Genomic DNA, 115,343 nt, shown 5'->3' on the forward strand with positions numbered 1-115,343 from the left:
TTTAGCTTAAGAACTGCGCGCAATCCGCCCATTTTACTCTCTCCAAGCTCCAATTGGCCACGATAACTGTGCGCCATTTCAGAGACGATATTGAGACCAAGACCTGTGCCAGGCGTGCTTTCATCTAGCGAACGCCGCGCTTGGTGACTTCTCGGCATTGCTCTGCTGGAATGCCAGGGCCGTCGTCTTCGATAATCAGTTCTACTTCAGAGTCATCAATAACATTGGAGTGAACTCGGATAAAGCGGTTACCCCACTTGTAAGCGTTCTCCAGTAGGTTGCCAAGCATCTCATCCAGGTCTGCTTTTTCAACCGCGACTTCTAAATCGGTATCAAGCTCGCTAATAAGAGCAATCTCTCGTTCGGCAAAGACTTTGTCAAAGGCGAGTGAGATAGCATCAACGCGTTCGCTAGGGGACGATTTAACCGCGAGGATGTTCATTGCGCCAGCCATACGTGCGCGGCCTAAATGGTAATCAATCTGCGCTTGGATTTGAGCGATTTGTGGCTCCAATTTGGCGCGGTCTTCAGTAGGTAGGCTTTCAAGCTCGTTCTTAAGCACAGATAAAGGCGTTTTGAGTGCGTGCGACAAGTTGCCTGCATGATGCCTTGCGCGCTCTAGCAGCTCTTGATAGTGAAACAGTAGGGCATTGAGGTCTTTGACCAAGGGGGCAATTTCTTTAGGATATTGTTCATCCAATGAATGTTGTTCGCCGGCTCTTAGGCTTTGTAACTCACGTTGCATTTTACCTAATGGGCGCAGAGACCAGCTCACCTGACCAATAATAAGTGCCAATATACCCATCACCATGATACCGAGGATGAGCCATAACTCGCCGGTTAGAGACTCTAGAGTCTCGTCGATTGGATCTTCATCTTGACCGATAATGATGGTGATGCCTTCGCTCATTTCAGGCAGAAATAGCGTACGTTTGATGGTGATGAGCTTTTCACCTTCAGCACCGAAATAGTGAGGACGTTTACCTTTGCCTTTGCTATGTAGCGTTTGATCCCAAAGTGAGCGCGAGCGCAATGTCGTCTGCTTGGTCTCTATTTGCCAGTAGAGGCCGCTGTAGGGTTGATTAAAACGAGGATCAGAGAGTCGTGCTGAGAGGATCAATTGGCCTTGTTCGTCGACCTCCAAGTTTGCGGCAATTTCATCCATGGCATGGCCAAGTTGAACTTCGAGATCACTGATTAAGTAATCTCGAACTAACCCTGGAATGGACACACCAGCCGCAATTGTCATGGCGGAGAGCCACAACGTCGCGGCGAGCAATAGGCGAGTTTTGAGGCTGAGCTTTTTGGCTCCTTTGCGCAGTCTCTCTTTAGAAAGGTTAGGCATTCAACTGATACCCTAGTCCTCGAACGGTTCTTATGACATTCGGAGCGATCTTTTTGCGAATTCGGCCGATGAAGACTTCAATCGTGTTGGAGTCGCGGTCAAAGTCTTGTTTGTAAATGTGCTCAACCAGCTCAGTACGGGAGATGACTTTGTCGGCATTATGCATAAAGTAAGCAACCACTTTGTACTCAAGTGCCGTGAGACTCACAGCGTTACCTTGCCACATCACTTTAGACGTTCGCGTATCTAAGCTCAGATCACCAATTTGCATCAGTGGTGAGGCGTTGCCGGAGGCGCGGCGAAGCTGTGCACGGATACGGGCGATGAGCTCAATCATTTCAAAGGGTTTGGTGAGGTAGTCGTCTGCACCTGCGTTGAGGCCTTCAACGCGCTGTGTCAGTGTGTCACGAGCGCTAAGGATCACAACTGGCGTGTTAATACCTTCATCTCGAATACCTTTTAACACTGTTAGGCCATCGATTTTAGGAAGCCCTAGATCGAGAACAATCGCATCCCAATCCTCAGATGTAGCGCGATAAAGTGCATCAATACCATCTTGAGCCAGCTCAGGTACCCAGCCTGCGCTTTCAAGAGTTTCTAAGATCTGTTCACCCAATCTTGGTTCATCTTCAACAACAAGAATCTTCATTATCTTTCTCTTTTTTTATTTATAGTTGTTTGCGAATTGTATCGTTGTTTGTGACTTATTTTTTGATAACTCGTTGGAGATTATGGCCTTTGATCTCCATCATCTCCAGTGTTGTTGCATTGTATTCAACCTTTATAACGTCTTGGTCGTGCAATAGTTTGAGCTCGTAGATCCATTCGTTGTCATCTTCTTCAAGCTCAACTTTAATCACGCGCCCGTTGAGATCGTTTTCAACCGTTGCAAAGAGCTCAGAGAAGGGTTTAATGAGGCCTTGTTGAACGGCATCAAAGACTTCGTCCTGATCTTCATCGAACTCAACGCGAGTATCACCCGTCTCTACATCTTGAACTAACTCATGCCCACTCTGTTTATTCGCTGCCTGGTCGTTAGAGAAAAAGCCCGCGCTCGCTGTTAAGGGGGCGACAAGCAAGGCTGAAAGAGCGAGTGTGGCAAAGACTTTATTTACTGGGTAGGTCATAGCAAGATCTCAGCGTTATCAAATAGGGTATCAATATAAAGGGCGAAATATGAATCAAACCTGAACAGGTTTTCAGTTTAATTCATCATCGAACACCTTATCGCGCATTTTCCAGAAACGACCACTTTTACGAGCGATGACAAAAGCGGGCAATCGAAACCTGTGCTGGTTGTTCACGACCTTAGTTGGCGAGGTCGCATCAAACTCACGGTGTTTATCCGCCAAATGCGGGCGTACGAACTTAGACAAAAAGGTCTGTTTCTGTTTTTTTGTGCTCAAAGACCAAAACTCACTCACTTGAGCATCGTTTTCGCCGATGTAGTTAACTCGCAGGCTGCTTTTGCCTTTGTCATCTTTGTGGACTTGCAGGTTCATGTCGACGCACTCGAAGACTAATGCGTCTTTAAGGTTTAATGCTTCTTTGAGCTTTTTATCTGGGTCGACCAAGGTTGCGTCGCACTCGTGACAAATTCGAGCGGCAATGTCGTTATCTGCGCCACATTCAGAGCAATACTTAGCCCTAAATCGATAGTCACAGTGCTCACGTTCTCCAGTTTCTTCATCGGTAAAATAGCCTTGGCACTTGCGGCCAAAGTGCTCAATCAAAAAACCGTTGGCATCGAGCTTGCCCCAAAAGTCATTATTAAACCCGCAGGCAGGGCAGGGGATGGTAATGATTTCTGAGTCTGAATCGGGTTTTGGGTTGCCAACTTCAGGCTGATAGAGATCGTAAGTGTTGCCTGCATAGTCAAGAACCAAACACTCCGTTTTGCCATCAGAAAGACGAAGGCCACGCCCGACAATTTGCTGGTACAGACTGACGGATTCGGTTGGGCGCAGTATCGCGATTAAATCGACATGTGGCGCATCAAATCCTGTGGTCAGTACGGAGACATTGACCAAGAATTTGATGTCTCGCTGCTTGAATCGGTTAATGATGTCGTCGCGCTCAGGCGTTGGTGTGTCGCCTATGACGATTTGACTGGCTTGTTCTGGCAACAGAGATAGGATTTCCTGAGCGTGACGTACTGTCGCAGCAAAAATCATCACACCCTGCTTATCTTCACTGTAGCGGATGATTTGCTCAACAATCTGGGGGTCGCACGCTTAGACTGCTCAATCACCAAGTCCATCTCCGACTCTTTGTATTTGCCCATGCTGGTGGGTTTTAACTGAGAGAAGTCGTAGCTCAGCACGGGAGCATCGATGAGTTTTGCAGGGGTTAGGAACCCTTCATCCAAAAGGTACTGAATCGGGAGTTCAAAAATACAGTCTTTAAAGAAACGCGGCTCATCGCTACGCACTAAACCCTTGGTGTGATATTGGTAAATCCAGCCCACACCTAGTCGATATGGGGTCGCGGTTAGTCCAAGTATTTTTATGCCGGGGTTAATTTCGCAAAGATGACTAATGACTTTTTGGTAGCTCGATGTTTTGGTCTCTGGTACGCGGTGGCACTCATCGATGACCAGCAATGAGAATTGGTTGGCAAACGCATTTAGGTTTCTCACCACAGATTGTACTGAAGCGAATACGACTTGTTCGGAGGTTTCTTTGCGTCCGAGACCCGCTGAAAATATCGATCCTTTCAGGCCATAGCTTCATATTTTGCGTGGTTTTGTTCTACTAACTCTTTTACGTGGGCAAGCACCAGCACTCGACCACGTGCAAGGCGAGCAAGCTCAGCAATGACCAAGCTTTTACCAGCGCCTGTTGGGAGCACAATGACAGCTGGCGTGTCATTTTTGCGGAAATAATGGATAACGGCTTTAACGGAGTCGGCTTGATAAGGTCGAAGCGTGTACATACGGCTCAGTTTTACTCTACATTTTGAAAAACCCCTCTATAATACCCCACGAAATGAAAACGAGGTATTCATGCGTTTAGATAAGTTTTTGTGTGACGCGTTAGGCGCTACACGTAAAGAAGCCACAAAAATCATCAAATCAGGCGACGTCACTGTTGATGGCGTGATTCAAAAGAGTGGTGCATTCAAGGTAACAGAAGAGAGCAGTGTCGAGTGGCAGGATCGAGAGGTTCGTATGCAAGGCCCTCGCTACATCATGCTATTTAAGCCAGATGGTTTTGTTTGTTCTCATGAAGATGGATTTAACCACACGGCCTTTATGCTGCTTGATGAAGTGAAAATGGAAAATCTCCACTTTGCAGGTCGATTAGATGTGGATACTACCGGCCTGGTGTTGATTACCGATGATGGTCAGTGGTCACACAGAATTACATCGCCAAAACACAAGTGTGCTAAGACTTATCGCGTGTGGTTAGCCGATCCTGTTCAGCCAAACTATCAGCAAGCGTTTGAAGAGGGTATTGAGCTAAGAAACGAGAAAGCCCCGACGCTACCAGCTCAACTTGAAATCATCGATGATAACGAAGTGCTACTGACCATTCACGAAGGCAAATACCATCAAGTTAAGCGCATGTTTGCGGCACTTGGTAACAAGGTTGAAGGTCTGCATCGTGAGAGTGTGGGTGAAATTGTTCTTGATGAGATGCTTGAGCCTGGCGAGTATCGTTATCTCACTCAAGAAGAAATTGACTCAGTCTGGAAAAAGTAATCCAATCTCACTCAACGGGACGTTGAGTAAAACATGAGCATAAAAGCAAGGAATGCGGCTCATCGACGTTTTAGGAGCGATATGAGTTCTCAAACCACATCGCAGCCCAATACACCCCAACTTGGTTTGTTACTGTTTTTAGTGCTTGGCGCTATTGGTGCATTGACGCCGCTGGCGATTGACATGTACCTCCCTGCGATGCCAACGATCGCGCAGGATATGGGTGTCACGGCCGGGGCTGTGCAAATCACGTTAACCGTGTATACCGCTGGGTTTGCTATCGGTCAGCTTTTGCATGGCCCGCTTGCGGACAGTTTTGGACGCAGACCCATCTTGTTATTTGGTGTGTTCTTTTTCGGTGTTGCCTCCGCGGTGTGTGCGACTACGACCAGTATTGAATCGCTTACTTTGGTTCGTACTGCGCAAGGGTTTGCTGGTGCTGCCGCAGCGGTGATTATCCAAGCTGTCGTGCGTGACATGTTTGATAAAGAAGATTTCGCGCGCACCATGTCGTTTGTCACCTTGGTGATTACCTTGGCACCTTTGGTAGCACCAATGATTGGTGGTCACCTTGCCGTTTGGTTTGGGTGGCGCTCAATCTTTTGGGTGTTGATGGGCTTTTCGGTGATCGTGATTGCCGCTGTGCTTTGGAAAATTCCAGAAACACTGGCGCCAGAAAACAGGCAGCCACTGCGCTTTAGAACCACGATTAAAAATTATCTGCGTCTTTGTCAAAATCCAGTTGCGATGGGGCTTATTTTCTCTGGTGCGTTTTCATTTGCGGGTATGTTTGCCTTTCTGACGGCGGGTTCGTTTGTCTACATTGATATCTATGGTGTGTCGCCCGATCAGTTCGGTTACCTGTTTGGTCTGAATATTGTGACTATGATTATCATGACCAGTTTAAACGGCCGCTTTGTTAAGAAAGTAGGCTTGCACGGGATGCTGCGCTTTGGCATCGGTGTCCAGCTATTTGCGGGCATGGGGCTATTAGTGAGTGGCGTGCTAGAGCTTGGTATTTGGGGCATTGTGCCGTTTGTGATGCTATTTGTTGGGACTCTGTCTACGATTGGTAGTAATGCTATGGGGTTACTGCTGAGTGGTTATCCGACAATGGCTGGCACGGCATCGTCGCTAGCGGGTACGTTACGATTTGGCACTGGCTCGGTAGTTGGCGCTATTGTGGCGTTTTTACCGAGCGGTACTCCGTGGCCAATGATTGCATTAATGGCGATTTGTTCGGTATTATCCGCCGCCTTGTATTGGACGTTTGGAAAGAAAGCATAATGTCTGCATATTATTCAGAAATTCAGAAAGTCGTGAACTCAGCGTTAGAAGAGCTCGCGGCGGAACACGCAACAGGAAAGCTGATTAATTCGCCTGTAACCAACAACCATTTTTTGGTGCGATGGGTAACGCGTGCAATTAAAACTCAACGTTTTGGTAAAACGACGAGTGCGAACCTTATTCAATGGCAAAAAACCGGGCGTTCTAAGGGCAATGAGTCGATGCTAGAGCCAACGTTCAAGCGTATTTCAGCGTATTACGAAGGCTTCTTCGGTGGCGAGATAGCTCCGATCACTGATGCTAAAATCGAACAGTTCATTGATGATATGGAACAAGCAGGCTGGGGCGTGTGTACATCGGAAGTGTTGACTGATGGCAGCAAAGTCCAATTCTTTACCGATGGCGCTAACTCATTTGCTGTGTGTGCTAATCAGTGTGATGACTGCTTTGACGGTGAGAATCTAGTAAAACCAATGAGTTGGTTTGTTCGCGGTAACCATGCCGAGTTCATTACTAAGGCCTATGAGGCTGGATTTATGCTTCACAAAGTGACGGATTATAAGTCTAAAGTGAAGTATCACGGTGAGTACCTTGTTTACCCACTTAACCAGGGTACGCAGTTAGCGGAAATTCCGCTTTCATTTAAAGCGTAGCTATTTGGTTTAAAAAAGCTGGTTTAAAAAAAGCGCAGCTCCATCTTAGTGAATGGGTGCTGCGCTTTTTTGTATCTGTTTAGTTGGCTTTGCGAATCACTTAACTTTGCGAACTATTTAGCTTTACGAACTATAGCTCGAACCATGCCTTTAAAAATGAACAGATGAGCTGGCATCATAGCAAACCAATAAAGCAGTCCTAAAAAGCCTTTAGGGTGCCACCAAGCGCTGATGTCTATCTCACGTTTGTCACCATGGTCTCTAATGGTGAATTCTAGCCTTCCAAGTCCTGGTCCTTTCATCCCAAATAAAAGGGATAAAAAGTGAGGCGGTTCGCAGCGAATGACTTTCCACGAATCGATAAAGTCACCTACCTTTAGTTCTGGCCCTTCTGGCGAGCGCCTTACAGGACGACCACCACCAAAGAAGATATCGAGCCACTCTCGGGTTCGCCACAGTATATTGGCGAAGAAGTAACTGTCTTTGGGATCGCCTATCGTTTTCACCACATCCCATAGCTGCTCAGCGCTTTTACTTGTTGTGAAGCTCGCGCCGGTTTTTTTAGGATAATAACCATACCCAGCTTGCCAACGGCTAAGTGCTGCGGGTTCAAAACCCCAAACGTTGCTGCGAATGAATTCACCGTCCTGCTGAATGCTGGATGCCACAGATTGCTGGTAGGAAATGAGCTGTTGCGGGAAGCGCTGCCTAATCGATTGAGAATCGGCAATGAAATCATGTTCTAGCCCAGCCAGAAGAGCACGGCCAATACTTGAAGGTACCGATGTAACAACACCCAGCCAGTAAGAGGCGATTTTGGGCGTGAGCAGTGGTGTTGCCCATAAGCGAAGTGGTTTGCCTATTTGCTGACAAATGATCTCAAACTGTTGGCGATAGGAGAGCACATCGGGACCGCCGACTTCATAGATCTCGCTATTTGGTTCGGCTTCTTTCGATAGTTCAATAAGATAGTGATTAAGGTTCTCCAGCGCGATAGGATTGGCTTTAGAATCCACCCATTTGGGTGTGATAAGCACGGGCAGGTTATAAACAAAATCACGCATGATTTCATACGCGGCGGAGCCTGGGCCTATAATCACGCCCGCCCGCAGCTCGGTAATGGGCACTTTACTAGTACGCAGTAACTTACCAGTGGCTTTACGAGCCGCTAAGTGCTCGGAGTTGCCGGTTTGCGGCTGGATGGCGCTAAGATAGATAACATGTTTGACTTCGCTGATCTCCAACGCATCGCGAAAGTTCTGTGCGAGCGAAAGTTCATACTCGAGGAAGTCATGACCGTGCGCCATGCCATGCACTAGGAAATAGACCAAATCAAATTGCGGTACGAGCGCAAGAGTGGCTTCACGATCGGCCAAATCGAGATATTCGAAGGTCAAATGTGAGTGTGGGATAACTCGAGCTTTAAGGTAGTCAATCTGCCGTGCTGCTGCGGTTACCTGATAACCTTGAGCGAGTAAAATAGGGATCAACTGTGAGCCGACATAACCCGATGCGCCGAGAACTAACACTCGTTTCATTTCTATCCCTCGATTTTCTTCTAAGAAAAACTATCTCTCTAAAACTTAACACATTTTAGACAATTTTCAGAAAAGCTGCTCTTCATAATCGCTGATTTTTCATTGGCGGAGAAGCAAATTATTAACACCTTTTTTTATCACTAAGCGGCAGCATATTTTATAAGAATAGCGAACTCGCAGAATAGTCGCGTGATCTAGGGGTTTTTCCTTCCTTGTGGGTCGATTTTAGTGTAGATTCAGTGTCCAAATTTTCGTTTGCATAAAGAGTTTCAATGCTTAAGTTGTCTGACCTTAGCAAGGGCTACATTGACGGTGGTGAGTTCCATCCTGTACTGCAAAGTGCAGAGTTAACACTGGCACAAGGTGAACAACTGGCATTAATGGGTGAAAGTGGCTCTGGAAAGAGTACGTTACTAAATTTAATTGCTGGGATCGATAAAGTGGATTCTGGTGAAATTTGGTACCCTGACTTTGCTATGCACGAAGCGAAAGAGAGTAAGCGCACTGCTTATCGCCGCAACAATATTGGCCACATCTTTCAGCAATTTAATTTGCTGCCCACGCTAAATATCGCCGACAACATTCGTTTCTGCCGCCAGATCAAAGGCCTGCCTGAAGATCGTGGGCTGTGGCGCCAGATTCTCTCTGCACTCGATTTAATGGCGTTACTAGGTCGATACCCAGAGGAAATTTCTGGTGGTCAGCAGCAACGAGCAGCCATTGCTAGAGCGCTGTATATGGAGCCGAAAATCTTGCTAGCGGATGAGCCAACCGGGAGTTTGGATGAGCGAAATGCTGAGGCGGTCATGCGCTTGTTGACCTCTCTTAGCCGACATCTGGAATGTACCTTGTTGGTCGTTACTCACAGTGAGAAAGTGGCGTCGCATTTAGATGGCTCGATTCGCCTTCAAGGAGGGCAATTGCATGTTATGGCCCGTAGTTAAGGCGCTACTGGGACATTATCGTCGCCACCCTCTACAAATTCTTCTCGTTTGGCTTGGCCTAACACTAGGCGTATCACTGCTTGTTGGTGTGACCGCAATCAATCATCATGCTCAGCAAGCCTATGCCAGTGGTGAGCGACTGTTCGCGAACCCGGTGCCTTATCGCATTCGCCCTAAACATGCTGAAACCAAAATCCCGCAGGCTTTTATATTCAATTGCGCCGTGATGGCTTCAAGCAATGCGTTCCATTTGATATTCAAAAAGTAACCACGAAAGACGGCCTAGAACTGAACTTAGTAGGTGCTGACCCGATCTCTTTGTTGCAACTGAAGAACAAGGTCACTATCAGTGATATTGCATCACAAGATTTGATTAAGGTACCCACCACGATCCTTGTCAGCCATGACTTGTCTGAACTAAAGGGCTGGAAAAATGGCGACTCTATTACCCTAGATAATGGTTTAGAGCTCGGGCCTGTAAAGGTAGACAGTAAAGTCGGCATCAAAGGCATGCAGATTGTCGCGGATATGTCTTTAGTTCGTGCACTAAAGCGCTCCGCCGGTTTATCGGTTATAGCTTGTGGTGAAATGAGCTCTGCTCAACTTGAACGACTTCGCAAAATGATTCCAAATGGAATGACACTGTCACGCAGTTCGCAATCTGAATTGGAATCTCTGACCGCCGCTTTTCACACCAACTTGTCAGCGATGAGCATGCTGTCGTTTGTGGTGGGTCTATTTATATTTTATCAGGCAATGTCACTGTCATTGGCTCAGCGCCAGCCCCTAGTCGGTAGCCTGCGACAAGTCGGCGTTTCTGGTTGGCAATTGGCGCAAGCGCTTTGTATGGAGCTTGCGGTACTCGTCTTCCTAAGCTGGCTGTGTGGTAACGTGTTTGGTCTTGTATTAGCAAACCAACTTATCCCTGCGGTTTCGCAAAGCTTGAGCGATCTTTATGACGCCAATATTGGCTCAGTATCGAGTGGAGCTGGCAGTGGAGCTTGTACAGCTTTGTGCTTGCGATGTCGGGCGCGGTGATTTCTTGTGGCTGGCCTTTGATCCGTTTGTTGAAGACGCAGCCAATTCGTTTGTCAGCGCGACTTTCTTTAATGCGCTTCACGGGCGCAGAGTTTACCTGGCAGGCATTTTTAGCTTGTGGCCTGTGTGTGGCGGCGGTCGCTATTTACCAGGCACCGAAATCGCAAAACTCCGGTTATGCCATTATCGTGCTCATGCTGCTTAGCGTAGCACTGATTACACCATTCATTACTTGGAAGATTTTCACCCTGTTTTCCTACTCACTACGTTGGGTCAAACTGCGCTGGTTCTTTGCTGATGCAGCGGCGAGTATGAGTTATCGCGGCGTCGCGAACATGGCGTTTATGTTGGCAATGGCGGCGAACATGGGGGTTGAGACCATGGTTGGCAGTTTCCGTGATACCACAGATCGCTGGCTCACTCAGCGATTGGCGGCCGATATTTATGTGTATCCGACCAATAACAATGCGAATCGTATGAGTCGCTGGTTGGAAGAGCAACCTGAAGTCGAACGCGTATGGTGGCGCTGGGAAGAAGAAATCCCAACCGAATCTGGTTTGATGCAAGTGGTGAGTACCGGTAATTCGGTCGGCGAAATGGATGCCTTAACGGTGAAAATCGCGGTGCCAAACTATTGGTATCACCTTCACCATTCTCGCAGCATCATGATCAGTGAGTCTATGGCGCTGAAACGCGATTTACGCCCGGGAGACTATGTCGACTTGGGTGCGCCGTTAGGGGGCAATTGGCATATTGTTGGCGTCTACTACGACTATGGTAATCCATATCATCAAGTATTGTTGTCGGAAAACCGCTGGCTTGCGAATTTAGCTGGCTCTGGTGATGTCGCCTTGGGTGCAGTGTTAAAAGATAAGACACAGTCGCTGTTTGTTGAGCAGAGGCTTCAGTCACGCTTTAGGCTGAGCAGCGAGCGTATTTACGACAATACCTCTATTCACAATAAAGCGATGACCACGTTTGATCGCACCTTTGCTATTGCCGATACGCTTGGCAACATCACGTTGGTGATTGCCGTGTTTGGTATCTTCTTTGCGACCATTGCCGGGGAAATTACTCGTCAGCGACATACTTCATTGCTGCGTTGTCTCGGCGTTTCAGGTAGAGAGTTGGTGATGATTGGTGGGCTACAGCTATTGGTGTTTGGCTTGATCTCCGCTGCGATTGCGATGCCTTTGGGTGTGGCGCTAGCGCAGCTCATTGTCGATATTGTGATTAAGCAGTCTTTTGGCTGGTCACTTGAGCTTCAAATCGTTCCATGGCAATACCTAGGAACGTGTTTGTGGTCGTTGGCAGCATTGGTTATCGCGGGTGCGCTTCCTGTATTGAAGCTTATTCGCAATTCGCCGATTCATTCACTCAGGGATGCGCTATAAATGAATCGAATGCAGAAACTCATTTTCTCTTGTTTGCTGGTTGTTGTGGTCGCAGTGACGATTATCTGGGCGACCAAACCGGTACACGATGCGATTACCGTCACTAAAACAAGCCAAATTAATGCGGTGTTTGGTTCCCCAGGCAAAAAGGTATTTGAGCCGGTTTTACCCGATAGAGAGATCAAGTTACCGCAAGATTTTCGTTTTCATCCAGAGTTTCAGCACGAGTGGTGGCAGTTTGTCGCTCAATTAGAAGATGAAGCAGGGCAAACCTATTGGTTGCGAGTTCGATTCTTCCGTTATGCCAGTGACGATCGCGTTGCAACTGGATGGCAAGATCCTCAAATCTATATTGCTAACGTGGTGCTTAATAGCCATCTTGGTATGTTCACTGATCAACGTATAGCTCGCGGTGGTATCGGCCAAGCGGGTGGCTAAGTCGTCCGTTTCGTGTGTGGATTGATGATTGGTCTTGGCGCTCTTTATCAAGTGAGCCACTGCCAGGTAATTTAAAACTGGCCACCGAGCAATTCGCGGTGAATCTGCAGCTTATGGCGGCCGGTCATTACGCATTGATTGGTGAAAATGGTTACCATAAGAAGCACGACTTATTGCCGCGTGCTTCCTACGCCATCGAATCCCCATTTGTAAAAACCGTTGGTACGCTGGCGCTCGCGAATGGAAATGTACTGACGATTAAAGGCCGTGCTTGGCTCAGCAAAGAGTGGGGCAGTGAGTTAGTCGGGGCGAGCTATGTTGGCGAAGACAACTTTGTTCTTTGGCTTAATGATGATGAGGCACTACTAGTCAGTCGTTATCGGTACAAAGACAATATGCCTTACACCAGCGCTGCGATATTGGATCGCCAAGGCAACGTCAAGAATATTCCTACAGACGATATCTCTATTCGAGCCGTAGGTTATACCGAATTTGACTCAGGACGGCGCGTCCCGCTTAGTTGGCGATTGCGAGTACCTAGTCATGACATAGACCTTATCATTAAAGCGCGTAAGCGAGACAACTGGGTCAACTTCGTTGTGCCCCAATGGCAAGGGGCTATCATGGCAAATGGTTCCCACCAAGCTCAAGGATTCATGCAATTAAGCGGCTACTAAGCCGCTTTTTTTTGTTCGTTACTCCGTTACATCTGACACTTCTTGTTACGCTATCGCGTCATATTGTTGTTCTAGAATGATATTGACATTGAGTAGACTGAGCTAAGCCATTCATTCATCACACCTATCTTTGCTCTATACTGTTACTAGTGGTGCTGAATTGGTATACATATCTCGAATCTTGTAAGAGTATTATTCGGTTATTCCTACATTTAACATCCGTAGAATCGATTTTTTATGGAATTTAACTAGATATACAATTTTTAACATTCAAACAATGTGAATAAATATTAAGGGCTTTACATTATGAATGACGTCATTCGTAACTTTTTTAAGATGGAATCTGCAGGGGGCATCATCCTAGTTATTGCTGCGGCAATTGCGATGGTTATCGCCAACTCTCCTCTCAATGAAATGTATCAAGGCGTGCTTCATACCTACGTTTTCGGTCTGTCAATTTCACACTGGATCAACGATGGTTTGATGGCGATCTTCTTTTTCCTAATTGGCTTGGAAGTTAAGCGCGAGTTACTTGAAGGCGCTCTAAAGTCAAAAGAGACAGCCATCTTCCCTGCAATTGCTGCTGTTGGTGGTATGGTTGCTCCGGCACTTATTTATGCTTTGTTTAACATGGGTGATGCGGAAGCAATGAGTGGCTGGGCTATCCCAGCGGCAACAGATATAGCCTTTGCATTGGGTATCATGGCATTGCTTGGTAAGCGTGTACCTGTCGCTTTGAAGGTTTTCCTACTGGCGCTTGCTATCATCGATGACTTGGGTGTTATCGTTATTATTGCGCTTTTCTACAGCAGCGACCTATCCACTATCGCATTGACGCTTGGCTTTATAATGACGGGAATCTTGTTCGTACTTAATGCCAAGAAGGTGACCAGCATACCGGTTTATCTTGCAGTTGGTGCGGTGCTTTGGATAAGTGTGCTTGCCTCTGGAGTTCACGCGACGCTAGCTGGTGTAGTACTTGGCTTTGCTATTCCGCTTAATGGTAAGCCGGGTGAACATTCACCACTTAAGCATCTAGAACACGCGCTTCACCCATACGTTGCATTTGGTATTCTGCCTATCTTCGCATTCGCTAACGCAGGTATCTCGCTAGAAGGCGTTTCAATGGAAGGACTGACTTCAATGCTTCCACTAGGTATCGCAATGGGTCTGCTAGTCGGTAAGCCACTGGGTATCTTTACCTTCAGTTGGGCGGCAGTGAAACTTGGTGTTGCGAAACTGCCTGAGGGCGTCGACTTCAAACAGATTTTTGCAGTATCCGTGCTGTGCGGTATCGGCTTTACAATGTCTATCTTTATCGCGTCATTGGCCTTTGTAGGGGTGAGCCCAGAGTTCGATACTTATGCAAGATTGGGTATTTTGATGGGCTCAACAACCGCTGCGGTTCTCGGTTACATCCTACTGAACCTATCGCTTCCAAAGGAAGCTGCACCTGAGCCAAAAATTCAATATTAATCACTCAGGTATTGAGTACTCAAGCATTGCAGTGAGAACAAGACAAACCCAGCTTCGGCTGGGTTTTTTTATTGGTGTAGAAAACGACAAGCAAAAAAAAGCCCAAACCAACAAGGGGTTTGGGCGGATACAAATAGGAGTTAATAAGAAAAAAGCAGCATGTAGTCAACAAAAAGCAAAAACAGTGGCATCAGAAACTCATTCTTTGCTGACTACACTTAAATAGACCCGCCTTATCAAAATTAGTTCACACAAAAAGCAAAAAAATAACGAAAACTTCAAAGCCCCTTTTAAAACAGCTTCTTGTGAAAGATGTCCGACCAGTATGTAAAAAGTTTGATGTTAATCACTTGTTATCTTGGTGTTGCGAGAGTATATTCAAACATATGTTTGATACGGGCGATTGAAATGACGACGAGACTCACCACAAAAGACAAAATTCTGGACGTAGCGGAAGCGTTATTTGCAGACGGCGGCTTCAACGATACATCACTGCGCACCATCACCAGCAAGGCGAACGTGAATCTGGCGTCGGTTAACTACCACTTTGGCGATAAAAAGACATTGGTCCGTGCGGTACTAAATCGCTACTTGGAAGCGTTTATGCCGGCCGTTGAAAAGGCGCTGTACCAACTAAACGAGCGTGATGACTATGACATGGTCGACGTATTTCAGTCGCTCAAAGATCCACTACTAACGCTCAACGATCTTAAGCCGGGCGGAGCGAGTCGCTTCATGTCGCTAGTCGGTCGTGGCTATACCGATGTGCAAGGACACCTACGTTGGTTCATCACGACTCGGTACACAGAAACCTTGGCCATGTTCACTCACTCAGTCATGCGTGCCAATCCCAAGCTCGATGCAGAAACCCTGTTTTGGCGCCTGCACCTTACGCTTGGCACCTGCGTATTTACTATGGCATCGAGCCAAGCGCTTTCCGAAATTGCGCTGAGCTCGTTTGAAAAAGAAGTCAGTGCAGAAGCGATCATCGACCAGATTATTCCTTACCTCGCAGCAGGTGTTGCTGCGGAGTAAAGCTTTAAAACCAAAAACGTACATAGAAACGAAATAATAAAAATACACCTGAACAAAAGGATAGGTATCATGAGCTCTCTACGAAGAAAATGGATCAGTGACCCAGCGTTTAAATTGTTTAAAAAAGTGCTACCGCCATTGTCCGCGACAGAGCGTGAAGCAATGGAAGCGGGTAGTGTTTGGTGGGATGGAGAGCTATTCTCTGGAAAGCCAAACTTCAAAACGCTGCATCAATATCCTAAGCCGGTTCTTACTGCTGAAGAGCAGTCCTTTATGGACAACGAGCTAGAAACGTTGCTTGCAATGCTCGACGACAATAAGATTGTTAAGGAAGATCGTGACCTACCTAAAAAGGTTTGGGATTACCTGCGCAAAGAGCGTTTCTTCTCTCTTATCATTTCCAAAGAGTTCGGTGGTCGTGAATTCTCATCACTGGCGAACTCAACGATTGTGACCAAGATTGCGACGCGCAGTATTAGTGCGGCTGTTTCGGTCATGGTACCTAACTCGCTCGGCCCGGGTGAGCTGCTGTCTCACTACGGTACTAAAGAGCAAAAAGATTATTGGCTACCAAGCTTGCCGACGGTACAGACATTCCATGTTTCGCTCTAACAGGTCCAGAAGCGGGTTCGGATGCGGGCGGTATCCCAGATAAAGGTGTGGTTTGTTACGGTGAGCACGAAGGCAAAGAAGTGCTTGGTATCCGCCTAAACTGGAACAAACGTTATATTACCCTGGCACCAGTTGCGACAGTACTGGGCTTGGCATTTAAACTTCACGATCCAGACCAGTTATTGGGTGAAAAAGAAGACATTGGTATTACCTGTGCGCTTATTCCAGCAGACCACAAAGGTGTAGAAATTGGTGAGCGTCATGACCCACTTCACCTTGCATTCATGAACGGCCCTACACGCGGTAAAGACGTGTTCATTCCTATGGAGTGGCTGATCGGTGGCCAAGAATACGCAGGACGCGGCTGGCGTATGCTCGTTGAATGTTTGTCTGCAGGCCGTGGTATCTCGCTTCCTGCGCTAGGCACGGCAATTGGTCACCTAACGACAAGAACAACTGGCGCGTACGCATATGTTCGTAAGCAGTTTGGTATGTCGATTGGTAAATTTGAGGGTGTGGCAGAAGCGATGGGTCGCATTGGCGGTCTTACATACCTACTTGAGGCGACACGAACGTTAACGACAACGTCACTGGATATGGGTGAGAAACCTGGGATTGTGACTGCAATTGCCAAGTACCACATGACAGAGATGGCGCGTACGATCCTAAATGATTCAATGGATATCCACGCAGGTCGAGCTATTCAAGATGGTCCAATGAACTATCTTGCCTCGAGCTACCTGGGCATTCCTGTTGCGATTACTGTAGAAGGTGCGAATATCCTAACTCGAAACCTGATGATTTTTGGTCAAGGTGCGACACGTTGTCACCCTTTCGTTCTACAAGAAATGGAAGCAGCAGCGAATCCAGATGCTAAGCAAGGTGCGGCTGACTTTGACAAGTTACTGTTCAAGCACATCGGTCATGCGACTAAAAACACCTTCGGCGCCTTTGCCGCTGCGCTAACAGGATCTAAATTTGTCGGCGCTCATATGAGTGGTCCAACCAAGGTTTACTACAAAGACTTAACGCGTTTGAGCAAAGCGCTTGCAGTCAGTGCGGACTTCGCAATGCTGACATTGGGCGGCGATCTAAAACGTAAAGAGATGATTTCTGCTCGCTTGGGCGATGGTCTAGCGTATCTATTTATGGCCTCTGCGGCGTTGAAGAAATACGAAGATGATGGCCGTCAAGCATCGGATCTAGACTACGTGCATTATGCAGTTCAGCACTGTTTCCACCATGCGGCTAAGTCGCTAAACGAAGCGTACAAAAACTTCCCAGCTCGCTGGGCAGGTGTCACGCTTAAAGGGCTATTGTTCCCACTAGGCAATCACTTTGAGAAACCATCAGACAACCTAACGCTTGAGTTAGCGAAGAGTATGATGGTGCCTGGTGCACATCGTGATCGCCTGACTCATCTTTGCTACATCGGTGAGCAGCCAAACGACAAGATCGGCTTGATGGAAAATGCTTTCCTAGCGATGTACGACATTCGTGACCTAGAGAAGAAACTGTTTGTCGGCGTGAAAGAAGGCAAAATTGCGAGAAAAGGTCTATTGAAAGATCGCTTACAGCAAGCGATTGAAGCGAATGTGTTAACGGAGCAAGAGGTTGAGAAAATCCTTGCTGCTGATGCGCTTCGTTATAAAGCGATTCAGGTTGACCACTTTAGCCACGACTTCTCTGAAGTAAGAACCGATAAAGTGGATAAGCCTAAGCTGAACAGCGTGGCATAAAACTGAGCAGCGTTGCTTAACGCAAACTAAATGGTCTAAGCGCTCTAGTTTCTAGAGCGCTTTTTTTGTGCGCTATAAGTGTGAAAGTGCTCCAACCACTTGGAAAAATCAGAGAAATTGACAGAAATAGGGTGCGAACTGGAAGTGAAACTCTTATCCTACTAGGGATTTTTTGAGGAACTGAATATGATCATCAAACCAAGAATTCGTGGATTTATTTGTACTACTACACACCCAGTTGGTTGTGAAGCTAACGTAAAAGAACAAATCGCTTACACCAAAGCTCAAGGCCCAATTGCAAACGCACCAAAACGCGTTCTAGTAGTGGGCTCTTCTAGTGGTTACGGCCTTTCTTCTCGTATCGCTGCGGCGTTCGGTGGTGGTGCAGCAACAATCGGCGTATTTTTCGAAAACCAGGGACAGAAAGAAAGCCTGGCACAGCGGGTTTCTACAACTCTGCTGCTTTCGACAAGCTAGCGAAAGAAGAAGGCTTGTACTCGAAAAGCGTAAACGGTGATGCTTTCTCTCACGAAGCGAAGCAGAAAGTTATTGACCTAATCAAAGAAGATCTAGGCCAAATCGATATGGTTGTTTACTCACTGGCTTCTCCAGTACGTAAGCTACCAGAAACAGGCGAACTCGTGCGTTCTTCTCTAAAGCCAATCGGCGAGACATACACATCGACAGCGGTAGACACTAACTCTGACAAGATCATTGAAGCAAGTGTTGAGCCAGCAACAGAGCAAGAAATTGCTGATACTGTGACTGTGATGGGTGGTGAAGATTGGGAACTTTGGATTAATGCACTCTCTGAAGCGGGTGTTCTTGCAGACGGTTGTAAGACAGTAGCATACTCGTACATCGGTACCGAGCTAACGTGGCCAATTTACTGGGAAGGTGCGCTAGGTAAAGCGAAGATGGACCTAGACCGTGCAGCAGCAGAACTAAATGCGAAACTGTCTCAAACTGGCGGTAGCGCTAACGTTGCAGTACTTAAGTCTGTTGTGACTCAAGCAAGCTCGGCAATTCCTGTTATGCCACTGTACATTGCAATGGTATTTAAGAAGATGCGTGAAGAAGGCATTCATGAAGGCTGTATGGAACAGATCTTCCGTATGTTCTCACAGCGTCTATACAAAGCAGATGGCAGCGCAGCAGAAGTTGACGATAAAAACCGTCTACGTCTAGATGACTGGGAACTTCGTGACGATATCCAGAAGCACTGTGCTGATCTATGGCCGCAAATCACGACTGAAAACCTGAAAGAGCTGACGGACTACGTTGAGTACAAAGAAGAGTTCTTGAAGCTATTTGGCTTTGGTGTTGAAGGCGTTGACTACGAAGCTGACGTTTCACCACTCGTAGAATTTGATGTTATCGACCTATAATCGATAGCGGTTAAATTGACATGAATAAGGGGCGCATGATGCGCCCCTTTGTTGTACCTAGTAAATAGTTGTATCTAGTAAATAGTTGTATCTAGTAAATAGTTGTATCTACTTAAGCGTTTTCTCTGTTAAACCTGATACGGTGAAGATCAGGAGAGAATGATGAGGATAGTACCCGCCAGAGTCATTAAGATGTTGGCGATGGCATAGGTACCTGCATAACCCAGAGCAGGAATTGTCGAGCGAGCATGCTCGTTGACTACATCCATCGCTGGTGCACAGGTTCTCGCGCCCACAATGGCACCAATAAGCAGTGCGCGGTTCATCTTAAGCACATAGTTACCGACCAAGTAGGCGAGTACGACCGGCAGTACACTGACTAAGAATGCGATCAAAATTACTTGAGGACCGACTTGCGTTAGGTGCTCAAACATTTTGCCACCGGCACTTAACCCGATACCGACCATAAAGAACATAAGACCGAGATCTTTCACCATGTTCAAAGCCCCTTGCGGTACATAGCCGAAAGTAGGGTGGTTGGCACGTAAAAAGCCTAGGGTAATACCAGACAAAAGAAGACCAACAGCATTACCTAATCCAAACGACACCTGACCAAAGCTCATGGTGATCAGGCCAAACATGATGCCAAGAATAAAGAAGCTACAGAACGCCAACAAATCGGCCATTTGGCTGTGGATCGAGATAAAACCAATTTTCTCTGCCAAGCCATGCACACGGCTCTTTTCACCACTTACCTGGAGAATATCCCCTTTGGCTAGCACGATGTTGGCGTCCATCGGCATTTCAATTTGAGCGCGAACGACGCGGTTCAAGAAACAGCCATACTCTGACAAATTCAGGCTGGAGAGACTCTTGCCGGCAATGTTGTCACTTTTTACTACGATCTCTTCTTCAACAATGCGTAGGTCGAGCAAGTTACGGTCGAATACTTCTTTGCCGTTACGAAAGCTTGGATCCAAGCGTGCGTGACTGTCTGGGAAGCCGACCAATGCAATTTCATCACCTTCTTGCAAGATAGCATCGCCATCTGGATGGGCGAGGATACCATTGCGTCGAATACGCTCAATGTAGCAACCAGTTTGACGATAAATGCCCAGCTCGCGAAGGTTCTTACCATCGGTCCAATCAATCAACTCCTGACCAACACGGTAGGCACGAATGATTGGTAGATACACCTTACGTTGTCCACTGCCGCCAAGACCACGCTCTTGCGCGATCTGTTGTGCTGAGTCATGAAGGTTTTGCTTTTGAAGCTTAGGAAGCAGTTTCGCGAGCATGATCATGCTGATAAGACCAATCAAATAGGCCATCGCGTAACCGACTGAAAGGTTTTCAATCACTAGGTTGAAGTCCATACCACGTGGAATAGTGGCTAACCCGGAGTTCAGTGCATCTTGAGCACCGACGAGAACCGGTGTGGCAGTCAGTGCCCCAGCCATTACACCCGCCGATAAGCCGTAATCTAAGCCTAGATAGTGGCTTGCGAAATAGGTGACAGTGAGCGCGGTCACCAACACCGTTAAGCTCAAGATCAAATAGTGTTTGCCATCTCTGAAGAAGATACCAAAAAAGTTTGGACCTGCCTCAATACCAACACAGTAAATGAATAGCATAAACCCGATTGTCAGCGCTTCAGCATTAAAACTGAATCCGAGGTGTCCCATAATAAGGGAGGTAATCAGCACCCCAATGGAGTTACCGAGTTGAAGGTTACCGAAGCGAATTTTGCCAAAGGCTAAGCCAATCGCCAGAACGACGAAGATTAGGAGAATTGGGTTTTGGTCAAGCAAGTTGACGACGTCTATGTTCACTAGTACGACTCAAACAGACAGTGTGAAAGAATGATTAAAGTGTGGCGATTGTAGCGGAAATTTTCAAAAAGATAAGTGAAATTTTTTCGGATTTGACATTAGTTCAATTGTGGGGATTAACAAGATAGAAATCATAATGTTACCCAATCGGTTGTGTTTGATTTATACCAAAGGTGTTCCGAGTCGCAAAAAAGAAAGCCAGCGCAAGGCGCTGGCTTTGAAGATGATTTCGTCAACTATACTTAGTTGACTGCATGGGCATATTAGTCGAATAGACCCAGGTTTGCTTTAGCGTAAGCTTCGAATTCAGTACAGCCACCGATGTGGTCTTGGTCGATGAAGATCTGTGGCACAGTTTCTACTGGCTTACCAACAGTCTTTTCTAGGTCTGCTTTTGTAATGCCTTCAGCATGGATGTCAACGTAACGATAGTTAAAATCGTCGCGTTTAGCTTTTAGCGTTTCAGCATGCTCTTTTGCACGAACACAGTAAGGACAACCAGGGCGACCAAAAATAACAACGAACATTCAATTTCTCCTTGAAGACTAAACTTTTTGCGTGAACCAGCAGTAACAAAAACAGGGGTTCATCATTTTGTTGAAAACCACTATGCCTCAAGATGAGAAGGAAATAAAGCGTCATTTGTCTCTTGATGCGATAGGTAAAACCTATCAGTACAGAAGTTGCGCAAATCTCCATGACGCTGGATGAAAATAGGGTGTGACGCTGTGCAAAAGTTGAGTATTTAATCGGGTGACATGCGCTAATTGCTTGGCATAAATCAAGAACTGTCGCCAATGAACATAGCATGCTGACGTTAGCTTTGTATGTTTGCTCTACCGAAAAGACTCGCTAAGGTTTGTTTTTCGTATTGCTGGCGGTATAGGCAATGATTCGAATAGTGAGTTGACGGTGTACCTAAAGGAATCCGGTATGTTTCAGTTTATGACTTCGAGTCGCATTATTTTCGGTGAGGGGGCGCTGCAGTCCTCTTTGTCTATCATCAATCAATTCGGTTACAGCGTACTTCTCGTAACGGGGCAAGACCGTCAGCGTGCTGAGCCGGTCATTCACTATCTTCATAATCAGAACATGCGCTATCAGCATGTCGCGATTCGCGGTGAACCAAATATTACCATGGTTGAAGAGACAGCGATTATGGGGCGTCGCTTCAAACCTGATATGGTGGTTGCCATTGGTGGAGGAAGCGTTCTCGATATGGGCAAAGCGCTTGCGGCGATCATTCCAAATCAAGGGGACGTTTACGACTACGTTGAAGTGGTTGGACGCAATGTCCCTCTCAAAACCAAACCGATTCCTATGATTGCCATTCCGACGACAGCGAGCACTGGGGCGGAAGTGACCAAAAATGCGGTGCTTAAGTCGGGACAAGATAAGGTGAAAGTCAGTTTACGCAGCCCAGATATGTTGCCTGATGTGGCCATTGTGGATCCTGTGTTGACTTACGGTACCGATGTGTATACTTCTGGACGCGGCGCGATGGACGCCTTTACCCATTTGATGGAAGCCTATGTGTGCGGAGAGCCCAATCCGCTCACAGATATGGTGTGTGAAGAGGGGCTTAGAAGACTTAGCTATTCGATTATTCCAGGCTGTAAGCAAGACAATCCAAAGTCACGCGCGGATCTCTCTTTTGCAGCGATGTTAGGAGGAATGGCGATTACCAACGCAAAACTCGGTGCTGCACACGGATTGGCATCGGCACTGGGTGGAAAGATTTCGGCGCCGCACAGTGTGATTACTGCTCGTCTTGCCCCTCACGTCATGATGGAAAACATTAAAGCTGCCAAGCGGGCAGGGCGCAGTGATGTGCTTAATCGTTACCGAACCATGGCTCAACTGCTCACTGGCAGAAACGATGCGAGCATTGAAGATAGCATTCAATGGGTCAACATGATCTTAGAGCGTCTGTCCTTGCCGCATCTCTCAGATTTTGGCGTGTGCGGGACGTCGTTTGAACAAGTGGCCGCCGATGCGATGAAGTCTGTAGCGATTAAAGGAAACCCCATACCACTGACGGAAGACAGGCTTATCTATATCCTCAATCAGGTGTGCCAGTGTCAGTGTGACGGTCATGCTGAGCCCTCAGAAGAGACAACCAACATCGAGTACCGGAATAACCCAGTAGAGACAGACTAGTTCGATTAGTCGAGTTTGAAAACGCTATAAAGAAAAGGGAGGTCAATTGACCTCCCTTTTGAGTCTTTCGATAGAAGAGCGAGGGCTCAGCTACAGGTAGTGACAAATAATAGATAGGGACTAGTAATTTGGCACTTTGTTGTAGCGAGAATCTTTGAGCGCTTCTTTAACTCGTTTCAGGTTATCTCTAAATCCGCTACCACGACGCAGAGTAAAGCCGGTCGCAAGAACATCAATGATCGTCATCTGGACTACGCGACTAGCCATTGGCATGTAAACGTCAGTGTCTTCTGGTACGTCAACGGTAATAGACAGCGAGCTTGCTTTATCTAGCGGCGAATCTTTAGCCGTAATCGCAATGACAGTCGCGCCGTTTTCACGGGCTAGGTGAGCAACTTCCACTTGGCTCTTAGTGCGGCCAGTATGCGAGATAAGCACGATAACGTCATTATCTGAGCAATTGATGCAGCTCATGCGTTGCATGACCACATCTTCGTAGCACGAGATTGGGATATTGAAGCGAATGAACTTATTCTGAGCATCACGAGCAACAGACGAAGAGGCTCCTAAGCCGAAGAATGAGATGCGCTTCGCTTGAGTCAACAAGTCAACCGCTCGGTTGATTTGCATTGAGTCCAAACTGTTCTTAGCAACATCAAGGCACGCCATGTTGATTCGAAAATCTTGTGGGTGTATGCGTCCGGGCCGTCGTCTTCTTCAACGTTGCGGTTTACATAAGGTGTGCCGTTGGCAAGACTCTGTGCTAAATGCAGTTTAAAGTCTGGGAAACCTTTTGTATCGAGTCGGCGGCAAAAGCGGTTTACCGTCGGCTCACTCACATCTGCCATTTTGGCAAGCGTAGCAATGCTGGAATGAATGGCGGTTTGGGGGACGCCATAATAACTTCAGCGACCTTACGTTCAGATTTGCTGAAGTTTTCTAAATTCTTTTGGACTTTCTCTAATGTATTCATAGTGTTCACAGGGTAAAGAGAACAACTTGTTGACGCTGATTATCCGGGAGCTTCTCTCTCATTTGTCTAAATGAAAGACTAAGTTACCGTGATGTCGAGTTTTTATAATAGGTCGATCAGCACCAACTCCATAGCCTCAGTATAAACGAAGCACTCGGTTAGCTGTAACAAAAGCTCACATGAAATCTTTAGAATATGACAGGCATCAAACAAAAAACTGGAAGAAAAAAACAATTGAGTGAAAAATGGTCACTTATTGCCAGTTTCTAGCGCAATTTTACCGTATCACTCCCACAAAACAGAAAGAAAGTTTCATAAGTGGGAGAGTGATAGTGATTTCATATTGCCGAGAGCGAGTACCGTTAGTCGCAAATTTTGTTAGCTAACGCGTTGAGAGCAGACATTAATGCTGACGCAGACTGAGCGATTTCTCGCTGCTCGTCGAGCACATTGCTTAGCACTTCTGTCGAAGTCAGTGGGTTAGCCAATACAACTCGGAATACAATGGTATCGCGACCCGACCAGCGTATTGGGTTCAGTTGAGTACGAGATACAAAAGATAAACCGGTTTCACGTTGTTTTTTCTGGACAAACTTGGTGAGTTGGTTGAGAAGATCATGCAGCTCATCTCGGTCAGCTTCTGAAGCAACTGCCAGTGCCTGCTTAACATTTTCCGGGACATAGCGGTAAGTAAGCAAACAAAGCTCTGGCTTGCTGACGAGTTCAAAGTCACTTTGTTTATCGATTAGCTCGGCAAAGTAACGGGCTTTTTCGATACTTTGGTTGATCAACAGCTCATATCCGGGTCTGCTAATGATGTGCATTGCAGCATATACCAACATCGCCATCCCTGAGCGTGATCCTTCAAGCGTGTGACGACCTAGGTCTTTCGAGCCTTTACGCAAAATATACTGAGCATGGTGTTGAATGCTCTTCATTGCTTGTGGATCTTTGAACAATACCATGCCTGCACCCATAGGGATGTAGAGCTGCTTGTGCGCGTCGATAGTTACAGAGTCTGCGAGTTCAATACCGTCTAAAATAGTGCGGTATTTATCAGACATGAGTGTCGCACCACCCCAAGCCGCATCAACATGGAAGTGACAAGACTCTTCAGCACAAATGGCAGCAATTTCACGCAGTGGGTCAACATTGCCCGTTTCCGTTGTTCCGGCTACACCGATAACGGCAAAGGGATTAATGTTTTGCTGTTTGAGCTCGGCAAACTTATGCTTGAGATCGTCTGGGCAGATGCGGTTGTATTCGTCCGTTTTAACCGCAACGAGACCTTGCTGTCCGATACCAAGCAAATCAGCGGCTTTTTTTAGCGAATAGTGACCACGTTCTGAGACCAAAATGGCAAGTCCTTCATAGCCATAGTGTTTCATGGCTTTGAACAGACCTTGTTTCTCTACCCCTTGGAACTCTCCGTCAGCTTTCAACGCACGGTTACGGGCAACCCAAAGAGCGGTGATGTTAGCAATTGTGCCACCAGAGCAAAATGCTCCTAGGGAATGTTCAGAGCTGTGCATCCACTTATTGTAGAAAGGCTCTGATTCGGAATAGATCAGCTTATGAAGCATACCGAGAACTTGGCGTTCAAGCGGAGTGAATGCTTTCGATGTCTCGATTTTCACCAAGTTCTGGTTTAGCGCGATCATGATTTTTGATAGTGGCATCAAAAAGTAAGGCAGCGCTGAGGTCATATGACCAATAAAGCTTGGAGAAGAGGTGTGTACTGAATGTGAAACCAGGGTATCTAATAGATGTTCAGTATGCGCCGACACGAACTCGGGTTGTTCGGGAATCGCGGCACTAGAGAAATCTTTTTCAATTTCATGGAGGGGTTTTTCTTCAGCAACAATATGCTCTCGCAAAAACTGGTTCAAGTTTTTGGACAAACTTTCTTCAATTTGGGTCAGCGTAGAGTCAGGTCCTTCTGGGATAGTGAATATTCGAAGGAGGCTCTCAAAGCTGACATCAGCAATTTTTTGCTCAGATACCATATCGTTATCTACTATTGTTCCGTTACTGCAAGCGGCACAATCTAAACCAATTGGGCTAGAATGTCTCGAAAAAAAGTCCCATGGAGCCGATTTTTTGCCGTGCCACAGTGCATTGTTACACCATTTGGTTACTTACAATGCAAAAAGCTGGCGTAACAGCCAGCTCGTTGCGAAAGGTTATACGTTGCCTTGGCTATCGGTGAATCAATAGCATTGACCTATGGATAGCTTATTACTTGCAATTCATCGTTTCCACTTTTTGAATGGATTGATTATAGCGATTAAGCGCTGTTTCGATTTTCTTTGGGTGGCTAAGCAAATCGGCAAACGCGCTACGCAGCTCATAATTTTGTGGGTGAGGTGCAGCTTGACGATCGGCGAAGCTTTTCGCTGCCATCTGTCCTAGCTTGTCATTGCGTTGTGATAGCGTTTTAACGTCTTGCTGTTCAAGTTGAAGCCAAGTCTCTACAGATTGTTCGGTGGCTACTTTTGTAGGTTCATTGCTCAAGTAATAGTGAACAGCTTCACGATTGAGCTCAAAGTGATGCTTGCGGCCTTCTAAAAACCATTGGCTTACTTCCTCAAGCTTAGGGTATTCGCTAGTGGTCATTTGTGCCAAGTCCTGGTACCACTGAATGGAAGCGTCGATATAAGCATCATACTTATCGGTGTAGCATTGTGTCGCATCTGCAGACATTGCGCCAAATGAAGTGCTGATCAATGCGGCAGCAGTGAGCCATTTTTTCATTATTCTAATCCTTTGGTGGGCTAACGAGCGTGGGTTGTTATAATTATACCCAAGCAACGAGAAAGTAGCGGCTGCCTGGGAGGTGTTTGCAAGCAAGAATACAGGAATAGGTGGGGCTTTCCTGAGATCTACCCTGCAAGAGAAACAAAAAACAGCATTAAAACGGGCACCAATAAGCTCAAAATAAAGCCACTTACGATAGCAACAGGTACACATCTTACGCCGCCGCTGCTTTGAATGATTGGCAAGGTAAAGTCCATCGCGGTTGCGCCTGCATAGCCAATGGCAGTGCAAGGGCGTTTGCCTATCAACATGGGTATCATTACCAATGCGACAAGTTCGCGCAGTAGCTCAATCATAAATGAAGCACCGCCGTAAACTGGGCCGAATGCGTCACCAATCAATATGCCTGCGAGCGAGTACCACCCAAAACCAGATGCGATAGCGAGGCCTTTATATGGGGAGATATCAAGAATAAGCGCGCCTATAACGCCGCCTATCATTGAGCTTGCCACGATGACCGCTGCAATGGTCATTCCTTGCTTGTTGACCAAAATTTGTTTGAGCGTCAATCCGCTGTTGCGAAGTTGAATGCCAATAAAGAATAGAAGGATGATCAATATCCATTCGCTGGCAGTTTCAACCCAAGTAAGCCCAATAGGAAGCATTAGCCCGAGAACTAAACCGGAACCAACGACCGCTATTAGCTTGAGTGATTCCATTGCCATCGAAGAGAGAGGCAGTTGGTTTTTTAGCTGCTCCGTTTGCAAGGGCATCAGCCTATCAATCAAGGGAAGGCAAAGGAGGTTACAACCGCCAATCACGATAAAGAACGTGGCGGTAACTGTGATAATGGTTTTAAAGTGACTACCAAAGTTGTCGAGGGCAGCGAGACTAAGCCCCATTAAAAATAAGATGACAAAAATCAGCCAAGAGGTAGCTCGGTTGATGATATCGAGCTTTTTGGTGTCAGATATAGGAAATAGGTAGCCAATGCATAGCGGCGTAAAAATAAACAACATCCCTGAAAACATCGCGTTGAGCCTCTTCTGTTATCCCTAATGGTCGCCGCTACTGGCTAATTGTTGACATGCCTAATGATAGAAGTACCGAGTCGCTGAACTACATCCCTGCGGAGTGGATGACTTCAGCAATCTTGTCCTGAAAATCTTGCTCACTTAGTGACGTTAATTGATACATCACGTCAGCACCATCCACATTAATCTCCACTTCGTGCTCTTCTAGCGCATCGTGATCTTGTCTGCGGAACAGCAAAATATGATTGGCAATGCGCGCAACGTCGAGGTAGGACACCTCTGGGCGCTCTATATGTTTAACTCGGTTGGAAGCCACTTCGATAAAGTCACCGTCAAATCCCCAAGTATCAAGAACCTGTTCGCTTGTTAATGGGCAGCGTGAATGAAAAATCTGCATAGCAAGATCTGGGTTTAAGTAGTTGCCCTTTTCTAAGTAGAGGTGGTACTCGTTGACCAGACAGAATAGGCCAATATCAGCAAGGAAACCTACTAATAAGGATTTATCTTGTTCTAGGTGTGCATACTGTTCGCTCGAAATCTCTTGAAATTTTCTTGTTACCAGTACCATCACAGCCGCCAATTCGCGCGATACTTTCGCACTATTGACCAGTACTTCGTGGCATTCATCTGTTAAGTGGACAGAATGTTTGAGTAGTTCGATGGATTGAGCGGTCACAATATCGCGAACTCGGTAGATGCCCAGTCTTGAGACAGCCGTATTGAGGTCATTACACGTAATATTGCGGCGATTAAATATAACTGAGTTAGCCACTTTAAGGACGGTTGCCGCGAGCCCTGGATCTTCTAGTAAGCATTCCGCTATGTCAGCAACGCTTGTGGATTCATCGTTACAAAGAGCTTGTATCTTTAGTACGACTTCAGAGATAGGTGGAAGAGTGATCTTCCCGGTTTTGATAGATTGCTCGACTAAGTCTGCAAATTCCGTTTCGAGGCTTTCGATGAACAGCTGTTGGTTCTCTGGTAGCCAATAAAAAGATAAGTGGTTCATAAATATTCGAGAGGTTAAGCGATGGGGTCAGTGTACCTGCGCCAGTCTGCAATTGACAATAAGATTAGTGATTTAAATTGTTAGCGGTCATCCGTTTGCTGTTTAGAACATCATTCAATTGCTCATTAGAGTGCAACTGGTTGTCTATAGGTGAAGATTGTGAAGTGCCTCGCAAATGTTTTTTGGATAACTCGCACAACTGTGACATTGAGCCAGACTTAATTTGCAATGTGAACTATTATAAAAACATATAAGAAAGCGCGGCATTTTATACCACTATAAATTGACCGGGCTGATAACAAATTTGATTTTTTTAGCTGCTATTTCTGGTGATCGATTAATCGGGGTAAAGATTAAGGATCAAAGGAAATGATAGAGCAATCTTTTTACAACTACACGACTCAATTTGGCGAATCGCAAAAACGTTCGATGTTTGGTGGCACTGGGCTCTTCAAGGACGGCGCCATGTACGCATTGATCAGTAACGATAAAGTGTTTATCCGTGGAGGAAAGGCTTAGATGCCAAACTTCATGAACTACAATGCGAGAAATTTCGCCATGTGAAAAAACAATCAACAGCGACGGTGAACTATTACGACATAACCCATTTATTTGAACAGCAAGCGCCTGAGCTCAAGGATTTGGTTCGAAGCTCAATAGACAATTCAGTTGACCAACATTGCAGTAAGAATGCCGTAGAAAACCGCCGTTTGAGAGACTTGCCAAATATGCAACTCACTCTAGAACGCATGGTTAAGAAGTCGGGTATTCAAGACGTGAAAACGTTTTTGGAGCTCGGAGCCCCAAGAGTGTTTAATCGAGTGAAACGAACCTACGGTAACGATGTCGATGTCAAGTTGCTGTGGAAATTTGCAGGCGCAGTCGATGGAGTACATTGGAAGTTAATTCAAGACCCAATGAAGCAACGGTTGTTAGAGCATTGTTCAAAAATAGACCAGTGATTGTTGTAGCCTAATGTTTTACACAGTAAGGGATTGATGTAAAAAGAGGCCGTGTTATTAAACACGGCCTCTTTTTGATCGGTAAGCGAGTAACGAATATTAGAACGCGAAGCGCGCTGTAAACATTAGCTGATCACCGTAGATGTGGTTAATGCGACCTTCAAGACCCAAAGAGAATAGCTCCGTAGAGTGGAAGCGGCCGTACACAGAACCCATCCAACGATCTTTGTCGCCAACATTTAAGTAACCCGCTTTACCGCCGATTTCCAGTTGTGGGCCAAGCCATTGACGTACACCCAAGTTAACTTCCATACCGGTGTCAGTTTTGTGATGATCGCCACTGTCGTGGATGTGCGCTAGCATTTCACCAGTGAAGTCTGCCCAGTTGTTAACTGGAGCGTGAAAACCAACACCACCAGAGAAGTCGTAGTCGCCTTCAAACTTCGAATCGATGCTACCAACGATATGAGCATTTGGGTGAATCGACTTGCTGATAGCCGCACCAAACGTCATTGGGCTTGCACCTATTCGAGCTTCTGCATAATCGTAGTTGAAGTTACTCATCGTAGCTCGTTGCTCTTCTTGGTTTGCAAATGCTTGCTGCGAAGCGATAACCATCAGAGCAGCTAAAAGAGTTTTGCGCATAGTGTCTCTAAACCTTTTTGTTTGAACTTAATTCCATGACCATAAGAGTGCACGTCGCAAGATGCTTATGGCAACTTAAAGTATCCCGCTATGATAAATCAAATTCACCTTGCGGCTCCAACAAAAAGTGCCTCTAACGGGGGCAAAACCTCAAAAATTGACAATGTCATACATATTTCAACCAATAATGGGTCTTTCTGTAAGGAAATGGTAATAAAAAAGGGAGTTATCCAGTGTATAACTCCCTAAGTAGTGGAGACTTATTTGAATAATTTAACAATAACAACCTTTACTCGCCGAAGTGGATGCGATTGTCCGAGATAGCATTGAATATTCGTTCTGTATCTAGCACTCGCGCCCACGGCATTAAGTCTTGCGTGTTAGCTATCATATAATCAGTGAGCTGCTGCTTGACTACTGCTCGTAGTTCATCGCCTTTCCAGGGTTTACTGATATAAAAGTCCAGACAGGCATGATTGACCGCTTCAATCGTATCTTCATGTCCCGCTTGTCCGGTAAGTAGCACTTTTTTGCATGACTTGGCGTGCTCATCTTCGCTCAGTTCGATAAGGAAACTGACGCCAGTTTGCTCTGGCATAATGTGGTCACAGAGAATTAACGCTAATCTAGCCCCATCACGCGTATGCTCGGCGATCACCTCTCTTGCTTCGTCGACCGATTCTGCGCCTTCAACGATAAAGTGTTCTTCAAAATCATCCAAATCCTGCAACACACTATCGAGTACTTCGCGCTCATCGTCGACACATAAAATTAGATATTCAGTCATAGTGGTGCTCCTTGGTGAGTTTCTGTTGCGTGACCGGTAGGTACACGGCCATATTGGTGTATTTGCCAACTTCTGATGTTGCTTCAATCCATCCTTGATGTTGAGCCAATATTTGCTGACAGATAGATAGCCCGATCCCTAAACCGAAGTTACCTTCGCGCTTAGTGGTGTAGTTAAGTTCAAAAATACGTTCGAGTTGTGCCTGAGGGATGCCGCATCCGTTGTCAATAAACTCAAAGCAGTTGTAAATAACATCATCTCGAGACACTTGACTGCTGCGTATTGTGAGCTCACCTTTTTCGGGCAGCGCATCGAGCGCATTGGAGATGAGGTTGGTCCATACTTGTTGCAAAGTGATGGGTTTACAAAATATCTCTGGTAGCGAACCATACTCTTTAATCAGGCTGTGGCGTTTGAGGCGGTTTTCAAAGATAACTAACGTGTCTTCAATGCCTTCATGCAAATCGACTCGCTCGTAAGATTCATTGTCTTGTCTCGAATACCCTTTGAGGCTTTTGACCATATCAGCGATGCGCTGAGCACATACTTGAATCGATCGCAGCGTAGTGCCAGTAGCTTGAAAACGTTCTAGCTTTTCTAGAGTCTCAGCAAGTTTATCGGGATCCGTCGTGGCTTGTTTTAGCAGTTCAGTGTTGTCGTGAAGGTCGAGGTTTACTAGACGCTTCGCTATGCGTCTATCGCCAATTCGCTCGTTTAACACTTTTGAGCGCTGTCTGAGCTCTGAGGTCGAAAGCGGTGAGGAGTGTCTGGACTGCTTGAGTACATCGAGGCCAATAGCAAATGTGTTGTCTTCATGTTTGGTGTTGAGTATTTCATCGACTTTTATCGATAAGGTTTCCGCGCCACGCAAAATCGCAGACACCGGATTGTTAAGCTCGTGCGCAACGCCCGCCACGAGTTGACCTAACATCGCCATTTTCTCTTGCTCGATGAGTTGCTGGTGTGCTGACTCTAGTGACTCCAACGTCTTTTGCAGCTCAAGTTTGGTATTGATACTTCTTTGCAAACGGCGGTTGAAGTGTCGCAGCAACAAGTTGGTGAAAAGAGGTAGCAGGTCGGTGTTAGAGTGCATGACCTGAGTGAATACGGTGCGGTCGAGCTTCACTACTTTAGTTGGGGTTAACGTCATTGCAGTGGAGAAAGAGTGCTCGCCAGTAACAAAGGACATACCGCCAACGATACCACCTCTGCTGTGTCTCACCACCTCTCGTTGTTGGCCAATATCGTCTTTCTTATAAAGTGCAACGTGTCCTTCAACAATGAACCACAAGAACTGGTTTGATTGTCCCTCTGCGGTAAGAAGGTGCTCTGCAGAGTATTCTCTAACCGCACGCGTTTCGTCCTTTTCGGCAAAAAACGACAGTAGCGCTTCGATGACTTGTACCGCGAGCTCATTGTCAGAAAGCTCATGGAAGTCATGAATAAAGCTAGCTCGGTAGGAATGCATCTTGTTTTCGATATGTGCGCGCAAGACTTTCTGCTGATCCAGGACTTTGCCAAAATCAAGAAGATGGTCTTTCTCATGATGCACCACATATTGCGTGAGCTCTTTAACCACCGTCTTGTGCAAACTCGTTTGCTCAATGGGGTAGGTTAGACAGTGATCTAGCCGGCCTTCGTTCACTGCGTTTAAGATAGCCTGGATATCGATAGAGTCGGTTTTGCTGATGAGTACTTTTCGTGCTGACTGAGCGTGAGCGGATTGTTCAAGTTGAACCAAGAATTCCCCACCATCAAAAAGTCGACTGTGACGGGCGATAACCATAGCAAGGTGTTGTCCTTGACGGCCGATTTGTTGAACGAGCTCGTGCCCCTCTGAAATAGAGGTCGCCAAGTGGATGTCGAAATGCGATTGGTACAAAGAGAGCTCGGTATCGAGCTTGTCGAGATTGGCGAAATCGCTATCTAAACACAGTACCGCGTATCGATTGTTGTTCGTCATTGCTCAGTTCATCTCATTAGTCATGATTGATTTTAATATATCAATAAAAAGCAGAGGGTTATGAGAAGTAGGTATGAGATTGGAGATCCAAGCAAGTTGAGTTAGACTGAATGAAATACACTTCACAAACTGTTTAAGTTATCTCTATGAATCAACTAAAGAAGTATGGCGCTATTGGTGGTGCAGTGGCGTTGGTCTTGTGCTGGCCTCTAGCCGTCGGTCATATAGGGCAAAAAGTTGTCGAAGACAGCATCGCTCAACTTAACAACGAAGGCGTGAGCGCAGAGATTGTCTCATACGATCGCAGCTATTTGTCATCAATAGTAGAAACGCGCTATCAGGTACAAGATCCTGTGTTAAAAGAGCAACTAGAAGTGGATGGGCTGCCAACAGAAGTTGTTGTAAAAAGCGACATTAGCCATGGTTTGTTTAGCCTTTCTGCAAACTCAGTATTGGCAAATTTCCCTGATTTTCCGCTACAAATGAAGACAGTGACTCAGCTCAATGGCAATACTGAATTTGAGATGACATTGGACAGCTGGAGTTATCAAGGTAACGATCAGCAAACGGTAAGCATGTCGATTTCTCCGTCTGTGATTACGGGCACCGCTACCGTCCTTGGCAAAATGACCTTCCAAGCGAATATCCCTTCGATTCAACTTGATTTTGAGAATGGCGAACAACTGCGTATTACTGACGTTGTCGGTAATGGCGTGGGTATTAAAGAGAATGGTTTTTGGCTTGGTGAGCAAAGTGCATCGATGAAGCACTTTACTATTTTGGATCAGAATCACCAGAGTTTATTCGACATTGACTCTATGGGCTACACCTTCAAATCGTCTCTAAACACAGAAACCGATCGTATCGATACGCAGCATATTTTTGATATGACTCAGCTAACGTACCCTGAAGGTGGTGAGCTAAGTGATCTGAACGTCGACTTTTCGCTAAATTCATTAGATAGAGCGTCGTTTGAAGGCTTGGTGGATGTGTATCAATCTAACCCGTCAATGGCACAAGCTGATATCAATGTTTTAGCGCCCTTGATCGAGACACTGTTTGCTCGCGGCTTTCAAGTGTCGATGAACGACATGCACTTTAAAATTGCACAAGAAGAGTTCAAATCCAAATGCTGCTCGAGGTGCCAGAAGGAACAAACAACGTTTCGCGTGACCCAAGTGTGGTTCTGCCCGCTATCCAAGGCAATATGAATGCCTACATGTCACAAGGTATGATCAATGCGCACCCGATGTTGGCGCAAGGCATTGATGAGTTGATCGTTATGGACATGGTTCAGGACAAAGACGAGGGCTACGAGCTGACGGCCGATATAGAAGCCGGACAGCTGGTGTTCGCTAATGGTCAGCGCATTCCGTTGATTGCCATGTTCCTCCCGTTGCTCATGGGGCAGCCGATGGCTCAATAAGCACGACTTGAGTGATTTTTCACCCGTCAATGTAAAAGAGGCCTTGTGCCTCTTTTCTTGCTTTTTATCTCTCTGAAAACGTGATATTACTTGTGGCTCGATTAAGTATTTTGTTAGGAGTAATGGGGTCATGGAGCCGATGTCAGAGAACGTATTCAACTTCAGTGCAGGACCAGCTGGGTTGCCGCGAGATGTATTAAAAAAAGCGCAATCTGAGCTGCTTGATTGGAACGATTTGGGTACGTCGGTTATGGAGATCAGTCACCGAAGCAAGCCGTTTATTCAGGTTGCAGAAGAGGCGGAACAAGATTTAAGAGATCTACTCAATATTCCTTCAAATTACAAAGTGCTGTTCTGTCAGGGTGGCGCTCGAGCTCAATTTTCGGCGGTACCACTTAATCTGCTCGGCAGTAAGCAAAAGGCGACCTACATCGACGCAGGTTACTGGGCACAAAGTGCGGTAGAAGAAGCGCAAAAATACTGCACACCTATCGTTCATCAGGCGAAAACTGAGATTGACGGTAAAATCGCAGTGCAGCCAGTGAGTGAATGGGTGATTGACCCAGATTCCGCTTACGTTCATTTTTGTCCAAATGAGACCATCGACGGCATCGAAATTAATGAATTGCCGCAAACCGATTTACCTATCGTTGCGGATATGTCGTCGACCATTCTGTCGCGCGAAATCGATGTTAGTCAGTATGGTGTCATTTATGCGGGTGCTCAAAAGAACATTGGTCCTGCGGGTATTTGTATTGCCATTGTGCGCGATGATTTGCTTGAGCTGGCAAGCGACGTACTACCGACGTTCCTAAACTACAAAGTGCTCGCTGAAAAAGAGTCGATGTACAACACGCCTCCAACGTTTGCATGGTACTTATCTGGCTTGGTCTTTAAGTGGTTGAAAGAGCTGGGTGGTGTTCAAGCTATCGAGCGCATCAACCGTGAGAAAGCGGCCATTCTTTACGATTACATCGATGCGTCGCCGTTTTACAAGAACCAAGTACACAGCGACAACCGTTCACTAATGAACGTACCATTCCAATTGGCGAAACCCGAGTTAGACGAAAAGTTCCTAGAGTTGGCGGATGAACGTGGTCTGCGTGCCTTAAAAGGGCACCGTGCAGTCGGTGGTATGCGCGCATCTATTTACAACGCGATGCCGTTAGAGGGTGTGCAAGCACTCGTCGACTTTATGAAAGAGTTCGAACAGCAATACGCATAATTGCTCGACATTACCTCACTTGTGAATCAAAAGCCGCGTTCCTTGCGCGGCTTTTTCGATCTCTTTCAACAATCTTCTTCTATCTTTACCATAAAATATCCGATAACCCCTTGGTCATAGAACATGCGACTATTCATACTCTTAGTACACATTCACAGTGATAACACATTATGGATATATTGATTCTTTTCGGCTTAATAGCACTCAACGGTTTGTTTGCGATGTCGGAAATCGCACTGGTGGCGGCAAAAGGCAGTCGACTGCGAATGCTAGCTGATCATCATGGTGCGGCGCAGGTAGCGCTCAAGCTAAAAGATGATCCGACCATTTTTCTCTCTACGATACAAATTGGTATTACTGCTATTGGCATTCTCAGCGGTATTTGGGGTGAAGCGGTGCTCTCTGCTCCTATCATGCATTGGCTGGTCAGTATCGGAATGGAGCAGGAGCTTGCGAGTTTGTTGGCGACCACGGGCGTCGTATTGGTCATCACCTATTTTGCGATTGTCGTTGGTGAGCTGGTGCCAAAACGAATAGCGCAAAATAACGCAGAGCGTATTGCGCTGGTTGTTGCGTACCCAATCCATTGGCTGTCCATCGCGACCAAACCATTTGTGTTGCTGTTAACGCTGTCGACTAATTTGATGTTGAAGCTGTTGGGTCAGAAGGATAATAATAGTGACAATGTCACAGAAGAGGACATTGTGGCCTTGGTCAAAGAAGGTTCAGAGAGCGGAGTGATTGAACATCAAGAACAGGAGATGATCGCTAACTTGCTACAATTGAATGACCGCTTTGTAACCTCATTGATGACGCCGCGATGCGACATTCATTATCTAGACATCGACCAACCACTCGCTGAAATTCTCAAAGACTTGCGCCAAACGAAACATTCTGTTTGGCCAGTGTGTCGGGGTGGTTTAGACAACCTGATCGGTACCATCTCTTCCAAAGTACTACTCGATGAGTACAGTGATCTGTCGATTGGGCGTTTGGTCAAATTGCTGCGTAAGCCAAGGTTTGTGCCTGAATCGATGAAAGGACTGTCGCTGCTCAGTTATATGCAGCAGACGAGCAGTGAGATGACCTTCCTAGTGGACGAATATGGAGACATTCAGGGGCTTGTCACGCACCACGATTTGCTCACTTCGATTGCTGGTGAATTGGCGATGACGACTCAGCATATTTGGGCGCGAAAATGCAAAGATGGCAGTTGGCAACTCGACGGCCTCATCCCAATTGCTGTGTTCAAAAGTAAGCTGAACATTAGTGAGCTCGAAGGTGAGGGCAGCGAAGGTTTCCAGACGCTCAATGGTTTTCTCACTTGGCTTTCAGGTCGTCTTCCAGAGGAAGGTGAAGCAATTTATTATCAACGATTCGTGTTTGAAGTGATGTCGGTTAAAAACAACCGAATCACTCAAGTTAAGGTGCATGAAGTCGTGCTTGAACAAGAAGAGGAGCATTAGGCTCTGACGGATAGATAAAATAAAGCCCTGGACAGTGAGTTGTGCAGGGCTTTTTTAATCATTTAGTGAGCGGACTTAAAGCTCTATAACGTCTGATGCAGCTCGAAATATCGACCTTTACGACTGAGCAGCTCATCATGATGACCAAGCTCAAGGACTTCACCATCTTCAAGTAAACAAACTTGGTCGAATGACTCTAGGCTCACTAATCGGTGAGTGATAAATACCACGGTTTTGCCGATAAACTGAGTCTCAAACAGTGCCATGATCTGTTGCTCGGTCTTTTTATCAAGACCTTCCGTGGGCTCATCCAGCAATAGGATAGGGGCATCATGCAGTAGGGCTCGTGCAATACCAATGCGTCGCTTTTCACCACCCGATAGCTGACGACCACCTTCACCCAGCCAAGCGTCTAAGCCTGTTTCTTCGGTTAGGTGTCCGAGATCGACATTGACGAGCGCCGCTGTTAACTCTTCGTCAGTGGCATTTGGTTTTGCCATTGATAGATTGTCACGTAGCGTGCCATTAAGGATGTCTACTTTTTGACTGACAACGCTGGTGGATTGACGAAGCTGTGCTTCACTCCAAGATTGAATATTCTCACCCGCGAGTTCAATCGACCCTTTTTGTACATCCCAGTATCGCGTGATGAGCTGAAGTAGGGTTGATTTACCTGATCCTGTTTGTCCAACCACAGCGAGTCTATGACCCGCAGGAACGTTCAGGTCAATATCGCGCAGTGCCATCTGGCTTGCGTCAGGATAGCTAAAGCTTGCTTGGTTCAGTTTAATTGAGTAGGCATCGCTGTGTGTGGTGTCTTCCTGTGGGAAGCTCACATCCGGCTTAGCTAGGATGACTTCGTTCAAACGCTTCGCCGAGGTTAAGGTTTGACCTAGGTATTGGAATGCACCCGCAATTGGCATCAGCAGTTCAAAACTTGCCATAGTTGCGAACGCCATCAAAGCAATCAGAGGATCCGGTTGATTACCACCGACACCGTCCGCCGCAAGCCACAACATGAGAATGAGCAGCCAGCCGTTCGCTAAGATGAGTAGACCTTGTGCAAGTCCAGAGATTTTAGCGTGAACAAACTGGTTCTTAATAAGCTCATCTTGCGCGCTAAGGATAGCGTTGCGGTAACGGGATTCAGCGCCAAATAGGGTGAGTTCACTGTATCCTTGCAGCCAATCAAGCGTTTTAATACGCAGTTCGGCTTTGTTGAGTGTTAGGGCTTCACCGTTTTTCTTACCGAGTCGGTAGAATACCGTTGGCCAGATAAGCAGCAGTAGCATCAAAACAGCGCCCAGCGTCAAGCCAAGAGCAGCGTCAAACCAGCAAAGGACTGCGGTTAAACACAAGATGCCAAATGCGCCAACCACCATTGGGCTAACCAGTCGTAAATAAACATGATCCATGGCATCCACGTCGGCAACCAAACGGTTGAGCATGTCCGCATCGCGAATATTGACCGCTTTGCCAGGGATCAGCGGTGCCAGTTTCTTAAAGAAAAAGATGCGTAGATCGGTAAGCAGCTTAAAGGTGGCGTTGTGACTCACCACTCGCTCGCCCCAGCGACCAGCCGTTCTTGCCATTGCTGCGCCACGAACGCCTGCACCAGGCAACATATAGTTGAAGGTTTCTCTTGCTATGGTTAGGCCAGCAACGGCAGATGCTGAAATAAACCAACCGGAGAGTGTTAACAAACCAATGGAGGCAAACAAGGTACAAAACGCCAACACCATGCCAAGCGATAGGCCAAACCAGTGCTTTTTATATAACTTCAAATAAGGGAGTAGGTCACGCATCTAAATTCCCCTTGTTTTGGGCATTGGCGGAGTGGTGTGCAGACAACATGGTTTGGAACAGCCGGGCTGTTTGGCTAGCGCATCATAGTTGCCTTGCTGCTCAATGTGTCCTTGATTCATCACTAAAATGGTATCGACATCTTTAAGTTGAGAAAGCTGATGGGTGACCATTAGCGTTGTTTTACCGGCCGTGGAAGCATGAAGCCCCTGAGTGACTAAACGTTCACTTTTTGCATCCAGGCTAGCGGTGGGTTCATCAAGCAACCAGAATCGGCCATTTTGAACCATAGCGCGTGCCAGCGCGAGTCGCTGCGCCTGACCTACTGATAAGCCACCTGAGCGATCTGTGACCTGATAGTTCAGACCATGCTTTTCGACAAATTCTGCAGAGAACGAGGCCAGAAGCGCATCATTCACTTGAGTATCGCTAACGTTTGGATTGCCCAAAGTCACGTTATCAAGGATAGAGCCATGCACAAGCATAGGGTTTTGACCGACCCAGCTTACGGCATCGCGCCATGTTGATTGGTCTACCTCTTTAAGCTCCTTATCATTAACCTTTAGCGACCCTTGGTAAGGCAAAAAGCCTAGGATCGCATTGATAAGGCTCGTTTTACCTGCGCCGCTTGGGCCAACCAATGCGGTAGCCTGATTCGCATCGAGGGTAAATGAAATAGGTCCCACCAATTTAGTGCCATCTGGACTAAAGACTTCTAGGTTTTCAGCTTGAATGGTCACCGCTTGATTCGCATCGAGCTTAGAGTTGCCATTTGGCAGTGCAGGAACGTCAAGCTCTAGAAACTCGACGATGCTCTCTGCCGCACCCACTGCTTGCGCTTTAGCGTGGTAGAAAGTACCTAGATCGCGCAGCGGTTGATAAAACTCAGGCGCGAGGATCAAGATAAAGAGACCCGCGAACAGTGTTACGCCTAAACCATAATGGCCAAAGTTCAGTTCACCAATATAGCTAAAGCCAAAATACACGGCGGTAATAGCGATAGAGATTGAGGTGAAAAACTCAAGAACAGCGGAAGAGAGGAAGGCGAGGCGTAGCACATCCATGGTGCGTTTACGGAAAACTTCTGACGCGCCATGCAGTACTTCGGTTTCAGCGCTAGTGCGGTTGAATAGACGGATTGTCGTCATCGACTGCAAGCGGTCATAAAAGTGACCTGATAAGCGTTGCAGGGCTTTGAAGTTCTTGCGGTTGGCATCCGCCGCTTTCATTCCCACTAGCGCCATAAACATCGGGACTAAAGGCGCTGTTACCAAGAAAATAAGTCCCGCTGCCCAGTTGATTGGGAAGACAACGATCAAGATGATGAAGGGTACAGCCACCGCGAGAGACATCTGTGGAAGGTACTTAGAGAAGAAATCTTGCATCTCTTCTACTTGCTCAAGAACCAGTGTTGCCCAGGTTCCTGCGGGTTTACCTTTAATGTAGCTAGGGCCAAGCTGTCTTAGTTTGTCGAGTATGAGTTGACGAATATAAATCCGGACTTGTTCACCACATTTGAATCCAGCAATTTCTCTACCCCAAGCACAAGCGGCGCGGCCAGCAACGGCGACCATTAGGCCGGCAAAATGTGGGATCAGTTCGTGCTTGTCGACGTGATCGATAATAAGTTGATGAAGAATAGTGGCGATGAGCGCAGCTTGCGCCAGAAGGAACAGACTTGAAAGAACGCCGAGCCCTATTGCAATCATAAGCCAGCGCTTGGCAAGCTTGCTTTGCTGTTTGAGCCACTTATTCAAGCTCCGTTGTTTTTTCTTATCCATGTGGAAGGCTTAATGAGTATTATTATTAGTAGAACCAGCGATTATACAAAAAGAAACCCAGAGGGAGTACCTTTGGGTTTTCAATTTTCAATATTGTGCTGCTGATATATGTATTAAGTTGTTTACGACTCTTCCGCGTCCAGGAATCGCTCTGCATCAAGTGCAGCCATACATCCAGTGCCTGCGGAAGTAATAGCTTGGCGGTAGTTATGATCCATCACATCACCCGCTGCATAAATGCCAGGAATGCTGGTTTGTGTCGCGTTACCATTGAGGCCTGATTGCACCACGATGTAACCGTTGTTCATTTCAAGTTGGCCTTCAAAGAGTGCTGTGTTTGGTTGGTGACCAATCGCAATAAATGCGCCCATGACATCGACCGTTTCAACAAGATCGGATTGGGTATCTTTAATACGAACGCCTGTCACACCCATATCATCACCGACTACTTCTTCAAGAGTACGGTCTGTGTGAAGGATGATGTTGCCATTTTCGACTTTGTCCATTAAGCGCTTCACTAGGATCTTTTCTGCGCGGAAGCTATCACGGCGATGCACCAAGTGCACTTCTGATGCAATATTGGAAAGATACAAAGCTTCTTCAACAGCGGTGTTGCCACCACCAACCACTGCCACTTTTTGGTTGCGGTAAAAGAAACCATCGCAAGTGGCACAAGCCGATACGCCGCGGCCTTTAAATGCCTCTTCAGAGTCCAAGCCTAAGTATTTGGCTGATGCACCCGTTGAGATAATAACCGCATCTGCCGTGTAGCTTTGGCTGTCACCAAATAACTTGAAAGGACGCTTGCTAAAATCCACTTTATTGATGTGATCGAAGATAATTTCAGTGTCGAATTTTTCGGCGTGGGCTTGCATGCGCTCCATGAGTAGAGGGCCGGTCAGACCTTCCGCATCACCAGGCCAGTTTTCGACTTCTGTCGTTGTTGTGAGCTGTCCACCTTGCTGCATACCAGTAACTAATACAGGTTCAAGGTTAGCGCGAGCCGCATAAACTGCAGCGGTATAACCAGCAGGGCCTGAACCTAGGATCAGCAATTTACAGTGTTTTGTGTCAGCCATAGTTTTATCTCACTTTCTCAATTCTTATCAACATCAGTAATGGATGTCGCTTTGTTACCTAATATATTGGGGTTAGGGGGCAGGAATCAACACTAGATTTGTGCTGTCTGTTGTTATTTTGTTCACTCAGTTCGATATACGTGATTAAGAGGCACGAATAGTCGCGCGTTTTAGAAGCAGCCCTAACTTCGCTGTGGTTTAACTTCCTGTCACACTAAGATTTGATAGTGCTTTGTACTGAAAGTTGGTGCAAAAGATCATCGAAAGATACATAACTCTTGAGTTCTGTTTTACATCGAAATTTTGACCTAGTGAAGTGTTCTGTATTTTGGAGTGTCCAATATCGGCAGTTGGTGACATAAACTGTATTGTTCAGCTATTTAAGATAATTACTTTGTATTTCAATCTGAGTTGGATTTAAGTGCTGTGAAAAGTTGATCTGGCAGAATGATTGGTATTTAATGATTTGTAAATAAATTGTAAATACAAGATGTCGCAGCATAACAAGGAAAGGAGTTAATGATGCTACACACCAGTGAAAGTACCTTACATCTTACTAGCCTCAGTGGCAGTGCTATTGAGCAGCTTGCGCCAACATTTTCAACTCTACCTAATACTCAGCATGCGGACGGTCAATACCGTTTGCGCCGCTATTCCGTTATTCAATACCTTGATGGCAAGATTGTCGATACGGGATCGAGTAGCTTTGTACAGTCAGAGCACTACAATCACTTTCAAGGCGATGTAGTGAGGCAGTTTGAACCTGTGCTTGAATCGACGCTACAAAGTGATGCGATGGGCGAACTGGTGTCTCTGTTTGTGGCGACGAATGGCTTGCCTAATGGACAAGAGATTGAGATTCACCAGATCCGTATTGCGGCGGTCTATGATGAAACCGAAGTCGCACCCGAAGGTGTGCACCAAGACGGGTTTGATCATATTGCTCTTGTCGGGGTAGGTCGTCAGAACATCAGTGGTGGTGAAATCATGCTTTATAACAACCATGATGAAGCGCCGTTTTTCAAGAAAGTACTCGTTGATGGTGAAGTGGCTATTCTAGACGATGCTCGTTTGTGGCATAACGCCAAACCTATTCGCTGTGTCGATGAGCAGAGCGAAGGTTACATGGATGTATTTGTATTGACTGCAAAGGGAGCAAATCATGCACTTCACTCCTGATGAAGCGCGCCGTCAATTCACGGCTCTAAGTCAAACACACAATGATAAGCCAGTGGTCTTTTTGGATGGCCCAGGCGGCTCGCAAGTCCCTCAAAGTGTGTTGAGTGCGATGAATGAGTATCTTGGTGCTTACAACTCTAATCTTGGTGGACACTATTTTTCTAGCCGTCGCACAGTGGAGTTAGTGGGGCTCGCTAGAGCTTTCGGTCGTGATCTTTTAAATGCGCCAAGCGCTGACAACATAGTGTTTGGTGCCAATATGACATCGCTGACCTTTCAGCTGAGCCGTGCAATTTCCAGAGATTGGCAGCAGGGTGATGAAGTGATTGTAACGGCGCTGGATCATTATTCTAATGTGTCTAGCTGGGAACAAGCGGCTGAAGATCGAGGTGCCGTTGTTAAGCAAGTAAAGGTAAATACTCAGGACTGCTCGGTCGATTTGGAGCACTTTGAATCTTTGTTATCAAATAAAACCAAACTGGTAGCCGTAACGTACGCCTCAAACACCACAGGTACAATTACTGATATCAAACGCATTGTTGAATTGGCGAAGCAATACGATGCGGCGGTTTATGTTGATGCCGTGCATTACGCGCCTCACAGCCTTATTGATGTACAAGCGTTAGGGTGTGACTTTTTGGTCTGCTCAACTTACAAGTTCTTTGGCCCCCATTTGGGCGTGGCATACATCAGCTCTGATTGGCTGCAGACCCTAAGACCTTACAAAGTTGAACCGGCAACAGATATCGGCCCGGGGCGGTTTGAAACAGGTACGCAGAGTTTTGAGGCGTTAGCAGGTTTTATCGCTGCGGTAGAGTACTTGGCATCTTGGGGTGAGGGCACATCACTTCGAGCGCAGCTAACGAGTGCGTTTGAAGCGATGGGCAAACATGAAGAGCTATTGAGTCGCTACTTTTTGCAACGTCTGTCTCAAGCCGAGGGCTTTACACTCTACGGTAGTCAAGATAGCAGCCATGCAGTGAGAACCCCAACGTTTGCACTACGTTCAGATAAACACACGCCAGAGCAGCTCGCGAGGGCACTCGGTGAGCAGAACATCTGTGTCTGGAATGGTCACTTTTATGCCCTAGGTCTTGTTAGACAACTCGATCTAGAGGAGAAAGGGGGCGTGTTGAGAGTTGGCTTTATGCACTACAACACCTTAGAAGAAGTCGACCACTTCTTTGATGCACTCGAATCTCTTTAAATGCTCTTAGAAGAACAGCCCGTAATATGCGGGCTGTTTGATTTGAGGGTGACTTTTAGGCGTCGGTGCTCATTTCTACTTCATAAGAAGTGAATTTACGAATGTTAATCACTCCAGTATCTAGAATGAGATACTGGCCTTTAATGCCCTGAAGAACGCCGCTGACAACCGGCTCTTTATCAAAGTTATGTGACGTGATTTTCGTTGGATGTTGCTCAACTGGGTAGCTCAATGGCGTGATAGCTTCGTTAAGCACTTCAATAGCGTCATCACCATATTGAGCGCGAATTTCGTCAATCTTATCTGCGACCAAGGGCAGTAGTTGCTGAGCACGTTCAACCAACTCAATAGGTTCATCATCTTGTTTTAGTAGCGTACGCCAGTTGGTCTTGTCTGCGATGTGCTTGGCCAGTTCCACTTCAATCAACCCTGAGATGTGGCGCGTTTTCACTTTTAGAATAGGTAAACCTTGCGTAGCACCTTGGTCAATCCAGCGCGTTGGAATTTGAGTATGACGCGTGATACCCACTTTTAGGCTAGACGTGTTAGACAAGTAAACAAAGTGGTCGACCATGCAGTTTGCTTCACCCCACTCAGGCTCGCGACACGTACCTGCATCGTAGTGGCAGGTTTCTGGTTTCATGATACACATGTCGCAGCTGGCAAGCTTTTTCATACATACAAAACAGTGTCCCTGAGAATAACTCTTTTTGGTCTTTTTGCCGCAAGATGAACAAAAGATGTTGCCCGTATGGGTTAGGGTGATGGATTTTCCCATCAATGGAATCAGTGCGATTTCTTCATCGCCAACCGGAAGGCGGTACTGAACGGTTGAGTCGAGGGAGGCGCGCATTTTAGATAGCGTTCCCGAGGCTAATAGTGACATGACATTACTCATTATTGTGATTGTAGGACTTATGCTATCAAATCCGTCGATAAATATCCTACGGCATTTATAGAACGGTAACAAAAGTCAACGCTCTCACACCTACCGGGCGAGGGACGTCATACAATCCAAATTTACCTATTGCTAATGTTCAAGCGCCAAGCTAGTTTTGTTGATGGTATTGTCAAAGACTTGTGGTGTTGTTGAGTCGTTTTTATGAAGTTTTCGGTAAAGTTATTGTTGTCACTTATCGTTGTGACCCTTGTAGTGATCAGTAGCTATCGACTTTGGGGTGATCAAAAACGACTGGTCATTACCACAGATCGTTTTGGTTTTTTCGCGACTAATGACCAAGTCTTAAATGGCAAAAGCCAATCGTCATTGACGCAAACGAAGCAGGGCGTTCAACTGGACTGCACGCTTAAAGAGAGTGAATATCCTTGGCCTTACTGCGGCATCTCGGTACACTTTTATTCCGACCCGGAATTAGGGTTAGACCTCTCGACTTTCCATACGCTTGAGCTAGATATCGACTACGACATCCCTCCTGACGATGATCGTTCACTTCGAGTCTATTTTCGCAATTACAACCCGATTTACTCCAACTCAGAGAATGAATACACCCACAAATACAATGGCGTAACTCTGCAAGCCGATACTGGAAAAATGGTTATCCCGATGCGCAATTTCCAAGTGATGACTTGGTGGGTGGTGGACAACAAAATCCCTATTGAGCATGCTGCCCCGGAGTTTACTAATATCAACAAGTTTGAGCTCGCTACAGGCTCAAACTCTGCTTTGGGCGAACACTCGATTAAAATCCACAGTATTACTCTGGTGGGTCGCTATATTGCCGGCGAGACGCTGTTTCTATTTATGCTGGTTGTGTGGATAGTGGTCGCGACAATTGCCCTCTTGTGGGAGCTACGTAATTATCAGTTGGGTATGGAACGTGAGAAACGCAGAGCCAGTTATTTGTCCCAAGTTAATCAGCGACTTGAGAGTGAGAACATCAAATTCTCTGAGTTAGCGCACCGTGATGAGCTAACGGGCATTCGTAATCGTCATGCGGTACGTGCATGGTTGGAAAGACAGCAGCTACAAACTCAAACTTCGTCAATTGGTGTGCTGTTTATCGATATTGATCACTTTAAACGAATCAATGACACATACGGTCATGGCGTGGGCGATGATGTGCTGCGCGAGTTTGCGATGGTGCTTTCTGAACTCGTGAGCAGCACAGATAAGGTTGTGCGTTGGGGCGGCGAAGAGTTTGTCGTGTTTTGCCAGCAAAAATCACAAAGCGAACTGATGAAGATGGCTGAGCAGATACGTCACTATGTCCACGCACATTTATGGGTGCATGGTGATGAGATGAGTTGCAGTATCGGAGTGGCGCTAGGACAAAATCAGCAGGTCTATGAGACCATCAATTTTGCCGACGATATGCTTTATGAGGCGAAACAGCAGGGGCGAAATTGCGTTAGAACGGTTGAAATCAGCAGTTGATTAGCGTGATCTATATAGGTGAAGCGTTATGGCTCTATATCTTGTTCGAGCGGTTCATCAGAGTCTTGGTTTGGAGCGTTTTCGGCTTCTGCTATTTCTGAACCTATCTTCGAGTCTGTAACTATCGGCTCTTTAGGGCCAAGAAACCGCGGCTGAGTATGCATAACATACAAGTCGAGCAGCGCTTTGGTTCTTGCAAACACTTCTCGTAATCTTACCGAATACCCTGACTTAGAAACGGGGCCTGCGACCGCGAGGCATTGCGCGTTGATGTCATAGTACTGAGCAATAAACAAAGCGCGTTCACAGTGGAACTTTTGTGTGATGATCAAAAAGTTATCAGTATCGAAGATCTCTTTGGCGCGAACGATAGAATCTAGAGTGCGAAATCCGGCGTAATCGAGGTGAATCGCAGGCTCTGGTACACTCGCTCTAAGTAGATCTCGCTTCATCGTCCATGGTTCGTTGTAGGAGCGGTGGGCGTTGTCACCACTAAGAAGAAAGTGCGACACCTTGCCTTCGTCATAGAGTTCGATGGCTGCATTAATGCGATGAGTGTAGTACTCATTAAGTGTACGGCCTAGATATTTGCTGGTTCCGAGCACAACAGCCACTTGAACGTTGTCTATCTCAGAAATATCGGTAAACAGTTGGTCTTTGGCACGCCAACTGATCCAGCGGTCAATAGCGATTACAGCGACAACGACAGCAAGCAAAGCGACAACGAGTAGGCGTGCACCACGTTTCAACAATGAAACTAGCGCACCACGTTGCCACATTTCCTTATCAAATTTCAAGGTCACTAAATCTGTCGATTCCTTTGAGCCCAAATGCCGATACCTATAAAGCTTAAAACCACAATGGAGAACATCAAACCGGGTTCGATGTTACTGAGTGCATTCTTTAACACTGGTGTGGCTTTAATGATGATCAATCCATAACCAAATGCGTTAAGAAGTATAAAACAGCCTGTTCGAATTACGAAATTAGTATCACGTAATGCGTTACGCATCAAACGATTAATGTCGGCGCCGAGCACGACGAGCGTGCAAGCGACTAAAGCGGTAGCGATTTCTAGAAGATAAGGTGAAATAAACTGTCCGCCGGGCGCAAAGACATCAAACATAACTAGGTTTCCTTTTCGAGTTCTGAGCGCTCAATTAGACAAAAAAAAGGCTCTTGATAACAAGAGCCTTTGTGTGACATTGATTCCGGTTAGAACGCCGAACGCTTATATTTGCGATACACAGGCTGCCAGAAGTTCTCTTCAATGGCTTTCAGTAGTGTCTCGTCAGTACATTCTTTCGCAACACCTTGCTCAATCGCCTTCTTAGCAACCGCGTAAGCAATGCGTTTTGAGACCAAGTGGATCTCTTCTAGAGGTGGCAATAGCTGACCAGAGCCTTTTTGTGCTAGTGGCGAGCATTCAGCAAGTGCACGGCTTGATTCCATCAGCATCTCATCGGTAACGCGAGACGCCTGAGCCGCCAATACGCCAAGACCGATGCCCGGGAAAATGTAGCTGTTGTTACACTGTGCGATTGGGTAGGTTTTGCCCTCGACAACCACTGGGTCAAACGGGCTACCCGTAGCAACCAACGCTTGGCCTTGAGTCCAACGAAGAATGTCGTTAGGCGTCGCTTCAACACGGCTCGTCGGGTTCGATAGAGGGAACACGATAGGACGTTCGCAGTGTTGGTGCATCTCTTGGATGATCTCTTTGCTAAACAGACCCGGAGCGCCGGAAACGCCAATAAGAACCGTTGGCTTGGCATTCTTAATCACATCATGCAATGAGAAACCTGTGTTTTCTGATTCCCAGTTTTGCGTGTGGCTGTGCTTTTGCACCAAACGTTGCTGGAAGTCGAGTAGGTTTGGCATGCCTTCTTGCAGCAGACCCCAACGGTCAACCATGAATACTTGTGAACGTGCCTGTTCATCGCTAATACCTTCAGATACCATCTGCGCGACGATAGCTTCTGCAATACCGCAGCCTGCAGAGCCAGCACCTAGGAAGGTAACGCGCTGCTCAGAGAGTTTGCTTCCCGCAGCTTTACATGCAGCAAGTAGTGAGCCAACGGTTACCGCTGCCGTACCTTGAATGTCATCGTTGAAGCAGCAGATACGATCTTTGTAGCGCTCAAGAAGCGGCATCGCATTTTTCTGCGCGAAGTCCTCGAACTGAACAAGAGCATCAGGCCAGCGACGCTGAACCGCTTGGATAAAGTCTTCAACAAACGCACGGTATTCATCACCCGTAATACGTGGGTGACGCCAACCCATGTACATAGGGTCAGCAAGGCGCTGCGGGTTGTTGGTGCCCACATCAAGAACGATAGGTAGTGTGTAAGCCGGGCTAATACCACCACAGGCGGTATAGAGCGCCAGTTTACCGATAGGAATACCCATACCACCGATACCTTGGTCGCCTAGACCAAGAATACGCTCACCATCCGTCACAACGATAACTTTTACGTTGTGGTTACGAGCGTTGTTTAGCAGATCGTCAATGCGATCGCGGTTTGGGTAGGAGATGAATAGACCACGACCACGACGATAAATGTTTGAGAAGTTCTCACACGCTGCACCAACGGTTGGTGTATAGATGATTGGCATCATCTCAGTGATGTGGTTTTGAACTAAACGATAGAAAAGGGTTTCGTTCGTGTCTTGGATGTTACGCAGGTAAATGTGCTTATCCATATCATTGTCAAAGCTGGTGTACTGCTTGTAAGCACGATCCACTTGCTCTTGAATGGTTTCAGTGGTTTCTGGAAGTAGGCCTTCTAGGTTGAAGGACATTCTTTCTTCTGATGTGAAAGCACTACCTTTATTAAGCAATGGAGTACTCAGCAGTGCAGGGCCTGCGTAAGGAATATAGAGTGGTCGTTTGTTGTTGTTCATTAGGTTACCTGATATGGGAACAGTCATTCGGGAAGTAGGAACAATAAGGGCGCTAATTTAACACATTTTGGCTGGGTTAGCGAAGTGCAAATGTTAACTAATTGTAGAATTTATCAAGGAAAAATCCGTTGCTCGGTGCGACTGTCACTGCAACTGTCGCTCGGTTCAGGGTATACTCGGCGTAACCATGAGAAACCGCTGACATATCCATGATCTTACCTATCGACGCCATTGAACACGACGTTAAACACGCACTCACTCATTCGCACCTAATTGTTGAAGCAGAAACTGGCTCGGGCAAGTCAACCAGACTCCCCATTTGGGCGATGGAGCAGGGTAGGGTGCTGGTGGTTGAGCCAAGGCGTATTGCGTGCACCTCTTTGGCGGAGTTTGTTGCTGAGTCTCTAGGTGACCGAGTTGGCAAAAAGGTAGGGTATGCGATTAAGTTGGAAAACCGATATTGTGATGAGTCAGATATCGTCTTTGTTACCCCGGGTGTTGCGCTACGTTGGTATGCCGACAATCAATTAGCCGATTTTTCTGTGGTCGTGGTGGATGAGTTTCACGAACGCCGCTGGGATACCGATCTGTTGGTATCTTTACTCAAGCAAAAGCAAAGTCATCGCACCATTATTACCTCAGCAACCATTGAGGGTGAAAAACTGGCGAGCTATTTCGATGCCAAAAGGCTGGTTGCGAGCGGCCGTGTCTATAATGTCGATATAGTGCATCGCAGAGACGACAGTCGCCAACTTCCAGATAGTCGTCATCTTGATAGTCGAATCAAACAAGAACTTGAGCTTCGATTGGATGAAACAAAAGGCGACGTATTGGTATTTCTCCCGGGTAGAAAGGAGATCCAACAAGTACAAAGTGCACTGACATCATTAGCGGATAATCGTGATTTGATGGTGACCCCGCTTCATGCCTCGGTGAGCGATGAGCAAAGAGCGCGAGCCATGACTGTGCAGTCTAAACAAAAAGTGGTGCTGGCGACCAATGTTGCTGAAACCTCGCTGACTATTCCCAACATTTCATTAGTCATTGATTCAGGGCTAGAACGTCGCAATGTCCAGCGCAACGGCCAAACGACGCTCATGCTTACTCACATATCCAAAGACAGCGCAGCGCAGCGTTCAGGTCGTGCTGGGCGTGTCATGAATGGCGTGTGTGTTCGTCTCTATGGAGAACATGCGGCGCTTGAGGCTGTGACACCACCTGAGTTGCAGCGTGAGTCTATTGTTGAGCCGATGCTCGCTGCTGCGGTGTGCGGCCATGACCTCGACGCCTTGTCTTTCATTGACACTATACCGGAAAAATCTTTAGCCAGTGCCAAGGCGCAACTGCTCGAACTCGGGCTATCGACCAGCAGGGCATTACAGAACATGGTTTAAAGCTTGCCCCTTTACCTATCGACGCCATCTACGCTGATTTGGTGACCAAAATGCCGACAAGGGCATTGAAAGAGGTGATGATAGATCTAACCGCGGCGATTTGTACCACGGGTAGGTTATATCAATTAACTAGTAACGAAGAAGCGTTGGAGCGATTAGACCAAGAAGAAAAGTATGGCTGTGATGCTGAATTGATGGTTGGTTTGGTTCGTGGGCATCAATATTCTGGGGTAACGGCAGAGCCAGATGCGCTTCGAGAAGCGCAAGGGCTTGCAGAGCAGATGCGCGCTGCGTTTGAACTGCCAGCACTGGAAGTCGCTTCTCGCTACGACAGAAATCAGTGGTTGGCGCAGATGATCAAAGCAACTCAAACTTGGTGTTTGTACGTCGTGAACGCAGACGTGATGCATTTGGCAACGGACATATAGAAGTATTGTTAGGGCGCGCGAGTCGGTTAAAGGAGCAATCCGAAGCAGCGCTTGTGCTTTCTACCCACTCATTACCGGGTAGAGGTGTAAAGCAAACGATGACCTTAGGAACCTTGATGATACCGGTGGAGCTCAAGTTACTGAGGGAGCAGGGCGTGGGTGAATGGGTGAATGGTGAGACTGAGCAAACGGAACAAGGATTAGTGAGTCACCAACACCTTGTGTATGCAGGGCGTAGAATCGGTCATCGTACTGGTCAGCTAGAAGGCGAGGCGGCGCTTGAAGTAATGAGCAATGCGATAGTGGAAGGAAAGTTGTATCCGGGTCTGGCCGAAAAAATTGGTAAGCAGATGCAGCACTTTCAGCTCTATTGTGATTTGGGGCTTGCTGACAGCACGAGTGAGAAATCTGTTCAGAGCCCAGAACAAAATTCTGCAACACTTTTAAAACGCTGGTTCTATCGTCAGCTTGTTGAACTTGGTGTTGAGAGTCAGGACGATCTTGAGCTAATTGAAGCCTCCGACTTTGTGTTTGAAGGCATTCCTGAGTGGGAGTATCAGGATTTTGCAGATAAATACCCTCTGGAGGTTCAGCTCAGTGGCTTAACGCTTGCCGTGCAATATTTCGGTAAAGGCAAGCTGGTGGAAGTCAGCTACTCATCGGGCTCTCGTAAAGAGGATCCCAAACGCAAAGAACTGCCCGCATGGTCTGGTTGGAGAGTGAAATACCGTAAGGCAAGTCGAGTACTCGATCTCCGTTAAATGCTTCACGCTTCAAAATAAAGCGGCCTAAGTTGCCGTTGTTTACAAGTGACGTTACGCAACAGAGTGCTGTTTGCTGAGTGTATGTTCAGGAGATGTTACAAGGTGGGTTTTTATATCACTTTTGTAGACAATAATTAGCTATAAAAGACCATTTTTATATATCCTATTGCTATATATGCGAGTATGAATGATATTGATTAGGTAGCATTCTGCAATCGGGAGTGAAGATGTGTGATGATAAAAAATCGCCAGTGGAGTTTGATTACACCAGTTTTCTCGGCGAATCGTGCAGTAAAAAATGGACTTTCCTCGAAGCAATTGCTTCGGTGGCTCCTGTGTTTGGTGAAGCTTGGAAAGAGACAACCAAACAAGACAGCGATCCAGACAGTCGCTTATGGCAAATAGCGTTACAGTCTCTTTCTAGCCGCCGTAGCGATGAATCGAATTTGGTCTCGTTGATCCGTATCGCAAGGGACGAGCATATCGAGCGCTTGCAAGTGATTATGCCGTACTCGCTAGAGCCGGAGCAAATCAATAAGATACAGAGTAAGGCCAATGCCGTGATCACCACATTGCCAGATGACGATGTGTTAATAGCGGAAATTCAGGCTTAGTGAGTTAGACTCTAGTATTTCGCTGGGTACATATCAGAAGAGGGGAGCCATTGGCTCCCCTCTTTGCTTTTCAATTCTGATTACACTTAATCGGCGATTAAGTCGTATTCAGCGCGCAGGATATCAATGATCTCCTGCTTTGGATTCTCGCTCAATGTGATTGGGCGTCCAGTAATTTTCTCCGCGATACCCGTGTATGTACGAGAAACATCCATCAGTGCTTCGAGTGGCAGCGCGTTGTCTCTTGCCAATGCTTCACGCTCAGGCATGCGCTCTTTGTTAAGCAGAATGTCTGGATCTGGGAAGTGGTTAAGTAGGAACTGGCGAAAACCTTCTTTTGAGTTTTCTACAATCTTACCTTGTTGGTAAGCTTGGGTATCCCAAATACGCGATGAATCTGGCGTGCCTACTTCATCCATATAGATCAGCTTTTCTTGGCCTTTGGAGTCAGTCACATAGCCAAACTCAAACTTAGTATCTACGAACGTTTGGTCAATTGCTTCCAGTGCTTGGCTGATAACACCAAAGCCATCTTTAAGCAATTTTTCATAGCCGTCGATGTCCTTAGCGTTCGAGAAATTGAATGCTTCGAAGTTATCGCTGATGTTTTGGCGTGTGATGTTCACATCATCCGCTTCAGGTACACCCGGGATCCCGCGCAAAATGCCTTTTGTAGATGGGGTGATGAGAATGTCTTCCAATTTAGAGTCTTTCTCTAGCCCTTCAGGCAAGGTTATACCGCAGAACTCGCGTTCCCCCTTTTCATACGCACGCCACATTGAGCCTGTGATGTATTGACGGCAGATAGCTTCAATCATTACAGGTTTAGCTTTTTGAACGATCCAAACAAATGGGTGCGGAATATCAAGAATATGGCTGTCAGCTAGACCGTTGTCTTTGAACAGTTGGAACCAGTGGTTAGAGATCGCGTTAAGCGCCGCGCCTTTACCCGGAACGCCACGAAGATCGCCTTCACCGTGCCAAATGCAATCAAAAGCAGAAATACGGTCGCTGATAACCATAATGGCCAGCGGCGCATCTTCTGCCACATCGTAGCCTTTTTGTTTGATTAGGCGGCGGCTATCTTCTTCAGTCAACCAATAGACAGAACGCACTTTGCCACTGTGAACAGGCTTATCGGTGCGGATTGGGAGATCGTCGTTTACGGCTAGAACTTGATCAGCAAGACTCATGGAGACATTCCTATCTGGTTTACAGTCGCGATACTGGGCGACAACAAGTGGAAGAGTGGAATCACTCATAATTGCCACGCATCATACCAGAACTGTTTGATCCTGCCAGAGAAAAAGCAAACGTTTGCGCAATTAGTTATCAAACTAACGTTAATCGATGAAAAAGTGTTCTTTGACACTAGGGACGCTTCACCGAGGTTAGCGGTAACAAGTGCGTTGCCATAGGACATGATACTGCAAGAGAAGACTGTGCGATTAGCGATAGTCCATCGTCCAGCGCTTGAAGGGCAGTGAATTTTCAGGTGCTGGACGATGAAGGAACAAATTAATGCAGGTATTGCTCGCCAGAGAGGAAAATCACTTCACATTGATGGCCTAGTGCCAATGCATTCAAAGTCGCTTGCTGTTGAGTAGTGAATGAGCCGTTGGCGATGATGGCGCAGGCATTGCCAGAACGAATCGCTTTCTCTACCACTTGGTATTGAGTAAGACTTACCGATGGCTTCATTTGTACCATGTGATTGCCAAGCTTATGGAAATGCAGAACTTGGCTTGTAGAAGGGCGAGGGCATTCTGCTGTTAACAAAATCCACTGAGGTCTAGATGTTAATTGCGACAACTTTTCGAGGATCTCATCTTGGATCCCAAGTTGTGCAACTGCACTGTCAAATGAAGTGTATGATCGTGAAACATTGTATCTAGACTGCATTGAATTGTTGATTAACATAATCCTGTTCCTTTATACATGTTGTATGGATATACAGTAGTTTTTAGTAGGGGAAAGATCAAGCACTTTTTGAGCGTTAATTCTTCATTTAATCTTAAGGTTATGTTTTTATTGATATTTATTTTCTAATGGAATGGCATGTTTGGTAAAGGATTCCCGTTATACAGTACTAACCATAAAAAACTACTGTATAAACGACCTGTACAAAAGCACGGTGCACATGATTAGAAGGGCATTGAAGTTAGGAAAAGAAAGCTGACGAGAGCCTTTGAGCGCGAATTATTTGAGAGGCGGAAACTAAAACGCCTCTGAGGGCAGAGGCGCATTGCGGTTATTGCTGAGCGTTAGCTCGATTTCTAAATTCGATTTCTGCTTGATTGAACTGTCTGACGTCCATGATGGCGAAACTCAAACACTTTTCACATGAATGATGGTGTTTACCATCAATGTACTCGTGTTTGGTGACAAAACTCGGTGCATGGCACCAATCGCAAATATCTTGTTTGGTGAATGTATACATGTTTACTCCCCACCCTTATATGTACGTTGGTACGGTGTTGTACTCGGCACGGGTGTTATTTTCGGGGCTTATTATGACACAAAAACAAGGCTTTTGTTAAATAATTGTTTCAAAAAATGACGACTTGGGTCGTTTTGGTTATATTTTGGTCACTTTTTAATAGCTTTAATGCTTTGATTGAAGGTGGGTAGTCAGAATGTTCAATGCAAGGTTGAGTTGCTTCATCTCTTCTTCGCTTCCTCGCGCATCGGGATGGTAAACACGGCTCAATTGTTTGTAGCGCGTTTTCAACTGCTTTGCGCTCAGTGGTTGATTCGCATCAAAGCCAAATCGCAGATACGCCTCCCTTAGCGCTGATATCGGCTGAGCACTCTGAGGGGCAGGGCGCTGTTTATCGTTGGCGAGTTTGAGTTGGCGTTGGAGTTGCTGAATGTAGAGCTGCTGCTTGGTGAGCTGGCTTTGCAACTGTTCAACGTCATTTTGAAGAATGGCGCGGTTTGCCTTCCTTTGTTCAAGCGTCTGAACGTGGCGGTGTCTATAGAAGAGTGTGGCTGCCAATCCCGTGATGATAAATAGATAAAATAGATGTAGCCAGCCATTGAGTCCCGATAGTGCTTCCTGTGAAGTAGCTGCTTTCGAAGAGTCTGTATCTAGTAGGTTTGCTTGCTCTTGTTGCTTTAGCGATTCGATTTGTCGCAATTGTCTTGCATTGTATTGTGCTTGCAGGGCGTCTTCATAAGCGTCTTGATAGGTCTCGGAGGCATCTTTAGCAAGCGAGTACCAAAGTACGGCTTGGTCTTCGTCTGCGATGTCTGGAGAGCCTTGTCGGTAGAGTTTCGCGACTTTGCCTAATGCGGTGACATCGCCGTTTACGGCCAGCTTAGTATACAGCAGCAGTGCTTTAGCTGGGTTGGCTTGCACCCCTCTGCCAAACTCTAAGGCTTGTGCGTAATTAAACGTTGCCGCGGTATGATTGTTTTCGCTGGCTTGTTGGTACCAGTAGGTGGCTTGGCTGAGGTCTCGTTTTACCCCTTCCCCGTTTCATAGGCCAGTCCCAGTTGGTATTGAGCGTCAGCATTGTTCAACGTAGCTTGCTGCTCAAGTTGAGCAATCGAAGACCATGCCGGAGCGGAAAACCAAACACAAGAAAGCACCAGGTAGCTTATAACCTTGAGAAAGCATCTTGGCATCGAGGAGACACTCCGGGTAGGCGCGACCGTTACCGCCGCGCTGGTGAATGTGGAGACTTATTTAAGCAGTTTTGGCGCTTGTGCACCATCAATAGGGCGGTTTACTGAGATCTTGCGACCTTTTTTTAAGCCCACTTCGTAGTCGGCGGTAATGTTCTTCATCGCTTCTTTGAGCTGCTGCTTGAAGGTTTCGCGGTCGATATTTTTGAACTCTTTATCGATGTAATTGTTGATCTTGTTTGCCGACTCATCATCAGGTGCGATGACAGGAAGCTTTTCAAGCGCACCCTCAATCCAGCCAGAGACAAATGAATTCACGCGTCGCGTCACTTCGGTATTCGCGGTGCCAGAGCCAGCAAAGCTATTGCGGAACTGGCCTGTATGTTCATTCATTTCACGGTAGATGATGTCAAATGCGAATGCGGCGAAAATGGCACGATCCGCCTCACCAATAAACTCGACACGCTTAAGGCCTTTGTGGTTTAGCAATACCGCTTCAACACCAAACTTAGTGTTAATACCGCGAATGACGCGAAGTAGAGTAGAACTGATGGTGGTTGGCAGTAAATGTGTCGATTGTGTCTTGCCCATTTTGATGAACTCGATATCGTCTTTATCGAGGCCATACTTAAGCATCAGTCTATGCGCCATTTTGATGGCGTTTGCTGCTTCATTGACGTTTGCAGAGTTACCAAGCTCTAGGCACTTAGCAATCTTTTTTAGGGCTTTTTGTTTATCCATCGACAACCTGAAGTCTCTATACCGCGGAAGAAAAAATGGGCACTTATTTTAGCGACTTTTGAACGAAAGGGGAAGAGTGTCACAGTCGGACTGAATGTTGATGAAACAGAGAGAGTGAGGAAGTGTTACAGCGCGAATTACTCAGTTAGGAACATCTCCAAGCGACCACATAGTCGCTTGGACAAAAAGAGTAAAAGTCGAAGAGATTATATGCCGAGTTCGTCAAGCAAATCTTGGCTGTTGTTATCGACGTTCGCTTTTGATGCTTCTTTCTCGGCTTGTTTCGAGCGCGCTTGTTCAATGATTGTGTCAGGGCACTCGTCTGGCTGTACTTCAAACTCTTCCATTTGGATGAACTCGGTTTTGTCCATCGCAAACTCAAGATAGAAAATGTTGTTGTTTTCCGTTGAGAAGGTGACGCGGCGCGCTTGAGGACGTTCTAGGTTAGTATCGACCGATAGAACCACCTGCTTGTTAATAGACAACATTTTCGGTTGGTTCTGTGTAATATTGGTTTGTAGTTCTTTACGTACTTTGTTGGTGAAGTCACCGACGAGTTGGTTCATCAGCTCGCCCAGTACATCGCCCACTTCATCAGAATTGTGGTGAATCGCGAGCTCTTCTTCAGGCATGCCCATATTGCGCATGTAGTTGGTGTAAAGCTCAAGCGCTGCTTTAGAGGTAAAGTTAATCACCACCAGTCCAGAAAATCCGCCATCGAACAGAACGAAGCAGCCGTAGTCGGGTTTTAGTGTGGTTTTTGTTATCTTCTGCACCATCGCTGAATAGGTGACACTCGATTGTGTCGCGGAGGTAAGGACGGTGGAAACCGACTGACAGAGTTTGAGCAGAATATCTTCTGTAGTGATTACTTTTGTTTTTTTCATTGCGAACCGCTTGATCTAATGATGTCTTCCATAGGTTTAGGAGTGTGTCACGAAGCTTACTCGTTGAAAAGGCATAAAACAGAGGTGTTATCCGCGAGTTTCCGATTTGATCACATTTTTAATTGTTGTAAAGTGGCTGGATAAGTAAAATCGATGTGCTTTCAGCGACGTATATAACGTTAGCCGTGACGTCTCTATGTACGCGTAAGAGCATTCATACAATTTACTCCTTTGCTGAGTGGATCAGCAGACTTAAGGGGCAGGAAGCTAAATGTTACCAAGATTACATACTCAAACCGATATTCATCCCACTGTGCAGGTGTTTCTCCAGCAGCTAGAAGCGAATGGCTTTAGCGGCGATATTGAAACCCAGTACTCCAGCCGTTTAGCGGTGGCGACCGACAACAGTGTCTATCAAAAACTGCCGCAAGCCGTTGTGCACCCAAGAACAACTCAAGATGTTCAATTGATTGGTGAGCTTGCTAACCAAGACAAATTCAGCTCTGTGACGTTTTCCCCGCGTGGTGGCGGTACTGGTACCAACGGTCAATCTCTGACTTCTGGCGTGGTGGTGGATTTGTCCCGCCATATGAACAAGGTGCTGGAAATTAATGAAGATGAAGGTTGGGTTCGAGTTCAAACCGGTATTGTTAAAGATGCCCTAAATGACGCAGTTCGTCCGCATGGGTATTTCTTTTCACCGGATCTCTCGACCAGTAATCGCGCCACTCTAGGTGGCATGGTTAACACCGATGCATCGGGACAGGGCTCTTTGAAGTACGGCAAGACCTCTGATCACGTGCTTTCTTTGCAAGCGGTGTTTGCTGATGGCTCGCTGCTTGAAAGTGATGGCTCGGGCGCAGCCGTTCCATCGGGTAGCTTTGCTGAGCGAGCTCTCGCGGTATCCAAGAACGTATGTCAGTCACAGCGAACCTTAATCGATGAAAAGTTTCCTCCGCTAAACCGCTTTCTAACAGGCTATGATCTGAAAAATGCTTATCAGCCAGACAGCGATGACTTTGACTTCACCCGTATTCTTTGCGGCGCTGAAGGTTCACTGGCCTTCATTACGGAAGCGAAGCTGAACTTAACACCAATTCCCAAGGCGCGAACCCTAATCAATGTAAAATACAATAGCTTTGATTCAGCGCTGCGTAACGCGCCGTTTATGGTAGAAGCTAACGCATTGTCCGTTGAAACCGTGGACTCACGGGTACTCAATCTCGCGAAACAAGATATTGTTTGGCATACCGTCAGTGATTTGATCAGTGAGGTGCCGGGCAAAGAGATGCAAGGCCTAAACATGGTCGAGTATGCAGGGCAAGATGAACAGGAAGTCGCTCGCGCAGTAAAAGCACTTACTGACAGCTTAGATGAGAAACTGAAAACCGAACAAGACGGCATTATTGGTTACCAAATTACCAATGATGTAGCGAGCATTGGGCGCATCTATAACATGCGTAAGAAAGCCGTTGGCCTACTTGGCGCCGTCAAAGGAAGCGCTAAACCAATAGCTTTCGCTGAAGACACCTGTGTACCGCCAGAGAATTTGGCGGACTTTATCGCAGAGTTTCGAGTCCTATTGGATGGCCACAATCTAAATTACGGTATGTTTGGCCATGTCGATGCTGGTGTACTCCATGTGAGACCCGCGCTAGACATGTGCGATCCGAATCAAGAAGCGCTCATGCACCAGATTTCCGATGAAGTTGTCGCTTTGGTGGCGAAATACGGCGGTCTGATGTGGGGGAGCACGGTAAGGGCTTCCGCTCTGAGTACGGACCTGAGTTTTTTGGTGACGAGCTGTTTAACGAGCTACGCCGAATTAAGTCTGCGTGCGATCCTCTCAATAAAATGAACCCTGGTAAGATTTGTACCCCGCTGGGGAGCGAAGATGAGCTGGTAAAAGTATCTGACGTTAAACGCGGCACTTTCGATCGTCAAATTCCAATTGAGGTAAGAGATAGCTTTTCTCAAGCGATGGAATGTAACGGTAATGGCTTGTGTTTCAACTACGATACCGCGTCGCCAATGTGTCCATCGATGAAGGTGACAGCCGATCGTCGTCATTCTCCAAAAGGCCGTGCAGGTTGGTTCGAGAATGGCTAAGACAGTTGTCGGAGCAGGGCTTTGATGTTATAGAGCTTGAAAATGCGACCAAGCAATCACCGAGTGCCAAAGGATTGATTGAAAAGTGGCGCAATACCTTTAACAAGCGCCACGAATACGATTTCTCGCACGAAGTGTATGAGGCGATGAATGGCTGTTTGGCTTGTAAAGCGTGTGCGAGTCAATGTCCAATCAAAGTCGATGTACCCAGCTTTAGAGCTCGATTCCTAAACTTGTATTACACTCGCTATCAGCGCCCGGCGAAAGACTATTTGGTGGCGAAACATCGAAACCATGTTGCCTTATATGGCGAAAGTGCCAAAAGTCGTCAACTTTGCGCTTAAGCAGCCTCTAGTGCAGAAGCTAACGGAAAAGTCGGTGGGCTATATTGATGCGCCACTGCTGTCAGTTCCAACCCTGAAATCGCGAATTAAGCACCAACCTGTTTCAGAGTTCAATTTAGAACAGCTTCAAGCGATTCCAGCCACGCAGCGTCAAGATTACGTGTGCATTGTTCAAGACCCGTTTACTAGCTTTTATGATGCGCAAGTGGTGGAGGATTTCGCCAAGCTGATCCTAAAACTCGGTAAGAAGCCAGTGATGCTGCCGTTTAAACCCAACGGCAAAGCCACTCACATTAAGGGATTTTTGGCGCAATTTGCGAAGTCTGCCCAAAATACAGCTGACTTTTTGGCGCAGGTTGCAGCATTAGAGATACCATTAGTTGGCGTAGACCCTGCACTCGTGCTTTGTTACCGCGATGAATACGCCGAAATTCTTGGGGAAGCGCGTGGTGATTTTGATGTGCTTACCGTGCATGAGTGGCTCACGCCAATGCTCAAGACTATTGAGCCAAGTCGCGTTGTTGATGAGGCAGACTGGTATCTGTTTGCGCATTGCACTGAAAAAACCAAAATGCCAAATGCGGAAAAAGAGTGGGGCACTATTTTCCAGCACTTTGGTGGGCGCCTCACGACAGTTCCTGTCGGGTGTTGCGGTATGGCAGGCACGTTTGGCCATGAGTCAGATAAGTTGCAAATGTCGAAAGATATTTATGGACTTAGCTGGGCACCTAATTTGGACAAGCTTCCGACAGAGCGCTGCTTGGTCACTGGATACTCTTGTCGAAGCCAGGTGAAGCGTTTTGAACAGGCGGCAACCAAACATCCATTGCAAGCTGTGTTGCAGTTGATGAGTTAACCATCTTACAGAGCGTCCTAGTCGGGCGCTTTTTTATGTGCATTGAAGAAATATCAAGGAGTCGATAGTGAAAGCACTAGAGCTGAAGATACCGCCGGTGTTGGTTTTTTTGATTGTTGCCGCTTTGATGTACTTGGTGGCTAGATACGACAATGGTTGGTTGTATACCTATATTCCGCTGAAAAGTGTTTGGGCAGCGGGGCTGTTTATCTTAAGTGGGTTTATTGGTGTGTCCGGTGTGCTGGAGTTTAGAAGGGCGCAGACGACGGTCGACCCGACCAAACCCGACAAAGCTAGCTGTGTCGTAGACAGTGGCATCTTTGCAAAAACTCGAAACCCGATGTATCTAGCACTGTTTGTTTTGCTTCTCAGCTGGGGTTTTTGGCTCGAAGACGGCTTCGCGCTCACCTTGTGTTGGCTGTTTATTCCTTATATGAATCGATTCCAAATAAAACCTGAGGAGCGAGTGCTAGAGTCTATGTTTGGAGAGCCTTACAAGCAATATAAAGATAAGGTTAGGCGCTGGGTTTGATGCCATTCGATAGAAAGTAAAAAGCCGTGTCATGTTAATGAAGTGACACGGCTTTTTTGATGCTTGTTAAGCGTTTTGGTGTAGCGTCTCTAGAAACAGATCTTTACGTTCATTGAAGCGATTTACGAGATCGTCGACTGCATCCGTATCGTAGGCTTAAGGCCACTGGCAACCATGCGCTTAACGCCTTTGCCAACGACATCGCCATCTTCTTTAAATGCAAAGTTAAGTGTGACCACACCACGTTTGCCTTCGACATCAAATGTTGCACCAGTGAACTCGACTTCTGGGTGCTGAAGATCTAAACGGTCAAACTCAACTTCCATGCTTTCGTAAATGACCAGAGGGCGCTGGCAGTTGATCATCATCTGCTCTTGTTCCATTAAAGGAACCATGATGTGAGGGAAGTTCATACCAGAGAATTGAACATAGTTGGTCACGACATGTTCGATGAAAGCCTGGTCATGGCTAACTTCACCTTGGTGAGTCATCTGTAAGTATTCTTTGCCTGCGGTATCAACAACAGCACTTTCGTGCTCGCCTTTTTCGACAACGTTCAGCGCAACACCCTCACTGACCATGCCTGAGAAGTTAAAGCGCATTTTCTGGCTAATGCCTTCTTTTTGAAGTAGGACGGCGAATAGCAGATCGCCTGGTACACAAAAGCGTTTGTTGTCTTCATCATGAATAGGATTGAAATCGCCTGCGACCTTTTTAGCAAAGTGGCTTGCTTGCTGACGGGTGAACTCAAATTGGTTTTCGCTTGTTGATACGTAAGGTGTTAGAAACATAATTCTCTTAGGATTAACTCAATTGCTGGCGATTATATATTAAGAAATCGTTTAACTGGTTCATCCAGTATAGATTTTACTTAGAATTGTCGGTTTGAAGTTTGTGCTTTGAGGCACAGGACTCAATTTTTATGTTTGGATAAGCAGTAAAAGAGAAGGAGGCGCAATTGAGCCTCCTTGGCACTTATAACAAGATACTCGTGATATGTGGATCTAAGCAGAAGCTGCTTCAGACTCGTTGGGCTTGGAAATCACAACTAGAGCGGCAATACACACAAGGGCCACAACAATACCGCCTAATGAAAGCGTAAACACGGACGCATAGCCAAACATGTCAATCGACATGCCTGCTAGCATCGCCCCAACGCCAAAGCCTCCAGCCATACAAAGCATAAGCAGACCTTGAGTCAGTGCCGGCGAGTTCGGGCTCAGTCTGCCTGCAATTGCTGGAATAATCATGTCATTCCAGGACATGGCTTGCATGAGCACGACGAGCAGCGCGATGGGTAAGATAGCATTCACATCATGCCCTGCCGTCAACCAGAACAAAGAACCGACGACCAAGTAGACCGCTTGTGCCGCGTACCAAACCATAAACGGGCCACTTTTTTGCATCCAGCGCCCGGCAGATTCAAGCATGAAAATACTGATCACGGCAGAAACCGCCATACCCAGCGCAGAATTACCGATCTCTACGTGGTACACCTCTTTAATAAGCAGAGGACCGAGCTCCATGAGGTTAGAGGAAAGAAACATGGAGAAAAACACGGCAAGCAAAAATAGGAACCAAGGCATCGCTTTTTTGGTTGTTGTCGGCCTGTGTTGTTGCGTGTCGTCTGATACGGCTTCCTGTAGATTCGATTCGACTGCTGGTGGTGGAGCAATGGATACCATAACGAGGACAACAAAGACGAGTCCCATCAAAATCAATAATTGGTTGGTGCTACTAACGGCCATCCAATCCGCGAGCGCAACAAGGAGTCCGGTTACAACGATGCCGAAAAATTGACATTGATAGAGACTCGCCAATCCTCGTCCTTCTTCTTTTTGATTCTTGCTAGAGGCAATCACAAAGGTAGGGTTAAGCACGAGTAACGCAACACTGCCCAAACCAATGAGAGCACCAACAATCCAATAAGTCGTGGTTGAGGTGTCGGCAAAGTAGAGGGTCAACAGCGCAATAAAGTGGGTCAATAGAGCAAGGCGCTGCAAGATTTGATGGCAGGAATATTTGTCAGCTAGACCGCCAATTATCGGTGCAAGTAATCCAGCACCGCCAATCAAGGCCATAACTTGACCAAGCAAAGCGCCGCTGGCGGTTCTTTCAATGATGATAGGATTGAGCAAAATTGCGATGCCTACCCATTGGACAATCCCAAGTGAAGCTTGGGCAAAATGCCATAAACGAACACCCTTCATAAGTTGTGACCTTCTACTAATAATTTACTCATGAATTTTCAAGTATCCGCATCAAGATACAAGTAACATACTCTGAGTTACCTTCTCACATTCGAAGACGTGTTACCTTGAAGGATTAAAAATTCGAACTAGAGCATCCGCAGACAACAACCAGGCCACAATAACCATCTGATCTGTTGCATATTTTACAGCTTCATCTAACTTTATTAGACACACGCGAGCCAATTTCTCTTCGTTTACATAGCGCGTCGGAGAAAGAGGTGCATAAAGGAGAATCCCTATGAAAGGTGGAAATCTAATCCGGTATTTTGCGTTGGCAGTGATAGTACCAGCAGCGCTTGTGGGGTGCGCAAAATCTGAACCCGAGCCTGTGGGCATGGCAAATCCCGCTGCTGTCTATTGTGACAAACACGGTGTTTATGACCTAGAAACAGGTATGTGTACTTTAAAATCGGGTGAAAAAGTGGACGCATGGGAGTATTTTCGAGCTCATCATCAGCAAGGCCCAGATAGCGCAGCACGTTTCTGTGAAGCGACAGGTGGTAGTTATATAGAAGATAAGAAGCAGTGTGCTTTGCCAGATGGTAAAGTCATGGATGCCGAAGAGTACTTTCGTGACCATCAAATGAGTGGTGCGGGTGGTTAAGGTAATTAGCAAAATTACAGCTTTTCGCCACCATTTAAACCGTCGACTTTTATTTGGTGTTAGTGTTTTTTTCACGATTAGCATCACAGGCTGTACCAACCCTATCATTGAGCAAGAACCAGAGATGTATACCACCTCTGGTTCGATCGCCCCTTATTCGCAATCCAACTTCACTCAATATATTGAACAAACCACCAAGTGGCTTGATGAGACTCGTGTGTTTCATGGCGCTGGATACGATGCTGAGATGAAAGCGGTAAGTCCTTATCGATTAATGCCAAATCATCCCAATGGGCAGGGTGTGCTATTGGTACATGGGTTAGGCGATTCGCCGTATTCGTTTATTGATATTGCACCTGTCTTGGCTGAACAAGGTTACTTAGTGCACGTCATGTTGCTGCCTGGTCACGGTTCTCGCCCAGCAGATTTAATGCTACCCAATGTGAAGGACTGGCAGGATGCGGTTGCCAATCAAGTTGCGCTGTTAAAAAGCGACGTTGATGAAGTATGGTTGGCGGGGTTTTCTACTGGAACAAACTTGGTGACTTCGTATGCGGCTCAAAATCCAGAAGCAGTCAATGGGCTGGTCTTATTCTCACCTGCCTTTAGTCCTGATGATGTCATCGTACGTTTTGCTGGAACAGCAAGTCTCTTTGTTGACTGGGTGAATGTTGCAAAGGAGCAAAATTATACTCGCTATGACTCACTTGCTATGCACGGTGCCGCGCTCTATTACCAAACGACGACGCAGGTAAAGCAGGATTTAAAACAGTATCAGTTGGAAGTACCCGCCTTATTGATGGTGACAGAAAACGACGAGTTGATTGATACCGAAGCCGTGTATTCGCTGTTTAGAACCGAGTTTGTTCACCCAAGCAGTCGTTTGGTGTGGTATGGCGAAAAGCCTTATCCCGACGCCCGGGTTATTAAGCGCAGTATGGATCTTCCAAAGCAAAATATCGAAAGTGGTTCGCATATCTCAGTACTCTATCGCGCCGACAATCCTTTATATGGGGAAAGAGGGCTAATGCGACAGTGTGGAGGAGCAGAGGAAGGAGAGGTCTATACGGTGGATTGTGTGGGTATGCCGACCTTAACTTATACCGCTTGGGGGCTACTTAAAGAAGATCGCGTCAGTGCACGTCTAAGCTGGAATCCCTATTTCGAAACCATGATGGAGAGGGTGGTTAAGTTTATGCAGACGGCGAACCAGAAACAAGCAATTGAATGACCGCATAAATCTTTGATTATTTTATAAAGGCAATCTTTGTTGTCTTTATTAACTAGTACGCTGTGTTGATCTGCTTCAAAATATTCTTTTATAAACAAATAACAATTAAAGAACATTCAACTTTTTTGTTAGCAGGTTCTCAAATTATATCCTATAGTAATGACATGTACGGTAAGTTATAGATAATACACTTAGTTAGATCGATAATGTCTTGTTTGAAAACACGAACAAGGCTCGATAAATCGAGTATTGTAAGTAGGTAAATAAATGAATAAGTTCAACATAATCAGTAGCTGGTTCACACTAGACTACAAAATCGCTTTCTTCTTCCCTTCGAGATAACTCTCTCGCACTGTCCAGTGCGTCTGCCTGACAGCAACATGCTGACTGCAACACAAGGTATACTGACACCCGTTTGTACTCAAACCAATGTTTACTCAGAGCAATGTTTACTCAAACCACAGTTTACCCGTGTTAATGATCATAGCCTGTGCTATTGGCGTCATAAAATAAAACAATCAAACTCAATCGTATCTGGATATATTCCTAGATAGGGTTATCTGTAATTACAATTTTTCTCGGCCGTGACTTTAAATAAAAGGCGTGAAGATAAATATAGATAGGGTAATTAATAATGGAAAACTTCAAACACCTACCAGAACCATTCCGCATTCGTGTTGTTGAGCCTGTAAAACGTACTACACGTGAATATCGTGAACAGGCGATTATTAAAGCGGGTATGAACCCATTCTTATTAGATAGTGAAGATGTATTTATCGATTTACTGACTGACAGTGGTACAGGTTCTATCACACAAGAAATGCAAGCAGCGATGCTACGTGGTGATGAAGCGTACAGCGGCAGCCGCAGCTACTATGCATTGTCAAATGCAGTAAAAGACATTTTCGGGTATGAGCTTACTATTCCAACTCACCAAGGTCGTGGCGCAGAACAAATCTATATCCCTGTGCTCATTAAAAAGCGTGAAAAAGAGAAAGGTCTTGATCGCAGCAAGATGGTGGCGCTATCGAACTACTTCTTCGATACCACTCAAGGTCATACTCAAGTTAACTGCTGTGTGGCGAAAAACGTTTATACAAAAGATGCGTTCGATACTGCTGTGAATGCCGATTTTAAAGGTAACTTTGACCTTGAGAAGCTAGAGCAAGCGATCGTTGAAGCGGGGCCTGCAAACGTACCTTATATAGTTAGTACCATTACGTGTAACTCAGCAGGTGGTCAGCCAGTTTCTATTGCAAACCTAAAAGCAGTTTATGAGATTGCTCAGAAGTATGACATTCCAGTGATTATGGATTCAGCGCGTTATGCGGAGAATGCGTACTTTGTTCAGCAACGTGAGCCTGGTTATCAAGACTGGACTATCGAGCAAATCACACGTGAATCGTACAAATATGCCGATGGTCTAGCGATGTCTGCGAAAAAAGACGCGATGGTGCAGATGGGCGGTCTACTTTGCTTTAAAGACGACTCGTTTATGGATGTCTATACCGATTGTCGTACCTTGTGTGTGGTTCAAGAGGGTTTCCCGACTTATGGTGGTCTAGAAGGCGGTGCAATGGAGCGTCTCGCTGTTGGCCTATATGACGGCATGCGCCAAGACTGGCTAGAGTACCGCATCAATCAGGTTCAATACTTAGTGGATGGCCTGGAAGCGATTGGTGTGGTTTGCCAACAAGCTGGTGGTCACGCGGCGTTTGTCGATGCTGGTAAGCTTCTTCCACATATCCCAGCGGATCAGTTCCCTGCGCACGCACTGGCATGTGAGCTGTATAAAGTGGCGGGTATTCGTGCGGTTGAGATTGGTTCACTGTTGCTAGGTCGCGATCCAGCGACAGGCAAGCAGCATCCTTGTCCAGCCGAGCTACTTCGCTTAACGATTCCTCGTGCTACTTACACGCAAACGCATATGGACTATGTCATCGAAGCGTTTGAGAAAGTAAAAGCCAACGCACACAACGTGAAAGGGCTCGACTTTACTTATGAGCCTGAGGTGTTGCGTCACTTTACTGCCAGACTGAAAGAGGTGGAAGTGGCCGTAAAAGGCGAAGCTCAAAAGGCTGAAGAGAAGCAACTCGAAGAAGCTTAGTCACACCTAAAGAACGCAGCCTTTGAGCTGCGTTCTTTGTCCTAAAAACAACATAATAAAAAACAAAATAATAACGATAAATCACCCTAATCCAATAACGTGAATTTAAGAGAGCAGAATGATGAAAAAGAATCCGTCGCTCATTGGTGGCGCGTGCATCATTGCCAGCGTCTGTGTCGGCGCTGGCATGCTTGGACTACCCAGTGCGGGAGCAGGCGCATGGACCGTCTGGTCAATGCTGGCGATCGCTATTACCATGATTGTTATGACAATATCGGGCTGGATGCTGTTAGAAGCATTTAGACATTACGACCTAAAGGTCTCTTTCGATACCGTGACCAAAGATCTTTTGGGTAACAAGGTCAACTTACTGAACAACATTACCGTCTATTTTGTTGGTGGCATATTGCTCTATGCCTACATTACTTCTTCCGGTTTAATCCTTCAGGATGTGTTAGGTCTGAACGCGAAAGTGGCGTCGGCACTGTTTGTACTGATTTTCTCTGCGTTCGTTTGGCACTCCACACGAGCGGTAGATAGAATCTCCGTCGTTTTGATTGCCTTCATGATATTGAGCTTTGTGTTTGGTGTGTCAGGGTTGGCGGTCAAGGTAGACATGTCGGTTTTGCTTGACACCATCGGTGAAGAAAATGCCTACGCGCCATACGCAATGGCCATGCTGCCAGTTGCGTTGACATCTTTTGGTTATCACCACTCTGTCTCATCCATGCGAGCTTACTACGGTGAAGAGACCAAAGCTAAATACGCGATTTTGGGCGGTACAGTGATAGCACTTAGCCTCTACTTTTTGTGGCTGTTTAGTATCTTTGGCAACTTACCGCGCGCGAATTTTGGTCCGGTAATAGAACAAGGCGGCAACGTTGATGCATTGCTTAAAGCGCTTGGCTCAGTCATTGAATCCGAGCAGGTTGCGAACGCGATCAACACCTTCTCTATGGCGGCGATTTTGTCATCGTTTATTGGTGTTGGCTTAGGTGTATTCGACTTCTTAGCAGACTTCTTCAAGTTTAGCGATGACAAATCAGGTCGCACCAAAACGTGGCTAGTTACCTTTTTACCACCACTCGTTCTGTCGCTGCTGTTCCCATTCGGTTTCGTTATTGCCATTGGTTATGCAGGTGCGGCTGCGACGGTGTGGGCCTGTATTATCCCTGCATTATTAGCACGCAAAACACGTCAGGTGCATGCAGGAGCAGGAGGTTTCACGGCTCCTGGAGGCAATGCAATGATTTCTGTCGTCATCGGGTTTGGTGTATTGACCGCAATCTTCCATGTGCTCTCTATGTTGGGAATGCTGCCTAACTTTACTGGCTAACGTTATTCTCTGTTTTAAAACCACCATTATTTACATTCAGTGTGACCAGTGGCCTTGTGCTACTGGTCCTTTCTGACTGCAATAAACAATTAGGAAAGTAAAATGAACGCAATTTCTACAGACAAAGCACCGCTTGCTATTGGTCCATATGTTCAAGGGGTGAGTTTTGGTGATATGGTTATCACCTCGGGTCAGTTGCCAATTAATCCTGAAACTAAAGTCATGCCAGACGATGTGGCTGAGCAAACCGGTCAGTCTCTTCAAAATGCGCTCGCGATCATTTCAGCATCAGGTTTGGAGGCAAGAAATATTGTTAAAACCACAGTGTTTGTGAAAGATCTTAATGATTTCGCCAAAGTAAATGAGGTATACGAGCAGTTTTTCATCAGCCAGAATGCTCCATTTCCGGCGCGTTCATGTGTGGAGGTAGCAAGACTGCCAATGGATGCCAAAGTAGAAATTGAGGTGATTGCTGTAAGAGGTTAGTTGGCATTTGGGGGCGCCTCTAATGCGGCGCCTTATCGTGAGCTCGCAGCTCGTTCCAATATCTAGACGGGTTTTATTGTGTGGTCACACTAAATTGAATTGTTATTTGCTCTGCCAAGTTTTACTGATCCATCCCCCAATATTCTCATCAAAGTAGCTTCCGCTAAATTCTTGTTTGTATTCAACGACATTGTCGATGCTCGGGCGTTCATCCAAAAGGTGATTGATATACACAGCCATCGGGTCATCAAATTGATCACGCCGCTTTCTTTCTGCCACTTCTTTGATGATTTGCATGCGGTATGCCTTGCTCATTTTTTTCATGTTTTACCTCCATTGTTGTGAGCGGTCTATCAAACATAGAAGTCAATTCTACCTTGGTCAAATTATGAACAGTGGTTTGTAGAAAAATATACTAAAGGGTGATATGGGAGTTCTCGTGGTACACCCAAGAGCAATCTGTGTGGGGAGGAATGACTCACTTTCTTTGAATATCGATAAAGTAAAAGTCTGTAAAATCGGAAAAAATCGCCAGTGGATAGCACCTCGTTACCCCGAGCTTGTGTTAAACTTAATGCAAACAATAATCATTAAGCAGATACAAATGAAAAAACCAACCCCTAAAATGGCGTCTGTTAGTCACAAACAGATCCTGTCTCCCAATATGATACGCATCACATTACATAGTGAAGCATTTACACAATTTCCAATGGACAGCTTGGGCGGTTACATCAAGCTGCTTTTTAACGAGCATGGCGGTACTGATCTTGATGATGAGCCATTTGATGCTCGACCGAAAATGCGTACTTATACTATTCGTCGTCTAGACACATTGCGTGGTGAAATTGATGTTGATTTCGTCACTCATGTTACGGAAGACAAGCTTTGTGGCTTTGGTGCGCGTTGGGCTATGGCCGCAGAAGTGGGGGATACGATATCGCTCGTCGGCCCAGGTGCTTTACAAGAAGTCGATGTGGCAAAAGATTGGTTCTTCTTTACCGCAGATATGACGGCCTTACCCGCGCTGTCAGTGAAACTGACTATGTTGCCACCAGATGCGAAAGGCTATGCCGTGGTTCAGATAGAAGATATGGCAGACAAACAAGATATTTACGTACCTAAAGACATGCAGATTATTTGGACGACAGGCTCGTTATCGAATGAAGCAAAAGCGTTACCATGGTTTGCGGGTGAGCCTTTTGTATGGTGTGCAGCCGAATTCGATGAAATGAGAGCGTTGCGCCAGTATTTTAGAAACGACAAAGCGATCCCGAGAGATGCTATTTACATTAGTAGCTATTGGAAGCGTGGTATTGCTGAGGACGGACACAAAGCAATTAAAAAGGAAGACCACGAGAAGTTTGAGTCTCAATAGTAAATTGTGACTTGCAACTCACTATTCTCGATATACTTATTCGATCCGATGATAATTCTATTAGTGAGTTGTCATCGTTCTTGATTGCTTCTATAAAATAACCTCGATCTTGGTGACTCTTTCTTACGACTAAGGTCGAGGATTTAACCAAAAATTATCCTACTCAAGTCACACTTTTCCATCCTCTTGTGCTGAATTATTTTTACTAGCAGATTAAGTGTCTGTTTGTTACACTGCGCGGCATAAAATATAACAACACGATTACATCCCTATATCGCTCAATATCTCTTGTACCCTACATACGAGAAATAGCGAGCCTTTAATCCTAGAGAGGCCCCCGGTTACTATGAGTAATAGCAACATCTCGCAAACTGAAATCCACCAAAATCAATGGCAATTAAATCAAACACTCGCTGAGTCCATTCTGCCGCTACTAGGCAGACTTTATCGAGAGAAAGGCGTAGAGGTGCTTTTATTTGGTAAAACACTCGTCAACGCAACTACCATCGATATTATTAAAACTCACCGTGTTTCCCGCCATTACAGTTCTACTCCTGTCTCTATTTCTCAAACTGCTCCAATCATTGAACGTCTAATTGAACTTGACCTTTCTCCTTGTTGTATCGACGTAGGTCAATTGGCAACTCAATACTGGTCTCAAAACGAGAGTCACCAAAATATTGATGACTTTTTGATGACGGCTCTTAATGAAAGCATTGAGAGCAATGGTTCGCTAGAAGCACGTGATGTTGTGCTGTACGGTTTTGGACGTATTGGCCGTTTGCTTACTCGCATTTTGGTTGAGAAGAGCGGGTCAGGTTATCCGTTACGTTTGCGTGCTATCGTTGTACGTGGCGGTCGAGACGGTGACCTTCAAAAACGTGCTAGCTTGTTGCGTCGTGACTCGGTCCACGGTCAGTTCAATGGCAGCATTTTAGTTGACGAAGATAACAAAGCCTGATAGTGAATGGCAATTACATCCAAGTTATCTACGCGAATAGCCCAAAGGATGTGGATTACACTCAGTACGGAATTGAGAATGCACTTGTCGTCGACAACACAGGTGTTTGGCGAGATGCAGAAGGCCTTGGTCAGCACGTCGCGTGTAATGGTGCAGAAAAAGTACTGCTGACTGCGCCAGGCAAAGGAGACATCAAAAACATCGTATTTGGTGTCAACCACGAAAGTATCTTAGCTGAAGACACGATTGTATCTGCCGCGAGCTGCACCACGAATGCCATTACACCGACGCTTAAAGCAGTGAATGATAAATATGGCATTGTGTCTGGTCACATCGAAACGGTGCACTCTTACACCAACGATCAAAACCTTATCGATAACTATCACAGTGGTGATCGCCGCGGGCGCTCAGCATCACTTAATATGGTATTGACCTCGACAGGTGCAGCTAAAGCGGTGGCCAAAGCGCTACCTGAGCTCGCAGGTAAGTTGAGTGGTAACGCTATTCGTGTTCCGACCCCGAATGTGTCAATGGCAGTTGCGAATTTGAATTTGGAAAGCAATACCACGAAAGAAGAGCTAAACGCTTACCTTCGTGAAGTGTCGCTAACATCTCCACTTTCAGCTCAGATTGACTATACCGATTCGACGGAAGTTGTGTCGACGGATCTCGTAGGAGCACGCCATCCGGGTATCGTTGATGGACAAGCAACCATCGCACAAGATAATCGCTGTGTACTTTATATCTGGTATGACAATGAGTTTGGTTACAGCTGCCAAGTCGTGCACTGCATGGAACAAATGATGGGTGTGAAGTATAAAACCTATCCAGCGTTAGCGTAACAATCCATCGTTGCTATTCAATATTAAGTATCTAATATTCAGTATCTAGGAATAGCAGCGAAACGAGATACAAAGAAGCCGCCTTCGAAGTGTATTGAAGGCGGCTTATTTTTTGTGCTTACCAGTGTTTATTGCTCTAACAGCAAGAATCTCGCTTGGAACGGAGCTAGGTCGATGTTATAGAAACCAGAAGCCAATGTTACGCTGCCATTCGTTTGTAAATCATTAAGGTTGCCACTAAATGACAGTTTATCCTCAGAAATAGCAATGGTTTGATTTGTTGCCGTCGTATTGACGATATACAGAATCGACTCATCACCAGATGTTTTAACATCCGCATAGGCGCTCGTTGTGGCGACAACGTTATTGCGAGTACCTTGAGCCAGCGATGGATGCTGCGCGCGAAGCGTCATTAGCTCTTTCGCGTAGTTCTTAAGATCCGCTTGGTCTGAGGTGAGCGTGATGTCAGTGACGCTTCAATCTTGCCTTCCATTCGTGCAACGTGATCATCACACATGCCAAGTTCAGCGCATATGTTGTTGGCTACTTGATCCGAGAAGCCTCAAGTTCATCACCAATTTCTTCGCCATAGTACAGAGTGATTGGTCCCGTATATGCGGCAAGGAAAGAGATAGCTGCTTTGTGTCGTTCCCAATATTCGACTTCGTTTGGCTCCGCAAGCTTGCCGCGTTGTAATAGGTCACCAAAGCGTACCAAGTCGTGATTGCCAAGCATCAGGTTAGGTTTGGCGTGGGCAGGGTAGGCATCATGAGTTTGCATACCTTCCGCCAGTGTTAAACCGCCGTCTGTCGATTTCTTTCCGTTTTCCTCCACCGCAAAGGTTTGCATGAGGCGATAGCGCATCGGGAAATCAAATGCCGAACACAGCGCTGGGTTTTCTGTGCTTCCGTAGCCATCACGAGCAATGTCACTCTCGCCACGCCAAATCTCTGCCACCATGTAGCCAAGTGGATTAACGAGTTTTCCCTCTGCATTGGTGTAGGTGACTTGCTGCGACGCATCGTCAACGGCTTTGCGGATTTCCGCCCATGCATCCGTTGGAACTTGGTAAGCTTGGTCGAGTCGCCAACCGTCAATTTTTAGCTCTTTCACCCAGTATTCCGCCACTTCTTTGAAGAAAGGAAGACTTTCTGGGTAACTGACTGGATTACTTGCGCCAACTGGCTTGTTACCTGTCGGTGACGCCAAAACGTTGTCTTTATGATGACCGAATACCCCGTCAAAGAAGACATATAGACCACGTTTGTGCGCCTCTTCGACTAGCTTTCTAGCGTCGTCCATGGTGCCAAAACGTGGGTCAATGGCAAAGTAGTCTGTAGCGAAGTAGCCAGTTGCATCCAGCCTATCTGCCCAATGATCTTGTCCGTCAATGGGGACTGAATGGAATATCGGTGTTAGCATACCGCATTCATACCAAGGTCTTGAATATAATCAAGCGAGTCAATAATGCCTTGGATATCACCCATATGGTGACTGGTACCGTAACCAGTGCCATGGCCAATGGAAGGGTTGCCATCAACAAAGCTTTCAACCATCACTTGATAGATTCGCAAGTCATCGGTGTGCGCACTACTATGGGCGCTACATGCATAACTTGTTGCAGTGCCACCTTGGTTGGTGGGCGAGGTAGAGTCACCAGAGCAGCCCCACAGTAGGGTCGCGCCAACGGAAAGAGAGATAAGGGATTTAACCAGTTTCACAAGACATCCTTATTATAATTTTGTCGCTCAATAGGGCATCTTTGATTATTTACCAAGCGAGTACTTGGCAAATCATCCATGTGATGAATTTGTTAGGGAGGAGTAAAAAGGCTGAGAGACCTCAATCACGCTTGGTGCAATTGTGATGCACCCAGCGTGGAGATTAAACTTGTTATAAATGAAGGCCGTTTAGTTTGCGAGGGCAGCAACAAAGGTGCTCTGTTGATCAATAACGGTTTTTAATTGGCTACGTATCCATTGATTGTAGAGGCTAAAATCTGAATGGGTCGACCAGAAAAGTGAAGCGGTCACCTTTTTGCCAAAGAACTCTAAGTTGTCGGTCATAATGGCGAGTTCTTTTGTGGAGAGAGAAGGCTCCACAATATGTTCTGGCAAAAACGCAATGCCTTTTTGAGCTTTACACAATTCGACAATGGTGGACAGATCATCCAACCGCCATATCTGATGCGTTGCCAAATCGGATAGGTTAAGCAGTTCATCAAAACCATCCATCAACAGAACGCGAGGTAGATTAGGTTTGCTTTCCAATAGCGATGCATGTCCGACCCACCAACAATTGACGTTGAACAGTTCATCCATATTAAAGTCGTTTTCGGTTTTGTGATAGGGATTGCCTAGCGCTAGGTCTATCTTTCCTTGGCTAATGTAGTTACTCAGGACAAAACTCGGTTTTGTAACAACTTCAAGGTCGATTTCAGGAAACGCTTCCGAAAATTGGAATAAGGTTTGCTTAACATTGCTGTTATAAACCAAAGGATCAATGCCGACACGGAAAACGATCTGTTCCGAGTGACTCATTTTACTTACCGCGGTGAGCATATCTCGATATTTACTGACTACTGGAGTAGAAAGGTGAAATAAACGTTTGCCCTTGTCAGTTAACGTCACTTTAGCGTTTTGTCTGATAAATAGGTTAAACCCTAAATCAGACTCTAAATTTTGAATTGCGGTGCTTACCGTGGATTGAGATTTACCCAGCTTACGCGCCGCTGAACTAAAAGACCCCGCCTCAACCACTGCAACAAACGAAGCAATGTTATCGAATTGCAGCTTCATAAATTGACTAACCTTTATGCCGTTTGACTATTTATAGTTATATAACTTGTGTTTTTTTGCATACATTAGCTGGCTCTTAAGTCATTTACAATAGTGATATCTAAAGAGTGTTAGTTTGGTATTGATAAACCATAAATCAATGCAATGAATCTTGCTTTAGGGGGTATTTCGTGGCCTCAACCATTCGGGATTGGAATACTGCCCCGTAACCTGTGCAATAAATTGAACTTATAGTGTGATCCGTGCCACATAAACTGCATCGACGTACGCGTGAAAACTGTCCTTTCCATAAGTTAATGTTGAAAAAGTAAACACTTATAACAACGGGGGCGACACTAGAGTTGGTGGATTGTTAGAGTTGTAAACAAGGGGTTTCTTTGAACAGGTCATCGATAAAATCGATAGCAGCTATTTTTTTGATATTTTGAGCATAATTTAGAATACACCATGCTTATTGTTGAATAACGTTCAAAGGAATTAAGATTATGATGACTAAGCTTTATGAGAAAGTAGTGACTGTTTTTTACGATTTTAAACAGGATGAGCGCGGCGTAACGGCGATTGAGTATGGTTTGATTGCTGCAGCGATGGCTGCGGCTATTGCCGCGGCATTTGCTGGTGATGGCACACTCATAACAAACTTAAAAGCATTGTTTACCAGTGTTGGCACAAGCCTACAGTAAGGTTCAATGATAAGGGGCCTTTTATAGAGGCCTCTTAGGTAGAGTCTATGCCATTGACGCTCTATTTAGTCATGCTGTTCATTCTGTGTTCAGTGCTGAGTTTATGTGACATACGGAGAAGAGTGCTTCCCAATAAAGTCATCTTTTTGACCCTATTGCTCCAGATTAGCTTTCTGGGTACCAGTGAGTTGCAATTTATATCCTTTGCTTTGACCTCAGTTATTTTCGCCGCGCTCTATTGCGGGAAATTAATAGGTGGAGGGGATGTGAAGCTCTTAGCTGTTATGAGTTTAGCGCTGCCACTACAGTGGCTCTTTGTAGCAATGTTTATAACCGCAGTCGCTGGTGGGGGGTTGCGATTACTTATGCTTGTAAGTGTTTATTAACAGGAACCAAAAAACGAGTGGTTTCTATTCCCTATGGATTAGCGATTAGTTTTGGTTTTTTCATCACCACTTACCACCATTTTACAATAAATCATTAGGCTATAAAGGTGGAGCCAAGCCATGAGACAAAGGCTAGTTTTTGTTATCGCTCTGATCGCCCTAGTTGTGGGTATCATAGGGTTTATGGGGTTATTTGAAAAACCAAAACAGATCACGGCTTCTGATGAGCCACAGGAAACGGTTGTCGAAGAAGTATACGTTTCAGTTTGGCGCGTGAACAATGACTTAAAAAAAGGGCAAAAATTAACGACAGATATGGTTGATAAAGCGCAATTACCATTAAGTCAAGCGCTGCAACTTGGGATTAAGGCCGATGTTAAGTTGGATTTTAACCCGTCGACCTTGTTAAATCGTGCCTTAAAAGCTGGAGATGTTGTTCTGGCCGAGTATCAAACTAAACAAGGCGCACCAGGCTATGTCGATTTACTTATTACAGAAGGGATGACACTTTATCCACTTAGAGTGAATGCCAGTAATATGGTGAACGACTACATCCGCCCTGGCACCTACATCGATATACTGACCGTCAGTTCCCCGACCGTCAACCTTGCATCCTCGTCCGATAAGCCTCGACATTTTACTGGTGTAAAAGCGGACATGTTTTTAAAACATGTAAAGGTCCTAGATTTGGGAGGGCAGCCAGAGGGAAAGACAATGTTCGCGCAATGACGTCAAATGCCAGTGACGATATGGCGACGATCATCATTGAGGTCGACCCTGATCAAATCTCGCGATTGGCGTTAGCACAGCGCACCATGCACATAGAGGTTTACCGTAGCCAATCTTACAAACAAGCCACTCATGTAGAAGTAAGAAACATTATCGACAATTTTACGGGTGTTGAGGAGTTACGGGGGGCGGCAGTTGCCTCCAGACTGGGAGAGGGATACTGATGCGGCCAACATACCTATCTGTTGCGAAACTCATTATTGCAATGTGTGTACTGATATTTGCTGTCAGCACGCAAAGCGCAATGGCGGCAGAGCGTTACATAACACTAAATGAAGCCACTCACATCAACTTACCTGAGACAGTGGGTAAAGTATTTATCAGCAATCCAGCTATTGCGGACTACAAAGTCATAGACGATAGAACGATCGTTGTTTTTGCCAATAGTGTCGGCCAGTCAAGGCTGATTGTGTATGGAACTGCACAAGACGTATTACTATCGGATCGTATTATCGTTGATCTCGATCTTAGTCAAATTCGAAAACAGTTGGCGTTTCATTTTCCACAGGTAGACGTCAAGCTTCAGTCTATTGGAACTCAGGTTGCTGTCAGTGGTGTAGTTAGCTCAGAACAAGAGCGTGATGATATTTACCGTATGGTGGCGACTTTGCTGGGAAGAAAAAAAACCGAACGTTGGAACAAGGCCGACAAAATTGAGTTCAAATCCGAAGGGATAGAGCTGGAAGAACCCGAGAGCATGGTGTTTGCACGCAATATGACTTGGGAGGGCATAATTGAGAGGCTTGAGGTGGCAACTTCACAGCAGGTAAATGTAAAAATCTCTGTCGCTCAAGTGACTGAGAATTTTGGTGAAACAATCGGGGTAGATTGGCAAAGTGTAGGTTCGAGCGTTGGGCAGTTTGTTTTTAATCAGTTTGAGGCCGCTGAGTTAACGACGATAATTTCGGCACTCGGAAATGATAGTGTCGCTCAAGTTTTGGCTGAACCCAATCTAACGGTTTTATCTGGAGAGTCAGCCAGTTTTTTAGTCGGTGGCGAAGTGCCGGTTGTTATTACCACCAATAGTAACGTGAATATCACATATAAAGAGTTTGGAATTAAGCTTGACCTTACCGCTAAAGTGTTAAGTGAAGACAAAATCAAGATGCAACTCTTCCCAGAGGTAAGTGAAATCGACGGCTACGTTCAAGCCGCTAACATTGAGGTGCCTCAAATAGCTTCAAGGAGAGCCATGACTACGGTTGAGTTAGGTGATGGAGAAAGCTTTATCCTAGGTGGCTTGATGAGCAGTGCTGACTATGAGGAATTACAAAAAATTCCGTTTGTGGGTGACATCCCTATCATCGGCGCAGCTTTTAGAAAGTCAATCACAGAGCGAAAACGTACGGAGCTCATCATAGTCGCTACTGTAAACCTTGTGAAACCAACGCGATCTACCGTTATACAGCTTCCCCATATGAGAAAAACACCAACATTGACACGATGGTTGAACATTGAAGGCGACGCTAGCCAAGCACCAGCTTCGGACGCAACCATTCGTCTATTGTCAGAAGGGGGCTTTATTCAATGAAAAATGGATTGTTGGCGCTGTTGGTATGCGTCTTTATTGTGGGGTGCTCAGCTGAGCGTTACTTTGTTGGCAATGGCGTTGAAGCGCTCATCTATGAAGAAAAGCATCGTGTTGAGCTAGTAGTAAAAGAGCGTTCACAATCCGCTACTCAGTTGGCGCAAGTTATTGACGCTGCCGAAAGGCAAAACGCGACTGCACACTATACATTTATTTACCGAACGAAAGCGATGAAGTCACTCGCTCAAGGTGTGTTAAGCGACTATCCAGAACTTACACTAGATAACCATAGAGTCAGTTACCTGTACCAAGCAAACGAAACTGCCGATCTCATTATAAATATCACTTTACACAAGTTAAATACGGAACTTTGCAAGCCGTCTCAAGTGCTGGTTGAGACATATCAAAGAAATTGCTTTATCGAATCATCTCGTATGCAGCAGGTAGTGAATAAACCTAAGTTGGTTGGAGAGTAAACATGTTTGATCTAACCAAAGCACTTAGCAGCAAAGCAAAAGTAACACAACAGCAGAATCCTTCTGGTGTTGCTGGCTGTACTCTCTTTTATCAGTCGGCAGAATGCTCGATTTGGTTCGTGAGATATTTCGTTTTGAAGGGTGGAACGATCCTGACTGCATTCGATTTAACCAGCGAGTTACAAAGCTTACGACAGAACAAAGCAGTCATATTGTTGTTTTGGAGCTCAATGAGTCTGATAATGTGGTCCGTGATGCCACAGAGTTCGCGAGGCGCTTGCCCACTCACAAGGGCGTGGTAGTTATTGGCAAAGAAGATGCAATTTCGACGCTACGAGCACTGAAAGAGCTCGGTTTTTATTATGTTTTTTGGCCAGTAAACAAAACGGAATTCGCGGACTTTTTAACTCATGTTAACAAGAATTTGCAGAATTTTTCTGGAGTGAGCCAAAAGCGTAAGGCAAAGCGAGTTGCCGTGGTTGGCGCAAAAGGCGGGGTGGGTACCTCGTTTATCGCAGGAGAGTTGACCTCGATGCTCGCCTCACAAGGTACAGATTCACTGTTGGTTGATCACCAGTACAGCAATTCAAACGTAGACGTTTTGCTTGCGCTCAAAGACTTCAAGCCTCGAGCAATTGATGAGTTTGTTGCGCCGTTACATGAAATGGATGAAGAAGGAGCCCTTAGTTACCTTCATCCAGTACGAAAAAACTTACGGTTGTTGGCCCTAGACAGTGATATGAGCCAAGAAAATATTCTCACATACAGCCAAACGCTGTGTGATTTGCTGTCGCGCAATACTAACTTTATCATTGAGGACTTCTCCGGCAGTGTGAATTTTAAACTTGAACCGCAAATGCTCGTGGATAACTTTGATGTGGTGGTTGTAGTTGTTGATCCATCTGTTGCGGCAATGCGCAGTGCTAAGCGTTTGCACGAAAGAATTCGGAACATACAGCTCACATTATCGAAAAAAACTCGCGTGATTACGTTAGTTAACTATCATCGACCTACCACTTCGTTTGTTATCGAAAAAGGTGAAATAAATCGTTACCTTGCGCTAATGCCGATCTAGATATTCCCTTTTGTAAGCACCTTGAGCATATCATCATCGATGGCAAAAACGCCCACAAACATGATCGTCAATTAAGTAAGTGTTTTGACCTGTTAATTAAGCTCGTTAATGGGCAGTCTGTTGAAGAGCGTGGATTAAAAGGCTGGTTCAAAAAAGGGGCTAAGAAATGAGTTCGAACAAAGAACTATATTTGGCATTTCGAAGTCAGATTTTTGAGGCGCTTGATGCGGAAGCTGTTCAACAGATGGAGCGCAAAGACCTTGAAGCGCAGATTGCGAATGCCGTAGACCTATTGGCTGCCAATTATAGGCGTCCGATTACGGCGATGATGAAGTCAGGGTTAGTTAAAAGCCTTGTTGATGAGCTTTTTGGACTGGGACCATTGCAGCCTCTTGTCGAGGACCAATCCATAACTGATATTATGGTGAATGGGCCAAACAACATCTTTTTTGAGCGTCACGGCAAAGTGCAAAAATCCGACCTGACGTTTGTTAATGAGGAACAACTACTTTCGATTGCCAAAAGGATTGCCTCTAGGGTTGGGCGTCGCGTTGATGAACTTTCACCAACGGTAGATGCACGCCTTGAAGATGGCAGTCGTGTCAACATCGTGATACCGCCAATCGCACTTGATGGGACGTCGATTTCGATTCGTAAGTTTAGAGAACAAAAAATAGCGTTTGAGGACATGGTCGGTTTTGGTTCGATGTCACCCGATATGGCAAGAGTGTTAATGATAGCTGCACGTTGTCGAATGAATGTACTGATATCTGGTGGTACTGGCTCTGGTAAGACCACGTTGCTTAATGCAATGTCAAACTACATCGCTGAAGATGAACGTGTAGTGACGATTGAAGATGCCGCCGAACTGCAGTTAGGGCAACCCAACTTAGTGAGATTGGAAACGCGTACCGCCAGTATAGAGCAAACAGGTATGGTAACTCAACGTGACTTGGTTATTAATGCACTGCGTATGAGGCCGATAGAATCATTTTAGGTGAGTGTCGTGGTTCGGAAGCCTTTGAGATGTTGCAAGCCATGAACACGGGTCACGACGGGTCTATGTCAACATTGCACGCCAACACCCCTAGAGATGCCATAGCGCGTGTTGAGTCTATGGTCATGATGGCAAACCTCAACCAACCTCTAGACGCTATTCGCCGTACGATTGTTAGTGCGGTGCAGTTAATCGTGCAGATAAATCGCTTACGTGATGGTTCTCGTAAAGTGACCAGTATTTCTGAGGTGGTCGGATTGGAAGGGGATAATGTTGTTATGGAGGAAGTTTTTCGGTTCCAATACGACGATGCCCAATACGGCGAAGCCGTTAAAGGAACTTATGTGACCAATGGTATTATGCAACGCTCAGAGCTCGTGAAAAAAGCTCAGTTCTTTGGCCTATATGATGATCTAATGAACTCATTTCGAGGGGGTTGAGTATGATATGGCTATCATTGATTTTATTTGCATTCGCTTTACTGCTGATGCAAAACCCTAGAAGGAAGAAAGTAGACTCTTTTTTCCAGTTAGAAGCAACAGAAAATGAGTCATTTGACGCTATTAATGTCAAGGACCTTGTCGCCAAATCTGCTTGGCAAACAATCAAAGAAAACATAAGTAGCAATGTGGGTATTTTGGGACCCAGGCCTGCATTGTACATCGTGCTTTATTTATCCTTTAGCGCTGTTTCATCTTGGTTTGTTTTTTATCGTTTTTTAGCTTTTCTATAATCCTTGGTTGGTTATTGGCGCCACGCTGGTATCGGTTTTTATAGGTTACCGCATATTGATTGACAGACGTCGTAAGGAATTTGAACGATCTTTTCCTGATGCACTGAATATCTTAATGAGTGCGGTTACCGCAGGTGATAGCCTAATGCAAGCGATTAGTTATGTTGGAAATACGATGGATAATAGCATTGGCAGAGACTTCAAACATATGGGGAACCGTTTGAAAATGGGGGAAACGCCAGAAGTGGTGCTCCAAAGGGCCTGTAAGATCTATCCATACCCAGAGTTCGTTTTCTTTACCCTGACGCTTAAAGCTAACATTAGTCGTGGTGGTCAATTGAAAGGAGTCCTAGCGCGATTGATTCGAGTTCTAGTGGATTCTAGAACAATGCAAAAGAAAAAACTGGCGATGACATCAGAAGCAAGGATTTCTGCTAAAATCGTTGCCGCAATCCCCTTTGGTTTTTGTGTTCTACTTAATACCATTAGCCCTGAAAAAATCGATTTCATCCTTTATGATCCCCAAGGTCAAAGCATTTTGTATTATGTAATAGGGAGTGAGCTAGTCGGTTTGTTTATTATTTGGCTGTTACTCAAGGGGGTGAGGTGATGCTCTCTTTGGTCGCGTTTGTTGTTTTCGTTGGTGCTGCAGTATATTTTGTTGTCGATTCTTATCAAAGGCAAAAAAGAACAGCAAGAATTGAACAGTATTTAAAAGAAGATAGTTATAAAGCTCCATCTCAGGTGGGTCTATTTCTATTGAGGTTTGGTACTAAGCATCGAAAAGAGCTCGAAAACAAATTCCTTGAAGCAGGTTTTTACAATAAGGAACTCGCCAAATTCTATTTTCCGATGAAACTGTTGGCGATAGCTGTCTTGGTATCCATCGCCATGGTTTCAGAGATGGAGTGGCAGTCACAGGTGTTGACGGTGATGTTGGGCTTGGTTGCCGTGATAGTTGTACCAGATGCAATACTAGATGTTAAAAGAAAAACACTGATTTCTTCAACATCATCCAAGCTACCTTACTTGTTAGACATGTTGTCGGTCTGTGTTCAAACAGGTATGACTATTGAGGCGTCTTTTGACTACTTAAGCAAGGAGTTAGACGCTTTTGACAAAGACCTATGTTATCAAGTTAAGCGCACAGCGGAGTCGTCGAAAATAAAGGGATTAGAAAGTGCTTTGAATGACCTTAGCGAACGCCTGCCAACCCCTGAGGTACGCAGTTTCGTGTTGACGGTAATACAAAACCTTCAATATGGTACATCCATTGCCAAAGTGCTTAGCGATCTTGCTGAAGACATGCGAAAAATACAGCTACTTACCATTGAAGAAAAGGTCGGAAAACTATCGTCTAAAATGGGAGTACCGCTCATCCTGTTCATAATGTTTCCTATTGTTGTCCTTATACTAGCACCGGCTGTTATTCAAATGTCAGCAAATATTGGAGGGTAGAGATGAAGTTTCGGTATTGGTTGTGTTTGCTGATTAGTTTCATACTCGTTGGATGTCAGGCCACTAAGCTCCAAGTTGAAGACCCAGTCAAGAGCATGACAAAGGTTAATAATTATGACGGTTTGATCAGTTACTACCAACAAAAGCTTGATGCTAACCCAGATGATCTGCCTACGTATGAGCAAATTGCACTGATCTATTTTAGTAAAGGTGATAACGAATCCGCACAGTTTTACAGCAACTATCTGTTTGAAAGGAACTACAAGACAAGTGAGCTGCTTGCGTTACGTGGAAAGATCTATTCTCAGGAAGGCGATCCTCAAAATGCAGTAAAAGCTTTCAATGAGTCTATTCAGTTGGGTAACCGAAGTGCAGAGGTCTATAACTTGCTTGGTGTTGAGCTGAGTAAGCAAGATAGATTAGAGGACGCGATATCAGCGTTCAATACAGCTAGACTTAAAGGGTATGATGATTTTACGGTCAAAAATAACCTTGCGGTTGTTTACATAGCGCAAGGAAACGATAAAAAAGCCATCTCTATTTTGAGTCGCCTTTTGGATGCTCAACCAGAACATAAGAAAGTTCGCTCTAACCTTGCGGTTGCCCTTATTCGCAGTGGCGAGTTAGAGAGCGCAACCGTTGTGTTGGGTGATTCATTTAGTGAGCGTGAAATTGCCTTAGTCACCCAGCAGATACAAAATGCAGAGGTGCGAAAATGAACAGGCTTCAAAGATTGCGTCGGCAGGTAGGTACTACCTCGGTTGAGTTTGCACTTGGTGGTATGGTGCTGATGTTTGCCACGTTCGCTATTTTTGAGACTTGTTATCAGGTTTACGTTGTTAATATGACCGAATTCGCGTTAAGAGAAACGATACGTAATACTAAAGTTAATCAAGGCATAGACGATACACCGGAAAAATTAAATACGCACTACGAAAGTTACTTTCGCTCTCTGATTTCGGATAACGGTAAGCTCTGGCACTTTTTAATTGACGAAAACCTATTCACTATTCGCGGGAAGTACTATCGAAATTACGATGACTTTGTTAACGGAATTGGTGATTCATCCCAAAGTATAGGCTTCTATTATGACTTGGCCGAAATAACGGTCGAGTATCAGTACCAGCCTATGATAGAAATGCTGAGGTCCACACCAGTAACAATTTCAAGGACGATGGTACTAAACCTTGAACATCAGGGGTGGGTGATGATGAATAAGGTTTCAAATCAACAGGGAGTCTTCGCAATTGAGTTGGCTCTAATCATTTTTAGCCTTTGCGCCATTTTTATGTTTGCAACCGACCTAAGCCATAAACTCTTGGTGCGAGCAAAACTAGACCGAACTAGTTTCGCTTTAGTGAATGTGCTTAAAGAGCGCTATCGATATTTTGATGGCGACATTACCAATAAAGTAAACCTAGCTGTCTCGGAAACGGAGTTACATGAAATGCAGACAGTTGCGGCTCGTCTGCTAAACACGACTGAAGATCAAGTCGCGATCCAAATAGAATCGCTTGTTGAGGGGCAGTTTGGCAACTCGTTTGCGAGTAACATGTATAACTTCCTTGGCTGTCAGTCAGACTCCATTGAGTCTGAGTCTCATTTAGCACCAATGGATGGCTCAGTCCATTTTCCTTTATATCGAGTTACGGTTTGCGAAAAGCATGATTCGTGGTTTGACCCATTTGTGGACGGCGAGCGGAAAGATTTCACGATTCACTCATCATCAGTGATGCCTGGGAGGTAATTGATGAAGAGAAGTAACAAACACAGTATAGGTTCGCTCAAGCGTCAGAAAGGTGTCGCTGGAATCTGGCTTGGGCTAACGTTAATCCCCATTATAGGTTTCACGTTTTGGGCAGTAGAAGGTACTCGCTATGTTCAAGAGTATAATCGCTTAGGTGATGCCAATGAAGCCGCCGCCATGGCGTTAACAATTCAACATGATCCGGACACGTCGAAGCAGTTAGCAGAGGACTACGTGCGAAGTTACGTGAGAGACATTGACTCCCTGAGCGTTTCTTATGATCTTGAGCACCAACTACAAGATGACGCTCTTGGACAAGAAGAGTTTATTCAGTATACGGTGGAAACCGTTACGACACATAAGTCTTGGTTTAGCAGTACCTTTGTACCTTCCTTCACGCCCCAAGTTCGTCTCAGCGGTTCTGCTGTAGCGAAGAAATATCCGACTTATTTGGGTGACAATAATATAGATATTGTCTTTGTTGCTGATTTTTCGGGCTCAATGGATGAAAAATGGAAAGATAGTAAGAGCAGCTCTAACACAAAAATTAAAGACTTGCAGCTTGCTGTCAATGAGGTATCAGCCAAGATCTTGTGCAGTAACATTGGCAAGAAAACGGTCGATGGTGTCGATAAGGCAGTGTGTCTAGACGATGATCAAGCTGATATGGCTGACAAGTTAAACAACCGCATCGCGTTGGCGCCATTTAATACTAGAACAAGAGAGCTAGATGCTAATGGGCAAGCGTACGCTGTGAGCCAATTGCGATATAAAAGTGGGTATGCACCCGAAGTGTCTACTTATGACTATGAGGAAGTAGATTGGAATACTTGGAGAACATACACTCAGTTTTGGCTTAGCATTTGTGTAAGTTTCTGTGACAATTCCACAAAAGAACAAGCGAAACGAGTCGCCCATGTCATGGGCGGAGGGAGTTATCCAGATACAGACGAATACATCGATTATTCTCTAACCGTAAATGATATTTTAAATAACAAGTATCCTAGTCAACTAACCATGTATAACGTGATGGATGTTAGCCTATATACCGGTTATGGACTAAGAAACAACGCTCAATTTTATAACATCCCACTTACTGACTCGCTGGAAGAAATAAACAAGATTGATGAAATGAAGGCCAATGGAGCTACTGCAGCCTTTCAAGGGATATTGACGGGAACACAATTATTAGCGGCAGGAAAGCCAAAGTCTACCGATCAAGATGAGCAAGAGGCCTATCAGAATAAGGTGAAAATGCTACTCATTTTTAGTGATGGAGTTGAAGTGCCAGATCCGGATATATTGAAAAATCTGGTTGATGCTGGGATGTGTGATAAAGCAAGAAGTATGATCCCCGGCCTGTATATTGGGTTTATCGGGGTTGACTTTGATGTTAATGGGATTGAGCCATTTAAAAACTGTGTGAATGACAAAGCCACTGACATTATTAAAGTGACCAATCTCACTGAACTTATCGAAAAAATTGAAGAACTAATTAAAAACGGCTCTAAGACCAATGGCTTTACCAAGCTGTACTAGGTGTAAATATGAACAAATATCTATCGACACTCTTTCTTCTTTTCAGTGTGCCAACAATGGTAAGCGCATCAGACGGTAGCTACTGCGGTAATGCAGGATTTGAAATGAATCATAGTGTCTCCTCGGGAAAGGTTGTGGGATTGGCGCAGTATCGTCAAGGTGCATTGCAGTTGGAGCAAGGTGTTCAACCGCCGTATGCAAAGACATCGACCTACCAGTGTCAGACTTGATGGGTCAAACCACAGGTTGTGATAGCTACGTCAACGTAGGTGGTGTTAGTGCGGGTAAAGTAGCACGCATTAATTTTGGCTTCGATCAGGCGACGTTATCGCCAATGGCACGCGCATCCTTGCATAAGCTTGCTCAATCTATTGGTTCCGAGAAGGAAATAACGATTGAGGGGCATACTGATAATGTAGGAACGAAAGAGTACAACCAAGCTTTAGGCTTGCAGCGTGCTCTAACCGTGTATGACCTCATGAGGTATCAAGGCGTCGATAAGCAAAATATAACCGTACGCACACTGGGTGAAACCAAGCCTTTGGAGCCAAACAGTTCGAGTATGTCGCGAGCGATGAATCGACGAGCAGAAATTATCCTTGTCAGTGACCAATAGAGCAACAAAGTGCCGACGCAATCCTTGAACTCCCTCTTAATTGATGAATAAGATCACACAATTACGCCTCATTGTAGCGACACTGCTATGGGGCTTTGATAGAATAGAAAATTATATCAGTAAGAAACCCTTCATTTTATAAAAACAAGCGGAATATGGAAATGTTCAGGCGGTTAAGAAGGATTATGAGGTTGTTGTGAATCTAGAAAAATTATTACCACACTTGAGAGCGAAAACATGGATCACGTTAGCAGGCGTGACGATGATGTCAGGCGCTTGGGCTTCTGAGCTGGTTAATAGTAGTGAGCAGTCGAAGCTAGACACCATTAACAGTGAATACTCTTCTCGCTACAGCGAAGTTGGCCTAGATGACACCATCTCTCTTTATAATAAGACTTCTTCAAGCATTGAAGCCAATAAAATTAAGCTGATTAACAGTCTCGACATCGTTAAAGCAGATTCACAAGTTTTCCAAGAGAAGCTCCTTCAGGGTGAATACGATGAAGGTATAGCGCTCGCACTGCGTGGTGTATCAAGCACCATTAACCAACTCAATACCGAGTTGGCTGATGCGGAACGCAAACTTAAAGAGCTAAATAAAACTATCGCTTCTAATCAAGCCAGTGTGACGCAAATTGAGCGTGATAAAAATGAGCAATTATTGGCACTTTATCGCAGCGTAAAAGATCGCCACTTAAAAGAAGCGAATGTGGTTCATCGTGAAAACTACTCTGGCAAACTAGAGTGTAAAGTGACGGAAAGTTTGTCAGCCTGTGTGAATCGCAACCTACCATACATGAAAAACGCTTTTGCACTCGAAAAAGGCGGCTCTGAACGCATCAACCTGACTTCATATAAAGTGGTAGATGCAACGCAAAAGTTGAATGGAGATCTCACATATACCGTATCGGCTGAGTATAAAAATACCTTCAACTCGAACCTAGAAAGCGAAATCCGCAAGGCTCTGAATCTTGATAAGATTCGATTTGTGTTCCGCTCTAATTCTGAAAAAACAGACTACTACATCAATGATGAAAAAGTGGGCAGTGGCGATGTGATTGAACTGTCGGGTAATTATGTAGGTGTTTACAACGTTAAAGCGGTAAACAACGGTAAAACACAGTCGCTGCGTCTGAATTTGAAAAACGACGGAGATTATTTCTTCCCGTTTGCAAAGAAAACTCAGAAAAAAGCAGCAGCGAAGCCAGCAGTACCAGTAGTAAAAGAATCTGCACCGGCAACCAAAAGTGCGAAAAACAATCAAGCAGCACAGATCACTAAGAAAGTACTAAATGATCCAAAAACGGCCGAAATGAAAAAGCTACCAAAACAGGAAGTCGGGACGTTTTCGAATACGGTCGTATACAAAGATGAAGTGTTTACCTATTTGTACCCAGTGTACCGTGGTAACAATAAATCAGCAGAAGTATTCCTAAGCCGTGATGATGCGACTCAATATTGTGAGCAAAAACTGTCGTCTAAGTTGCCAACTAAAGCCGCTTACAAGTATTTAGAGCTGTATACGGATCTTAAGCCGGGAGATTATTGGACCGCAGAAGGTCGCGTTTACTCTTCACAGAAGAAAGATGTCTTCGACAAAACTTTCGATACTAACCGCTTTATTTGTATGGTGAGCATGAATTGATCGACTGACCATCACTCAAGTCTTTTAAAGGCCTCAGCACGAAAAGTGCTGAGGCTTTTAGTCTCTTCCGAGAAATTAGAAATCTGTTTCAAAATAGAGACTTGAACTCACGTTGTACTCGACTAGTCTCAAAGGTAAAGCCGTTGGGAACGGTGTTGCGAGATGGCAGGGATAGCTGAGTGCAGAAATTAAGCGTGTTGGGCGGGAATCAAACGATACAAGCGGTAATAGCGTTTAGTGCTTTTGTCGCTATCGCGCTTTTTATTAGACATTGGCCAAACGTTGCTGCATGGCAGTTAGGAGACAATGACAACTTCATGCGCCTGCATCAGCTGCAAGTTTACATTCAATCCCCTTCGTTATTACTTCAGCCCCTAGAACGTTTTAACCCCCAAGATGGCCAAATCATCCATTGGTCTCGTCTCCCGGATTTGCCCATTTTGGCTATCTACTATTTGTTCTCGTTAGTACTAGATGCAGAGCTTTCACTACAACTAGCCATTGCGATAGTGCCCATTTTGTATTTGATGCTCATGATAACGTTGGTTGCTTTGATTACGCAAAGCGTATTTGGGCGTTCTTCTGTTATTGCCTCGTGCTTTTTTACTGTGACATCGTTGGCAGCGCTTAAATGTTATCCGGGTCAGATAGATCATCACAACATACAGTTATTGTTGTTTGCGTTGTTTAGTTTCGCGGTGCTCTCACCGCACATAACCAAAGTGACCTACGTGTTGTTGGTGAGTGGTAGTGTATCGTTATCTTTGTTAATTGGTTTGGAGGTCTTGCCATTCTTCATTCTCATGTTGGCGGGTGTCACTCTTAGTGAGGTGAAATATGCGCCTTACAAAATAACCTGGATACGAGACGCATCTTTGTGTATCGCTCTGTTCGGTAGCCTAGGTATCATTGCCTTGTTCCCGGAGTCTCAGCTTAAGGCGCCACTTTATGATGTGATTTCACTGCCGCTGCTGAGTTATTTTGTTGCAGCCTGGTTCGTACTTACAGTCACTTCCTATCGACCTAGCTTGTTAGTGCTAGTGATTAGCTCACTCATTGTCATTCCTACGGTTTATTATATTACACCCGAACCTTTGTCATCGCCCTATAAAGACTACCCGTCATTACTAAATTCACTGTGGCTCGAGCATGTCATAGAAGCTAAACCACTTATAGATGTTTTACATCCCAGTGCTTGGCAGCACAGTGAGAGCAATTTTCTTACTGCTTATTTAGTGACCATGCTGGCACCGTTTTTGTGCGTTGGTTTATTGAAAACACGCTCACAAAAACTCCTCTGGGTGATGTTCGTTATTTCCTTGATCCCAGCGCTTTTATGGCAGATGCGTACCATCGTCTTCTCGGCCGTTTTGGCGCTACCATTACAAAGCTGCTTAGCTACTGCCATCCTCGAAAGAGTCAAACTTCCTATTATAAGATTGATTCCCCTGTTGTTGCTTTCACCTATAGTGATGGCCTATGGCGCACACCTAGTGACGCAAGATAAGGGAGCTGAAGAGCCGCGACTCAGTGCGCAAGCTTTGGAAGGTGTTGCGTTTATCAGACAGCAACCCATCGAGCCGGGAAAAATGTTTACGCCTATGGAAGTGGGGGCTCAACTGTTGAGCTTGACGGAACATGCCATTATTGCAGCGCCGTATCACAGGAACATCCGCGGTAACCTCCTCTATATGCAAGTGCTGTTAACAGAAGATTTGTCTTGGGCACATGAGATGGTGGTGAAAGAGGGGATCGACTACCTGTATTTTGATCCCAATGATAGACAGATTCCCTACTTCAATCGTGTTAAAACTCCAGAGAGTCTATTGCATCTTCTACTTAACGAGGCGCCGCCTCCATGGCTCACCTTAATTGCTAAGACTGCCTCTGGGCAGCAGCTATATCGTGTAACACGTACCTCCTCTATATAAGCATGGATGAATACTTAAGGCGACAAGCCAAAAAAGGACAGTTTAATGAACACTAATGTAGAGCTCGACAAAGAACTAACGGTATTGATGCCCTGTCTGAATGAAGCTGAAACCTTGGCGACGTGCATTCACAAAGCGCAGAGTTTTATCAAATCACGTGGTATTGATGGAGAGGTACTCATCGCGGATAACGGCAGCACCGACGGCTCGCAAGACATTGCCACTGATCTTGGCGCTAGAGTGGTTGCCGTTGCAGAGAAAGGGTATGGCGCCGCACTTCTGGGCGGCATTCAGCACGCAAAAGGGCGCTATGTCATTATGGGTGATGCCGATGACAGTTATGATTTCAGTGAACTCGATGGTTTTGTCCAGAGTCTACGTGATGGAAGCGAACTCGTAATGGGTAACCGATTTCAAGGAGGCATCGAGCCTGGCGCGATGCCATTTTTGCACAAGTATTTGGGAAACCCTGTATTGAGTATGATTGGTAGGGTGTTCTTCAATATTTCTTGTGGTGACTTTCATTGCGGGTTACGTGGTTTTAATCGCGAAAGTATCAACCGGTTGCAGCTTAATACTACGGGAATGGAGTTTGCGAGTGAAATGGTAGTACGAAGTTCGCTTGCAGAGCTAAAGATTGACGAGGTGCCCACAAAATTACATCCCGACGGTCGGACACGCTCCCCCATTTACAAACCTGGCGAGATGGATGGCGACACCTTTGCTTCCTGTTCATGTACTCACCGAATTGGCTGTTCTTTTATCCTGCTTGTCTCTTGCTGCTTTTTGGTCTCGCTACTGTGGTCAGTCTGTTTTCAGGCCCCGTGACTATTATGGGGGTAGAGTTTGAAAACAAGACGTTTTTCGCTGGTTGTTTGAGCTTGCTTGTCGGTTTTCAGTGCATTTCATTAGGCTTAGTCGTAAGAAAGTATGCACTTAGAAAAGGCTTCTTACCCATGCCGAGTTATAAGCATTGGCTTGACAAGATAACGCTGGAGTTGGGGGCGCTAATCGGCTTGGTCACGGGAGGGGTAGGTGGCTTAGTCATGATGTGGTGCGTGTTTCAGTGGTATCGCGTGGATTTTGGAGAATTACCTTCACCAGAACTTAGCCGCTTGATTGTGCTTTCAATGACGTTCATTACCTGTGGAATACAAACATTTTGCAGTGCCTTTATTATTGGCGTGATGGGTATCAAACAGGTTTCCAAAGTATCAAAGTAGTTGTCAACATAGTCTCTTGAACACTCGTAGTGCCATCAGGCTGCTTAGATTGCCCGAAGGGCACTTCTATTTTCCCACCAAAATTTCTATACGTTCCAGGACTCATTCCTACGCGTTTTTTGAAAATGCGAGAGAAATAGGACACATCATTAAAACCACACTGATAAGCGACGACCGATATCTGACAGCGCATATCTTGCTTGAGCAAATCTTTCGCCAGCGATAACTTTTTGTTAATGACATAATCTCGGAAACTTACTCCTAGATGACGGTGGAAGATTTTAGAAAAGTAGGTGACCGAGAGGTTACAATGCTCTGCGACATCCTTCTCTTTCAGGTTCTTCACTAAGTTGTCATCAATGAAATTGAGCATTGTTGAAACGAGTTGCTCTTTCTCATCTGCCTGGTCTAGCTCTTGACTGACTTCTGGGGCGATGTGGCGGGTCTGTGTGGGCTGAGGTGTGCTGTGCGTGTTGAGTCCCTTGGCTCTAAGCTTCACATCCAAACTTGCGAAGGCTTGATAACATTCTTAGCGTCCAATGGAATATGCGCAAATACCATGTTCGCATCGGTGTAGGTGTCTGGGATCCAGAGTGATGGACAACAATCAGCGCTCTATCCAAGTTCTTGCAAATTCTCACGCTGCGTATAAACAGAGCTTCATCGACCGCATTATCGAGATAAAGGAAGGCGAACCTCACATTCGCTTCTGTTAGATAGGAGACGTCGTCTCCAATATCATTAGGGGAATAGCTTTCTGAGACGAGTTTGCGAACACTTTCTGGCAGAAACAAACTTGATTTACCTAACCAGTACACCATAAATCCACTCTCACTTATGCGACAACTTCACTAAACCTTTCCATTAGCATAGTTGTCCATCTCTATAATTCAATTTCTTGACAACAAAGTCCTAGCTAAGTGGCTGACTTTCTCAAAATTGCAACGTGGTCTTACGCTAAGTGTTTGATCTATCGTTGCCTGTCTCAATTATTAGTCACTGAATAAAGTCCACTAAGCGACATGATTTGGCAACAAATTATCATCGATGTCAGTACAAAACTACTACTAAGGTTTAGCTTTGGAAAAAATAAGCATTGTTTAGTAAAAAGTAAGTTTATTTTTGGACTAGCTATTCAAAATGAAATTAGTATTTTCTTGCTATTTAATTTGTTCAAAATAATTCAATAATTAATCAAAAATGTCCTAACATTTTCGCGAGTCGATCTCCTAATCTGAAATTGCGTTTTACGACAATCAATCTAAAGGAGATTAGTCATGTCATCACTTAAAACTTTTATCGCACGTTTTATCAAGGAAGAAGATGGTCTATCAGTCGTAGAGTATGTTCTAGGTGGAGCGCTGATTATTTTGGCTCTGGGTGGTAGTGGCGCTTGGGATGCGCTAGCAAATGCGGTGAGCAATACCATTGCCGATGCTGAGAGTGGTGGAGCTACCGGTGGTTAAGCTCACTTTGTAGCGTCACTTTACGAGGAGACGAAATCCCATTTTGTAATTTGAGGTAGCGACTTTTCGTAAACGGGCGGTGATTTCACCGCCCGAAGTTTTTTCAAAACACAGGATTGATAACTATGAACCTCGCGATATGGACTTTACTGTTTTTGATCGTTGTTTATGACTTGAGAGAACAACGAATTCCCAACAAGCTTATTGTCTTGCTTGCGTTAATAGTCTCTCTTTCTTTGCTGTCACTCGAAGGCTTTGGTACAGAGCTTCTGTTGTCAAGCGTTGGCGGCGCTGCATTTGCGTTGGTTATTGGGCTCGTACTCTACGCATTAGGCATTTTTGCGGCCGGAGACGTTAAGCTCATCGCTGTGCTGTCATTGTGGCTAGGGTATGCGAATGTCGGCAACTTCTATCTTGCCTCAATATTCTGCGGTGCCATTATCAGCCTCTTCTTTTTGTTAGAGCGTTTCTCTAAGTCAAATATGAGAGTTCGCGACATCTTTAGTACTTACCTAGTTAGGAATGTTTATGGCCGTATGCACAGGTCCAAAGCCGTTGAGCCTGTTGTAATCAAGGTGCCTTTTGCACCGGCAATCGTATCGGGATTGATTCTATTGCCTTACTTCAGTTAAAAGGAAAAGGAGAGTCCGATGAACGCATTTACCTCATCATCAAACCGCCCGCAGCTAACAGCACAAATAGATCCCCCAATGTGCCAACCAGCCTGAGTGATACTAATGTTCCTGTAGCAGTATTGGAAAACCTGCTCCTTAAACACTTGTCTCATGAAGTGAAAGCAGACATTGTTCACCTCGCTGACAAAATGGGGCTTGCAACACAGCTGGTGGATGACTTGATGTTGACTCTTCGCAAGCGTTCTCTGATTGAAGTTTATCAAAAGCACTCCACTTCGGCTTCAGCAAACAGTACCAACGGTAAGCAACATGTTTTGTATGGTCTATCTAGTAGTGGTTTGCAAGAGGCGGACATAGCATTTCTTAAGGATGCCTATGTTGGACCCGCTCCAGTGTCACTTGAAGACTACGAATATGTGGTCTCATGCCAAGATATCAGGCGTCGTAATATCAACCGAGAGCAGGTAGAGCATGCTTTAAAAGACGTGCATGGATCTGATGCACTTGTGCCTTTCTTAGGGCCAGCGATAAACTCAGGCAGAGCGATATTACTTTATGGCCACTCCGGAACGGGGAAAAGCTTTGTTGCAGCGCAGCTGCTGAATGCGTTCGATACTTCTGTCTATATCCCGTTTGCTGTCTACACATCTGGCAACATCATTAAAGTGCTTTCGGGTCATCATCACACGAGGGTAGATAACAATTCTTCAGCCCGAACCGTTTTACTCGACAAACAGTACGATCGCCGCTGGGCATTGTGTGAGCGCCCTAATATCCAGGTAGGCGGTGAACTCACTTTAGATATGTTAGAGGTCAATCACTCAGAGCATAACCGAGTATGGTTGGCGCCTTTGCAGATGTTAGCCAATAACGGGTTGTTGATCATTGACGATTTAGGCCGCCAGAAAGTCTCAGTCGATGCCTTACTGAATCGATGGATAGTACCGATGGAATATTCTGTGGATCATCTAGTGCTACCAAGCGGCCAGCAGATCACTATTCCTTTTGTGCTTACGATGGCTTTTTCTACTAACCTTAATCCTATGGAGATCGCTGATCCAGCATTCTTGAGAAGGCTAGGTTATAAAGTGCAGTTTCAACCGCTGCTCGAAGAGGATTATGTGGGGTTGGTTGAATCCATGTTTGACAAAAATAATATGCAGTCTTCACCGTCGGCACTGAAGTATTTATTGTTTTTGCATAATCATTTCAAAGTGCCATTTTACCCCTGTATACCCAAAGATATTATCGGGATTTGCAGGGACATTATTAGTTTCGAGGAGCGGGAAAATATCATAACTGATAATGTGTTAGATGCTGCATGGCGGCTTTATTTTACTTCCGATGGAGTGGGAGAAATAAATTATGAATAAATCACAGGTTTTTATGTTGATGCTAGTGTCCATTGTTATTGGCTTAGCAGCGGTCTTTTTTGCCAAAAAATGGATGGATGACCAAGTTCAACCAGAGGTAGTTCAAGAAGTCGTAGAACGAGAGCCAGTGGTATTCGTTGAACAAGATTTACTGGCGGGTACAGTTGTCGAAGGCAAACATATCTCGGTTAAGTTGCTGGAAAAAGAATGGAAGAACGAAGAAACCCACTTCAGTAACGTCGATGATGTGGTTGGCAAGATAACAAAAGCCAAGTTGTATAAAGGTGAAGTCGTTCATAGAGAGCGCGTGGCGTTACCTGGCGAAGGCTCGACGTTAGCCGCTGTTATCAGCGAGGACAAGCGCGCTGTGACGATCAGGGTAAATGACGTCATCGGTGTGGCAGGATTTCTTCTACCCGGTAATAAAGTAGACATCATCAATACTCGCAAGATTTCCAAAACTAAGGCGCGCTCGACGACCGTTCTTAAGAACATAAAGGTGCTGGCCGTAGACCAAACCGCACGCACCAACGATAACAAGCCAGTGATTGTAAGAGCTGTTACGCTCGAAGTAACACCGAAAGAAGCAGAAAAGCTGATGACGGCACAAAGCGAGGGCGAAGTTCAGCTCGCACTAAGAAATCCGTTGCAACAAGACCTGCCTGTCGCGAAAACGAGATATGTAGCACCGCCTAGCGTGACTATTATTAAAGGGACAGAGTCTTCAAACATTAGAGTGAGAGATTAAGGGGTCGCTATGAAAAGGATTTTTATGCTACTTACCTGCGCTAGTTTGTATTTGGCGGTCGGTTTATTTACTACTATCCATGCCGCGACACAGAGTGGCAAGGTCGTCAAAGTGCCTCATCACAAGTCGACCAATGTTATTCTTGCGGGTAAAGCGAAACGGGTTTCATTGGGCGATCCAGAGGTTTTGGACATCGTTATTCTCCGTTCTAATGAAGTGTTCTTAATTGGTAAACGACTAGGGTCCACCAATTTGATGGCGTGGGACAGTCGAGGTCGATTGATTGAATCGATTAATATCGAAGTGACCCATGACCTTAACGGGGTCAAAGCCAAATTATTTGAGTTCTTACCGAATGAGACTATTGAGGTTCACAGCTCTCAAGACAAGTTGGTATTGAGTGGTCAAGTTAGCAGCCAGTCAGCCATGAACATGGCGGTGAAAATCGCGGAAACGTTCACTGCTGGAGAGGTGGCCGATGATAAAACGTCTTCAGAAGATGAAGTTGTCGACAATACTAGCGTCATCAACCTAATGTCTATCGGCGGTGCACAGCAAGTCATGCTTGAAGTGACGGTGGCCGAAGTTCAGCGCAGCTTGGTCAGACGCTTCGATTCAGACTTTCATTTCTTTAATCAAAACGGCAACTTTGGTTGGGGTGGTACGAGTGGTGGCGCCATTATCGACGATGTTGGTGGTGGCGTTGGTCCGATTTTTAGTTCACCGACCATTGAAGAAACAGGCTTACTGGCGACTTTCCTAGATGGAAACACACTTTTTACGCTTGCCCTTGATATTGCAAGAGAGAATGGTGTGGCCAAGGTACTCGCTGAGCCGAATTTGACGGCACTTAGTGGCTCAAAAGCTGAGTTTCTAGCGGGTGGTGAATTTCCAATTCCGGTGCCAGATAGAGACGGTATAGCTATCGCATACAAAGAATATGGTGTAGGGCTGAAGTTTGTTCCCACTATCTTGTCTGATCAAAAAATTAACCTAGTGCTTTCTGTCGATGTCAGTGAGATCGCCAACTCAGGTACGTTGACTATCGATCCAGTTGAAACCAATGCCACTTATGTTATCCCCCCTATAACGAAGCGTACAGCCGCTTCGACGTTAGAGCTCGCGGATGGTCAAACCATAGGGATCGCTGGCTTACTCAGTGAGAATGTTCGAGATGTTTCTGCCAAGCTACCTGGTGTCGGTGACATTCCTGTTCTTGGTCAGCTATTTAATAGTCAGGAGTTTATCTCTGGTGAAACAGAGCTAGTGATCTTGGTGACACCACGATTAGCTCAACCGGTCGACAGAAGCAAAATCCTGCTGCCGACAGATGCATTCGTGAAACCAAATGATCTGGAGTTTTATCTGCTGGGTCAAAGCTCGTACATTGCCGACATGGAAGATACTTCTAAGGCGTACGAGCCCGCAGCCGCGAGCACCATACCAGCGACAAGTGGTGGTTCAGAAGGTTCATTTGGTCATGATTTATAAGGGATTTAACATGAATAGATACACACTATTGGTTGGTGTACTCAGTATCCTGATTTTGGGGTGCGCAAACGACAAACCACTTGGCTATTCAGTGGCCAAAATGAAACACGAACAAACGTATGACCATGAAGCAACCGCAAAAAATCTAGGTGTGGTGCCTGATGGGACAGGTGCACGTATGCAGGTCGCGTATGACGACTACACAGGTCAATCTGCATACGACGGCAAAGCAGAGAAAGTAATGGGAAGAAACCTCGCCGTGCAAAATCGGAGTAGTTCAGGCCGAAACTAAGGCTGGGAGGCAGTTATGTTATGCAATACAGGTACAAGGATCACGAGACAGTCGGGTATAACAACGATCTTGATAACCATGATACTCGCCGTGTTTTTGTTTTTTACGGCGTTGGCGGTGGATGTCAACCATGCATTGCTTAACAAGACTCGGCTACAAAATGGTGTTGATGCGGCGGCATTGGCAGCTGCAGTGAAGGTCAGTGCGGGTGAAACCGATGCAGTGGCAGAAGCTACCGCGATTTCAACCATTTCTGCCATGTTTGCAGCGCAAGGGAATACGGAACTGGTGATACCGGCGGAATCAATCAGTATCACATTTTCTAATGACCCTCAGGACTTCGCTAGTAGCTATGACAGCAGCGGTGATACCTATGTTCGAGTATCGGTCACTGATGTACCACTAACTTCGTACTTTCTGGGTTATTTTGGCGTTGATAAAGAGTCAGGTGCCGCAGCCGTAGCTGGACCCAGTTCGACCTTAATATACGCGTGTAACATAGTGCCTATTGCTGTGTGTGCAGACACATCGAGCGGCCCCAATGACTTTTTAGGCTACAACTTCCAACAAGTGTATGAACTTAAAGTCGCCGATCAGAATTCCTCAGAAATGGGGCCTGGTAACTTTCAACTGCTCGATTTTGGTTCAGGTGCGTCGACAGTGCGCAGTGCGCTAGCGGGTGGATATGACCAATGTATCGATATTAGTAATTCGGTTCAAACTAAACCCGGAGCATCGGTAGGCCCAGTGGGACAGGGATTGAATACTAGGTTTGGGATCTATTCTGGTGGTGGCGTTTCTGTCGACCAATACCCACCAGATGTCTATGTGGAGCAGCCTAGCACCCCCGCGACTACAGATAATGATGGAAATGTTGTCTATGACAACTCCTTTATGTATTCAGACTATGAACTAGGCGCGTCAGGGTGTGATGGCAGTGCATCCGGAAGTTGTACTGCAGGAGAGGGAGGCGTCGTATTTTGCCTATTCCAATGGTGGACTGTGATGGAGCCGGCGGTGGTACAGAGACCTTACCTGTAACTGCATCGGGTGTTTCTTCCTCACACAGCAAGCACCTGATAATAACGGAGCCAAGCAAGGCGTCTATGGCGAGTTTCTGGAAGATTGCACGGTCACTAATGGATCAACCGGAACTACCCCGAATGCCGAAGGCATTTTCAAAATTCAGCTCTATAAAGATCCATTGAGCGGGGAGGCTTGATATGCGTCGTTTTATTCGTAAATCCAAGCAAAAAGGGTTGGCCGCGATTGAGTTTGTCATGATGACGCCGCTGCTGATCGTATTCATGACGATTTGCCTGGAGCTTGGCAACTTGCTTGTGGAATATCAGGCACTTAATAAAGCAGTGCGAAATGGCGCGCGATATGCAGTAACCGCCATTTATGGTACTGCCACTACGCAGCAAATTGCCCCAACCACTGAGATTCAAAATGTCGTGGTGTACGGAGCCAACGTGGCTTCTGGTACTGCAGTATTGGATGGGCTGCTGACGGAAAATGTGTCGGTATCTCACAACAACGATCTCGTGACGGTGACGGCGACCTTTAACTACGTGCCGACCTTTGCAACTCTGCCGTTTTTGGAAAACGACATGAACCTTAACTTTTCAGCTTCAGCGGTAATGGAGACTGGATTATGAACATGACAAAAAAACAATCTGGCATGACCATCATAGAGTTCACGGTGATTGCTTGGGGTTTATTGGTGCTGGTGTTTTTTGCATTCGAGATTGGACGTTACATGTTTTCGATGCAAATGCTCAATGAAATGACCAGAAAAGCCGCTCGTCTAGCGACAGTATGTGCCATCACTGACCAAGGGGACATAACTAGTCTGCCCGAGGTGATAGAAAATCGTCCTATCGGCTTCGAGCCGGAGAATCTGGTGATTGATTATGTTGATGCCGCAGGTAGCCCTGTGTCTGTGGCTGGCTTTAGCGGCCTCTCCTCTGGTGCTCAGGCGGCGATTATGTCGCAGATACGCTACGTTAGCGCGGAGGTTTCAGGTTTTCAATTTCAATTTTTCCCTTTGCTGGCGTTCATTGGCAACGGGGGGCAGTGGATGTGCCCAGTTTCAAGACACTATTACCTGTTGAGAGTTTAGGGATTGTGAGACCCAACACTGGGTCCACGAATGGAACCATTGAAGATTGTTAGGAGTGACAACATGGGTGAACCGGTACCAATTAACAAAAATATGAGTGACAGCGTCACCTTTGCGCTTCGGACTAACCTTAACGTATGGGTGTTATACGCAACCGATGCATTCAAAAACCATATTACCAGTGAGCTAAAGAAAAGTAAGAACACAATTTGTGAGTCCGTATCACTCAATTTAGTGAGCCCAGATGCATTGAGAACGTTGCATGCTCCCGATGCCATTTTCGTTGAAGGCAAAATGGAGTGGGCTACCAAAGTCGCAGAGTTGCATGATTATGACCTGCCATTTAAGGACTCAGACGCTTCGTTGATTGTGTTTGGGGATGAGTCGGACACGGCGATGTTGAAAGTCGCGCTTCGAATCGGAGCATCAGATTTTCTATCTGAACGCGCCAGTATGGGGGACTTACTGCCACTATTGCAAACAATGGCCGAGCAAAAAATTGTCAATCGCGACATGGGAGAGCTGTTTATCTTCTTAAACACCAAAGGTGGTAATGGTGCGTCGACAATGGCCATCAATGTTGCGCTCCAACTAGCAGAATCGTTCCCCAACGAGGTACTTCTTATCGATGTTGATACTCAGTTTGGCACTGTACCCGAGTATCTGGATTTAACACCCAGGTACACCATGTTTGATGCACTTGAAGTCATGAGTGAGCTTGATGAATCCTCTATCAACGGGATCGTCACCAAGTACCAAAAACGTTTACACATCCTAGGGTTTGGTAAAGGCCAGGGAGCAAACGCAGCCGAAAAAGCCGAGAAGATACAAAAAATAGTGCCCTTGTTTAGGCAGTTTTACAAATACATCATCATTGACTTTTCAAGGGGCGTAGAGCCAACCTTCGCTCCGCTAATCACACCAGCGACTAAGTTATTTTTGGTTGTTCAGCAAAACTATATGTCGCTGAAAAACGCAAGCCAGTTGAGCAAGAGCCTCAAGTACGAGTATGGCCTGACAACAGAGGCTATTGAGGTCATCGTTAATCGATATTCCAGTAAGCAAGCTATCACACTGGCGGATATCGACAAGACCTTACCTGATTATGAGATTCATAACATACCGAATGACTATAAAGTCGCCACGGAAAGCGCCAATTTGGGCAAGCCTGTTATTGATTTCAAAAAGAAAAGTGCCATCAGCAAAGCTATCGCTAAATTGAGTGTGTCGTTGGGGAAAGTTGAGGCAGCGCCGAGTGGATGGTTATCGAAGCTGTTCAGTTAATTGCACGTAGGCAATGACTGTTCGCGAATGTTGCGATTCCACTGACACATAAACCAAGGAGGGGATATGTTCTTCAAAAGGAAAAATATTAATCCAGATTTTGAAAAAAGAGCCGCCGGCATCGACAATAGCGTGCCTGACAAGGCTGTGGTGGTCGAAGAGGTCGCTGTTGACGAAGTGGCTTCTGCTGTCGATGAGCAAGAGCAAATTAAGTCTCGCGCGGTTGAAGAGGCGCGCCGACAACTTGAACAAGATTTGGAAGTAAAGCATTACTTTCACAAGAAATTGCTCGAAACCGTTGATTTAGGTCTACTCTCGAGCCTTGATGAGGACACTGCAAAGCGAGAGTTACACGAAGCGATTCAGACTTTGATGAACGATGACAACGAGCATCCCCTTAGTCACGAAGGTCGCAAACGTGTTCTCGCACAAATTGAAGATGAAGTGTTTGGCCTTGGCCCTCTGGAACCCCTCCTTAAAGACACAACAGTGTCGGATATCTTGGTCAATGGACCAAAGAGTGTGTATGTAGAAAGGCGAGGCAAGCTGGAAAAAACGCCTTACACCTTTTTGGATGACCGTCATCTTCGCAATATTATCGACCGAATCGTCAGTCTAGTGGGGCGCCGTATTGATGAGGCATCGCCCATGGTTGATGCGCGTCTTCAAGATGGCTCACGTGTTAATGCCATTATCCCTCCGCTTGCAATTGATGGCGCGTCGGTGTCAATACGTCGTTTTGCGGTTGACCGTTTGACCATGGACAATCTATTAGAACTCGACTCTGTGTCCCCACAGATGGCCAAGTTTATTAATGGTGCGGTTAAAGGTGAGCTTAATATTCTAATCTCTGGTGGTACCGGCTCGGGAAAAACCACAACCTTGAACATCTTCTCTGGCTTCATTCCATCTAATGAACGCATCATTACCATCGAAGACTCGGCGGAACTCCAGCTTCAACAACCCCATGTCATCCGTTTAGAGACACGCCCTGCGAACCTCGAAGGCAAAGGTGAAATTACTCAGCGTGAGCTGGTGAAAAACTCGCTTCGTATGCGACCCGATCGAATTGTTGTTGGTGAGGTGAGGGGCAGTGAAGCCGTAGATATGTTATCAGCGATGAATACTGGCCATGACGGTTCTTTGGCGACGATTCACGCAAACTCGCCTAGAGATGCGTTGAGCCGTGTTGAAAACATGTTTGCGATGGCGGGATGGAACATTTCAACCAAAAACTTGAGAGCCCAAATCGCCTCAGCAATTCATCTTGTGGTGCAGATGGAGCGTCAGGAGGACGGTAAAAGGCGTATGGTGAGCATTCAAGAAATCAACGGCATGGAGGGAGAAGTGATCACCATGTCGGAAATCTTTAGGTTCAATCGCGAGGGTGTGGATGAGAAAGGAAATGTTCTGGGTCATTACACCGCGACCGGCGTTGTGCCAGATTGCCATAGTTCGCTGATTAAGCGGGGAATTGACCTTCCTTTCGAACTGTTCAATGAACTCGGCGGCAAGGAGGGTAAGTAACATGAACTTTGATGCGACTATGTTCTTTTTGCTGCTGTTTGTTGCGGTATTTCTAATCTCTCAAGCATTAATCCTGCCTGCTGCTGGGCAGCGGGCGAAACACAAAGAGCTCACCAAAAGACTGGAGCGAACCAAAAGCGAGCTAGATGCCGAGAGCGTAAGCTTACTCAAAGAGCACTATCATAAGCAGCTCACTCCTCTGGATAGAAAGCTGGTTGAAATTCCTTATTTCGCCAATCTACAAAAAATGACGGAACTGGCGGGTTTTAGAGTTGGGCTTGGCGACATTGTGATGCGTACGTTACTCGGGTGTCTGGCCCTGATTATTCTCGTTCCTGTACTGAATAAGCCTTGGTATTTTGGAGTGATAGGGGCGGTGTTTCTTGTTATCGGCGTGGTATTTTTCATCAATTGGAAAATTAGCCAAAGGCTCATCAAGTTCGAAGAGCAGCTTCCAGAAGCCCTAGATATTATGAGACGGATGCTTCAGGCCGGCCAGCCGTTAGCACAAACCTTTAAAGAAGTGGGCGAAGAGTTACCGGCGCCCGCCGGTGAGGAGTTCAAAAATACCTTCAACCTGCTCAGCTTTGGTTACGACATTAAAATATCCATACTCAACATGGCGGATCGAGTCCCCACTGTATCCATGTTGGCGTTTTCTTCCGCTGTGTTATTGCAAAAAGACACAGGCGGTAACTTAGCAGAGAACTTGCAGAAAGTGTCCGAAGTGCTCCGAGCGCGCTTTAAGTTGTCACGTAAGATACGAACCCTATCCGCTGAGAGTCGCATGTCTGCATGGATTTTGGTGCTGTCACCATTTGCACTATTCCTAGGCTTAATGGCGGTAAATGCGGAGTTAGTTGAACCCCTTTACACCGATCCCCGAGGTCTAAAAGTGATTGCTGGTGGTATTGTCTGCTTGATGCTTGGCGCTTTATGGATGAGAAAGATCATTAATATCGAGGTGTAGCATGGAAGCGTTATTACAGCAGGTCGAGAGCTTTAACATTGCCCGTGAATGGTTTTTGCTGGGTGCGGTATTGCTAGCCGTAACATTGGCGGTATTTACGCTAGGTTTTGTCATGTTTGGGGTTAAATCGGGTGTTGAGCGTCGTGTTGAGCACTTGGCTGAGCCAGAGGCTAAAAGACAAACGAGTCGAGTTCGTGACACGCTTGAGTCACTATCTCCGCTGTATGTGCCCGGCAACTCTAAAGAAAAAGAAAGTATTCGCCATCAATTAATGCACGCTGGGTTACATGAGAAAAGTGCGCTGGGTAACTTCTACGCAATAAAGATATTTTCCTTTGTTATTGGTGTGGTGCTGGCTGGCAGTTTTTATTTAACGCTGAGCGACTTTAGCCAGTTGAATCTGATTATTGCAGTGAGCGTTCTCGGCGGACTGTTTATACCTAACATCGTTCTTGACAGAATGGTCAAAAAAAGACAACGAAAAATCCGCGCTGGTGTGCCAGATGCACTCGATCTTCTCGTTGTTTGTACTGAATCTGGGCTGGGTTTTATGGCAGCGATGAAACGTGTTGCCAACGAAACTTACATCGCACACCCAGAGCTGGCGGATGAGCTGGAAACCGTGTGTATCAAAGTCAAAGCCGGTGTGGAGTTACCTCAGGCCTTCAACGAGCTAGTCATTCGAACTGGCCTCTATGAACTGAGTGGTTTGGTTAGCATGCTTTCTCATGCATCTAGAATCGGTGGTAGCTTGTCGGCGACACTTCGTGACTATACTGAAGATTACCGAGACAAACGAAATCAGGCCGCGGAAGAATTAGCTGCGAAGATACCGACCAAAATGATGTTCCCGATGGTACTGTTTATTTGGCCTTGTTTCTTCATTGTGGCCGTAGGGCCAGCCATCCTAAATATTATGAAAGCTTTCGAGTAAGGATACGTTATGAAAGGCATCAAAATACTCTTTTTAATTGTCATCGTTTTCGGGCTTCAAGCCTGTTCAAGTGGTCCGAAAGAGCCTGCTTATGACACCTCGTTGTATTCAGGCCGACCAATTGAAACGTTGACTCAGGCTCCGCCGCCTCAGACGGAGATTGAAGCAATACAACGTGGTGACGCGGCACTTGCCGCGAACAATGTGGATTTGGCGCTGTACGAGTACATTCGCTCTCTCTCATTTGGAACCGAAACCTATAAAGACCAAACTCTGTACACCATAGGGCAAATACACCTTTCACGGGGTAACAATGAGCTAGCAGAGAAGGCGTTCCTATTATCGGTTAAAGACAACCCCGATCATGTGATGGCGCATCAGCAGCTTGGTAACTTATATGCTCGGACAGGGCGTGTTGAGGAATCGGAAAGTTACTTTTTAAGGGCGATTAACGCTGATCAAGTTCGTCAGAACTCAACAAATACCATAGATTTTGATTCAGTTACCAAGTCTAAGGTAGACAGTTTAAGTGTAGACAGCCAATCCCCAGCGATCGCCTTCATGGGACTTGGGATTTTGGCCGACGTCAATAATAACTATGATGTCGCTAGGTCGATGTATGAAAAGGCGTATCAAATATCCCCTCAATCTACCAAAATATTGATCAATCAAGGTTACTCTTACTATATGTCGGGAGACTATAGTAAAGCGCAGTCATACACACAGAAAGCACTAAAGCGTGAGCCAGAAAATGAGAAAGCGCAAAACAACATGGCGCTTATTTATCTAGCTCAGGGGTATGAAAATCGTGCGTTAAACATGTTTAGCCGTCATCTTGAAAAACCCGAGGCTTTAAACAATGTCGGGTACTTTCTTATGCTAAAAGGCAAGCCCGAGCGTGCGATTCCATACTTTCAGCAGGCAATCGATGCTAAGCCATCATACTATGAATTAGCCAACGATAATCTGGAACGTGCTCTTTCTGAAGTGCGCAATAAAGAAGTGATAATTTCCAACAACTAGTCTTACTCGCGTTAAACGCGTTTCGTAGCAGCAAAGTGGCGCGCCCAAGGATGGGTGGCCGCTTTTTTTTGTTCTAAATTCTTCGTTATGTAAAAACGCCCTTTTACTAAAGGGCGCTTTGAATGTAAGTAGATTAGTTGTTGGAATTAGAACTCAACACTCGTGTCTTGATTACCAACTACCGCTACATCGGATTGAGTACTAAAGATGTTGAAACCCGCTGCCACAGGATCTGAGCCTTCTTCGCCATCGTCATGCTGAGCCGTACAAGTGTAACCAAGGTTGTAGCTACCCGGATCTAGGAAACCAAATGAGAATTCGTAGACTTGCTGCGTTTCATTGTAACTTACGCTCGCAGAGGTTAGAGGCTTAACGGTATCAGTTCCGCCAATGGGCGCCATGTTTTCTTGTGTAGTACCGCTTTCATACAAGTACACAGCTTGCGCGACATTGGCGTCCGCTGGGTCGTTACAAGCGTTGAACGTCGCTGTTGTTACGGTGCCTTCAATATTTCCAGTCACAGCGGTATTGATCAGAGTGACCGAGGTACGTTGAATGCTGTAATCTGGGAAGGTCGAGGTATTTTTTAAACCTCGTCGTAGGTCAAACTCTACAGCAAAGTCATTGTTTTGCGGATTTACCGCAAACGAATCATTGAAGTACAGTACACCTGTGTTGTCTATTTTACCTACACCCTGTGGGCAGGCGCCGTTACCTTTAACGGACAACTCGCGCTCGGTATTGTCATCTTCAATTACGTAGGAGGGGTGGGTCGGGTGATCACCATCGTTCGCGAACACGCATAGCTTGTAGTTACCGACAGTCACTACTTCATCTTTAATCAGCGGCATGACTTTACTGCCTTGATAGTCAAGCAGGTTGACGCTCAGTGGCACCGGGTCTTCACCGTCAGGAATAGGGTTGCCATTCTCATCAACCGGGTTGCCTTCATCGTCAGTCAAGTACACATCATAGATAAGTGGTGAGCCACCACCTTGTGGCAACAGTGCCACGGTGCCAAAGGTCACAACAACCTCTTTGACCTCATCCACGGGAGCGTCTGTAACGCTGAGCGTCACAGGCGTCGTTGCTGCTGGAGAGCTTGAATCTCCACCACATCCAACGAGTGCAAGTGACACGACACCTGCAACGGCGGTAAGCTTTAAATACTTCATAATTCATTCCTTAATTACACTGCTGGTAAAGCGCGATGATTAATCATCGTCTTTGTCGCGGTCTTTACCTTTGTTGTTTTTGTCCTTGCCGTGCCCTTTGCCTGGGTTATCGTCGCCATGGACGCTTCGGTTGTCCCCCTTGTTTTTATTGCCGCCTTTTGAGCCGTCATCACAATCTTCTGAACGTAGTGTCATCACGTCACCTTCGATTTTTCGGCAATCGTCACTGATTTCCATGCGATCGCCTTTGATGGTGACATCTGCTTGTGCTGCAGAAAGGGGGATTAAAGCGCCAAGAGCCAATGAGACGAGTACTTTCATTGCTAACCTACCTTTGTAAGTTGTGGGACACGTCAAGCGTGTATAGGTTAGTTAAGTTTAGTAACAATATGTCAGAGCTATTCAATGCCGGGAAAGGATTTTGTCAGCGCATACCAGAAGTGAGACACGTTGTCAGAAAATCGGCCACCCCTTATGAGATAGGGCGCACAAGAAAAAGCAGCATGATTTGCTGGCGTTTTTAGCTTAGTGAAATCAGTTTAGTTAAACCACTTTAGTTTGTCGTGCAATTGGGTCACACTCCCAACCACTATTAAGGCTGGGCTTTCTGCTTCGCTGGCCATTTGAGGTAGCGTGTTGAGTGCACCTTGGAAAACACGCTGTTCTTTGCGCGTGCCATTTTCAATTACTGCGCACGGTGTGTTTTCATCAAGGCCATGGGTAATGAGCTTGTCAGTAATGCGTCCGCTTTGTTTTAGACCCATATAGAAGACGAGCGTGTTGTTGGATTGGGCAAGAGACCCCATTCGATTTCACGGCCATCTTTTTGTACGTGACCGGTGATAAACTGAACGCTTTGCGCGTGGTCGCGGTGAGTAAGGGGAATACCTGCATACGCTGTTGCTCCAGCCGCCGCCGTGATGCCAGGAACCACTTCGAAGTTAATACCGTTCTCAGCTAAGGTTTCTAGCTCTTCACCGCCGCGGCCAAAGATAAAACGAATCCCCACCTTTTAGCCTAACCACTTTGTGACCTTCTTTGGCTTTCTCTACCAAGATTTGGTTGATCTGATCTTGTGGAACGCAGTGATAGTCGAGCTTCTTGCCTACATAGATCATCTCTGCACCAGGTTTTGCCAGCGACAGGATATCTTTGGATACGAGTCTATCGAAAACGACGACATCCGCAGACTGAATCACGCGATATCCTTTCACTGTCAAAAGATCAGGGTCTCCCGGCCCCGCACCGACTAACGAAACAAAGCCGGCATTTAAAGATGTGTGATTAGTGGTCATAAGCTACGCCTATCAAATCTAAATTTGGGTATAAAGAGTGATACTCGGCAGTACGACTTTTTATAACCAAAGAGGTAAAAGACCTCACCACGAAGGTGAGGTCATATCGAGATTATTTCGCGCTTAGCGCTGGTTCAGCTTGCACTTGTTCTTCTGTTTCACTAGAGATTGAAGGTGCAGTTTTAGCGTGAGTTAGGTAAAGCGGGATACATGTCATGATTAGACCGCCAACGATGTTACCTAGGATGGTAGGGATAAGGTTGAAGTTCAACCAAGTCGCGATACCAAAGTCAGCACCTAGAATCATGCCTAGTGGGAATAGGAACATGTTGACTACTGTGTGCTCAAATACGAGTGCGAAGAAGATGAAGATTGGGAACCACATCATAGCCACACGGCCTGCAACAGTGCGTGCTGTCATGTTACCGATTACGCCTAGACAAACCATTAGGTTACAGAAGATGCCGCGCACGAAACAGGTGATCCATCCGTCCATACCCATGTTTTCAAAACCAAGGCTACGAGCCGTAGAAACCGCAATGAACTTCTTCGCTACTGCGTTTAGCTCAAGAGAGAAGTTGCCTGTTAGCGAAACAGCCACAAGGTAAGCAACAATCAGTGAACCGATAAGGTTACCCAGACCCACTAGACCCCAGCAGCGCATGATACGGCTCCAAGTGATACCTGGGCGGTTTTCAAATTTTGCTAAAGGTGCGAGACCGAAAACGCCGGTTACTAGGTCATAACCCATCACGCTCAGAATCACGAAACCAACAGGAAATACGAGTGCGCCCACAATACCGATTCCAGTTTGTACCATAGTAGTGATTGCAACCACCACCGCTAGTGATAGAATCACGCCAGCCATTGTGCCGCGTAAAAGTAGATCGCGAGTGCTGGTTTTGGTCTTCGCTTCGCCAACGTCGATCATAGTTTGAACGAATTGTGCAGGTTTAAAATCAGTAGACATCATGTCTCTCCAACAAAGTGTAAAAATAAAAAAGTTAAGATTGAATAGTGATAGGGGCTAGGGTGGCTAACCCCTATAGGCTATTCATTCTCTAGAACGCGTTTTCTAGAAGCGGTTAAGCAGAAATCTCTACCGCACCTTTAGTCACGCGAGCTTTGTAAGCTTTCACGCTAAAGCGCTCATCTTCCATGCACGCACCTGTTGTCAGGTTAAAGCGCTGCTTCTTAAGCGGGCTTGCAACCCAAAGTTCGCCTTGGTGCTCAACAATCAAACCACGTGATAGCACGTTAGATTGATAGAACGGATCCATGTTGCTGATAGCGCGGACTTCTTCTGCAGCGCTTGGGCGGAAAACCGCAACCTGCTGACCGTCAATCAATGCACAAACGCCTGTGCCTGGGACGATATCTTGGATGTCACATACTTTTTGAAATGCCATGATTACTTCTCCAGCTCAACGTGTAGAATGTCGCCTTTCGCTTCAGGGTGTTTCTCAGTGAATGTCGCTGGACGGTGTTGGTCACGCTCTTGAACGAATACCACATTGTCATCACGTAGGTCACTGTTAATGAAGTGAGCAAAGCGCGTAAGCTGAGACTCGTCTTCAATCGTGTTCTTCCACTCACAGCTGTAATCGCCCACCAGACGCTGAACGTCAGCTTCAAGCTGCTCGTTGATACCAAGCTTGTTATCAACGATAACTTCACGTAAGTAGTCCACACCACCTTCCATGTTTTCCATCCAAACTGACGTGCGTTGTAGTGGCGCAGCGGTGCGGATGTAGAACATCATGAAGCGGTCGATGTATTGAATTAGCGTTGCTTCGTCTAGATCAGAAGCCAGTAGGTCTGCGTGACGAGGCTTCATACCGCCGTTACCACATACGTACATGTTCCAACCTGCGTCAGTGGCGATGATGCCAAGGTCTTTACCTTGCGCTTCTGCACACTCACGAGTACAGCCAGAGACACCAAACTTCATCTTATGAGGAGTACGGATGCCTTTGTAACGGTTCTCGATGCGAGAGCCTAGGCCAACTGAGTCTTGAACGCCGTAACGACACCAAGTGGAGCCCACACACGTTTTCGCCATGCGAAGTGCTTTTGCGTACGCTTGACCTGTCTCGTAACCTGCGTCAATCAGCTTCTTCCAGATAGCTGGAAGATCGTCTTTTTGCGCACCGAACAGACCGATACGTTGTGCACCCGTCACCTTGGTGTAAAGGTTGTATTCTGCAGCTACTTCAGCCAGCACTTTTAGCGCTTGAGGTGTGACTTCACCGCCAGCCATACGTGGGATAACAGAGTAAGTACCGTCTTTTTGGATGTTACCTAGGAAGTTATCGTTAGTATCGTGTAGCTTCACTAGCTCAGGCTTAAGGATGTGGTCACCCCAGCAAGACGCTAGGATAGAGCCAGCAAGTGGCTTACAGACTTCACAGCCGTAGCCTGTACCGTGTTTTTCAAGTAGCTCTTCAAACGTCTTGATCTCTCCGATACGTACTAGGTGGAACAGCTCTTGACGAGAGTAAGCAAAGTGCTCACACACATCGTTCTTAACTTCGATACCAGACTTCGCAAGTTCAGCATTAAGAACTGAAGTCACAAGAGGGATACAACCACCACAGCCAGTGCCTGCGCCAGTCACCGCCTTAATGTCGCCAATGGTGTGGTGACCTTGAGCAACTGCCTCTGCAATCTTGCCTTTAGTAACGTCAAAGCAAGAACAGATAACCGCTGACTCAGGAAGAGAATCAGCACCTAGAGTCGGTTTTTCAGCGCCAGCGTGTGCTGGAAGAATAAGTGCATCAGGGTGCTCCGGTAGGTCGATTTCGTTCAGCATTAGTTGAAGTAGGTCGCCGTAGTCAGAAGTATCACCAACCATGACTGCACCAAGAAGCTTCTTGTTGTCTTCAGAAACGATGAGGCGCTTATACACTTCTTGCTCTTCGTTTTGGTAAACGTAGCTCTTACAGCCAGGAGTGCGACCGTTAGCGTCACCAATTGAGCCTACTTTCACGCCGAGAAGCTTAAGCTTCGCCGACATGTCAGCGCCTTCGAATTTGCTGTCGTTACCAACGATGTGGTCAACCGCAACTGTAGCCATCTTGTAGCCAGGAGCCACTAGGCCGTAGAACATTTCGTTCCAAGACGCACATTCACCAATCGCGTAGATGTTTTCATCCGACGTTTGGCAGAAGTCGTTGATAGCAATACCGCCACGAGGAGCAATATCTAGCTTCATTTCGCGAGCAAGTTTGTCTTGAGGGCGGATACCTGCAGAGAACACGATGAAATCAGTTTCTAGCTCAGTACCGTCAGCAAAGCGCATCACATTACGCGCTGTTTTGCCTTCAGGCGCAATTTCTAGCGTGTTCTTGCTGGTGTGAACGTTCACGCCCATGCTTTCAATTTTTGAACGAAGCTGGTTACCGCCCGCTTGGTCTAGCTGCTCAGCCATAAGTTTTGGTGCGAATTCAACCACGTGAGTTTCTACACCCAGTGCTTTCAGTGCACCGGCAGCTTCAAGACCTAGCAGACCACCACCGATAACTACGCCGCTCTTGCTCTTCTTAGCGGTTGCTTCGATAGCTTTAAGATCTTCGATAGTACGGTAAACAAAACAGTCTTTGCTTTCGTTGCCTTTGATAGGCGGAACAAATGGGAAAGAGCCAGTAGCGAGGATGAGTTTGTCGTATTTGATTTCACGACCAGTGCTGGAATAAACGATGTGGTTTTCACGATTAATATTGATAGCACGCTCGCCAATCAATACGTTAATGCCGTGCTTTTGGTAAAAACCTTCTTTAACGAGAGAGAGCTCGTCAGCAGTGTGGTGCGAAAAATAAGAGGAAAGGTGCACACGGTCGTACGCAACGCGGGGTTCTTCGCAGAAGACAGTCACTTCATAGTTAGTCATATCTGCTTTCTCGACTAAGTCCTCGAGATAGCGATGACCAACCATGCCGTTTCCTACGACGACAAGCTTCATCTTGCTCATGATTATACCTAAGTGTTAGTTCTTCAAATCTGTCTGCATTGTTATTTGTGAAAGCAAATTAATACATGATGTAAATCAATTACGGATTTAAACTACTCTAAAGGGGTAGAGTGAGTGGTGATTTATCCGACTAGACGATGTTTTACGAAGTGAATTATCGGAAATTACTATGATAAAGAGGAGGTGTTGAGACTTTTCTAGGGAATTTGCCATCAGATGTACGTTGGCGTACATCTGATCTATTCATATTTTGATTTATTTTTGTATGGAAATTACAAAACTGGAAGTTGAAGTCGTCAAGGCTTGTGTGCGATTAACCTAGTCAACCAATAAAAAGCCACACACCAACGCCACACATCAGTGTGCCTGCGATGCGATTCATGGTTCGTACATTGTTAGCGTTGCCCAGGGTGCGCTTTAAACCTTTACCACCGGTTGCGTAGATCGTCATGCAGACGAACTCACTGACCAAGATAATGGCAAGCATCATAGTAACCTGGCCAAACATTGACTTGGATTGATCGATAAAAGGTGGAAGCAGTGAAATCATGAAAGCCCAACCTTTAGGGTTGGCGATGGCTGTGACAAAGCCTTGTACAACAAGATCCCAATCGTTGTGACGTGACGATTGCTCAACCTCGGATGTGATGGCGAGTTTACCGCGTGAACGCCACATTTGAACGCCTAAATAGAAGAGATAAGTCGCACCGACTGCTTTGAAAATGGTGAACACTTCTGGATATCTCAACATCACTGCCGCGATACCCAAAATAGCCGCGAGAGCAACAACCGCAACGCCTAATAGCTCACCAATCATCATCCACAACGTACGTCGATAACCAATGCTCATGCCCATAGTAAGGGCAAGCGTCATGCACATACCTGGAGTAATCGATACAAAGAAAAAGGTGGGGATGAATATCGTCAGCGTAGCCCAGTCCATAGTGTTACTTTTCAAAATATTGAACAATTCGGCTATTAATATCAGAGAATCCGTGACAGAACTATCACTTTGTTAAACAGAATGGAATATTTTTAGCGGCCTTCGGCTTGGAGATAAATAAAGAGTTGGTGCCGCGGAAAGGACAAAATAAGGCGCGTTGATTAAATAATAGACAGATTGGCTGCTCAATCAGAATGATGCTAAATGATAACACTTTGACATACATAGTGTTTACATTCATTGTTGGTGAGCTATCCAATAACGTACACAGGAATCTAAGAAATGGACTTCAAAAAAACCATTCGTCGAGTCAGTACCCTTATCGTCGCATCTCTAACGACTCTTGCCGCAGCACATGTTCAAGCCGACGACAAAGTATATCGTCTAAAACTTGCCGAAACCTGGGGCCTAATACGCCTATCTTAGGGGATGCGAGTAAGAATATGGCTAAGCTTGCGAAAGAAATGTCGAACGGACGTTTAATTATTCGTATCGACTCTGCCAACAAACACAAAGCGCCACTGGGTGTCTTTGATATGGTGAAATCGGGCCAATACGATCTTGGCCATTCCAGCTCTTACTACTGGAAAGGCAAAGTTCCCAACACGCTCTATTTCTCATCGATGCCATTTGGCATGACAACCATGGAGCAGTACTCATGGTTTTATCACGGTGGCGGTTTAGAGTTGATGCAGCAGGTGTATTCACCGCATAACCTACTGTCATTCCCAGGCGGTAACTCAGATATCCAGATGGGTGGTTGGTTCAAAAAAGAGATCAACACTGTCGACGATCTGAAAGGGCTTAAAATGCGCATACCAGGTTTTGCTGGTGAAGTGTTGGCTCAGGTTGGCGCTAAACCAACCAATATCGCACCAGGGGAACTTTATACCTCGCTAGAGCGTGGCACTATTGATGCACTAGAGTGGGTTGGTCCTGCGTTTGATTTGCGAATGGGCTTTCAGAAAATTGCGCCATACTACTATACAGCATGGCATGAGCCAGGTTCAGAGACACAGTTCCTAGTAAACAAAAAAGTTTGGCAGGAGCTACCTGACGATTTAAAAATCATTCTAGAGACTTCGTTCCGCGTTGCGGCGTTTGATATGTATACCCAAGCG

85 protein-coding genes and 24 pseudogenes (2 of these 109 cut by a window edge) are annotated in these 115,343 nt (G+C 45.9%); 67 read left to right on the plus strand and 42 right to left on the minus strand.

What is annotated here, in order from left to right; all coding sequences use genetic code 11:
• The 4 genes and pseudogenes from TZ48_RS15375 to radD form a co-directional block, all read right to left on the minus strand.
• A pseudogene (locus tag TZ48_RS15375) lies at positions 1-1,345 on the minus strand (ATP-binding protein) (it extends 22 nt beyond the left edge of the window).
• Entirely contained in the window at positions 1,338-1,994 is a 657-nt protein-coding gene (locus tag TZ48_RS15380) for a response regulator transcription factor (protein ID WP_042498375.1), read from the minus strand. The pseudogene TZ48_RS15375 and the gene TZ48_RS15380 overlap by 8 nt, the downstream one beginning before the upstream one ends.
• 55 nt (positions 1,995-2,049) lie before the next feature.
• The gene (locus TZ48_RS15385; RefSeq protein WP_239670913.1) at positions 2,050-2,472 is read right to left on the minus strand and encodes a PepSY domain-containing protein; all 423 of its coding nucleotides are present in this window, start codon (positions 2,470-2,472) and stop codon (positions 2,050-2,052) included.
• A gap of 72 nt (positions 2,473-2,544) precedes the next feature.
• Positions 2,545-4,279, minus strand: a pseudogene (gene radD, locus TZ48_RS25915) (DNA repair helicase RadD).
• Between the two features lie 70 nt (positions 4,280-4,349).
• Here radD and rsuA point away from each other — a divergent pair.
• The 3 genes from rsuA to TZ48_RS15405 all read left to right on the plus strand — a co-directional run bounded on the left by rsuA (position 4,350) and on the right by TZ48_RS15405 (position 6,988).
• Entirely contained in the window at positions 4,350-5,048 is a 699-nt protein-coding gene (gene rsuA, locus TZ48_RS15395; RefSeq protein ID WP_042498381.1) for a 16S rRNA pseudouridine(516) synthase RsuA, read from the plus strand.
• Positions 5,049-5,129: 81 nt separating this feature from the next.
• Complete coding sequence (locus TZ48_RS15400) at positions 5,130-6,335, plus strand: Bcr/CflA family multidrug efflux MFS transporter (protein WP_112479802.1); 1,206 nt, start codon at positions 5,130-5,132, stop codon at positions 6,333-6,335.
• Positions 6,335-6,988, plus strand: coding sequence for a DUF2913 family protein (locus TZ48_RS15405; protein ID WP_112479803.1), 654 nt, complete (start codon positions 6,335-6,337; stop codon positions 6,986-6,988). The genes TZ48_RS15400 and TZ48_RS15405 overlap by 1 nt, the downstream gene beginning before the upstream one ends.
• Before the next feature lie 113 nt (positions 6,989-7,101).
• On the opposite strand, the gene TZ48_RS15410 is transcribed toward TZ48_RS15405, so the two are convergent.
• Entirely contained in the window at positions 7,102-8,526 is a 1,425-nt protein-coding gene (locus tag TZ48_RS15410) for a DUF2867 domain-containing protein (protein WP_112479804.1), read from the minus strand.
• A 272-nt stretch (positions 8,527-8,798) separates the two neighbouring features.
• Between TZ48_RS15410 and TZ48_RS15415 the strand changes: the two genes are divergently transcribed.
• From TZ48_RS15415 to fabV, 9 genes and pseudogenes are all read left to right on the plus strand, one after another.
• Entirely contained in the window at positions 8,799-9,470 is a 672-nt protein-coding gene (locus TZ48_RS15415) for an ABC transporter ATP-binding protein (protein ID WP_112479805.1), read from the plus strand.
• Positions 9,451-11,902, plus strand: a pseudogene (locus TZ48_RS15420) (ABC transporter permease). Before TZ48_RS15415 ends, TZ48_RS15420 begins: the two are co-directional and overlap by 20 nt.
• A 9-nt stretch (positions 11,903-11,911) precedes the next feature.
• Positions 11,912-12,576 (plus strand): annotated as a pseudogene (locus tag TZ48_RS25300) (lipocalin-like domain-containing protein); the annotation flags it as partial.
• A 21-nt stretch (positions 12,577-12,597) separates the two neighbouring features.
• Positions 12,598-13,017, plus strand: coding sequence for a lipocalin family protein (locus TZ48_RS25305; RefSeq protein WP_239670929.1), 420 nt, complete (start codon positions 12,598-12,600; stop codon positions 13,015-13,017).
• Positions 13,018-13,323: 306 nt separating this feature from the next.
• Positions 13,324-14,493 carry a Na+/H+ antiporter NhaA gene (gene nhaA, locus TZ48_RS15435; RefSeq protein ID WP_112479808.1) on the plus strand — a complete coding sequence of 390 codons (1,170 nt, stop codon included), beginning with the start codon at positions 13,324-13,326 and terminating at the stop codon, positions 14,491-14,493.
• A gap of 31 nt (positions 14,494-14,524) precedes the next feature.
• Entirely contained in the window at positions 14,525-14,719 is a 195-nt protein-coding gene (locus TZ48_RS15440; protein ID WP_112479809.1) for a hypothetical protein, read from the plus strand.
• 182 nt (positions 14,720-14,901) lie between these two features.
• Positions 14,902-15,528, plus strand: coding sequence for a TetR family transcriptional repressor PsrA (psrA, locus tag TZ48_RS15445; protein ID WP_112479810.1), 627 nt, complete (start codon positions 14,902-14,904; stop codon positions 15,526-15,528).
• A 69-nt stretch (positions 15,529-15,597) separates the two neighbouring features.
• Positions 15,598-17,879: pseudogene (locus tag TZ48_RS15450) on the plus strand (acyl-CoA dehydrogenase).
• Positions 17,880-18,065: 186 nt separating this feature from the next.
• Positions 18,066-19,267: pseudogene (gene fabV, locus TZ48_RS15455) on the plus strand (enoyl-ACP reductase FabV).
• 149 nt (positions 19,268-19,416) lie between these two features.
• On the opposite strand, the gene TZ48_RS15460 reads toward fabV, so the two are convergent.
• Positions 19,417-21,099 carry an aspartate:alanine antiporter gene (locus TZ48_RS15460; protein WP_112479811.1) on the minus strand — a complete coding sequence of 561 codons (1,683 nt, stop codon included), beginning with the start codon at positions 21,097-21,099 and terminating at the stop codon, positions 19,417-19,419.
• A gap of 263 nt (positions 21,100-21,362) precedes the next feature.
• The gene (locus TZ48_RS15465) at positions 21,363-21,626 is read right to left on the minus strand and encodes a GrxA family glutaredoxin (protein WP_112479812.1); all 264 of its coding nucleotides are present in this window, start codon (positions 21,624-21,626) and stop codon (positions 21,363-21,365) included.
• Between the two features lie 406 nt (positions 21,627-22,032).
• Here TZ48_RS15465 and TZ48_RS15470 point away from each other — a divergent pair, with 406 nt between their 5' ends.
• Complete coding sequence (locus TZ48_RS15470) at positions 22,033-23,259, plus strand: iron-containing alcohol dehydrogenase (RefSeq protein WP_112479813.1); 1,227 nt, start codon at positions 22,033-22,035, stop codon at positions 23,257-23,259.
• Between the two features lie 120 nt (positions 23,260-23,379).
• On the opposite strand, the pseudogene TZ48_RS15475 reads toward TZ48_RS15470, so the two are convergent.
• From TZ48_RS15475 to TZ48_RS15495, 5 genes and pseudogenes are all read right to left on the minus strand, one after another.
• Positions 23,380-24,232 (minus strand): annotated as a pseudogene (locus TZ48_RS15475) (MurR/RpiR family transcriptional regulator).
• Positions 24,233-24,594: 362 nt separating this feature from the next.
• Positions 24,595-26,238, minus strand: a complete 1,644-nt coding sequence (panP, locus tag TZ48_RS15480; protein WP_112479814.1) for a pyridoxal-dependent aspartate 1-decarboxylase PanP — start codon at positions 26,236-26,238, stop codon at positions 24,595-24,597.
• 232 nt (positions 26,239-26,470) lie between these two features.
• On the minus strand, positions 26,471-26,986 hold the full coding sequence (locus TZ48_RS15485) for a hypothetical protein (protein ID WP_112479815.1): 516 nt from the start codon (positions 26,984-26,986) through the stop codon (positions 26,471-26,473).
• Between the two features lie 128 nt (positions 26,987-27,114).
• Entirely contained in the window at positions 27,115-28,020 is a 906-nt protein-coding gene (locus TZ48_RS15490; protein WP_112479816.1) for a LysO family transporter, read from the minus strand.
• An 88-nt stretch (positions 28,021-28,108) separates the two neighbouring features.
• The gene (locus tag TZ48_RS15495) at positions 28,109-29,032 is read right to left on the minus strand and encodes an HDOD domain-containing protein (protein WP_112479817.1); all 924 of its coding nucleotides are present in this window, start codon (positions 29,030-29,032) and stop codon (positions 28,109-28,111) included.
• Positions 29,033-29,401: 369 nt separating this feature from the next.
• Here TZ48_RS15495 and TZ48_RS15500 point away from each other — a divergent pair.
• Positions 29,402-29,994 (plus strand): annotated as a pseudogene (locus tag TZ48_RS15500) (TfoX/Sxy family DNA transformation protein).
• A 99-nt stretch (positions 29,995-30,093) separates the two neighbouring features.
• Here the strand turns inward: TZ48_RS15500 and TZ48_RS15505 are convergent.
• From TZ48_RS15505 to TZ48_RS15515, 3 genes are all read right to left on the minus strand, one after another.
• Positions 30,094-30,639, minus strand: coding sequence for a hypothetical protein (locus TZ48_RS15505; protein WP_112479818.1), 546 nt, complete (start codon positions 30,637-30,639; stop codon positions 30,094-30,096).
• A 289-nt stretch (positions 30,640-30,928) separates the two neighbouring features.
• On the minus strand, positions 30,929-31,426 hold the full coding sequence (locus tag TZ48_RS15510; protein WP_112479819.1) for a response regulator: 498 nt from the start codon (positions 31,424-31,426) through the stop codon (positions 30,929-30,931).
• Positions 31,419-33,389: an ATP-binding protein gene (locus TZ48_RS15515; protein WP_112479820.1), complete on the minus strand. Its 1,971-nt coding sequence runs from the start codon at positions 33,387-33,389 to the stop codon at positions 31,419-31,421. Before TZ48_RS15515 ends, TZ48_RS15510 begins: the two co-directional genes overlap by 8 nt.
• A 146-nt stretch (positions 33,390-33,535) precedes the next feature.
• Here TZ48_RS15515 and TZ48_RS15520 point away from each other — a divergent pair, with 146 nt between their 5' ends.
• The 4 genes from TZ48_RS15520 (at position 33,536) to TZ48_RS15535 (ending at position 37,506) form a co-directional block, all read left to right on the plus strand.
• A complete protein-coding gene (locus TZ48_RS15520; RefSeq protein ID WP_112479821.1) occupies positions 33,536-34,600 on the plus strand; it encodes a DUF945 family protein in 1,065 nt (354 codons plus the stop codon).
• A gap of 8 nt (positions 34,601-34,608) precedes the next feature.
• A complete protein-coding gene (locus TZ48_RS15525; protein ID WP_162674615.1) occupies positions 34,609-34,815 on the plus strand; it encodes a hypothetical protein in 207 nt (68 codons plus the stop codon).
• Between the two features lie 130 nt (positions 34,816-34,945).
• On the plus strand, positions 34,946-36,040 hold the full coding sequence (gene serC, locus TZ48_RS15530; protein WP_112479823.1) for a 3-phosphoserine/phosphohydroxythreonine transaminase: 1,095 nt from the start codon (positions 34,946-34,948) through the stop codon (positions 36,038-36,040).
• 170 nt (positions 36,041-36,210) lie between these two features.
• Positions 36,211-37,506 carry a hemolysin family protein gene (locus TZ48_RS15535; protein WP_112479824.1) on the plus strand — a complete coding sequence of 432 codons (1,296 nt, stop codon included), beginning with the start codon at positions 36,211-36,213 and terminating at the stop codon, positions 37,504-37,506.
• A gap of 83 nt (positions 37,507-37,589) precedes the next feature.
• On the opposite strand, the gene cydC is transcribed toward TZ48_RS15535, so the two are convergent.
• The 3 genes and pseudogenes from cydC to trxB form a co-directional block, all read right to left on the minus strand.
• Positions 37,590-39,311: a heme ABC transporter ATP-binding protein/permease CydC gene (gene cydC, locus TZ48_RS15540; protein ID WP_112479825.1), complete on the minus strand. Its 1,722-nt coding sequence runs from the start codon at positions 39,309-39,311 to the stop codon at positions 37,590-37,592.
• Positions 39,304-41,090, minus strand: a pseudogene (cydD, locus tag TZ48_RS15545) (heme ABC transporter permease/ATP-binding protein CydD). The gene cydC and the pseudogene cydD overlap by 8 nt, the downstream one beginning before the upstream one ends.
• Positions 41,091-41,212: 122 nt before the next feature.
• Positions 41,213-42,169 (minus strand): thioredoxin-disulfide reductase, encoded by a 957-nt coding sequence (gene trxB, locus TZ48_RS15550; RefSeq protein WP_112479826.1) that lies wholly within the window; start codon positions 42,167-42,169, stop codon positions 41,213-41,215.
• A 522-nt stretch (positions 42,170-42,691) separates the two neighbouring features.
• On the opposite strand from trxB, the gene TZ48_RS15555 reads away from it, so the two are divergent.
• Together TZ48_RS15555 and TZ48_RS15560 are read left to right on the plus strand one after the other, a co-directional pair.
• A complete protein-coding gene (locus tag TZ48_RS15555; protein WP_112479827.1) occupies positions 42,692-43,348 on the plus strand; it encodes a 2OG-Fe dioxygenase family protein in 657 nt (218 codons plus the stop codon).
• Complete coding sequence (locus tag TZ48_RS15560) at positions 43,332-44,555, plus strand: cysteine desulfurase-like protein (RefSeq protein ID WP_112479828.1); 1,224 nt, start codon at positions 43,332-43,334, stop codon at positions 44,553-44,555. The genes TZ48_RS15555 and TZ48_RS15560 overlap by 17 nt, the downstream gene beginning before the upstream one ends.
• 55 nt (positions 44,556-44,610) lie before the next feature.
• On the opposite strand, the gene TZ48_RS15565 is transcribed toward TZ48_RS15560, so the two are convergent.
• Positions 44,611-45,441 carry a DUF2797 domain-containing protein gene (locus TZ48_RS15565; RefSeq protein ID WP_112479829.1) on the minus strand — a complete coding sequence of 277 codons (831 nt, stop codon included), beginning with the start codon at positions 45,439-45,441 and terminating at the stop codon, positions 44,611-44,613.
• A gap of 216 nt (positions 45,442-45,657) precedes the next feature.
• Between TZ48_RS15565 and TZ48_RS15570 the strand changes: the two genes are divergently transcribed.
• Positions 45,658-46,950, plus strand: coding sequence for a GGDEF domain-containing protein (locus TZ48_RS15570; RefSeq protein WP_112479830.1), 1,293 nt, complete (start codon positions 45,658-45,660; stop codon positions 46,948-46,950).
• Between the two features lie 26 nt (positions 46,951-46,976).
• Here the strand turns inward: TZ48_RS15570 and TZ48_RS15575 are convergent, their stop codons facing one another.
• From TZ48_RS15575 to TZ48_RS15585, 3 genes are all read right to left on the minus strand, one after another.
• Positions 46,977-47,747: a SanA/YdcF family protein gene (locus tag TZ48_RS15575; RefSeq protein ID WP_420822946.1), complete on the minus strand. Its 771-nt coding sequence runs from the start codon at positions 47,745-47,747 to the stop codon at positions 46,977-46,979.
• A 5-nt stretch (positions 47,748-47,752) separates the two neighbouring features.
• Positions 47,753-48,076 (minus strand): DUF3392 domain-containing protein, encoded by a 324-nt coding sequence (locus tag TZ48_RS15580; protein WP_112461664.1) that lies wholly within the window; start codon positions 48,074-48,076, stop codon positions 47,753-47,755.
• Positions 48,077-48,165: 89 nt separating this feature from the next.
• Positions 48,166-49,854, minus strand: coding sequence for an NAD-dependent malic enzyme (locus TZ48_RS15585; protein ID WP_112479831.1), 1,689 nt, complete (start codon positions 49,852-49,854; stop codon positions 48,166-48,168).
• Between the two features lie 209 nt (positions 49,855-50,063).
• Here TZ48_RS15585 and TZ48_RS15590 point away from each other — a divergent pair.
• Positions 50,064-52,437 (plus strand): annotated as a pseudogene (locus TZ48_RS15590) (helicase-related protein).
• A 230-nt stretch (positions 52,438-52,667) separates the two neighbouring features.
• Complete coding sequence (locus TZ48_RS15595; protein ID WP_042498440.1) at positions 52,668-53,054, plus strand: hypothetical protein; 387 nt, start codon at positions 52,668-52,670, stop codon at positions 53,052-53,054.
• Positions 53,055-53,140: 86 nt separating this feature from the next.
• Here the strand turns inward: TZ48_RS15595 and TZ48_RS15600 are convergent, their stop codons facing one another.
• The 7 genes and pseudogenes from TZ48_RS15600 to TZ48_RS15630 all read right to left on the minus strand — a co-directional run bounded on the left by TZ48_RS15600 (position 53,141) and on the right by TZ48_RS15630 (position 58,312).
• On the minus strand, positions 53,141-54,247 hold the full coding sequence (locus tag TZ48_RS15600; RefSeq protein ID WP_112479832.1) for a phosphoribosylaminoimidazolesuccinocarboxamide synthase: 1,107 nt from the start codon (positions 54,245-54,247) through the stop codon (positions 53,141-53,143).
• 325 nt (positions 54,248-54,572) lie between these two features.
• Positions 54,573-54,764, minus strand: coding sequence for a hypothetical protein (locus TZ48_RS24450; RefSeq protein WP_162674616.1), 192 nt, complete (start codon positions 54,762-54,764; stop codon positions 54,573-54,575).
• Between the two features lie 541 nt (positions 54,765-55,305).
• Positions 55,306-55,494 (minus strand): hypothetical protein, encoded by a 189-nt coding sequence (locus TZ48_RS15610; RefSeq protein WP_042498447.1) that lies wholly within the window; start codon positions 55,492-55,494, stop codon positions 55,306-55,308.
• A 165-nt stretch (positions 55,495-55,659) separates the two neighbouring features.
• Positions 55,660-56,502, minus strand: a pseudogene (locus TZ48_RS15615) (J domain-containing protein); the annotation flags it as partial.
• A gap of 17 nt (positions 56,503-56,519) precedes the next feature.
• Positions 56,520-56,684: a hypothetical protein gene (locus TZ48_RS24455; protein ID WP_162674617.1), complete on the minus strand. Its 165-nt coding sequence runs from the start codon at positions 56,682-56,684 to the stop codon at positions 56,520-56,522.
• Between the two features lie 57 nt (positions 56,685-56,741).
• On the minus strand, positions 56,742-57,425 hold the full coding sequence (locus TZ48_RS15625; protein WP_112479835.1) for a DUF2786 domain-containing protein: 684 nt from the start codon (positions 57,423-57,425) through the stop codon (positions 56,742-56,744).
• Positions 57,426-57,631: 206 nt separating this feature from the next.
• The gene (locus tag TZ48_RS15630) at positions 57,632-58,312 is read right to left on the minus strand and encodes a DUF3334 family protein (RefSeq protein WP_112479836.1); all 681 of its coding nucleotides are present in this window, start codon (positions 58,310-58,312) and stop codon (positions 57,632-57,634) included.
• A 271-nt stretch (positions 58,313-58,583) separates the two neighbouring features.
• Between TZ48_RS15630 and ydiJ the strand changes: the two are divergent.
• Together ydiJ and TZ48_RS15640 are read left to right on the plus strand one after the other, a co-directional pair.
• A pseudogene (gene ydiJ / locus TZ48_RS15635) lies at positions 58,584-61,621 on the plus strand (D-2-hydroxyglutarate dehydrogenase YdiJ).
• 67 nt (positions 61,622-61,688) lie between these two features.
• Positions 61,689-62,153, plus strand: a complete 465-nt coding sequence (locus tag TZ48_RS15640) for a methyltransferase family protein (protein ID WP_112479837.1) — start codon at positions 61,689-61,691, stop codon at positions 62,151-62,153.
• Positions 62,154-62,219: 66 nt separating this feature from the next.
• On the opposite strand, the pseudogene TZ48_RS15645 reads toward TZ48_RS15640, so the two are convergent.
• Positions 62,220-62,944: pseudogene (locus TZ48_RS15645) on the minus strand (DUF3581 domain-containing protein).
• Between the two features lie 213 nt (positions 62,945-63,157).
• Positions 63,158-64,363 carry an MFS transporter gene (locus tag TZ48_RS15650; RefSeq protein ID WP_112479838.1) on the minus strand — a complete coding sequence of 402 codons (1,206 nt, stop codon included), beginning with the start codon at positions 64,361-64,363 and terminating at the stop codon, positions 63,158-63,160.
• Positions 64,364-64,643: 280 nt separating this feature from the next.
• Here TZ48_RS15650 and TZ48_RS15655 point away from each other — a divergent pair, with 280 nt between their 5' ends.
• The 6 genes from TZ48_RS15655 (at position 64,644) to TZ48_RS15680 (ending at position 70,169) form a co-directional block, all read left to right on the plus strand.
• Positions 64,644-65,009, plus strand: a complete 366-nt coding sequence (locus TZ48_RS15655) for a DUF333 domain-containing protein (RefSeq protein ID WP_112479839.1) — start codon at positions 64,644-64,646, stop codon at positions 65,007-65,009.
• Between the two features lie 124 nt (positions 65,010-65,133).
• On the plus strand, positions 65,134-66,240 hold the full coding sequence (locus TZ48_RS15660; RefSeq protein WP_162674618.1) for an alpha/beta hydrolase: 1,107 nt from the start codon (positions 65,134-65,136) through the stop codon (positions 66,238-66,240).
• Positions 66,241-66,507: 267 nt separating this feature from the next.
• Positions 66,508-66,582 (plus strand): tryptophanase leader peptide, encoded by a 75-nt coding sequence (gene tnaC / locus TZ48_RS26370; protein ID WP_112479975.1) that lies wholly within the window; start codon positions 66,508-66,510, stop codon positions 66,580-66,582.
• A gap of 292 nt (positions 66,583-66,874) precedes the next feature.
• Positions 66,875-68,347, plus strand: a complete 1,473-nt coding sequence (gene tnaA / locus TZ48_RS15670) for a tryptophanase (RefSeq protein ID WP_112479841.1) — start codon at positions 66,875-66,877, stop codon at positions 68,345-68,347.
• Between the two features lie 121 nt (positions 68,348-68,468).
• Positions 68,469-69,683 (plus strand): aromatic amino acid transporter, encoded by a 1,215-nt coding sequence (locus TZ48_RS15675; protein WP_112479976.1) that lies wholly within the window; start codon positions 68,469-68,471, stop codon positions 69,681-69,683.
• Positions 69,684-69,785: 102 nt separating this feature from the next.
• Complete coding sequence (locus TZ48_RS15680) at positions 69,786-70,169, plus strand: RidA family protein (protein WP_112479842.1); 384 nt, start codon at positions 69,786-69,788, stop codon at positions 70,167-70,169.
• Positions 70,170-70,271: 102 nt separating this feature from the next.
• On the opposite strand, the gene TZ48_RS15685 is transcribed toward TZ48_RS15680, so the two are convergent.
• Entirely contained in the window at positions 70,272-70,493 is a 222-nt protein-coding gene (locus tag TZ48_RS15685) for a hypothetical protein (RefSeq protein ID WP_042498477.1), read from the minus strand.
• A 280-nt stretch (positions 70,494-70,773) separates the two neighbouring features.
• On the opposite strand from TZ48_RS15685, the gene TZ48_RS15690 reads away from it, so the two are divergent.
• Positions 70,774-71,544, plus strand: a complete 771-nt coding sequence (locus TZ48_RS15690; protein ID WP_112479977.1) for a siderophore-interacting protein — start codon at positions 70,774-70,776, stop codon at positions 71,542-71,544.
• A 346-nt stretch (positions 71,545-71,890) separates the two neighbouring features.
• Positions 71,891-73,347 (plus strand): annotated as a pseudogene (locus TZ48_RS15695) (glyceraldehyde-3-phosphate dehydrogenase).
• A 128-nt stretch (positions 73,348-73,475) separates the two neighbouring features.
• Here the strand turns inward: TZ48_RS15695 and TZ48_RS15700 are convergent.
• Both TZ48_RS15700 and TZ48_RS15705 read right to left on the minus strand, forming a co-directional pair.
• A pseudogene (locus TZ48_RS15700) lies at positions 73,476-75,068 on the minus strand (alpha-amylase family glycosyl hydrolase).
• Between the two features lie 189 nt (positions 75,069-75,257).
• The gene (locus TZ48_RS15705) at positions 75,258-76,145 is read right to left on the minus strand and encodes a LysR family transcriptional regulator (RefSeq protein ID WP_112479843.1); all 888 of its coding nucleotides are present in this window, start codon (positions 76,143-76,145) and stop codon (positions 75,258-75,260) included.
• A gap of 485 nt (positions 76,146-76,630) precedes the next feature.
• Here TZ48_RS15705 and TZ48_RS15710 point away from each other — a divergent pair, with 485 nt between their 5' ends.
• The 19 genes and pseudogenes from TZ48_RS15710 (at position 76,631) to TZ48_RS25310 (ending at position 92,971) form a co-directional block, all read left to right on the plus strand.
• Entirely contained in the window at positions 76,631-76,828 is a 198-nt protein-coding gene (locus TZ48_RS15710) for a Flp family type IVb pilin (protein WP_112479844.1), read from the plus strand.
• Positions 76,829-76,899: 71 nt separating this feature from the next.
• Entirely contained in the window at positions 76,900-77,214 is a 315-nt protein-coding gene (locus TZ48_RS26375) for a prepilin peptidase (RefSeq protein WP_420822947.1), read from the plus strand.
• A 120-nt stretch (positions 77,215-77,334) separates the two neighbouring features.
• A pseudogene (cpaB, locus tag TZ48_RS15720) lies at positions 77,335-78,167 on the plus strand (Flp pilus assembly protein CpaB).
• Between the two features lie 41 nt (positions 78,168-78,208).
• Positions 78,209-79,534 (plus strand): type II and III secretion system protein family protein, encoded by a 1,326-nt coding sequence (locus tag TZ48_RS15725; RefSeq protein ID WP_420822948.1) that lies wholly within the window; start codon positions 78,209-78,211, stop codon positions 79,532-79,534.
• Positions 79,531-80,007 (plus strand): hypothetical protein, encoded by a 477-nt coding sequence (locus TZ48_RS15730; protein WP_112479847.1) that lies wholly within the window; start codon positions 79,531-79,533, stop codon positions 80,005-80,007. Before TZ48_RS15725 ends, TZ48_RS15730 begins: the two co-directional genes overlap by 4 nt.
• A 2-nt stretch (positions 80,008-80,009) precedes the next feature.
• A pseudogene (locus TZ48_RS15735) lies at positions 80,010-81,252 on the plus strand (CpaE/TadZ family protein).
• Positions 81,249-82,519 (plus strand): annotated as a pseudogene (locus TZ48_RS15740) (CpaF family protein). Before TZ48_RS15735 ends, TZ48_RS15740 begins: the two co-directional pseudogenes overlap by 4 nt.
• A gap of 2 nt (positions 82,520-82,521) precedes the next feature.
• Positions 82,522-83,422 (plus strand): annotated as a pseudogene (locus TZ48_RS15745) (type II secretion system F family protein).
• Positions 83,422-84,270 carry a type II secretion system F family protein gene (locus TZ48_RS15750; RefSeq protein WP_112479848.1) on the plus strand — a complete coding sequence of 283 codons (849 nt, stop codon included), beginning with the start codon at positions 83,422-83,424 and terminating at the stop codon, positions 84,268-84,270. The pseudogene TZ48_RS15745 and the gene TZ48_RS15750 overlap by 1 nt, the downstream one beginning before the upstream one ends.
• A 95-nt stretch (positions 84,271-84,365) precedes the next feature.
• Positions 84,366-84,989 (plus strand): tetratricopeptide repeat protein, encoded by a 624-nt coding sequence (locus TZ48_RS15755; protein ID WP_162674619.1) that lies wholly within the window; start codon positions 84,366-84,368, stop codon positions 84,987-84,989.
• A pseudogene (locus tag TZ48_RS15760) lies at positions 84,986-85,474 on the plus strand (TadE family protein); the annotation flags it as partial. The gene TZ48_RS15755 and the pseudogene TZ48_RS15760, both read left to right, overlap by 4 nt.
• Before the next feature lie 30 nt (positions 85,475-85,504).
• Positions 85,505-86,017: pseudogene (gene tadF, locus TZ48_RS15765) on the plus strand (tight adherence pilus pseudopilin TadF); the annotation flags it as partial.
• A 3-nt stretch (positions 86,018-86,020) separates the two neighbouring features.
• On the plus strand, positions 86,021-87,556 hold the full coding sequence (locus TZ48_RS15770) for a TadE/TadG family type IV pilus assembly protein (RefSeq protein WP_112479850.1): 1,536 nt from the start codon (positions 86,021-86,023) through the stop codon (positions 87,554-87,556).
• 8 nt (positions 87,557-87,564) lie between these two features.
• The gene (locus TZ48_RS15775) at positions 87,565-87,786 is read left to right on the plus strand and encodes a hypothetical protein (RefSeq protein WP_112479851.1); all 222 of its coding nucleotides are present in this window, start codon (positions 87,565-87,567) and stop codon (positions 87,784-87,786) included.
• Complete coding sequence (locus TZ48_RS15780; protein WP_162674620.1) at positions 87,774-88,172, plus strand: OmpA family protein; 399 nt, start codon at positions 87,774-87,776, stop codon at positions 88,170-88,172. The genes TZ48_RS15775 and TZ48_RS15780 overlap by 13 nt, the downstream gene beginning before the upstream one ends.
• A 196-nt stretch (positions 88,173-88,368) precedes the next feature.
• Complete coding sequence (locus TZ48_RS15785) at positions 88,369-89,817, plus strand: hypothetical protein (RefSeq protein ID WP_239670915.1); 1,449 nt, start codon at positions 88,369-88,371, stop codon at positions 89,815-89,817.
• Between the two features lie 179 nt (positions 89,818-89,996).
• On the plus strand, positions 89,997-91,748 hold the full coding sequence (locus TZ48_RS15790; RefSeq protein ID WP_112479853.1) for a hypothetical protein: 1,752 nt from the start codon (positions 89,997-89,999) through the stop codon (positions 91,746-91,748).
• A 45-nt stretch (positions 91,749-91,793) separates the two neighbouring features.
• A complete protein-coding gene (locus tag TZ48_RS15795; RefSeq protein WP_239670916.1) occupies positions 91,794-92,576 on the plus strand; it encodes a glycosyltransferase family 2 protein in 783 nt (260 codons plus the stop codon).
• A gap of 5 nt (positions 92,577-92,581) precedes the next feature.
• Positions 92,582-92,971 (plus strand): hypothetical protein, encoded by a 390-nt coding sequence (locus TZ48_RS25310; protein WP_239670917.1) that lies wholly within the window; start codon positions 92,582-92,584, stop codon positions 92,969-92,971.
• Here TZ48_RS25310 and TZ48_RS15800 read toward each other — a convergent pair.
• A complete protein-coding gene (locus TZ48_RS15800; protein WP_239670931.1) occupies positions 92,943-93,470 on the minus strand; it encodes a helix-turn-helix domain-containing protein in 528 nt (175 codons plus the stop codon). The two genes, TZ48_RS25310 and TZ48_RS15800, sit on opposite strands and share 29 nt — an antisense overlap.
• 778 nt (positions 93,471-94,248) lie before the next feature.
• Between TZ48_RS15800 and TZ48_RS15805 the strand changes: the two genes are divergently transcribed.
• From TZ48_RS15805 to TZ48_RS15870, 14 genes and pseudogenes are all read left to right on the plus strand, one after another.
• Positions 94,249-94,437 carry a Flp family type IVb pilin gene (locus TZ48_RS15805; protein ID WP_112479855.1) on the plus strand — a complete coding sequence of 63 codons (189 nt, stop codon included), beginning with the start codon at positions 94,249-94,251 and terminating at the stop codon, positions 94,435-94,437.
• Between the two features lie 125 nt (positions 94,438-94,562).
• On the plus strand, positions 94,563-95,069 hold the full coding sequence (locus tag TZ48_RS15810) for an A24 family peptidase (RefSeq protein ID WP_112479856.1): 507 nt from the start codon (positions 94,563-94,565) through the stop codon (positions 95,067-95,069).
• Positions 95,070-95,149: 80 nt separating this feature from the next.
• On the plus strand, positions 95,150-96,445 hold the full coding sequence (locus TZ48_RS15815; protein ID WP_239670918.1) for an AAA family ATPase: 1,296 nt from the start codon (positions 95,150-95,152) through the stop codon (positions 96,443-96,445).
• Positions 96,438-97,193 (plus strand): Flp pilus assembly protein CpaB, encoded by a 756-nt coding sequence (gene cpaB, locus TZ48_RS15820; protein ID WP_112479858.1) that lies wholly within the window; start codon positions 96,438-96,440, stop codon positions 97,191-97,193. The genes TZ48_RS15815 and cpaB (TZ48_RS15820) overlap by 8 nt, the downstream gene beginning before the upstream one ends.
• A gap of 24 nt (positions 97,194-97,217) precedes the next feature.
• Entirely contained in the window at positions 97,218-98,684 is a 1,467-nt protein-coding gene (locus TZ48_RS15825; RefSeq protein ID WP_420822949.1) for a type II and III secretion system protein family protein, read from the plus strand.
• Positions 98,685-98,694: 10 nt separating this feature from the next.
• Positions 98,695-98,976 carry a hypothetical protein gene (locus TZ48_RS15830; protein ID WP_420822943.1) on the plus strand — a complete coding sequence of 94 codons (282 nt, stop codon included), beginning with the start codon at positions 98,695-98,697 and terminating at the stop codon, positions 98,974-98,976.
• Positions 98,977-98,991: 15 nt separating this feature from the next.
• The gene (locus TZ48_RS15835) at positions 98,992-100,017 is read left to right on the plus strand and encodes a pilus assembly protein TadG-related protein (protein ID WP_239670919.1); all 1,026 of its coding nucleotides are present in this window, start codon (positions 98,992-98,994) and stop codon (positions 100,015-100,017) included.
• Positions 100,018-100,199: 182 nt separating this feature from the next.
• Positions 100,200-100,637, plus strand: a complete 438-nt coding sequence (locus TZ48_RS15840; protein ID WP_112479861.1) for a TadE/TadG family type IV pilus assembly protein — start codon at positions 100,200-100,202, stop codon at positions 100,635-100,637.
• Positions 100,634-101,101 (plus strand): TadE family protein, encoded by a 468-nt coding sequence (locus tag TZ48_RS15845; RefSeq protein WP_239670920.1) that lies wholly within the window; start codon positions 100,634-100,636, stop codon positions 101,099-101,101. Before TZ48_RS15840 ends, TZ48_RS15845 begins: the two co-directional genes overlap by 4 nt.
• A gap of 63 nt (positions 101,102-101,164) precedes the next feature.
• Positions 101,165-102,385, plus strand: a complete 1,221-nt coding sequence (locus TZ48_RS15850; RefSeq protein ID WP_162674621.1) for an AAA family ATPase — start codon at positions 101,165-101,167, stop codon at positions 102,383-102,385.
• Positions 102,386-102,604: 219 nt separating this feature from the next.
• Positions 102,605-103,912, plus strand: a pseudogene (locus tag TZ48_RS15855) (CpaF family protein); the annotation flags it as partial.
• Between the two features lies 1 nt (position 103,913).
• Positions 103,914-104,882 carry a type II secretion system F family protein gene (locus TZ48_RS15860; protein WP_112479864.1) on the plus strand — a complete coding sequence of 323 codons (969 nt, stop codon included), beginning with the start codon at positions 103,914-103,916 and terminating at the stop codon, positions 104,880-104,882.
• Position 104,883: 1 nt separating this feature from the next.
• The gene (locus TZ48_RS15865) at positions 104,884-105,816 is read left to right on the plus strand and encodes a type II secretion system F family protein (protein WP_112479865.1); all 933 of its coding nucleotides are present in this window, start codon (positions 104,884-104,886) and stop codon (positions 105,814-105,816) included.
• 9 nt (positions 105,817-105,825) lie between these two features.
• Entirely contained in the window at positions 105,826-106,839 is a 1,014-nt protein-coding gene (locus TZ48_RS15870; RefSeq protein WP_112479866.1) for a tetratricopeptide repeat protein, read from the plus strand.
• A gap of 146 nt (positions 106,840-106,985) precedes the next feature.
• Here TZ48_RS15870 and TZ48_RS15875 read toward each other — a convergent pair whose 3' ends face one another.
• The 7 genes and pseudogenes from TZ48_RS15875 to TZ48_RS15905 all read right to left on the minus strand — a co-directional run bounded on the left by TZ48_RS15875 (position 106,986) and on the right by TZ48_RS15905 (position 114,222).
• A complete protein-coding gene (locus TZ48_RS15875) occupies positions 106,986-108,014 on the minus strand; it encodes a DUF4382 domain-containing protein (RefSeq protein WP_112479867.1) in 1,029 nt (342 codons plus the stop codon).
• A 39-nt stretch (positions 108,015-108,053) separates the two neighbouring features.
• Positions 108,054-108,335 (minus strand): CG2 omega domain protein, encoded by a 282-nt coding sequence (locus TZ48_RS15880; protein ID WP_112479868.1) that lies wholly within the window; start codon positions 108,333-108,335, stop codon positions 108,054-108,056.
• Between the two features lie 218 nt (positions 108,336-108,553).
• A pseudogene (gene cobA, locus TZ48_RS15885) lies at positions 108,554-109,309 on the minus strand (uroporphyrinogen-III C-methyltransferase).
• 112 nt (positions 109,310-109,421) lie between these two features.
• A complete protein-coding gene (locus TZ48_RS15890; RefSeq protein ID WP_112479869.1) occupies positions 109,422-110,279 on the minus strand; it encodes a formate/nitrite transporter family protein in 858 nt (285 codons plus the stop codon).
• Positions 110,280-110,394: 115 nt separating this feature from the next.
• Positions 110,395-110,718: a nitrite reductase small subunit NirD gene (gene nirD / locus TZ48_RS15895; protein WP_112479870.1), complete on the minus strand. Its 324-nt coding sequence runs from the start codon at positions 110,716-110,718 to the stop codon at positions 110,395-110,397.
• A gap of 2 nt (positions 110,719-110,720) precedes the next feature.
• A complete protein-coding gene (gene nirB, locus TZ48_RS15900; protein WP_112479871.1) occupies positions 110,721-113,279 on the minus strand; it encodes a nitrite reductase large subunit NirB in 2,559 nt (852 codons plus the stop codon).
• 322 nt (positions 113,280-113,601) lie between these two features.
• Positions 113,602-114,222: a LysE family translocator gene (locus tag TZ48_RS15905; RefSeq protein WP_112479872.1), complete on the minus strand. Its 621-nt coding sequence runs from the start codon at positions 114,220-114,222 to the stop codon at positions 113,602-113,604.
• 282 nt (positions 114,223-114,504) lie between these two features.
• On the opposite strand from TZ48_RS15905, the pseudogene TZ48_RS15910 reads away from it, so the two are divergent.
• Positions 114,505-115,343 (plus strand): annotated as a pseudogene (locus TZ48_RS15910) (TRAP transporter substrate-binding protein) (it continues 243 nt past the right edge of the window).

The sequence above is a fragment of the Vibrio variabilis genome (assembly GCF_003263785.1).
GTDB lineage: Bacteria > Pseudomonadota > Gammaproteobacteria > Enterobacterales > Vibrionaceae > Vibrio > Vibrio variabilis.

Coding starts and splice junctions, on each gene's coding strand:
- TZ48_RS15380 (WP_042498375.1), bottom strand. CDS start 1,994: ATGAAGATTCTTGTTGTTGAAGATGAACCAAGATTGGGTGAACAGATC.
- TZ48_RS15385 (WP_239670913.1), bottom strand. CDS start 2,472: ATGACCTACCCAGTAAATAAAGTCTTTGCCACACTCGCTCTTTCAGCC.
- rsuA (WP_042498381.1), top strand. CDS start 4,350: ATGCGTTTAGATAAGTTTTTGTGTGACGCGTTAGGCGCTACACGTAAA.
- TZ48_RS15400 (WP_112479802.1), top strand. CDS start 5,130: ATGAGTTCTCAAACCACATCGCAGCCCAATACACCCCAACTTGGTTTG.
- TZ48_RS15405 (WP_112479803.1), top strand. CDS start 6,335: ATGTCTGCATATTATTCAGAAATTCAGAAAGTCGTGAACTCAGCGTTA.
- TZ48_RS15410 (WP_112479804.1), bottom strand. CDS start 8,526: ATGAAACGAGTGTTAGTTCTCGGCGCATCGGGTTATGTCGGCTCACAG.
- TZ48_RS15415 (WP_112479805.1), top strand. CDS start 8,799: ATGCTTAAGTTGTCTGACCTTAGCAAGGGCTACATTGACGGTGGTGAG.
- nhaA (WP_112479808.1), top strand. CDS start 13,324: ATGAATGACGTCATTCGTAACTTTTTTAAGATGGAATCTGCAGGGGGC.
- psrA (WP_112479810.1), top strand. CDS start 14,902: ATGACGACGAGACTCACCACAAAAGACAAAATTCTGGACGTAGCGGAA.
- TZ48_RS15465 (WP_112479812.1), bottom strand. CDS start 21,626: ATGTTCGTTGTTATTTTTGGTCGCCCTGGTTGTCCTTACTGTGTTCGT.
- TZ48_RS15470 (WP_112479813.1), top strand. CDS start 22,033: ATGTTTCAGTTTATGACTTCGAGTCGCATTATTTTCGGTGAGGGGGCG.
- panP (WP_112479814.1), bottom strand. CDS start 26,238: ATGGTATCTGAGCAAAAAATTGCTGATGTCAGCTTTGAGAGCCTCCTT.
- TZ48_RS15485 (WP_112479815.1), bottom strand. CDS start 26,986: ATGAAAAAATGGCTCACTGCTGCCGCATTGATCAGCACTTCATTTGGC.
- TZ48_RS15490 (WP_112479816.1), bottom strand. CDS start 28,020: ATGTTTTCAGGGATGTTGTTTATTTTTACGCCGCTATGCATTGGCTAC.
- TZ48_RS15495 (WP_112479817.1), bottom strand. CDS start 29,032: ATGAACCACTTATCTTTTTATTGGCTACCAGAGAACCAACAGCTGTTC.
- TZ48_RS15505 (WP_112479818.1), bottom strand. CDS start 30,639: ATGCGCAAAACTCTTTTAGCTGCTCTGATGGTTATCGCTTCGCAGCAA.
- TZ48_RS15510 (WP_112479819.1), bottom strand. CDS start 31,426: ATGACTGAATATCTAATTTTATGTGTCGACGATGAGCGCGAAGTACTC.
- TZ48_RS15515 (WP_112479820.1), bottom strand. CDS start 33,389: ATGACGAACAACAATCGATACGCGGTACTGTGTTTAGATAGCGATTTC.
- TZ48_RS15520 (WP_112479821.1), top strand. CDS start 33,536: ATGAATCAACTAAAGAAGTATGGCGCTATTGGTGGTGCAGTGGCGTTG.
- TZ48_RS15525 (WP_162674615.1), top strand. CDS start 34,609: ATGTCACAAGGTATGATCAATGCGCACCCGATGTTGGCGCAAGGCATT.
- serC (WP_112479823.1), top strand. CDS start 34,946: ATGGAGCCGATGTCAGAGAACGTATTCAACTTCAGTGCAGGACCAGCT.
- TZ48_RS15535 (WP_112479824.1), top strand. CDS start 36,211: ATGGATATATTGATTCTTTTCGGCTTAATAGCACTCAACGGTTTGTTT.
- cydC (WP_112479825.1), bottom strand. CDS start 39,311: ATGCGTGACCTACTCCCTTATTTGAAGTTATATAAAAAGCACTGGTTT.
- trxB (WP_112479826.1), bottom strand. CDS start 42,169: ATGGCTGACACAAAACACTGTAAATTGCTGATCCTAGGTTCAGGCCCT.
- TZ48_RS15555 (WP_112479827.1), top strand. CDS start 42,692: ATGCTACACACCAGTGAAAGTACCTTACATCTTACTAGCCTCAGTGGC.
- TZ48_RS15560 (WP_112479828.1), top strand. CDS start 43,332: ATGCACTTCACTCCTGATGAAGCGCGCCGTCAATTCACGGCTCTAAGT.
- TZ48_RS15565 (WP_112479829.1), bottom strand. CDS start 45,441: ATGTCACTATTAGCCTCGGGAACGCTATCTAAAATGCGCGCCTCCCTC.
- TZ48_RS15570 (WP_112479830.1), top strand. CDS start 45,658: ATGAAGTTTTCGGTAAAGTTATTGTTGTCACTTATCGTTGTGACCCTT.
- TZ48_RS15580 (WP_112461664.1), bottom strand. CDS start 48,076: ATGTTTGATGTCTTTGCGCCCGGCGGACAGTTTATTTCACCTTATCTT.
- TZ48_RS15585 (WP_112479831.1), bottom strand. CDS start 49,854: ATGAACAACAACAAACGACCACTCTATATTCCTTACGCAGGCCCTGCA.
- TZ48_RS15595 (WP_042498440.1), top strand. CDS start 52,668: ATGTGTGATGATAAAAAATCGCCAGTGGAGTTTGATTACACCAGTTTT.
- TZ48_RS15600 (WP_112479832.1), bottom strand. CDS start 54,247: ATGAGTCTTGCTGATCAAGTTCTAGCCGTAAACGACGATCTCCCAATC.
- TZ48_RS24450 (WP_162674616.1), bottom strand. CDS start 54,764: ATGGTACAAATGAAGCCATCGGTAAGTCTTACTCAATACCAAGTGGTA.
- TZ48_RS15610 (WP_042498447.1), bottom strand. CDS start 55,494: ATGTATACATTCACCAAACAAGATATTTGCGATTGGTGCCATGCACCG.
- TZ48_RS24455 (WP_162674617.1), bottom strand. CDS start 56,684: ATGCCAAGATGCTTTCTCAAGGTTATAAGCTACCTGGTGCTTTCTTGT.
- TZ48_RS15625 (WP_112479835.1), bottom strand. CDS start 57,425: ATGGATAAACAAAAAGCCCTAAAAAAGATTGCTAAGTGCCTAGAGCTT.
- TZ48_RS15630 (WP_112479836.1), bottom strand. CDS start 58,312: ATGAAAAAAACAAAAGTAATCACTACAGAAGATATTCTGCTCAAACTC.
- TZ48_RS15650 (WP_112479838.1), bottom strand. CDS start 64,363: ATGAAGGGTGTTCGTTTATGGCATTTTGCCCAAGCTTCACTTGGGATT.
- TZ48_RS15655 (WP_112479839.1), top strand. CDS start 64,644: ATGAAAGGTGGAAATCTAATCCGGTATTTTGCGTTGGCAGTGATAGTA.
- TZ48_RS15660 (WP_162674618.1), top strand. CDS start 65,134: ATGTATACCACCTCTGGTTCGATCGCCCCTTATTCGCAATCCAACTTC.
- tnaA (WP_112479841.1), top strand. CDS start 66,875: ATGGAAAACTTCAAACACCTACCAGAACCATTCCGCATTCGTGTTGTT.
- TZ48_RS15675 (WP_112479976.1), top strand. CDS start 68,469: ATGAAAAAGAATCCGTCGCTCATTGGTGGCGCGTGCATCATTGCCAGC.
- TZ48_RS15680 (WP_112479842.1), top strand. CDS start 69,786: ATGAACGCAATTTCTACAGACAAAGCACCGCTTGCTATTGGTCCATAT.
- TZ48_RS15685 (WP_042498477.1), bottom strand. CDS start 70,493: ATGAAAAAAATGAGCAAGGCATACCGCATGCAAATCATCAAAGAAGTG.
- TZ48_RS15690 (WP_112479977.1), top strand. CDS start 70,774: ATGAAAAAACCAACCCCTAAAATGGCGTCTGTTAGTCACAAACAGATC.
- TZ48_RS15705 (WP_112479843.1), bottom strand. CDS start 76,145: ATGAAGCTGCAATTCGATAACATTGCTTCGTTTGTTGCAGTGGTTGAG.
- TZ48_RS15710 (WP_112479844.1), top strand. CDS start 76,631: ATGATGACTAAGCTTTATGAGAAAGTAGTGACTGTTTTTTACGATTTT.
- TZ48_RS26375 (WP_420822947.1), top strand. CDS start 76,900: ATGCTGTTCATTCTGTGTTCAGTGCTGAGTTTATGTGACATACGGAGA.
- TZ48_RS15725 (WP_420822948.1), top strand. CDS start 78,209: ATGTGTGTACTGATATTTGCTGTCAGCACGCAAAGCGCAATGGCGGCA.
- TZ48_RS15730 (WP_112479847.1), top strand. CDS start 79,531: ATGAAAAATGGATTGTTGGCGCTGTTGGTATGCGTCTTTATTGTGGGG.
- TZ48_RS15750 (WP_112479848.1), top strand. CDS start 83,422: ATGCTCTCTTTGGTCGCGTTTGTTGTTTTCGTTGGTGCTGCAGTATAT.
- TZ48_RS15755 (WP_162674619.1), top strand. CDS start 84,366: ATGACAAAGGTTAATAATTATGACGGTTTGATCAGTTACTACCAACAA.
- TZ48_RS15770 (WP_112479850.1), top strand. CDS start 86,021: ATGAAGAGAAGTAACAAACACAGTATAGGTTCGCTCAAGCGTCAGAAA.
- TZ48_RS15775 (WP_112479851.1), top strand. CDS start 87,565: ATGAACAAATATCTATCGACACTCTTTCTTCTTTTCAGTGTGCCAACA.
- TZ48_RS15795 (WP_239670916.1), top strand. CDS start 91,794: ATGAACACTAATGTAGAGCTCGACAAAGAACTAACGGTATTGATGCCC.
- TZ48_RS25310 (WP_239670917.1), top strand. CDS start 92,582: ATGGGGGTAGAGTTTGAAAACAAGACGTTTTTCGCTGGTTGTTTGAGC.
- TZ48_RS15805 (WP_112479855.1), top strand. CDS start 94,249: ATGTCATCACTTAAAACTTTTATCGCACGTTTTATCAAGGAAGAAGAT.
- TZ48_RS15810 (WP_112479856.1), top strand. CDS start 94,563: ATGAACCTCGCGATATGGACTTTACTGTTTTTGATCGTTGTTTATGAC.
- cpaB (WP_112479858.1), top strand. CDS start 96,438: ATGAATAAATCACAGGTTTTTATGTTGATGCTAGTGTCCATTGTTATT.
- TZ48_RS15825 (WP_420822949.1), top strand. CDS start 97,218: ATGCTACTTACCTGCGCTAGTTTGTATTTGGCGGTCGGTTTATTTACT.
- TZ48_RS15830 (WP_420822943.1), top strand. CDS start 98,695: ATGAATAGATACACACTATTGGTTGGTGTACTCAGTATCCTGATTTTG.
- TZ48_RS15835 (WP_239670919.1), top strand. CDS start 98,992: ATGTTATGCAATACAGGTACAAGGATCACGAGACAGTCGGGTATAACA.
- TZ48_RS15840 (WP_112479861.1), top strand. CDS start 100,200: ATGCGTCGTTTTATTCGTAAATCCAAGCAAAAAGGGTTGGCCGCGATT.
- TZ48_RS15845 (WP_239670920.1), top strand. CDS start 100,634: ATGAACATGACAAAAAAACAATCTGGCATGACCATCATAGAGTTCACG.
- TZ48_RS15850 (WP_162674621.1), top strand. CDS start 101,165: ATGGGTGAACCGGTACCAATTAACAAAAATATGAGTGACAGCGTCACC.
- TZ48_RS15860 (WP_112479864.1), top strand. CDS start 103,914: ATGAACTTTGATGCGACTATGTTCTTTTTGCTGCTGTTTGTTGCGGTA.
- TZ48_RS15865 (WP_112479865.1), top strand. CDS start 104,884: ATGGAAGCGTTATTACAGCAGGTCGAGAGCTTTAACATTGCCCGTGAA.
- TZ48_RS15870 (WP_112479866.1), top strand. CDS start 105,826: ATGAAAGGCATCAAAATACTCTTTTTAATTGTCATCGTTTTCGGGCTT.
- TZ48_RS15875 (WP_112479867.1), bottom strand. CDS start 108,014: ATGAAGTATTTAAAGCTTACCGCCGTTGCAGGTGTCGTGTCACTTGCA.
- TZ48_RS15880 (WP_112479868.1), bottom strand. CDS start 108,335: ATGAAAGTACTCGTCTCATTGGCTCTTGGCGCTTTAATCCCCCTTTCT.
- TZ48_RS15890 (WP_112479869.1), bottom strand. CDS start 110,279: ATGTCTACTGATTTTAAACCTGCACAATTCGTTCAAACTATGATCGAC.
- nirD (WP_112479870.1), bottom strand. CDS start 110,718: ATGGCATTTCAAAAAGTATGTGACATCCAAGATATCGTCCCAGGCACA.
- nirB (WP_112479871.1), bottom strand. CDS start 113,279: ATGAGCAAGATGAAGCTTGTCGTCGTAGGAAACGGCATGGTTGGTCAT.
- TZ48_RS15905 (WP_112479872.1), bottom strand. CDS start 114,222: ATGGACTGGGCTACGCTGACGATATTCATCCCCACCTTTTTCTTTGTA.